Genomic DNA, 86,721 nt, shown 5'->3' on the forward strand with positions numbered 1-86,721 from the left:
ATCCGATGCAGGCGACCCTCGCCTATACGCTCGGCCTGCCGCAGGCCTCCGCCGCCGTCACCGCGCGGGTCGAAGCCGCCGGCGAGGCCCTCAAGACCGTCATGGCCGACCTTGAGCCTCGCGCCGCCGCGATCCGGACCGACGCAAGCCTTTCGGCGGAAGACAAGTCCGCCCGGATCCAGGCCCTTCTGACCCCGCATCAACCCGTGCTGGACGAGTTCACGGCCGCCATCCGCGACCTGGTCTCCTTCCAGGCCGCCGCCGAGGGCGCCTCGCCCGACGAAATCGCCGGCGCCATGAGCATGATCGGCCCGATGATCATCGCCCAGATCACCCAGGCCCTCGTCACCGGCGAGACGGACGACGGCGCCTGAGGTCACGCCGCGGGCGCCTTACCGCGATTTCACTTGAGGTTGAACAGCGTTGGGCGGACCCTGCGGACCTGCCCTTCGCTGGAGTCCTTCGATGATCAAGGCCCTGTCCCTCGCCGCCGCCCTCGCCGTCCTGCCGCTGTCGGCGGCGCTCGCGGCCGACCCCCAGACCGCGCCCGGCGCGTCGTCCGACGCCGCCGAAGCCGCCATTGAGGCCGCCGCCGAACGCTTCGAGGCCCGCATGGAGGCCTTCGGATCGCGCGCGGACGCCATCGCCGCCGACCAGAGCCTGTCGGAAGCCGAGAAGCGGGCGCGCATCGTCGGCATCTGGGCGGAGTATCAGCCGGATGTCGCGGCGTTCACCGCGACGGTGAGCGAGCATGTCGGCGCCATCGCCGGTGCGGCGCTGGCGGAGATCGACATCGAGGGCCTCGTCACCGAGGCGATGAACGGCGTCGTCGAGTCCGGCGCCCTGCAGGCGGCCGGCGGCATGGCCGCCAATGGCGCCTGGGCCTCGAACGACCCTGAACACATGGCGACCTACGGTCTGATGGCCGAGTACGCCCTTGGCGAGGCCCTTGACGCGATCGATGAAGCCACCGACGGCGAAATCCGGATCGATCTCGACGAGGGCGACGCCGGGACCCCGGCCGAGGCTCCGGCGCCGACGGCCGACTGACCCCGCCGGACCGCGCCCGCCCTTGACCGCGGGGCGCGACGGTCAGACAGGAGCGGAATGCGCCTGCCTGTCGACCCCCACCTGTATGCGACCTTCCTCGGCGTGATGGCCGTCATGGCGATCACGCCCGGGCCCGCCAACGTCTTCTCCGTCGCCAACGGGGTCCAGCGCGGGAGGGTCGGCGCCCTGCTCGGCGTGGTCGGGATGAATGCCGCGACCCTCGTCTGGTTCGGCGCCGCAGCCCTCGGCCTCGGGGCCCTCGTCGTCGCCTTCCCCGACATCTTCCGCTTCATCTCGATCGCCGGCGCCCTCTATGTCGGCTGGCTGGGCTACAGGGCGTGGCGCGGAGCGTTCGCCACCGCCGCCGATCCCGAGACGCCGACCGTGAGGTTGGGACGAAACGCGGTCGTCGACGGATTCATGGTCCAGATCGCCAATCCGAAAGCCGTTCTGTTCTTCACCGCTGTCCTGCCGCCGTTCCTGGACGTCAATCGCCCCGCTGCGCCCCAGCTCGCCCTGTTCGCCCTCGCCACCATCGGGATGGATGTGATCAGCATGTCCGCCTACGGCCTGGGCGGCGCGGCCTTGTCGCGACGGATGTCAGAACCTAGATTCCGGAGAGGCTTCGCCTTTTTGACCGGCGCTCTGCTGATCGCCGCCGCCGTGCTTATTCTCTCGCGTTTATAGCGGTTTGCCGCATACCGGAACCGGCGCCGTTCATATACCGTTCAGCCACAGAAGCGCGTAGTTCGCGCTTAAGGAGCATCCGATGAACACCCGTTTCCTCAAGCCCGTGCTGCTGGTGACGGCGGCGGCGCTCGCCCTGTCCGCCTGCGCCACGGCCACCCCCTACGGTCCGGCCTCGGCCCAGAACCGCTACGGCTATTCCGAGCAGCGCGTCGACTCTGACCGTTTCCGCGTCAATTTCGCCGGCAACTCCGTCACCTCGCGCGAGCAGGTCGAGATGGCCCTGCTGCTGAGGGCGGCCGAGCTGACGCTGGAAAGCGGCCATGACTGGTTCGCGACCGTCAACCGGTCGACCGACCGCGACGTGCGCCTGCAGGCGACGCGCGATCCCTTCGCCGACAGCCGTTACAGCCCGTTCTGGGGGCCCAACTGGCGCTACTACAGCCGCGGCTACTGGAGCCCCTGGGGCTACCGCGGCCCGATCGGCGGCGACCTCGACGTCCGGGAGATCGACCGGTTCGAGGCCACGGCCGAGATCGTCATGGGTCGCGGACCCAAGCCCACCAACGATCCGAACGCCTTTGACGCCCGCGAGGTCGTCAGCAATCTCGGCGGCCGCGTCCCGCGCAGCTGATCCGGCGCCGGCGGCTCAGGCGACCAGCTTCGCCGTCCAGACAGAAAGAAGCCCCGTCCGGCGATCCGGGCGGGGCTTTTCCGTGGCCGGATCGCCGGCGGCCGATCGTTCTAGAGTCCCACCCGGGGGGTCTTCAGCCGGCGCTTGTTGGTGTGGGTCGCCGGCGCGGCGCCGAGATTCTGCGGAATCTCGCCCTTGAAATAGAAGCGCTGCCACTGCTCCTTCACGGCTTCCGGGTCACCGGCCGCAAGGGCGTGATTGAACTCGCTGCGCGCCTTCAGCCAGGCGTCGTACTGCCCCTTCATGTTGGGGTTGGACTCCAGCGTCCGGATCACCGGTTCGAAGGACTCGACCTTGCGGTGCTCGAACGGGGTGATGAAGCAGAACGGCTCGCCCTTCCTGAACGTCACCTTCCCGGGACGGGTGAAGATCCAGTTCATGGTGAAGGGGAAGGGCAGCCAGTCGGTCTCGATCAGGCCGGTCAGCGGCTGGATGCCATCCTTCACATGGTTCGGCGCCCCGCCCGCCAGCATCCCCCAGCCCGGCGGCGTGCGGAACAGATACTGCGGATGCAGGGTCAACACCCCGCGCGAGAAATGCGAGGTCACGAAATGGTGCAGGTGCGGGGTCGGCCGCTCCGGCGTGATCACGATGTCCGACTGGGAAGGACCGCCGTTCCATTCCGCGGTGAAGGTGAAGGGGCAGAGAATCTCCCAGCCCGTCGTATTCGCCATGTTGAGCGGCAGGCAGCGATAGGGATGTCGCTGGGCGAAGGCGTCCATCCAGTCCCGCGACACCCGGCCCGGCGCCAGGTCCGGCGGCTGCGGCGTCATCGGATAGCATTCCAGTTCCACAGGCGGCCTCCGGCGGGTAAGCGATAAGGCTCCCTCCCTACCGAACCGCCATGACCGAAGACAAGCCGACCGCACCCGAGCCCGCATACGACCGCGACCGCCTGCTGGCGTGGATGGCCGAGCAGGGCGTCGAACAGACCACCCACGACCACCCCGCCGTCTTCCGCGTCGAGGAGGGGCTGGAGCTCAAGGCGGCCATGCCGGGCGCCCACACCAAGAACCTGTTCCTCAAGGACAAGAAGGGGAAGCTATGGCTGATCTCGGCGCGGCAGGACACGGTGGTCGATCTGAAGCGGGCGCCCAAGACCCTCGGTTCGGACCGCCTGTCCTTCGGCAATGAGCACCTGCTCTACGAGACCCTGGGCGTCCGCCCCGGCTCGGTGACGGCCCTGGCCCTGATCAACGATCCCGACCAGCGCGTGACCTTCATCCTCGACAAGGCCCTGTGGGACGCCGACATCGTCAACTTTCACCCCCTGACCAACACCGCGACCACGGCGATGGCGCAGGACCAGTTCCGCAAGGCCCTGACCGCCATGGGCCGGGCCCCGGTGACAGTGGTGGATTTCGGGACGCTGGCGGCGGACTGACGCCTCAGGCCGGCTCACCGCCAGTGCGGAGGTGAAGGCAGTACCCCATCGTCACGGCGATGCCCGCGGCCACGGCGGCGCATCCCCCCCAGACCGCCGCCTGGATCGGCGCGAACGCCCAGAAGCCCGCATAGATCAGCCCGCTGATCACCATGGACCAGCCGCCGACGCGATTGACCCTGCGGGCGTGTTTGCCGGGCGCCAGGGCCTTGGGCATCCGGTTTCCGAACCAGACCAGCATCAGGCCGATGGCGCCCATGACCAGACGGGTCACGCTGTCGCCGTCCACATAGCCCTCCCGCCGTGCAAGGCTGGCGGCGAGCGCTAGCGCGATCAGGCCGCCGGCCCAGGCCAGGCTGGATACGAGGTCCTTTTTCATTTCGCAGTCTCCTCTCCAGGCGTCGGCGTCTCCACGCCGAGGCCGAATGAATGGACGAAGCCGAGCAGCGCTTCCTCGAGCACCGACAGTTTCAGGTGATAGATGACCGACTTCCCGGCCTTCTCGGCGTGCACCAGATCGGCCTCCCGCAGCACCGCGAAATGCGCCGACATGGTCGGCTTCGACACGTCGAACTGATCGCTCAGCTCTCCCGCGCTCATCGGTCCCTGCCGCAACAGCTGCAGGACCCGGCGACGGGTCGGATCGGACAGGGCTTTGAAGACCGAACTCATATTGTGATGATTAGCTAATCATCGAAATGAGTCAAGCGACGTCTTTTGAAGGGCCCTTGGCTGACTTTTCGTCCGTCCCCGTGCTAGAGCCCCGCGCGTCTCCCCGACCCCATTCCAGATCACGGACGTCGCCATGCCCGCCGCTCCCGACTTTCCCCCCGCGCCGAACCGCGTGGCGCCGAAGCGCGCCCTGATTTCGCTGAGCGACAAGACCGGACTTGAGGAGGCCGCGCGCGCCCTGCACGATCTGGGCGTCGAACTGGTCTCGACCGGCGGCACCCGCGCCGCCATCGCCGGCTTCGGCCTGCCGGTGAAGGACGTGGCCGACCTGACCGGCTTCCCGGAAATGATGGACGGCCGGGTCAAGACCCTGCACCCGGTGGTGCACGGCGGCCTGCTGGGCGTGCGGGACGAGCCGTCCCACGCCGCGGCCATGACCGAACACGGCATCGGCGGCATCGATATCGCCTGGATCGACCTCTATCCGTTCGAACAGACCGTGGCCTCTGGCGGCGGTTTTGAAGCGGCCGTCGAGAACATCGACATCGGCGGTCCGGCCATGATCCGCTCGGCCTCGAAGAACCACGGCTATGTCGCCGTCTGCGTCGACAAGGTCGCCGTGGACGAGGTGCTGGCCGCGCTGAAGGCCGACGGGGCCACCACCCTGGAGCTGCGCAAGCGTCTGGCCGCCCGCGCCTTCGCCCGCACCGCCGCCTATGACGCCGCCGTCTCGGCCTGGTTCGCCGGTCAGGTCGGCGACGCGGCCCCGGCCCGGAAGTCGATCGCCGGTTCGCTGGCCCAGACCCTGCGCTACGGCGAGAACCCGCACCAGACGGGCGCCTTCTACCGCACCGGCGAGGCGCGCCCCGGCGTCGCCTACGCCACCCAGATCCAGGGCAAGGAGCTGGGCTACAACAACATCGCCGACGCCGACGCCGCCTATGAGCTGGTGGCCGAGTTCGAGCAGCCGGCCGTGGTCATCGTGAAGCACGCCAACCCCTGCGGCGTGGCGGTCGGGAAGGACCTGTCGGAAGCCTATGCGCGCGCGCTGGAATGCGACGCCGTCTCGGCCTTCGGCGGGGTGATCGCCGTCAACCGCGTGCTGAACGGCGCCGACGCCCGCGCCATCACCGACATCTTCACCGAGGTGGTCATCGCCCCCGGCGCCGATGACGAAGCCAGGGAAGTCTTCGCGGCCAAGAAGAACCTGCGCCTGCTGATCACCGACGGCCTGCCCGACCCGCACGGTCCGGGCGAGGTGTTCCGTTCGGTCGCTGGCGGCTTCCTGGTCCAGAGCCGCGACCGCAGCCTGATCAAACCCTCCGATCTGAAGATCGTGACGAAGCGCCAGCCGACGCCGACCGAGATCCAGGACATGTTGTTCGCGTTCACCGTGGCCAAGCACGTGAAGTCCAACGCCATCGTCTACGCCAAGGACGGCCAGACGGCCGGCATCGGCGCCGGGCAGATGAACCGCCGGGACTCGGCCCGCATCGCCGCCATCCGCGCCCGCGAGGCCGGCGAGGCCAAGGGTCTGGCCCATTCGCTGGCCGAGGGTTCGGCCTGTGCGTCGGAAGCCTTCTTCCCGTTCGCCGACGGCCTGCTGGAAGCGGTGGCCGCGGGCGCGACGGCCGTGATCCAGCCGGGCGGCTCCATGCGTGACGCCGAGGTCATCGCCGCCGCCGACGAAAAGGGCATCGCCATGGCCTTCACCGGCGTGCGGGTCTTCCGTCACTGATCTGAAGGAGCGCTGACGCTCGCCGCGCGGCGGCTCGCTGCTTGAGCGCGGGTCCGCTTCACCCCTCCACCCTCCTTCGGATGGTCCCCCTACCCGGCGTCGCCGGAGAGGTGAGGAGCGCGGTTCACCTCTCCACGCAGTGGAGAGGTGGCGCGGCGCGACTTCTCGCCGGGACGGAGGGGTCGGGGTCAGTCCTCGATGACCTCGTGGGCCCCGACAGCGCCCGCGCGCCAGTAGCCGGCGGCTTTCAGCGCCCTGGGGTCAAAGCCGAGAGCGACCACCACGCCGCGCAGGGTCCGCGCCACCTGGCTTTCGCCCGCGATCCAGACGTAGGCGTCGTCCCGGGGAAGGGCGGCCAGGGCCGTCTGAACAGCGGCCTGCAAGGCCTCGACCCGCCCGCGCGGCCCGCCCTTGCGGTCCACCCGCACCACCGTCAGTTCCGCGGCGCTGTTCAACGGCGGAGCCGAAGCCTCGTCCTCGACCTCCACGACCACCAGCGCCTTCACACCGGCCGGCAATTCCTCCAGTCGGCGGGAAATCGCGGGGATCGCCGTCTCGTCGCCGATCAGCACATGGTGAGCGAAGGCCGTCGGCACGATGAAGGAGCCCCGCGGCCCGCCGACGCCCAGCTTCGATCCGGGCCGGGCGGTCATGACCCAGTCCGTCGCCGGACCGCCGTGCCCGACGGCGAAATCAATCGTCAGCGTCCGGTTCGTCGTATCCCACTGGCGAGGCGTATAGTCCCGCATGATCGGGCGCGGCCCTTCGAAGACCGGCCCCTCCGGCCCGATCGTCGGCACGGCGGGGTTCTCCCCGTCACCGGCCGGGATGAGCTTCACATGATCGTCGAAGCCGAGGGACACGAAGTCCTCCAGATCGCCGGTCAAGACCACCCGCTTCAGCGACGGTGTCAGGTCGGAAACCCCGACCACCTCCAGCAGGCGGAATTTCAGCGGATGGCGGACGCGGCGGGCGATGCGCAGGGCGTCGGTCATGCCTTTTCCACCCGGTCCGCAGCCTGGTTCAGAATTTCGGCGACCTCACGGATGCGCGCCTCGTCCAGCGGAATGTCCTCGGCCAGCTTGGCGTGCACCACGCCGCGCAGCCGCACGATGGCCTCGGCGATGGGGGCCGGCCGCGCCGCGCGGTGGGCGAATTTGGCCAGCATCTCGCGCAGGTCGGTCAGGGCCTCTGCGTTTTCCTCCAGCAGGGTCCGCCCCGCTTCAGTGATGGCATAGCGCTTCTTGCCGGCCTCCTCGCGCCCGTCGAGCGCGCCCATCTCCTCCAGCAGGGTCAGGGTTGGATAGATGACGCCGGGGCTGGGCGCATAGGCGCCGCCCATCCGGGCCTCGATGGCCTTGATCAGCTCATAGCCGTGGGCCGGGCCGTCCTCGGCGATCAGTGACAGGATCAGCCAGCGCAGGTCACCCCGGGCCAGAAGGCGCTTGCCGCCCCCCCTGTGGCCACGCGGACCGCCGCGCCCGCCGCCCGGCCAGCCGCGGCCGAACTCGTTGCGCATGCCCCGCCCGAACCGTTCGGGGCCGCCATGGCCCCACCCTTGACGCCACATCATCGCATCTCTCTTTTCGATATATCTGTTCATCGCGATTTAGATATATCTGAAACTACGGCATCGCAAGGGCTGGCGCTTTCGGACGAAGCGCGGCTCACTCCACGAATGGATACGCTTGCCAGCCGCTGGGCCCTGCTCGAACCCGGAGTCACCGTACTCGGCCCGGACGACGACCGCCCGCGTCCGGCGGCGCTGCTGTTCCATGGCTGCGGCGGCATCCGGGACCACATGAGACACTATGCCGAGACGGCGAAGGCGGCCGGCTGGCGCGCCTTCATTATCGACTCCTTCGGACCGCGCGGCTGGAGCCGTCAGCGCGCCCAGATCACCGTCTGCTCGGGTCTGACGTTCCGCGGCGATCAACGGGCCGGCGACATCCTGGCCGCGCTGGACGGCGTGTCCCGGAGGCGGGATGTCGAGGCTTCGAAAATCACCCTCGCCGGCTGGAGCCACGGCGGCTGGGGCGTCATGGAGGCCATGAGCGCCGATCGGCGGGCCGACAGCCTGGGGCTCCGCAATCCCGGAGACGTGTCGCTGGACGGGATCGTCGGCGCCTATCTGGCCTATCCGTACGTCGGGTTCGGCGCGTTCAACCGGATGCGGCCCTGGACCCATTGTCCGAAGACCCTGGCGGTCATTTCGCGGACGGATCACCTGACCTCCGTCCGCAACGCCGAGCGGGTCCACGACATGGTCCGACGGTGCGGCGCGGAGGTCGAAACCTGGATCGCGGACGGCAGCCACGCCTTCGATGAACCCGGCGCGGCCGTGCCGATGCGCTATGACCCGGACCTCGCGGACGAGGCCCTTCGCCGCTTCCGCGCCATGCTGGAAGACGTCGCCGTCGCCCCGCCGCAGCCCTGAGCGTCAGGCGACGCGGGGCTCGACCGTCACCGACGCCCGCAGGGAGTTGGCGATATAGCAATGGTCATGGGCGCGGTGATGCAGGTCCGCCAGCGCCGCCGCATCCGGCAGGGTTTCGCCCGAAAAGGTCACCGCGGGCCTCAACACCACCGAGACGATGGCGACCTTGCCCCGATCATCCCGCCCCATGATCCCGACGGCCTCGTCGCGATAGCGATCCACCACAAGGCCCGCCCTGGCCGCATAGGCGAGGAAGAACAGCATGTGGCAGCTGGACGTCGCCGCCACGAGGGCCTCCTCCGGGTCCACGGCTGACGGATCGGACAGCGGAACCGGAACGCTGTCGGGCGCCGAGGATCCGCGCACCGAGGCGCCGCCGTCGAACCGCCAGTCGTGGGCGCGGCTGTACCGGTTGTCCAGAAACGGCTGATCGCCCCGGACCCACTCCACGGTGGCGACATACTCGCTCATGACGATCCTCCCCGCGCGCGATGACAAGACCGTGTAGCACGGTTCCGCGGTCGAACCGCGCCCCCGGCTTGCCCGCGCGGGCGACCCGCCTTATCCGGATCACATGGCCGCGCCCCTGATCTGCCCCTCCATTCTCGCCAGCGACTTCTCGAAGCTGGGCGAGGAAGTCCGCGCCCTCGACGCCGCGGGCGCCGACTGGATCCACGTCGATGTGATGGACGGGCATTTCGTCCCCAACATCACCCTCGGGCCGGACATCGTGAAGGCGATCCGGCCGCACACCGCCCTGCCCTTCGACGTGCACCTGATGGTCGCGCCGGTCGATCCGTGGCTGGAGGCCTATCGCGACGCCGGAGCCGACATCATGACGGTTCACCCGGAAAGCGGGCCTCACCTGCACCGCACCCTGGGCCGTATCCGCCAGCTGGGCGCCAAGGCCGGCGTGGTGCTGAACCCGGGCACCCCCCTTTCCGTTCTGGAAGAGGTGGTGGAGCTGGTGGATCTGGTGTTGCTGATGTCGGTCAACCCGGGCTTCGGCGGGCAGTCGTTCATCCCGACGTCCCTTCGCAAGATCGAGAAGGCCCGCGCCCTGCTGGACGCCGCCGGCTCGCAGGCGCACCTCCAGGTCGACGGCGGGGTGACCTCGGCCAACGCCGCCGCCTGCGTCGCCGCCGGCGCCGACGCCCTGGTGGCCGGGTCCTTCGTCTTCAAGGGCGGCCCCGAGGCCTATGCCGCCAACATCCAGGCCCTGAAGTCCGCGTGAGCCCCCTCGGACCCTTCGCCCGGACTGACGGCGGCGGGCTTCCGCCCGGCGACATTCCCGGTCTGCGCGGCGCCCCGGTGCGCACGCCGGTCCGGACGAGCGGCGCCGCGACGGGTCCCGGTCTGTGGCCGGCGATCCTCGGCAGACTTCTGAACCGGCAACTGTGGATCGAGGCCTATGGCCTGCCGGGCTACGCCCTCACCCTGCGCGGACGGCCCGCCCAGGGCTTCTCCACGACGCCCCGTGATTTCCGGCCGGTGGACCCGGCGATCGGCAAGGGGATCATCGGCGGCCGCTTCGTCCTGGCCGGCTCCAGCCTCGAGATCGAGGCGGCCGCGGATCCCTTCAACCGGCCCAGCCCCACCCGGGCGTTCGCCATCGACCTGCACGCCTTCGCCTGGCTGCCGTCCCTGATGGCCCAGGGTGAGCGCGGAGCCCGGGAAGCCCTGCGGCTGACGCTGATCTGGGCCGATGTCTTCGTGCGCTGGTCGCCCTTCGCCTGGGACCCGGACATTCTCGCCCGCCGCGCCTTCAACCTGGCCTGCGCCGCCCGACGGATGGGACAGGTCGCCACCGAGGCGGAACGTCTCAGGCTGGCGAGCATCATCGCCCGTCAGGCCCGCCAGCTTCTTCGCCCGCCCGGCGGCGTGGCCACCCTGCCGGAACGGATGACCGCCGCCGCCCTCGTCGGCTGCGTTCTCTCCGGCCCGCCCGGCCTTTCCATTCGCCGCAAGGCCATCGCCCGCCTCGTTCGGTCCCTTCCCCGGACGGTGGGGCCGGACGGCGGCCATGCCAGCCGGAGCCCTGAAGCGGGTCTGGAGCTCCTGCTCGATCTGCTGACGCTCGAAGACGGCCTGGGCCAGATTTCCGAACCGCTTCCGGACGCCGTCGACGACGCGATCGCCCGCCTGCGCGACGCCCTTGCCGTGCAGACCCTTCCCGACGGACGGCTGGCGACGCTGCAGGGCGGCGGTCCGTCGACCGCGGACCGGGTCGCCGCGGCGCGAGGCGTGGACGCGCGCCCTGAAGACGTCACGGGAATCGTCGGCGGCCTCAGCCGCATCCGCAGCCCCCTGCTCACGGTGACCGCCGACACCGCCGCGCCCGCCCGGGGTCCCTGGGCCGTCAACGCCTGCGCCCAGCCCCTCGCGGTCGAGATCGTCTGTGGCAAGGACCGTCTGGTCACGGGCTGCGGCTGGTCTCCGCGCGCCGGCGACCGGCAGGGTCTGCGCCTGACCCCGGGGCATTCCACGCTTACCCTCGGCGAGACCTCGACCGGCGAGCCCCTCGGCGGCTGGAAGGCGGACCTTCTGGGACCGCGACTGATCGGCGCGCCGCTGCACGTCGAGGTCAACCAGCGGGACGGCGAGGGCGCGGTCTGGCTGGAGATCGAACACGACGGCTGGGTCAGCGGCTTCGGCCTGCTGCATCAGCGCCGGCTCTATCTGGACCAGCGCCTGGATGAGCTCCGCGCCGAGGAGCGGCTGCACCCGGCGCCCGGCCGCAAGGACGTCGTGCGGGCCATCGCCGCCCCCTACGCCGTGCGCTTCCAGCTGGAGCCCGGCGTTCAGGCCTCCCTGGCCCGGGACCGGCGCTCCATCCTGCTGCGGGGCCATTCGGGCCGCGGCTGGTGGTTCCGCACCGACGGCCCGGACGTGGCCATCGAGCCCTCGGTCCACGTGGATGACGGCCTGACCCGACGCTCGCTGCAGATCGTCGTGCGCGGCTCGGCCCGAACGGACTCGGAAACCAAGATCCGCTGGAAGCTGAGCCCCGCGGGCGCGGGCGGCGAGCCCTCTTGAGTGAACGACCGTCCGGGACCATCTGACGGCTTCCGCGTTACGACTGATCGAAGACCAGGATCCCCATGACCTTCGCCGACCCGACCGACCTGCCCGACGACCTGATCAAGGACGGCTCCGACGCCGGCTTCATGGCCGATGTGGTGGAGGCCTCGAAGACCCAGCCGGTGCTGGTGGACTTCTGGGCGACCTGGTGCGGGCCCTGCCGCACCCTGACGCCGATGATCGAGAAGGCGGTCCGGGCCGCCGGCGGCGCGGTCAAGCTGGTCAAGATCGATGTCGACAAGAACCCGGCCTATGCGGGTCAGCTTCGGGTGCAGTCGATCCCGACCGTCTACGCCTTCGTCAACGGCCAGCCGGTCGACGGTTTCCAGGGCGCTGTGCCGGAGAGCCAGCTCAAGGCCTTCATCGACAAGCTGACGGGGGGCCGGAGCGGCAACTCCGACATCGACCAGCTCCTGTCGCTGGGCGAGGAATCCCTCTCGCTGAACGATCTCGGCGGCGCCGCCCAGGCCTTCGCCCAGGTCCTGACGCTGGAGCCCGGCCATGAACAGGCCATCGCCGGCATGGCGCGGGTCTACCTGGCCGACGGCGACGTGGAGCAGGCGCGGCAGACCATCGCCATGGCGCCGCAGGACTCGCGCGACCCGACCGTCCAGTCGATCCGCGCCCAGCTGTCGCTGGCCTCCGCCGCGCCCGGGGGAGCCTCCGGCGAGCTGGAGGCGAAGGTCGCCGCCGACCCCGCCGACCATCAGGCCCGTTTCGATCTGGCGCAGGCGCTCGCCTCGGCCGGCGACCTGAAGGGCGCCGTCGACCATCTGCTGAAGATCGTCGCCGCGGATCGCGAATGGAACGAACAGGCCGCCCGCAAGCAACTGCTGACCGTGTTCGAAGCCGCCGGCGCGACCTCCGACGTCGCCCGCGACGGTCGCCGTCGCCTGTCCTCGATCCTGTTCGCGTAGGGAGTGTCCGGTGGCTCAGGGTTACATCAGGGCCGCCGACCTGCCGCAGGTCATTCCTGTCTTCCCGTTGTCGGGCATCCTGCTGCTGCCCCGGGGGCAGCTGCCGCTCAACATCTTCGAGCCGCGCTATCTGAACATGATCGACGACGCCATGGCGGGCGACCGGATCATCGGCATGATCCAGCCCTCCGGGGGCCCGACGCGCCTGCCCGGCCTGTCGCCCATCGGCTGCGCGGGACGGATCACCAGCTTCAACGAGACCTCGGACGGTCGCTATCTGATCAGCCTGACCGGCATTGCCCGTTTTCGCGTGGCCGCCGAGCTGCCGGTCCAGACACCCTACCGTCAGGTCCGCGCCGCCTTCGACGCCTGGGCCGATGACCTGGTCGCGCCCCCGGCCGGCGAGGGCGGACTGGATCGCGACGGCCTGCTGGACGCGCTGAAGGCCTATCTGGAGACGCGAGGGCTCGACATCGACTGGGACACCGCCGAGACCGCCCCTCCGGAAGCCCTGGTCAACAGCCTGGCCATGGCCCTGCCGTTCGAACCGACCGAAAAACAGGCGCTTCTGGAGGCGTCAGACCTCGACAGCCGCGCCGCCGTTCTGACCGCCCTGATGCAGATCGGCGCGGCAGGCGGCGACGATGAAGGCAGCGGACTGTCGATGCAGTAGTCCCGGGCAGGGCCCTCGACCCCCGGCCCTCGACCCTGTACCGTCCGGCCATGAGCAGCGACGCCTTCAATACCCCGAACACGGTCGACCCACGCCTGCTGGAGACGCTGGTCTGCCCGGTCACCCGCGGCAAACTGACCTATGACCGCGACGCACAGGAGCTGGTCTCGGCGGGGGCGAAACTGGCCTTCCCCATCCGTGACGGCGTGCCGATCATGCTGGCGGAAGAGGCCCGCCAGCTCGACTGAGCCCTCAGCCGTCGATCAGAATCCAGGTCTCGCCGTCACGGGCGACGACGGCGTCGCGCCGCTCCCAGCCGCCGTCGGGCGTTCGCCGCAGATAGCGACAGCCCCACTCCGACCCTTCCTCGGCGAAAAAGGTGCATTGGACCGCGCGAACGGCGTGATCGGGCATCAGGGCAGAGAATTCAGCGGCCGTCGGCCCGTCTGGCGCCGTTGTCGCACAGCCCGACAGCACAGTCAGGATCATCGCCAGCGCCGGACGTCGCATCAGACCGGCTCCCCCTTCAGCAGCCGCGGCAGGTCGCCGGTGGCGCCGCCCGCCTCATGCATGAAGGCCTTGCGCAGGGCCGGGATGCGATTGACCGCCGCCATCCCCAGATCGCGCGCCAGCCGAACCGGCGGCAGATCGTTGGAGAACAGGCGGACAAAGCCGTCGAAACCCGCCGTCAGGGCGACGTTGTCGAAGCGGCGCCAGCGGGCGTACCGGTCCAGCACGATTTCGGAGCCGATGTCCTCCCCGGTCCGCATCGCCTCGACCAGCACCTCGGCCAAGGCGGCGGCGTCCTTGAGACCCATGTTCAGACCCTGCCCGGCGACCGGATGCACCCCATGGGCGGCGTCGCCGATCAGGGCGATGCGCGGCGCGGTCATCTCCTCGGCCAGTTGCAGGGACAGGGGATAGACAAACCTCGGCCCCACCACTGTGACATTTTCGAGGAAATCGCCGAACCGGCGCATGAGGTGGGCGTGGAACGCCTCGTCCGAGGCAGCCCTCAGCGCCTCCGCGCGACGGGTGGTTTCGGTCCAGACCAGGCTGGCGCGCTGTTCCGTCAGCGGCAGGATGGCGAAGGGTCCGCCCGGCAGGAAATATTCGTGAGCGACATTGCCATGGTCCCGGCCCAGGGACACCGTGGCCACCACGCCGCTCTGGCCATAGCCCCAGCCGAGGGTGTCGATACCGGCGGCCCGGCGCACCGGCGACTGCCGCCCCTCGGCGCCGACGACCAACGGGGCCTCCAGCACCGCGCCATCCGTCAGGGTGACAGCGGCCCGGCCGGGTCCGACGTCGATGGACGCCGCTTTCGCGGGCGCCCGGACCTCGATGCCGGCGTCCAGAACCGCCTGCGCTAGGGCCGTCCGGATGCGGCGGTTCTCGACCATATAGCCCAGCGGCTCACCGTCGGTGCGGTCCGCGATCTCATCGGCGTCGAAGCGCAGGAAGGCGGCTGACGGGGGACGGGTCGCCGCCCCCGGGCGACGACCGTCCGTCACCAGAATCCGGTCCATCCGACAGGCGTGCGGGCGCATCGCCGCGCCGGCGCCGAGAGCGTCGAACATCCGGAAGGTGGCGAAGGCGATGGCGGTCGAGCGTCCGTCGAAACTGGGGGCCAGCTGGGCGTCGAAAGGCTGGGGATCGATCAGCACCACCCTGAGACCGCCCTGGGCGGCGGCCAGCGCAAAGGTCGCCCCGGCCATCCCGGCCCCGGCGATGATGATGTCGTAGCGATCCGGCGTGCTCATGCGCCGGTTGTCGCGCCGCGCGGGGTCGGCGTCCAGTGCCTGAACGTCGCGCGGCGGCGTCTGAAAGTGATTGGTGAATAGTGGTTGGTGGATGGCCGGAGCCACAACCGGTTTTCAAACGCCGAACACAGGCGTTTGCGGCATCAAACCACCAATCACCAGTCACCAATCACCTCGGCGCACGCTCTCTGGTAAACGGCCCTTAACCCTCTGCGCGCGACAACAGGGTCGAGTCCCGCCGTCCCGGAGATCGCGCCCGCATGTCCGCCGCCCTCGCCCTTGGTCAACGCGCCTGGGTCAGCGCCCGCATCCTGTGGGACGCGCCCTTCGTCGTCCGCTTTCGCGGCGTGCTGCAGGCCCTGCTGGCGACGCTCCTGGTGGTCGCCCTGCTGTCCTGGAATCCGGCCGATCCCAGCCTGAACGCCGCCTCCTCGACGGCGCCGACCAACTGGCTGGGCGCGAACGGCGCCCTGTTCGCCGATCTGTTCATGCAGTCGCTCGGTCTCGCCGCCTGGCCCGCCGTCCTGCTGCTGATCGCCTTCGGCCTGGCGGGCGCCATCGGCGACGCCATCCAGCAGCGGCTGAAGCCCACGCCCCTGCGGGCCCTGGCGGCGACCGGCGGCGTGCTGGCGCTGTCCGCCGGCCTGTCCGCCTTCGCCCACCCGGCCGCCTGGCCGCTGGCGGCCGGTCTGGGCGGCCTGTGGGGCGACGCCGTCACCGGCCTGGTGAAGATGGCCTGCGAGGCGCTGCGCATCGGCGCGGGCGGCCTGATCGCCGCCCTGCTGTTCCTGCCGCTCGGACTTTGGGGCGTCGGCTACGCCGTCGGTCTGCGTCCCGGCGATTTCGGAGAGGCCTTCGCCTGGGCCCGGAGCCGTCGCATGGCGGCCTCGCCCCGCCCCGGTCGCGCCCGGGCCGAAGCCGCCCCGAAACGCGCGCCTCGCCCGCGTCCCGAGCCGGAACCGGAGTTCGAGCCGGCCCCTGCGCCGCGCGCAACGCCGGCGCCCGCGCCGGAACCGACCTATGCGCCCGTGGCGCTGGAGACAGACGACACCCCGCCGTGGGACGAGCCGGCCCCGGCCCGCGCCGCGCCGGAGCCGAAGGTGGCCGCCGCCAGATCGCCCAAGGCCTCGCGCCGCGAGGTGGACGAAAACCAGACCGCCTTCGACTTCGCCGGAAGCGCCGAGGGCTTCGAGCTGCCGCCGTTGGGCATGCTGTCGAAACCGGCCAAACGCGTCGCCTCGGTCGACGAGGAATCGCTGAAACAGAACGCCAAGATGCTGGAAGGCGTGCTGCAGGAGTTCGGCGTGCGCGGGGTGATCGACCAGATCCGTCCCGGCCCGGTCGTCACCCTGTACGAGCTGGTCCCCGCCCCCGGCGTGAAGCACGGCCGCGTCGTGGCCCTGGCCGACGACATCGCCCGCTCCATGTCCGCCCGCGCCTGCCGCATCAGCGTGGTCCAGGGCCGCAACGCGATCGGCATCGAACTGCCGAACGCCAAGCGCGAGACCGTCTATCTGCGCGATCTGCTGGCCTCGACCGAGTACGACAAGCCCTCGCACCTGCTGCCGCTGGCGCTGGGCGAGACCATCGGCGGCGAGCCCTATGTCGCCGACCTGGCCCGCATGCCCCACCTGCTGATCGCGGGCACCACCGGCTCCGGCAAGTCGGTCGGGGTCAACGCCATGATCCTGTCGATCCTGTACAAGCTGACGCCGGAACAGTGCCGCTTCATCATGATCGACCCGAAGATGCTGGAGCTCAGCGTCTATGACGGCATCCCGCACCTGCTGGCCCCGGTCGTCACCGATCCCAAGAAGGCCGTCGTCGCCCTGAAGTGGACGGTGCGCGAGATGGAGGACCGCTATCGCCGGATGTCCAAGCTCGGCGTGCGCAATATCGCCAGCTACAACGACCGCGCCCGCGAGGCCCAGGCCAAGGGCGAGCATTTTGAGCGCACCGTCCAGACCGGCTTCGACGAGCAGGGCCGCCCGGTCTACGAATCCGAGAAGATTCGCCCCGAGCCCATGCCCTATCTGGTCGTGGTCATGGACGAGATGGCCGACCTGATGCTGGTCGCCGGCAAGGATGTGGAAGGCGCCGTCCAACGTCTGGCCCAGATGGCCCGCGCCGCCGGCATCCACCTGATCATGGCCACCCAGCGCCCGTCGGTGGACGTCATCACCGGCACCATCAAGGCCAATTTCCCGACCCGGATCAGCTTCCAGGTCACCTCGAAGATCGACAGCCGCACCATCCTGGGCGAACAGGGCGGCGAGCAGCTGCTGGGCCAGGGCGACATGCTCTACATGGCCGGCGGCGGCCGCATCACCCGCCTGCACGGCCCGTTCGTCGACGACAAGGAGGTCGAGGCCGTCTGTAATCACCTGAAGGCCCAGGCCGAGCCCGACTACCTCGACCTGATCACCGACGATCCGGACGGCGACGGGGACGGCCCGTTCGATGACGGGGGCGGCAACGGCTCCTCGGGCGACGACCTGTATGATCGCGCCGTGGCCGTGGTCACCCGCGACCGCAAGGCCTCGACCAGCTACGTCCAGCGTCGCCTGCAGATCGGCTACAACCGCGCCGCCTCCCTGATCGAGCGAATGGAGCAGGAGGGCGTGGTCAGCCCCGCCAACCACGCCGGCAAGCGCGAGGTGCTGGCCGGTCCGCCGCCGATGGTCTGACCCACCGTCCGCCCCGGCGGGGACCCACAAGGAACACGCCCGGGGGCGGGCCGTTAGTCAGGCCGCTGTCTGCCGTCCGGACCCGAGATCGGGGCCCTGACCGTCCCTCGTCCCCCGAAGCGTTGAAAAAACACGCCGAAGCGGGAACCGAACCGGGATGAACAGGGCTTCATCGCAGCGCCGGAATATGGTCAGGCTTGGGTCAAACCCCTGCCCGACCGCTCCGGCAAGACGGCCTGATCGACAACCATCCCGAACGGGAGAAGCTTGCCAATGACCGTCTCACGCCCCGACCTTTCGCGCAGGGCTTTTGCGCTCGGAACCGCCGCCTTCGCTGCCGTCGCCGCCCTGCCGGCCCATGCCCAGTCGAACCTGTCCGCCGAGGACCAGGCCACCCTGCGCCGCGCCCAGACCTATCTCCAGAGCCTGACCTCCGCCCAGGGCACGTTCACGGAGACCGCCGGTCCGGCGCGCCGTTCGGGCCGCTTTTATCTGCAGCGTCCGGGCAAGATGCGCTTCGAATACACAAACCCGCAGGGCCTGCTGGTCGTCTCGGACGGCTACAATGTGAAGCGCTGGGACCCGCGACTGAACAATTTCCAGCAGGTGCCGCTGGGCCAGACCCCGCTTTCGGCCTTCCTGTCCCGCAATGTCCGCCTGGATCAGGGGGTCCGCATCGACCGCGTCACCCGGATGCAGAACGGCGCCTTCACCATCACGGCGCGGGATTCCCGTCGTCCGAACGACGGTCAGATCATCCTGTCCTTCGGCGGCGCGCCGCTGCGTCTGCAGGAGTGGACCATCATCGACGCCCAGGGCGGTCGCACCACGACGCGTCTGACCACCCTGCAGCCGGCCTCCAACCTGTCCGCCAGCCTGTTCCAGCTGCGGGACCCGACCCGGCGCCCGGGCCGGAACTAGGGATTTCGCTCCGCACGGGAAGCGTTGCCGTTCAGGCACATTTCCGGCCTCATATCTTTCGCCTTGACATTTTCCATCGTGCGTGGCCTTTTGGTCACAGATCGATGGGAGTCGATCTGAACCGCTACGGATTTCATCCCCTTCCCGGCGGCGAGAGAGAGACGAACCTTCCAGCGCCCGGTCCCCCCGACCGGGCGCTTTTTTAGCGCGCTCGACAACGACTTCGCGGAACAGCATTCTGTCGGAATGATCAGCCTGTTGGCCGCCCTGACCCTTTCGCTGTCCGCCTCGCCCGAACCCGCGCTGGCGGGTCAGCCGGCGCCGGACGCCGTCCGATATGAGCAATCCACGCCCCGGCGCGATTTTCTCGTCTTCTGGACGATCGGATCGACAGGACACCTGGTCCACCGTTCGGTCGATCCGATGGGCCGCGGCGTCGAGGGGACGCTTGAACTCGGCGCTGACCGTTTCGCCCAGGTCATCGCCCTGCTCGCGCCTCTCGATCGCCTCCCGGAGCCCTGCGAAACCCGCGGTGAGCCGTGGAGCAGCCAGACCACCGTGTCCTGGACACGGGGTGGATCGACCTCCAGCCTGACCCTGGGCGACGGCTGCCCCAACGCCCGGAGCGTCGAGGACCTCGGCGCGGCCCGGCAGGCCGACCGCCTGATCCAGGGCTGGATCGCCGAGGCCGCGCGCTAGCGACGCCCCGCCGGTTCAGGCTAGGACCGGATCATGCTTCGTATCGCCACCTGGAACATCAACTCGGTCCGCCTGCGGGTGGACCAGGTCGCCCGCTTCGTCGCCGAACAGGCGCCCGACGTCCTCTGCCTGCAGGAAATCAAATGCCTGGAGGACCAGTTTCCCCGGGCCGCCTTCGAGGCCATGGGCCTGCCGCACCTGAAGATCGGCGGCCAGAAGGGCTGGCACGGCGTGGCCATCGCCAGCCGCAAGCCGATCACCGAGGCGCCAAAGCTGGACGTCTGTCGGGAGGGCCATGCCCGCTGCGTCGGGGTGAAGGTCGAGGGGGTCGAGATCCAGAATTTCTACATCCCCGCCGGCGGCGACCTTCCCGACCGGACGCTGAACCCGAAATTCGACCACAAGCTGGACTTCTACGAGCGCCTGACCGCCGACATGGCGGCCCGTGACCGCGCGGCGCCGCTGGTTCTGGCCGGGGACTTCAACATCGCCCCGGGTGAAAACGACGTCTGGAACCACCGCTATATGTCGAAGGTGGTCAGCCACACCCCGATCGAGGTCGAGACCCTGAAGCGCCTTCAGGACGCCGGCGATTTCACCGACGTCCTGCGCGCCCAGATCCCCGAACCGACCAAGCTGGCCAGCTGGTGGAGCTACCGCGCCGCCGACTTCCGAAAATCCAACCGGGGTCTGCGCCTGGACCACCTGTGGACCTCGCCCGGCCTGACCCCCTCGGTTCGGGCCGGTTCGGCCCGCATCCACGACGACGTCCGGGCCTGGGAGCAACCGAGCGACCACGCCCCGGTGACGATGGATCTGGACGTCTAGAAGGGGAAGAAGACCGGAATGGCGATCATGGCCGCCACCCAGGTGACCAGGTTCAGCGGCACCCCGATCCGGACGAAATCCATGTAGCTGTACCCGCCCAGCTGGAAGGCGAGCACATTGGTCTGATAGCCGAACGGGGTCGCGAAGGCCGCGCTGGCCGCCATCATGACCCCCACCAGGAAGGGGCGCGGATCGACGCCGAGACTGGCGGCGAGGGCGGCGGCGATCGGGGTGATCAACACCGCGACGGCGGCGTTGGACAGCAGTTCGGTGGCGAACAGGGTGACCCCGTACAGGATGATGAGCGCGCCCAGGGGGCCGAGGGGCCGGATCGCATCGATCAACAGCTCCGCCCCGGCGCCCGCCAGGCCGGTCACCTCGATCGACAGGCCCACCACCACCATGCCGGCGATCAGCAGAAGCACCTCTGGCCGGAGGCCGGCGTAGGCCTCCTCGGCGCTGACCACGCGCAGCAGGATCAGGATCACCGCCCCGGCGAAGGCGGCGGCAGCGATAGGCGCGATCCCCAGACCCGCGGCGACGATGACCGCGACGAAAACCGTCAGGGACAGGATCGCCCGCCGGACATCGAACGGCCGGTCGGCGGCGGCGAACAGATCCGCATCGCCCAGCAGGCCGTCTCCGGTCTGCTCCTGCGAACGACGCAGGCCGGTCTCGCTGTCCGCGGAGCCGAGAAGCCGCCCGCCGACAAAATACAGATAGGCGCCGCCGAACAGGGCGATGACCAGGGCCACCGGGGTGATCTCGAACAGGCCGAAGACCGGCTGGCCTGCGTTCCGCGCCATGTCGTTGACCAGCAGGTTGGTCGAGGTGCCGATCAGGGTGCAGGCGCCGCCCATGATGGTCACATAGCTGAGCGGGATCAGGAACCGCTTCGGCGACAGGGCCATGCCGGCCGCGACCTCCTTCACGACCGGCGCGGCCAGAACCACGATCGGGGTGTTGTTCAGGAAGGCCGACGCCCCGCCGCACAGGGTGATCATCAACCAGAGCCCCGCCTCGCCCATCCGGGCGCAGAGGGCGGTCGCCTTGCGGATCATCAATCCCAGCAGGCCGGACAGTTCGATGGCGTAGGCGATGACGAACAGGCCGGCCAGGGCGATGACCGCGGGACTGGCGAAGGCGCCCTGGACTTCCACGGGCCGGATCACGCCCAGAAGCAGCAGGGCCGCGGCGCCGGTCAGCGCCGTCACGTCCGACCGCAACTTGCCGTGGATCATGACCGCCACCACGGCGATCAGGACTACCAGGGCGGCGATCTGATCGAAACTCATGCCCCTTGAGAGCCCCGGCGACCCGCGCCGTCAAATTTATTCGGTGCGCCGGGACAGCCCGGTCGATTGTGCTAGGCTGACTTCATGTCTGGCCGGAAGAGACCTTTTCGCCGCGTTCTGATCCCTGTCGCCCTGGCCGCGATCACCCCGCTGCTCGCCAACTGCGACCGGGATGAACCGGCGCCGGTTGAGCCCGCGCCCGAGACTGCTGCGCCCGCTCCCGCGCCGACACCGCTCCAGCCGACCGCGCCCCTGTCCCGGGCCGACCTGTTGACCGCCGTGTCCCGCGCGGCGTCCGCCTATGCCGCGGGTCAGGCCGGCGAGGGAGCCGACCCCCTCGTTGGACGGAATTTCGCGATCCGCACCCCCTTCGGCTGCACCGGCCCCGCCTCCGCGGCGGGCGTGGAGGACGGATTGGCGGCCTGGTCGTGGGGACCGGACCAGAAGACGATCCAGCTCAGTCTGACGCCCGGCGGCTGGCTCAACACCGCCCTGATCGCCGGCGCCGGCGATGGCGACTGGGAATCCGTCGAGGGCGTCTGGCTGCCGCGGCCGTGGCTGACGACCGACGCCTGTCCGTCGATCCGCACCGACGCCCTGCAAAGCGGTTCGCCCGCCCCCTCGCCGCAGACCGTCGGCCTGGCGGCGATTTCGGAGACGACCGATTCCCGCGCCGGACGCCGCAACGGCCGGGCCTACACCTTCACGATCCGGGGCGAGGACGATCGACCGCCTGCGGCGCCGGTCGGCGGATACCGGACACTGCTGGAGGGACGGATCGCCGCCTTCCCCGGTGGCCGGGCCGTGCGGTGCCGCGCCTCCAGCCCGGACCAGCGGCCGGTCTGCATTGTGGCCATCCGGCTGGACCGCGTCGCCTTCACCGAGGCGAACGGAAACGTCCTGACGGAATGGCGCGCCGGCTGAATTGATTACTCAGGGCTGCAGTCGGTATCCGCCGGCGTCGGTCAGCAGCAGCCGGGCCTGGCCGGGCTCGGGCTCGATCTTCTGGCGCAGGCGGTAGATGTGGGTTTCCAGCGTGTGGGTGGTGACGCCGGCGTTGTAACCCCAGACCTCGGTCAGCAACTCCTCGCGCGACACGGCCTTGGCCCCGGCGCGATAGAGATACTTCAGGATGTTGGTTTCCTTCTCCGTCAGACGGACCTTCCGGCCCTGGTCGTCGACCAGGACCTTGGACGCCGGACGGAACTCGTAGGGCCCGATCCGGAAGACCGCGTCCTCGGACTGTTCGTGACTGCGCAGATGAGCCCGGATCCGCGCCAGCAGAACGGCGAACCGGAACGGCTTGGTCACATAATCATTCGCGCCGGCTTCCAGGCCGAGAACCGTGTCGGAATCGGACGACTGGGCGGTCAGCATGATGATCGGGGTCGAGACGCCGTCCTTGCGCAGCAGGCGGCAGGCCTCGCGCCCGTCCATGTCGGGCAGGTCGACGTCGAGCAGGATCAGGTCGGCGCGGACTTCCCGCCCCATCTTCACGCCTTCCGTGGCGGTCGACGCCTGGACCGGGCGGAAGGCCTCGTGCAGGGCCAGTTGCTCCGCCAGCGCTTCGCGCAGGTCGTCGTCGTCGTCGATGATGAGGATCGTCTTGGGCGTCGGCATGGGCTTAACAATGGACAGAGCCGGTCCAAACGCCAAGGGCGCCGGTCCGTTGCGTGTCGATTTTCACTCCGGAGCGGTGGTTTCGCGAACCTGGCGCTCGCCGAACAGCGCCGAACCGACCCTCACATGGGTGGCCCCGAAGCGGATGGCGACCTCATAGTCCCCGCTCATGCCCATGGAGAGTCCGCCCAGGCCGTTCCGGCGGGCGATCTTTCGCAGAAGGGCGAAGTGGAGCCCCGGCGCCTCGTCGGCGGGCGGAATGCACATCAATCCCTCGACCCTGAGGCCGGCGGCGCGCGCGGAGGCGATCAGGGCGTCCGCGTCCTCCGGCAGGACCCCGGCCTTCTGCGGTTCCGCGCCGGTGTTCACCTGGACCAGGACCCGCGGGTTGCGGCCGGTCTTCGCGGCCTCCAGGGCCAGCGCCTGGACCAGTTTCACCCGGTCCACCGTCTCGATGACGTCGAACAGGGCCACGGCGTCGGCGACCTTGTTGGTTTGCAGGGGCCCGATCAGGCGCAACTCAAGCCCTGCCACGGTGCGACGCGACGTCCAGTGCGCCTGGGCTTCCTGAACCCGGTTCTCGCCGAACACCCTCTGGCCGGCGGCGAGGGCGGCCTCCAGCGCCGCATCGGGCTGGGTCTTGGTCACCGCCACCAGGGTCACCGTCTCCGGAGCGCGCCCGGCGATCCGGCAGGCGCGGGCGATCTTGCGACGGACCGTCTCGAAGCTGGACGTGATGACAGGATCGGAAGAAGAGAAGGTCATGAACCGGTCGGACGCGGATACCTTGTGGCGGATCGCCGGCTGTCTAGCCCGGGAGGCGACGAAAGTCAGCCGGACGGCCGGGCGATCGCGCCCCAACCTGCCGCCCCTTCTGTTCTTCACTGACCCGGAGCGCACCCCGGAACCCTGGCGGATCGCCGGGCGGCTGCCGGCGGGATCCGGCGTCGTCTACCGACATTTCGGCGCGCCGGACGCCCTGGAAACCGCGCGTCGCCTGCGCGAGGCGACACGAAAGCGCGACGTTCTGCTGCTGATCGGGCGGGATGCGGCCCTGGCGGACGCCGTGGAGGCGGACGGCGTGCATCTGCCCGAGGTGATGGCCGCCCGCGCCACCGTCCTTGCCGCCCGAAGACCGGACTGGACCCTGACCGCGGCGTTCCACGGCCACGCCGACTGTCCCGATTTCGATGGTCTGGACGCCTTGGTGGCGTCCCCGGTCTTCCCGGCCGGCGGCGCGTCGTCCGCCAGCCCGCCCCTGGGCGTCGAAGGACTGGCGGCCATCGTCCGCGGCGCAAGCTGTCCGGTCTACGCCCTCGGCGGCATCGACGCGTCGAACGCCTCGGCCCTCACCGGTTCAGGCGCATACGGGATCGCCGGCGTCGGTTCGATCCGCACGGCCTTCTCGGACTGATCAGAAGCGGAAGATCGATTCCAGACGGAAACGGGCGGTCGGACGCTCGGTCTGGGGCGCGCGGCCCGGATCGCGATCCTGTTCCGCAAGACCCGCGGCGGCGCCCACGCGGAGACGCGGGTTGACGCGGTAGTAGGCCCCGGCCTCGACGTCGCCGAGGTTATCCTCGCGGCCGACAGGCTGGTTGAGGTTCAGGTCCAGACCCCAGCGGCCCCGCTCGGTGAAGCGAAGGCGGCTCTGACCGGTGGAGGCGCCGGCGGCGCGCGCGGCGTTGGCGTCCGCCAGGGAGACCGTCGGCGCACGCGACCGCGAGGGCGCCGCCTGGGCCGCGGCGGCGTCGGCCATGGCGACGAGACCGAGGCCCGCGACCAGTCCAGCGATGACGGCGCTCTTGCGCATGTCCTGCCCTTCCCGTCACAGCGGGCATCCCGCCATGATCTGTTTCCGGCAGTTAGCGCCTGCCGGCCAGCCCGGTCAACGGAACGGCGCCGGTCGAGGCTTGTTCCCGCGAACTCTGACGGACTCCTGTGGCGTGCGCGTCACGTCCTTTTACACCCGCCGCGCGCGAAGGCCCCGGTTGCGCCGCCGGTTCAACAAGATCCGGCGCCGCCTGAAACGTCTTCGCCTTGTCATCGCCCCTTTTCGCCGTGTTATAGAGCCTCGCTTCGGTGCCGACCCGCGTTCGGGCGGTCCGGCGCGCTTGCTGGAAAGGGTCCGGCATGCGTCCCGTTCGAATGGAGAACTCTCTATGATGCTGGTTCGTGGCGCGACGATCGCCCTGATCGCTTCAGGCCTTGCCCTGGGCGCGTGCAGCTCGGTGCCGGGACTGCGTTCGGGCTCGGCCGACCAGGCTACCGCCACCCAGACGGGCATCGGTGTGAACGCCTATCTGTGGCGCGCCACCCTCGACACCTTCGCCTTCATGCCGCTGGCGAATGCGGATCCGTGGGGCGGGGTGATCAATTATGACTGGTACACCGACCCGCAGACGCCGAACGAGCGCTTCAAGGCGACCGTCTTCATTCTGGACACCCGCCTGCGCGCGGACGCCCTGAACGTCACCGTCACCAAGGAAGTCCGCAACGCCGAGGGCCAATGGGTCGCCGCGCCGGTGGCCGCCCAGACGGAAACCGACCTGGAAAACGCCATCCTGACGAAGGCGCGCCAGCTCAACCTCCAGAACGCCGGCTAATCTTCACTCCAGACGACCACCGCCTCCTCTAGGCCGCGTCCTTCAGGAGCAGCCTCAAGGATGACCGTGGCCCGCTACGAGCCCAAGACCGCAGAACCCCGCCAGCAGGCCCGCTGGGCGGCCGCCGATGCTTTCCGCACGCCGACGGAAGGGACCGGGAAGCCGAAATACTATGTGCTGGAGATGTTCCCCTACCCGTCGGGGAACATCCACATGGGCCATGCGCGCAACTATGTGATGGGCGACGTGGTGGCCCGCTCCAAGCGGGCGCAGGGCTTCGATGTCCTGCATCCGATGGGTTGGGACGCCTTCGGTCTGCCGGCCGAGAACGCCGCCATCGAACGCGGCATCCACCCCGGCGACTGGACCTGGTCGAACATCGCCAACATGCGCGACCAGCTGAAGCTGCTGGGCCTGTCGCTCGACTGGAGCCGCGAATTCGCCACCTGCGACCCGGCCTATTACGGCAAGCAGCAGGCCTGGTTCCTCGAGCTGTTCAAGCGCGGCCTGGTCTATCGCAAGGACTCGGTGGTCAATTGGGATCCGGTCGACAACACCGTGCTGGCCAATGAGCAGGTCGTCGACGGTCGCGGCTGGCGCTCGGGCGCCCTGGTCGAGAAGCGCAAGCTGAACCAGTGGTTCCTGCGCATCACGGACTACGCCGATGATCTGATCGAAGGCCTGAAGGAACTGGAGGGTCGCTGGCCCGAGAAGGTTCGCCTGATGCAGGAGAACTGGATCGGCAAGAGCCGCGGCGCGACCCTGTGGTGGAACATCGTCGAGGCCCCCGACGTCCTGCCGTCGTCGCCGGAGGGAGAGCCCAACCCCGCCCGCGATCCGATCGAGGTCTACACCACCCGCCCCGACACCCTGTTCGGCGCCAGCTTCCTGGCCCTGTCGGCGGACCACCCCCTGACCAAGGCTCTCGCCGCGCATCGCCCGGACGTTCAGGCCTTCATCGAGACCTGCGCCCGCTCGGGCACCAGCGAGGCCGACATCGAGAAGGCCGAGAAGCTGGGCGTCGATCTGGGCATCCGTGTGCAGCACCCGTTCGACCCCGACCGCACCGTGCCGGTCTGGGCCGCCAATTTCGTCCTGTCGACCTATGGCTCGGGCGCCATCTTCGGCTGCCCGGCCCACGACCAGCGCGACTTCGAGTTCGCCACCAAATACGCCCTGCCGATCATCCCGGTCGTGAGACCTGAAGACGCCGGTGACGATTTCAGCGTCGTGGACGAGGCCTACACCGGCCCGGGAGCCATCTTCCACTCGGCCTTCCTGGACGGACTGGACGTGGAGAGCGCCAAGGCCGAGGCCATTACCCGCCTGGAGGCGGCCGGACAGGGCAAGGGCGCGACCATCTATCGCCTCCGCGACTGGGGCATCAGCCGGCAGCGCTACTGGGGTTGTCCCATTCCCGTGATCCACTGTCCGTCGTGCGGCGCCGTTCCGGCCGCCGACCTGCCGGTGGAGCTTCCGAAGGACGTGTCCTTCGACCGGCCCGGCAATCCGCTGGACCATCACCCGACGTGGAAGCACGTCAAATGCCCGTCGTGTCACGGTGATGCGACCCGCGAAACCGACACCCTCGACACCTTCGTCGACTCCAGCTGGTATTTCGCCCGCTTCACCGATCCGACCGCGGCCGAGCCGATTTCGAAAGCGGCCGCGGACAAGTGGCTGCCGGTGGATCAGTACATCGGCGGGGTCGAGCATGCGGTCCTTCACCTGCTGTACGCCCGCTTCATCAGCCGCGCCCTGTCGGATGCGGGCCTGATGACCGTCAAGGAGCCCTTCGCCGGCCTCTTCACCCAGGGCATGGTGGTCCACGAGACCTATTCGGACGGCGTTGACGAGGTCGGTCGTCCGGTCTGGGTCGAGCCGACCGACGTGCGGCTCGAGACCGTGGACGGAAAGCGGGTCGCCACCCGCCTGTCCACCGGTTCGGCCCTGACCATCGGCGACATCGAGAAGATGTCGAAGTCCAAGAAGAACGTGGTCGCGCCGCAGGAGATCGTCGACACCTACGGCGTCGACGCCGGTCGTCTGTTCGTCCTGTCCGACAGCCCGCCGGAACGGGACGTGCAGTGGACGCCCGGCGGCGTCGAGGGCGCCAGCCGCTTCGTCCAGCGCGTCTGGGCCGAGGTGGACGGCTACGACCCCGCCTTCCCCGGCGAGGCTGACGCGAACGCCGCCCTGCTGCGCGAGACTCACAAGGCCATCAAGGCGGTGTCGGAAGGCATCAGCGGCTTCCGCTTCAACTCGGCCATCGCCAAGCTCTACGCCTTCGTCGCCACCGTGCGCGATCACCCGAAGGCGGGCGGCGACGCCCGGCGTCAGGCCCTGTCGGCCCTGCTGCGACTGGTCGCGCCCTTCACCCCGCACCTGGCCGAGGAAGGCTGGACGCGACTGGGCGAAGAGGGGATGATCCTGGACGCGCCCTGGCCGGAATACGATCCGGCGCTGGCGGCTGATGACGAGGTCGTCCTGCCCATCCAGGTCAACGGCAAGCGCCGCGGCGAAATCCGCGTCGCCCGGGGGCTGGAGCCGGCGGAGGTCGAGACCATCGTCCTGGCCGATCCGGATGTGCAGGCGCGTCTGGAGGGTCTGACCGTGAGAAAGATCGTCGTGGTCAAGGATCGCATCGTCAACGTGGTGGTGGCCTGATGAGGGCCCCCGCCGTCGCGCTTGTCGCATCGCTGGGACTGTCGGTCCTGCTGTCGGGTTGCGGCTTTACGCCCCTGTACGGCGACGCCGGCGCGGGCGGGTCCCTGTCGCGTATCGCCGTGACCACCCAGGACGACCGTCTGGGCTACCGCGTGCGGGAGCAGCTTGAGGATGCGCTGGGCCGCGACGGCTCCCGGCCGCCCCTGTGGCGCCTCGAGACGACCATCGAACAGTCGCGCCGCCCCCTGGGCCGCCGGATCGATGACACCGCGACCCGTTATGAGCTGACGGTGCGCGGCAGCTGGACCCTGACCCCCTCGACCGGCGGTGATCCGGTCACCGGCGTCGAGACCGTGACCACCACCTATGCGGCGGCGGACCAGCCCTATGCCGCCATCGCCGCCCAGCAGGACGGCGAGGAGCGCGCGGCCGCCGAGCTGGCGCGCCTGATCCGGCTGGACCTGCTTCGCGTCCTGTCCAACCCGTGATCCTCGCCAAGCGGCCCGAGGTCGATCGCTTCCTGAAGGCCCCGGACAAGGGGGTCCGGGCCGCCGTCATCCACGGCAAGGACCGGTCCGGCGTCGCCGAACGGGCCGAAATCCTGTGCAAGGCGATCACGCCCGACCTGAACGATCCGTTCAACGTCACCGTCCTCACGGACAGCGACATCGACGGCGACGAGACGAAGCTGGACGAGGCCCTGACCGCGCTCAGCATGATCGGCGGGCGGAGGCTGGTCCGCGTCCGCCTGTCGAACGAGAAGGCCTCCATCGACAAGATGCTGGCCGCCGCGCTGAAAGGCCACGCCGCCGGCGACTTCAACCCCGACTGCATGCTGGTCATCGAGGCGGGTGCACTGGGTCGCGACTCCGCCCTGCGCAAGGCCGCCGAGGCCGACAAGGCCGCCGTCGGCATCGCCTGCTACGAGGATGAGACCGGTGATGTGGCGCGGATGACCCGGGAAGCCCTGGCCGGAGACAAGGTCGGCCTGACCCAGGACGCCCTCGATCGCTTCGTGTCCCGCCTGCCCCGCGAGCGCGGCCTGATGCGACAGGAAATCGAACGCCTGATCCTCTACATCGGTCCCGGCAGCGGCCGCACCATCGACACCCCTGAACTGGAACAGCATCTGGGCGTGGAGCCGGACGCCTCGCTTCAGGACGCCGCGATCCAGGCGTTCGGCGGTCGGCCCGGCCCGGCCCAGGCCGGTCTCCGCCGCGCCTTCGCCGAGGGCGAGAGCCCCGTCATGGCCGTGAGACAAGCGTCGATCCACCTCGGAAAACTCAGGCGGATCAATATTCTCCAGGCGAACGGCGCCAACGCCAAGGAGGCCGCCAAGGCCGCCGGCGTGTTCTGGAAACAGGAGGCGGAGATGCTGCGCCAGGCCCGCAACTGGCGTCTGGAGGACCTCGACAGGGTTCTGGACAGCGTCAACACCGCCGACGTCGCCACCAAAACGACCGGCTCTCCCGACCAGCTCATCGCCGAACGCCTGCTGCTTGAAATCGCCGCGCGGGCCCGGCGGCTGGGGCTGTAGCCCCCTCCATCTCTCCGGCTACGCCGTCGAGCCACCTCCCCACGGCGTGGAGGGGTGCGGTCACCCCCGCTTCGAGGCCTTCCGGAACGCCGGCTTGTTGGCTGAGGCGCTCTGGTGGGCGCTGACCTTCTCGGCGTGCTGGGCGGGCTTGAAACCTCCGCTGGCGGCTGGTTTCCCGGCGCCGGCCTTCTTGGCGGCGAGGGCCTTCTTCATCGCTTCAGCGGTCGGATTGCTCGGCTTTTCGGTCATTCGCCCATCCTGCCACCGGTGCGCAGGGCAAGCCAGACATTGGCGCCGCCGCAGTCCGGATCATTCTCGACCTGGGCCAGAACCTCGAAGCCGACGGCCTTAAGCCCCGCGCGATAGGCCGAGACCGACAGACTGCCATGATAGAGCGGCTCTCCGCGCCATTCACCGATCACAGCCCCCTCCTCCGTACCGCTGGTGAACATCAGGACTCCGCCGGGCTTCAGATGCCGCGCATAAACGTCGAACATCCCGCGCTGGGCTTCCGGATCGAGGTGGAAGACACTGTGCCAGGCGATCAGGCCGTCAAACGACCGCCCCAGATCCAGCCCGCGCATGTCCGCGATGATCCAGTCGTGCCCGGGAAAGCGTTGGATGCACAGGTCGACAAGGCCCGGCGCCGCATCCACGCCCGTTATCGTCCGGCCCTGTTCGATCAGATAGCGCGCAACCGGTTCGCCTGAGCCGCAGCCGAGGTCCAGAACCTGTCCCTGAGGCGGGACATGGATCAGAAACCGGTCCAGCCAAGGCCTCTCAAACAGGGAGCGGCTCCGATCCGCATCCCAGTCGGCGGCCCGGCGGTTGTAGAGATCAATAACCTCGTCCGCCGGCCCTGCCACGCCGCCGTCAGCCGCGCATGAGCCGGCGGCAGAGATCATCCAGCTGCTCCAGCGTGCCGTAGCGGATGGTGATTTCACCCTTGCCGCCCTTGTCCGACAGCTGAACCTTCAGGCCGAGGGCGTCGGCCAGATCCTGCTCCAGCGCGGCCACGTCGGCCGAGCCCTCGCCGTCGGCGCGAGCCGCGCCCGGCCTGACCGGCTTCGGCCCTTCCGCCGAACGACGGGCCAGGGCCTCGGCCTGACGCACATTCAGCCCCTCGCGCACGATCTGGTCGGCCAGATCCCCCGCGTTGACGGTGTTGATCAGGGCCCGGGCATGGCCGGCGCTCAGCCGGCCGTCGCGCACATAGTCCAGCACCTCTTCAGGCAGCTGCAGCAGGCGCAGGGTGTTGGCGACATGACTGCGGCTCTTGCCGACGATGCCCGCGACCGCGTCCTGGGTCCGGCCGAAGCGGTTCATCAGCTGGCGATAGGCGTCCGCCTCTTCCAGCGGGTTCAGATCCGCGCGCTGGACGTTCTCGATGATCGCGACCTCGAAGACCTCGACGTCGTCCATCTCACGAACGACGACCGGCACCTCGGTCAGGCGGGCCATCTGCGAGGCGCGCCAGCGACGTTCGCCGGCGATGATCTGCCAGACCCCGTCCTCACCGGGTTGCGACCGCACGAGGATCGGCTGCAGCACGCCCTTGTCCCGGATCGAGGTCGACAGCTCCTCGAGGATTTCCGGGGTGAAGATCTTGCGGGGCTGGTCCGGGTTCGGCTTCAGGCTTTCGATCGGCACGATCCGCACGCCCGCGGGCGGCGGCGAACCGTCCACCGCCACGACCTCGGTGGCCTGCTCCCCGAGAAGGGCCGACAATCCCCGGCCGAGGCCGCGCTGACGTTCGCTCAAAATACTGATTCCGTTCTTCTAATTTTCTCAGGCCGCCTGCTTCAGGCGCTTGCGCTCACGCGCCACCACCTCACGCGCAAGCTTCAGATAGGCCTGGCTTCCCGCGCACTTCAGATCGTAGATCAGCGCCGGCTTGCCGAACGACGGCGCCTCGGCCACCCGCACGTTTCGCGGAATGACACTGTCATAGACCTTGTCGCCGAAGTGGTTGCGCACGTCATTGGCCACCTGCCCCGACAGGGCGCTGCGGCGATCGTACATCGTCAGGACGAGACCCTGAATCTCCAGCGCCGGGTTCAGGCTCTGGCGCACCATCTCGACGGTCTTCATCAGCTGGGTCAGCCCCTCCAGCGCGAAGAACTCGCACTGAAGCGGAACCAGAACCGCGTCGGCGGCCGCCATGGCGTTCAGGGTCAGAAGGTTCAGCGAGGGCGGACAATCGATCAGGACATAGTCATACCGGGTCTGACCGTCACGGCCTTGCGCCGCCAGCGCGTCCCGCAGGCGGAACGAGCGGCGGTCTGCATGGCCCAGCTCGATCTCCACGCCCGACATGTCGGCGTCGGCCGGAATGATGTGCAGGCCCGGGACCGTGGTCTGAACGGCGGCGTCATCAACCGAACGCCCGTCCACAACGACGTCATAGATGGTCACCCGGCGTGTTTCACGTGGAACACCCAGGCCGGTGGAGGCATTGCCCTGCGGGTCCATGTCGACGATCAGAACCTTTTCGCCGATCGCGGCGAGGGCGGTGCCCAGGTTGATGGCCGTGGTCGTCTTGCCCACCCCGCCCTTCTGATTGGAAACGGCGAGGACGCGGGTCTTTTTCTCAGCGCGCACGGCGGAGGCTCCGGACGGATACGATACGGCCGCGCGGATCACTGCGCGAGACGAAGAGGTCGGAGTCAAAATGCCAGACCCGGCGGGCCTCTGCCACCTCGAGCTCGGCCTTTTCCCCCTTCAGGAACAGCCCCTGTGCGCCACGTTGTAGATAAGGCTGTGCATAGCCGAGGAGTTTCTCCATCGGCGCCACCGCGCGCGCCGTGACGACGTTCACCGTCACAGCGTTCTCCTCCGCGCGGCCATTGATGACTGTCGCCCGCAGCGACAGCGCATCCACCACCTCCTGCAGGAAGCGGCACCGCTTGCCGAGACTGTCGATCAACCAGACATGCGACCTGGGATCGGTCTTCAACATGATGGCCAGCACGACGCCCGGGAAACCCGCCCCCGCTCCGAGATCCGCCCAGGTCTTCGCCCCCGGCGCCATGTCCAGCAGTTGGGCCGAGTCCCGGAAATGTCGCCCCCAGACGTCCGGAAGCGTATCCGGCCCGATCAGATTCATCACCGCATTGGCCTCGGTCAGCCGGACGACGAACCGCTCCAGATCGCCCATCTGCGCCGGCGTGGCGTTGAACTCCGCCTGGAAGGCGGCCGCATCATAGGTACTCACGCGTCAGCCTTCGCCTTCTTCACATGCGACAACAGGGCCGTCAGGGCGCCCGGCGTCATGCCCTCGATCCGACCCGCCTGCCCGAGGGTTCGGGGCTGGACGCGGATCAGCTTCTCCTTGACCTCGTTCGACAGGCTGCCGATGGCGGCGTAGTCGAGGTCCACCGGCAGGGCCAGGGCCTCCTCCCGACGCAGGGCTTCGGCGTCGGCGGCCTGGCGGTCCAGATAACCGGCATAGCCCGCATCGATGGTGATCTGCTCGCGGACCTGCGGAGACCAGTCGGCGATCCCGGGGCGAACCGGCAGGAAGGTGTCCAGCGTCACGTCCGGGAAGGACAGAAGGTCCCGGATCGACCGCCGCTGGCCGTCGGCGTTCACCCGGATGCCGAGCGCACCCGCTTCCTTGGGCGTGAACAGGGTTTCACGTGAAACAGCGGTCGCCGCCGCCAGCTCGGCGGCCTTGCTGGCGAAAGCTGCGGCCCTGCGCGCCCCGACAACGCCCGCTGCGATGCCCAGCGGCGTCAGGCGCTGGTCGGCGTTATCGGCCCGCAGGGTCAGCCGATACTCGGCCCGGCTGGTGAACATCCGGTAGGGCTCGGTCACACCCTTGGTGACCAGATCGTCGATCATCACTCCGATATAGGCCTGGTCGCGGCCGAAGATGATCGGCGGCTGTCCGGCCGCGGCGCGCGCGGCGTTCAGCCCGGCCATCAGGCCTTGCGCCCCCGCCTCCTCGTAGCCGGTCGTGCCGTTGATCTGGCCGGCCAGATAGAGGCCCGGGCGCTTCTTCACTTCCAGCGCCGGGGTCAGTTCGCGCGGATCGACATAGTCGTATTCGATGGCGTAGCCGAAGCGGAACACCTCGACCTCTTCCAGACCCGGAATGGTCCGCAGGAAGGCCAGCTGGGTCGCGTCGGACACAGAAGTCGAAATGCCGTTCGGGTAGACCGTCGGATCGTCGAGTCCCTCCGGCTCGAGGAAGATCTGGTGCGAGGTCTTGTCGGCGAACCGCACCACCTTGTCCTCGATGGACGGGCAGTAACGGGGGCCGCGCCCCGACAGGTGACCGCCATAGACGGCGCTCTCCCCCAGGTTTTCAGCAATGATCCGATGCGTTTCTTCCGTGGTGTGGGTCACGCCGCAGGTGATCTGGGGCACCTCGATCCGATCGGTGAGGAAGCTGAACGGCACGGGCTGCTCATCCGCCGCCTGGTGCTCCAGTCGGTCCCAGGCGATGGTGCGCCCGTCCAGCCGCGCCGGGGTGCCGGTCTTCAGCCGTCCCATCTGCAGACCGGCGCCGTAGAGGTCGGCGGCCAGACCGGTCGACGGCGCCTCGCCGTGCCGGCCGGCGGGCGTGCGTTCGTCGCCCTTGTGAATGACGCCGTTCAGGAAGGTGCCGGTCGTCAGCACGACCGCGCCGGCCGACAGGGCCACGCCACTCTCGGTGACCACGCCGGTCACCCGGTCGCCGTCGCGGATCAGACTTTCCGCCGTACCGGCCATCAGCTCAAGGTTCGGGGTCTGCGCCAGTTCGGCCTGCATCGCCTCGCGATACAGCCGGCGGTCGATCTGACTGCGCGGGCCCTGCACCGCCGCCCCCTTCGAGCGGTTCAGCAGGCGGAACTGGATGCCGGACACATCGCCCAGGCGTCCCATGACGCCATCCAGGGCGTCGATCTCCCGCACGAGGTGGCCCTTGCCCAGACCACCGATGGCCGGGTTGCAGGACATCTCGCCCACAGTCTCGAGCTTCTGGGTCAGCAGCAGGGTGCGCGCGCCGGTCCGCGCCGACGCGGCCGCGGCCTCGCACCCGGCGTGCCCGCCGCCAATGACGATGACATCAAAGGATTTCATCGCCGGGACATAGTCGAAACGGACCGGTTTTTCCACCGGCGCCGTGGCGGTGTTTCACGTGAAACAACCCCTCCGTCTCTCCGGCTTCGTCGTCGAGCCACCTCCCCACTACATGGAGAGGTGAGTGCGAGCCATCACCTCTCCAGCGAAGCTGGGGAGGGGGACCATGCGAAGCCCTCGGGCGGAGCATGGTGGAGGGGTCAGGTCAGCTCACTTCCCGATGCAGAACGTCGAGAAGACCTCGCCCAGAATATCCTCGACGCCGATCGATCCCGTGACCCGGGCCAGCGCCTCCGCCGCGCGACGGAGGTCGTCGCCCGCCATTTCCGGCGCCAGATCAAGCGCGCGCCGCCCGGCCTCGACCGACGCCAGCGCCTCCTCCAGACGACGGCGGTGGCGTTCGCGGGTGACCGCCGGGAAGTCGGCGCCGGACAGATCTCGGGCGAGGCGGGCGGCGATCCAGTCGTGCAGCGCCGCCATCCCCTCCCCCGTCGTGGTGCTGACGATCAGGGCTTCGCGGTCATCCACGGACGCCGCGCCGAGATCGGCCTTGGTCAGAACGACCAGATCGCCCGGTCGCGCATACGCCGCCGCCACCCCGTCCACATCACCGGGCGCCCGGACCCAGAGACGCAGTTCGGCCTGCTCGGCCCGGACCCGCGCCCGGCGCACGCCTTCGGCCTCGACCGGATCGTCGCTGTCGCGCAGGCCCGCCGTGTCGGACAGGGTCACCGCGTATCCACCGATGACGAGATCGGCGTCCAGCACGTCGCGCGTCGTCCCCGCGATGGGGGTGACGATCGCCGCCTCGCGCGCGACCAGCGCATTGAACAACGACGACTTGCCCGCATTGGTCTCGCCGATCAGGACGATGCGATAGCCCTCGCGCACCCGCTCGCCGCGCCCGGCGTCCGCCAGCGCGCCCTTCAGGTCGGCGATCAATCCGTCCAGAACCGGCCCGGCCGTGCGGGCCAGATTGTCCGGCACCTCCTCGTCGGGGAAATCGATCTCGGCCTCGACCAGGGCCAGGGCCTTGAGCAGATCACGGCGGAAGCCGGCATAGGCGGCGCCCAGGGCTCCGTCCAACTGCCCGAGGGCCTGCGCCGCCTGCGCCGTCGTCTCGGCGTCGATCAGGTCAGCGACGGCCTCGGCCTGGGCCAGGTCCATGCGTCCATTCTCGAACGCCCGACGCGTGAACTCGCCCGGATCGGCGGGACGCAGGCCGAGACCAACCAGCGCCCTCGACGCCGCCTCGACCACCGCCCGTCCACCGTGCAGATGCAGTTCGGCGCAGTCCTCGCCGGTGTAGGAATTCGGTCCCGGGAAGCGCAGCACCAGCGCCTGATCGACCGCCCGCCCCTCATGGGTCAGGGTTCGCAGCGAGGCCATCCGCGCCTTCAGTCCGCCGGCGCCCAGGCCGGCCAGGGCCGCGTCCGTGCCCGGACCGCTCAGCCGCACAATGGCGATCGCCCCCCGGCCGGGCGGGGTGGCGAGGGCGAAGATGGTGTCGGTCACTTGGCGGCGCCCACCGCCCCTTCCATCAGGCGGCGGAACTGGTCCTGGGCCTGAAGGCCGAAGCTGGTCCAGGTCTTCATCAGCTCCTCGGGTTGCATGGCGGCGACATTGGCCGCCATCCGCTTCTGCATCTCGGCGACCATGGCGTCGTTCAGCGGGGTCACGTCCGGCAGGCCCAGGAAGGCGCGCGCCTCTGCGGGGGTGCAGTCGATCTCGACGTTGATTTTCATGGGATCGCTCCAATCTGTCAGGGACAGTCCTAGACCAATCCGGCCTGCCAAAGGAACCCGAGCATGTCCTTCCCCTCGACCCAGTCCGCCGTCCGTTTCGATCATCATGGCGGGGCCGAGGTTCTGGAGCTGGTCGAGGTCCCCGTCCCCTCCCCCGGGCCGGGTGAAATCCTCATCCGCAACGTCGCGGTCGGGCTGAACTTCATCGACATCTACCAGCGGACCGGCCTCTACCCCCTGCCCCTCCCCTCCGGTCTCGGAAAAGAGTCGGCAGGCGTTGTCGAGGCGGTCGGCGAAGGCGTGACCCGCTTCAAGGTCGGCGACCGCGTCGCCACCGCCACTGCCCCGGTCGGCGCCTACAGCCAGTTCCACCTGATGCCCGAGACGGCCGCGGTCGCCGTGCCGGACGACATCAGCTTGGAGGTCGCGGCCGCTGTCATGCTCAAGGGAATGACCGCCGAGTTCCTGATCAACCGCGCGTTTCACGTGAAACAGGGTGATGAGATCCTGCTCCACGCCGCCGCCGGCGGGGTCGGCCTGATCCTCGGCCAATGGGCGAAGTCGCTGGGCGCCACCGTCATCGGCACGGTTGGGTCCGAGGGCAAGGCCGAGCTCGCCAGGGCCCACGGCAGCGACCACGCCATCCTCTATGACCGCGAGGACGTGGCCGCGCGTGTGAGGGAGATCACCGAAGGCCGGGGCGTGGCCGTCGCCTATGACTCCGTCGGCCAGTCGACCTTCGAATCCTCGCTGGCCAGTCTGAAACGGCGCGGAACCCTGGTCCTGTTCGGCAATGCGTCCGGCCCGGTGCCGCCGTTCGATCCGCTGCGCCTCTCGCGCGGCGGCTCCCTCTACGTCACCCGCCCCACCCTGTTCGACTACGTCGCCACGGTGGAAGAGCTCGACGCCAGCGCCGCCGCCCTGTTCGCCGTCATCCGCTCCGGCGCCGTGAAGGTCGAGATCGGCCAGACCTTCCCGCTGGCGGAAGTGCGTCAGGCGCATGAGGCTTTGGCCGGGCGGAAGACGACGGGCTCGACGTTGCTGATCCCCTGAAACAGAAAGGGCCCCGGATCGCTCCGGGGCCCTTTCCGTATCCGGTCCGCGGCTGCGGATCAGGTGTTCATCGACTGGAAGAAGTCGGCGTTGTTCTTCGACTGGCGCAGCTTGTCGAGCAGGAACTCGATCGCGTCCTGCGGGCCCATCGGGTTGAGGATGCGGCGCAGGACATAGGTCTTGGCCAGCTGGTCCTTCGGCGTGATGAGGTCTTCCTTGCGGGTGCCCGACTTGAGCACGTCGATGGCCGGGAAGATGCGCTTGTCCGCGACCTTGCGGTCCAGGACGATTTCCGAGTTACCGGTGCCCTTGAACTCTTCGAAGATCACCTCGTCCATGCGCGAGCCGGTGTCGATCAGGGCGGTGGCGATGATGGTCAGCGAACCGCCCTGTTCCACGTTCCGCGCGGCGCCGAAGAAGCGCTTCGGACGCTGCAGGGCGTTGGCGTCGACACCGCCGGTCAGCACCTTGCCCGACGACGGGACGGTGGCGTTGTAGGCGCGGCCCAGACGGGTGATTGAGTCCAGCAGGATCACCACGTCCTTCTTGTGCTCGACCAGGCGCTTGGCCTTTTCGATCACCATTTCGGCGACGGCGACGTGGCGGGTGGCCGGCTCGTCGAAGGTCGAGGCGATGACCTCGCCCTTCACCGTGCGCTGCATGTCCGTCACTTCTTCCGGACGCTCGTCGATCAGCAGGACGATCAGGAAGACTTCCGGATGGTTCTTCTCGATCGACTTGGCGATGTTCTGCAGCATGACCGTCTTGCCGACGCGCGGCGGGGCGACGATCAGGCAGCGCTGGCCCTTGCCGAGCGGGGCCACGATGTCGATGACCCGGCCCGAGCGATCCTTCAGGGTCGGGTCCTGGATCTCCATGTGGATCCGCTCTTCGGGATAGAGCGGGGTCAGGTTGTCGAACAGGACCTTGGTCTTGACCAGTTCCGGGTCTTCCAGATTGATCGTGTCGACCTTCAGCAGGGCGAAGTAGCGCTCGCCCTCGCGCGGGCCGCGGACGGCGCCGTGGATGGTGTCGCCCGAACGCAGGCCGAAGCGGCGGATCTGCGACGGCGAAACGTAGATATCGTCCGGACCCGGAAGATAGTTGGCGTCCGGGCTGCGCAGGAAGCCGAAGCCGTCCGGCAGGATTTCCAGCACGCCGTCGGCGATGATCTCGACCTCTTCCTCGGCCAGGGCCTTGAGGATGGCGAACAGCAGGTCCTGCTTGCGCAGGTTCGAGGCGTTCTCGACCTCCAGGCCCTCGGCGAAGGCGACCAGGTCTTCCGGCGTCTTGGCGTTCAGCTCGGCCAGGGTGATGCGGCCGTTCGGGACGATCGGCTCGCCGTCCTCGTCCTCGTCAGCCTCCTGGTCGACCATCGGCAGGTCGGCGGCGGAGACCTCGTTTGAGGCGGTCTCCGGGGTTTCGGTCTCGGGCGCGGTCGGATCGGTGTCGCGGACGTCGGTCATGGGTCTTCGTCTTCTTGGCGTGCAGGCCCGCACGCTCGCGGCGCGAGGTCGGGTCCGGCTGGCGATGTTGGCCTTGCGGCCGGCAGGAGGTGCGATGGGGTCCCGCAGGGTCGATCCGGCAGGCATCGCGAGGAGAGAGGGACCGTCCGGCAGAGGGCCAGGACCGGTTCGCGTTCAGCGAAACCATGCTTCCGGGGGTCAGGTCAAGCATCGCTGCAGCCTTCTCCCTCCCCCGACGTGGCGAGGGAGAGCGCAGCGAGGACGGGTGGGGTCCTACCCCAGCGTCCACTCCGTCGTCACCGACAGCACCATGATGATGGCCAGGACGAAGGGGATCTCGTTGGTCATGCGCCAGAACTTCCCGGAGTATTTCGAGGTCCCGGCGGCGATCTTCTTCCTTTGCCCGGCCAGGAAGCCGTGCCAGCCGGCCAGGAGGAAGACCCCGACCAGCTTGGTCACCATCCACGGCTGATGGGCGAAGCTCCAGTCCGCCCCCTCTCCGCTGCGCAGCCAGAACAGCCAGGCGCCGAAGATGAAGGCCAGGATCATGGCCGGGTTGATGATGATGCGCAGCAGGCGGGTCTGCCACGTCCGCAGCAGGCCCTGCATCTCGCTCTTCAGCGGCTCGGCCCTGGCGTTCTGTTCGGCGTCATAGGCGAACAGGCGCGGCAGGAAGAGCATGCCCGCCATCCAGGCGATCACCGCCAGGATGTGCAGACCCCGGACCACGTCATAGGTGTTCACGCCGCTCTCCGCTCGCAGGTGCGCGGACAGGCCTTCCAGTCCGCGCGACAACCGGGACCGTGCGGCGCGACGCCGGTTCGCGCAAGCGCCCCGACGGCCGCCCCGGCCAGTTCCTCAATGAAGGCCGGCATTACACCGACCGCCGGCACGCGCAGATAGGGCGAAACGCCCAGGCCGTGCGCCAGCTCGCCGTACTCGATATCCAGCTCGACCAGGGTCTCGACGTGTTCCGAAACGAAGGCGATGGGAACCACCACCGTCCCGACACCGTCCTTCGCGGCCTGTTCCAGCGCCTCAATGGTCGACGGCCCCAGCCATTTCATCGGCCCGACCCGGCTCTGGTAGCAGATGGCCCAGTCGGTCAGATCCGCAGCAGCCGCCACGGCGGCGCAGGTGCTCTCGACCTGCTCCTGATAGGGATCGCCCTTCTTCTCGACCAGAACCTCGGGGATGCCGTGGGCCGAGAACAGGACCCGCACGGCCTTGTCCCCGGCCTCGGCCAGCTTGCCCTTGATCAGCTCCGCCTGCGCCGAGACCCAGCCCGGCGCTTCCGGCCAGCAGCAGACGGTGCGGCTGACGCCTGATCCGGCATAGACCTCGTTCCAGCGCTTGAGCGAACTTTCGGTCGTCGTGGTCGAGAACTGCGGATACAGCGGCAGCAGCACGATCTCGTCCGGCCCGAAGGCGGCCACCTCAGTGGCTGTTTGATCGGTCAGCGGATGCCAGTACCGCATGGCGATGAAGGCCTTCACCTCATCGCCGGGCAAACGGGCGCGCAGCACGGCTTCAAGCGCGTCGGCCTGTTTCCGGGTCTCGGGCAGCAGGGGTGAACCGCCGCCCATCAGGGCGTAGTTGGCCTGCGCGCTCGTCTCACGACGGCTGGAGATCAGTTTCGCCAGCGGCGTCCGGAACAGGCCCGGCAGGCCGATGATGGCCGGATCGTTGAACAGGTTGAACAGGAAGGGCTTCACCGAAGCCTGACCGTCCGGCCCGCCCAGATTGAACAGGACGACGGCGATGCGGCGGCCCTTCAGCCTGCTCCCCACGACCTCGGTCACTGCGCGCCGATCCGCTTCAGAACCTGCTCGACGTGCGCGATCGGCACATCGGGCATGATCCCGTGGCCGAGGTTGAAGATCCACGGCCCCTGCCCCCAGGCCTCGCGCAACTGGTCCACCCGCTTGTCCAGCAGCGGCCCGCCGGCGCGCAGCAGCAGGGGATCCAGCGCGCCCTGGATGGTTTTGATCTTCTGCACAGCCTGACCGACCGGCAGCGGACAGGCGGTATCCAGCGCCACGCCCTGCACCTCGACCTCGCGGGCATACCGCTCGGCCAGCGCCGCCGAGCCACGGGGGAAACCGATCAGGGGCGTGGTCACGCCCAGTTCGCGCACCCGCTTCACCAGCTTGATGTGCGGCTGCAGGACCAGGCTTTCGAACAGATCGTCCGGCAGGCCCTCGGCCCAGCTCTCGAAGATCTTCAGGGTCTGCGCTCCGGCGTCGGCCTGCATTTTCAGATAGTGGGCGGTCGCCTCGACCAGAACGTCGAGAACCGCCGCGACCTTCTCCGGCTCGGCATAGGCATAGGTCCGGGCCTGCGCCCGCTCGCCCTTGCCGATGGTCCGGGCCACGCCGTCCAGCATATAGGTCGCCACCGTCCACGGCGCGCCCGCAAATCCGATCAGCGCCCTGGACGGATTCAGTTGTTCCCGGACCAGGCTCAGGGTCTGACCGATGGACGACAGGGCCTCACCGGCCCCGGTCGCCTTGTCCCGCATGGCCTCGACCGACGGCATCTCGCCCAGCCGAGGGCCTTCGCCCGCCTCGAACCAGACGTCCTGACCCAGCGCCCGCGGGATCAGCAGGATGTCCGCGAACACGATGGCGGCGTCAAAGCCGAACCGGCGCATCGGCTGCAGGGTCGCCTCGGCGGCCTTCTCCGGATCGTGGCAGAACTCGATGAAACCCGGGGTCGTGGCGCGAAGGGCCCGGTATTCCGGCAGGTAGCGCCCGGCCTGACGCATGAACCAGACCGGAGGACGAGCCGTCGTCTCCCCGGCCAGGGCTTTCAGGAACAGGGGAGTGTCATTCGAGGTCGTCATTTGATCGTCGGCTTACCGGGGGGCGGGGACAGGCTCAAGCCCGGGCCGGTGTCGCACCCTTTCCCTTCCCAAACATTCAAATTTGAAAAGGGTGGAAGGAAGTGGGTTGGGCCGGGGATGACGGGGACAACCCGTCCGGAAAGGGCTGTCCGCGGACGGCTTGTCGGGATTCAGTCACAGGGCGGTCGACAGACCCGGTGGCGCCTGTCGATACCGGGGATAACCCTTAACAGATCCTTAACAGCGCCGGTTTGCGGGCCGCAGGGCGCGTCGGGGTCTGGGCGCCGCTTTGCGCGACCGATGTTCCTCCACAAGCCGGTGCGGGAAACCGGGCGACCGGTGGATGACCGGCGGACAGACCGGGACCGGTATCCACCTTCATCCCGCTCGCGACCCCGGACGGGGACCGCTATAGAGATCGGCGCCGGCTCATGAACCGAACGGCGCCCCGGCCTTTCCACAGGAGTCCCCGTTGAACGGACCGCTTATCCCGAAGAGTCTGACGGACCGGAGCGCGCGCGGATGAGCCCGGCCCGTCCGCCCGGCGCCTCAAGGCTGGCGACCTATTTCCATGTGCATCTGGTTTCGGATTCGACCGGCGAGACCCTCAACGCCATGGCCAAGGCGGTCGTCGCCCGGTTCGACGGCGTGATCCCGATCGAGCACATCTACGCCCTGGTTCGCTCGGAACGGCAGATGGAGCGGGTTCTGGAGGAAATCGCCGCGGCGCCGGGCGTGGTGCTCCACACCCTCGTCGACCGGGAACTCCGGGATCAACTGGAAGAGGGATGCCGCAGGCTGGACATGCCCCAGATCGCCGCTCTCGATCCGCTCGAGACCGTGCTTTCCCGCTATCTCGGCGCCGCCCTCGCGCCCCGGGTCGGGGCCCAGCATGCGCTGAGCAACGAGTATTTCGACCGGATCGCCGCGCTCGACTTCGCCATGGCCCATGATGACGGCCAGGGGACGGCCGAACAGCTGGAGACCGCCGACGTCATTCTCTGCGGCGTCAGCCGGACCTCGAAGACCCCGACCTGCATCTATCTGGCGCACAGGGGGATCCGCGCGGCCAATGTTCCCCTGGTTCCCGGACAGGAAGACGGGGAGCGACTGACCCAACTCAAGAATCCGCTGGTGATCGGTCTGACCGTGTCGCCGGACCGTCTGGTCCAGATCCGCCGCAACCGGCTGGACGGTCTGAACGCCAGTCGGGCGTCGTCCTATGTCGACCATGACTCGGTGCGGGATGAGACCGTGAAGGCCCGTCGCGCCTTTGAGCGCCGGGGCTGGCCGGTGATCGATGTGACCCGCCGCTCGGTCGAGGAGACCGCCGCCGCCATCATCAATGTGCTGAACGAGCGTCGGACCCACCGTATGGGAGCGGGCTGGTGAACCGGGATGAACGCCTGATCCTGGCGTCGAAAAGCGCCGCGCGCCGCGCCATGCTGGAGAACGCCGGCGTCCCCTTCGCCGTGCAGGTCGCGGATGTGGACGAGGACGCGGTCAAGGTACGGCACGACCCGGCCGATGCGGCCGGCCTCGCCGTGGAATTGGCGCGGGTGAAAGCCCTGGCCGTGTCGCGCCATGATTCCGACGCCTGGGTGTTGGGCGCGGACCAGACCCTGGCGTTCGACGGGGGGCTGATCTCCAAGGCCGGAAGTCTGGAGGAGGCCCGGGACCGTCTGTCGGCGATGCGCGGCAGGGTCCATCATCTCCACGCCGGCGCCGCCCTGGCCCGGAATGGTCGGATCGTCTGGTCCGGCGTCGATACCGCAGAGATGCAGGTGCGAGATTTCTCGGACGCCTTCCTCGACGCCTATCTCGCGCATGAAGGGGACGGTCTCCTGTCCAGCGTCGGCGCCTACAAGCTGGAGGGGATGGGGTCGCAGTTGTTCGACCGGATCGACGGGGACTATTTCACGGTTCTGGGCATGCCGCTGTGGCCGGTCCTGGCCGAGTTGCGACGGGTCGGAGTGCTGGTCGCATGACCGTTCGCGCCGGGGTCGCCGGCCAACCGATCAGCCATTCTCTCAGTCCCCTTCTTCACGGCCTGTGGATCGAGGCGGCCGGTCTTGACGCCCGCTACGAGGCCTTCGGCCCTGCGGACGAAGCCGGGTTCGCCGACCTGATCTCGAACGGACGGGGCGGAAGTCTTCGCGGTCTGAATGTCACCGCCCCGTTCAAGGCGCAGGCGTTGGCGCTGGCCGATGACGTCAGCCCGGCGGCCCGCGCCTGCGGCTCGGCCAACCTGCTGGTTTTTGAAGGGGATCGTCTGTCCGCCGACAGCACGGATGGGCAGGGCCTGATGCTGGCCCTGTCCGAACAGGCCCCGACTTTTGATCCGGAGGGCGCCCCTGTGGTGGTGCTGGGCGCGGGCGGCGCGGCCCGGGCGGCGGTCGTGGCTCTGAAAGGCGCCGGGGCCGAAGTCGCCGTCCTGAACCGCACCCGCGCCCGCGCCGAGACCCTGGCCTCGGAGCTTGGCAGTCTGGTCGCCGGGCCGGAGGCCCTGCAGAACGCCGCCCTCGTCGTCAACGCCTTGAGCGTGAGACCGGAGATCGACATTGGGGCCCTGCGGGTCGACGCCGTCCTGATGGACATGACCTACAGGCCCCTGATCACGCCCTTCCTGGCCGCCGGCCGCGCCCGGGGCCTGACGACGGTGGATGGTCTCGCCATGCTGATCGGTCAGGCCCGACCGTCGTTCGAGGCCCTGTTCGGCCTCGCCCCTCCGCCGGTGGATGTCCGCGCCGCCGCCCTGGCGCGGCTGGGAGAGGCCGGATGATCCTGCTCGGCCTTACGGGCTCCATCGGCATGGGCAAGTCGACGACGACGGCCCTGTTCGCTGATCGCGGCGCCCTGATCTGGAATGCGGACGAGGCCGTGCATCGCCTCTATGCACGCGAGGGAGCGGCGGTGGAGCCTGTCGGCGCCGCCTTCCCGGGGGTCGTCGTCGACGGAGCTGTGGACCGCACGCGCCTGGCCGAGGCCCTGGGCCGTGATGATCAGGCCTTCAGACGACTGGAGGCGATCGTTCATCCGCTGGTGGCCCAGGGGCGCGCCGATGATCTCGTCGCGGCGCGCGAGAGGGGCGTGAAGCTGGCGGTCCTGGACATCCCTCTCCTGTTCGAGACCGGCGGCGATGCGGCGGTCGACGCGGTGGTGGTGGTCAGCGCCCCGCCGGACGTTCAGGCCGCCCGGGTTCTGGCCCGTCCCGGCATGACCCGGGAGCGGTTCGAAGCCATCCTCGCCCGCCAGACGCCGGACGCCGAAAAGCGCGCGCGCGCCGACTTCGTGGTCGACACCGGCCAGGGGCTGGAGGTCGCGCGGCGGCAGGTGGACGAAATCGTGGGGACAGTCCTGTCCGAAGGGTGGACGCCGCCGCGCCGGACCCTTCCGGAAACCGCCGAACGACCCCATTAAGGGCCCATGTCCCGCGAGATCGTTCTGGATACCGAAACCACCGGCTTTGACCCGAAAACGGGCGACCGGCTGATCGAGGTCGGCTGTATCGAGCTGATGGACCTCCTGCCCACCGGGCGCACCTACCACACCCTCGTCCACCCCGAGCGCCTGATCCCGCCGGACTCGACCCGGGTGCACGGCATCACCGACGAGAAGGTGAAGGATGCGCCCAAATTCGCCGCGATCGTCGCGGATCTGGTCGCGTTCATCGGGGACGCCCCGATTATCGCCCACAACGCCCAGTTCGACCGCAATTTCATCGACGCCGAGTTCCGGCTTTGCGGACATCCGGTGTTCGACGCGGATCGCTGGATCGACAGCCTGCAGCTGGCCCAGAAGAAGTTTCCGGGCATGCCCAATTCGCTGGACGCCCTGTGCAAGCGGTTCAAGGTCAGCCTGGCCGACCGGACCTTCCACGGCGCCCTGATCGACGCCCGTCTTCTGGCCGAGGTCTATCTGGAGCTTCGCGGCGGCAAGGAGCGGCGTCTGGATCTGTCGGCCGCCCGTGTCACGGCGGCGGCGGGTCCGGTCATCGCGGCGGCCGTGGGCGCCCGCCCCCGCCCGCTTTCGCCCCGGTCGACCGAGACGGAACGGGCCGCCCATCTCGAGTTTCTGAAGGCCAATCTGAAAGACCACTCCCTGTGGGAGGGCTACGGGCTGGATATGGAAAAGGCGCCCGCCGCCTGACGGACGCCTTTTGAAGGGACCAGGGAACAGGGATGGGGGATCAGGTCACGATCTCCGGCCTCGCTGACCGAATAATCCCTGATCCCCGGTCCCCGCTCAGGCCTGACCGGTTTCGGCCGGGCCGCGGGCGATCTGGGCCTGGCGCGACATGTAGATGGCGGCGAAGTCGATCGGGTCCAGCATGAAGGGCGGATAGAAGCCGCCGTCCGAGGTCGCCCGGGCGATGATCTCGCGGGCGAACGGGAACAGATAGCGCGGGCATTCGATGAGCAGCATCGGCTCGATGTCCTGCTCCGACACGCCCTGCAGGGCGAACAGGCCGCCGTAGACCAGTTCGACGTGGAAGACGGCCAGGGTGTCGGTCGAGGCCTTGATCGACAGGCGAAGCTCCACCTCGAACAGGCCGTCCTGGCGGCCCGAAGCGTTCATTTCGACGCCCATGTCGATCGCCGGCTTGCCGTCGATGCGCAGGCTGTCCGGCGCCTTCGGGTTCTCGAAGGACAGGTCCTTCACATACTGGGCGACGATGCGGAAACCCGGGCCCTGGGGCTGGCCGTCGGTCGCGGCAGGGGTGGCGTCGGCGGGCGGAGCGGCGTCGGTCATGGGCGGAAGGTCTGCCTGGAATTGTGGGGCGGGCGAAGGCCCGGAAGGCGCGGCGACTACCATGTGAGCCCCCCTGCGGCAACGACGCTCGCCGAAAGGGGGCGGCGGCGCGCCTTGCGTGGCCCTATATCAGCCCGTAATCGTCATGTTCCGCGCCACTCGCCGGCGCCAGTCAAGGATGTCCCGTGCCCCCGGTTCAGGTCCAGATCGTCATCTTCGCCGTCATCGCGGCCTTCGTCCTGTTCCAGCTGTACAATGTGCTGGGCAAGAAGGTCGGTCGTCAGCCGGAGGAGGATGCCCGGGCCCAGCCGCCGGCGCCGAACGGATCGGCTGATCCGGCCAGTCCGCAGGGGCGCAATGTTCTGGACGCCGTGACCCTGGCCTCGATCGCCGGCCTCAAGGCCCGTGATCCGGCGTTCGACCCGGTTCGTTTCCTGGAGGGCGCGCGCGCCGCTCATGAAAGCATCGTCCGCGCCTATGCCGCGGGGGATCGTGAGACGTTGAAGCCGCTGTTGACCCCGACGGTCATGGCGTCGTTCGAGGGCGGGATCGCGGCGCGCGAGGCGCGGGGCGAGTCCGAGACCGTGGAATTCGTGCACCCCGCCCGGGCCGATCTGGAGCTGGCGACGGCGGAAGAGAACCTCGCCATCGCCAAGGTCCGCTTCCTGGCCGAGCTGCGCAGCCGCGTGAAGGCCGCCGACGCCTCCCTGGAAGAGCAGACCGACGAGCGCCGGGTGGCCGAGGTCTGGACCTTCCAGCGCACCCTGGGCGCCAGTGATCCGAACTGGGTGCTGGCCCGGACCGAGCCGGCGACGGCCTGAGCATGTCCGCCCACCGCGCCGTGAATGTTCAGGGCGCGGTTCTCGCCCTTATGGTGACGCTTCTGGCGGGCTGCGCCACCCGGCCGCCTGTCGCGCCGGCGCCCGAGCCCTCGATGCCGACCCGGCCGGAACCGACGGGCCCCGTCGAGCCCCCGCCCGCTCCTCGCCCCGAACCGGTCGTCGGCATCAGTCCGGCGACCCTGCCCGGCTGGGACGAGGAGGACCATCTGGCGGCCTTCAACGCCTTCGCCGACGGTTGCCGGGTCTCACGCGATCCGGGCACGCGCACCCAGTGCGACCGGGCCATGCATCTCCGCCGGACGTCGCGTCCCGTCACCCCCTCCATGGCGCGCGCCTTCCTCGAAGCCGGGTTCACCGTCGTCGAGCAGCAGACCCCGGACGGCCGCCCCGGTTTGTTGACCTCCTATTTCGCGCCGGAGTACGCGGCCAGCCGGGTCCGGACCGCCGAGTTCGACATGCCGGTGCTGGCCGCGCCCGCCGGCTGGCGTCGGGGCCAGACCCTGCCGCCCCGGGCCGAAATCGAGGCCGCGCCGCCCACCGGGCCCCTCGCCTGGATGCGGGCCGAGGATCTGTTCTTCATGCAGATCCAGGGCTCCGGCTATCTGACCTTCGAGGACGGCTCGAAGGCGCGCGCGTCCTACGCCGCCGACAACGGCCAGACCTTCGTCGGCATCGCCACCCCCATGGTCCGGCAGGGGCTGTTGCCGCAGAACGGCACCTCCGGCGACGCGATCCGGGGCTGGCTGGGCGCGCATCGGGGACCGGAGGCCCGGGCGGTCATGGCCCTGAACCCCCGCTACATCTTCTTCCGCATGGACCCGGATGACGGGGGCGACCCGTCCGGCGCGGCGGGCGTTCCCCTGCCCGCCCGACGCTCCATCGCGGTCGATCCGACTCAGTGGCGCTACGGTGATCTGGTCTGGATCAGCGCTGACGGCGGCAATCTGGCCGGCGCGCGCGGCAGCTATCGCGGGCTGGTCATGGCTCTGGACACCGGCTCGGCCATTCGCGGACCGGTCCGCGCCGACCTGTACATGGGCCGGGGCGACGCGGCGGGCGCCGAAGCCGGCGCGGTCCGGCATCCGCTCAGGATGTGGAAGCTGGTTCCGCGGCGATAGACGGACCTAGCGCCGCTTCAGCCCGCCCAGAATTCCCCGCAGCAACTCCCGGGTCAGGGTCGAGCCCGCCGTTCGCAGCACCGACTTGGTCATGGCCTCCACGGGCGTCTCCCGCGTCGAGCGACGGGCCGGGGCGCGAGAGCGGGCGGCTTCCCGCTCGTACCGGGCCTGCATGCGCGCCTGTTCCTTCTCGCGTGCGGCGGCGGCCTTCCCGGCGTCCTTGGCGGCGGCGGCGTCCGCCCTGGCTTTCGCTTCGGCCAGCCTGGCGTCGGCGGCGGCCTGATCGGCTTCGCCCCGCCGGGCGGCCAGGATTTCGGCTGCGGATTCCCGATCCACGATGGTGTCGTAAAGCCCCCGCACGGGGCTCGACCCCATGATCTGGGCGCGTTCGGCGTCCGTCGCCGGACCCAGTCGCGAGGCGGGCGGACGAATGGCGGTGCGGCCGACGACATTGGGCGCGCCCTTCTCGTCCAGTGTCGAAACCAGCGCCTCGCCCACGCCCAGGCCCTGGATGCACTCGGCGGTGTCGAAGGCCGGATTGGGCCGGAAGCTCTGCGAGGCGGCCTTCAGACCCTTCTGTTCGGAGGGCGTATAGGCGCGAAGGGCGTGCTGGATGCGGTTGCCCAGCTGGGCCAGCACGGTGTCGGGAATGTCGGCCGGGTTCTGGGTGACGAAATAGACGCCCACCCCCTTGGACCGGATCAGGCGCACGACCTGTTCGACCTTCTCGCGCAGGGCGTCCGGGGTGTCGTTGAACAGCAGGTGGGCCTCGTCGAAGAAGAAGACCAGTCGCGGCTTCTCCGGGTCGCCGACCTCGGGCAGTTGCTCGAACAGTTCGGACAGCAGCCACAGCAGGAAGGCGGCGTAGAGACGCGGGCTGTTCATCAGCCGGGTCGCGTCCAGCACATTGACCTGCCCCCGACCGTCCAGACCGGTGCGCAACATGTCTTCCAGTCGCAGGGCGGGCTCGCCGAACAGGGCGCCGCCGCCCTGTTGTTCCAGCTGCAGCAACGCGCGCTGGATGGCGGCGATCGAGGCCGGGGCCACATTGCCGACTTCACGTCCGATCCGTTCGGCGTTCTCGCCCAGATAGACCAGCATGGCCCGCAGGTCGTCGAGATCCAGCAGCAGCAGGCCTTCCTTGTCGGCGACATGGAAGAGCACCGACAGCACCCCCTCCTGCACCTCGTTCAGGTTCAGCATGCGGGCCAGCAGCAGGGGCCCGATCTCGCTGACGGTGGTGCGGATCGGATGACCCCTCTGGCCGTACAGATCCCAGAACACGACGGGCGCCGCCTTCGGCTCGAGCGTCAGTCCCATGCCCTGGGCGCGGGCCAGCAGCTTTTCGTTCGGCGACCCGGGCAGGGCGATGCCCGACAGGTCGCCCTTCACGTCGGCGCAGAAGACCGGGACGCCGGCGTCCGAAAAGCCCTGGGCCATGATCTGCAGGGTCACCGTCTTGCCCGTGCCGGTGGCCCCCGCGACCACGCCGTGCCGGTTGGCCCGGCCGTAAAGCAGGATTTCGGGCTTGTCGGGCGACTGGCCGAGGAAGACGCCGGTGTCGGTCATGGGAACTCCGGGATGGGGGGCGCGCTCATGCTCCACCGGTCGGGCTCGCGGTTCAAGCGCGATTGACGCGGTTCGCGGAGACCTTGACCATATGCCCATGAAATCACCGATCGCCGTCCCGACCTCCACTGTGGCCCGCAACGCGCTGGTGGCGCTGGCCGTCGTCGTGGTCGGCGCGGCCGTCTACTGGATGGCGGATATCCTCACCCCGCTGGCGATGGCGATCTTCCTCCTGATCATGATCGACGGCGTCAAACGCTGGATCGAGGCCCGCTCCAGCCTGCCCGGCCATCTCGCGGGGGCCGCGGCCCTTCTGGTGGTGGTCGTCGGCTTCTTCCTGTCGATCGCCATCATCGTCTACGGAGCCCGTGGCTTCTTTGATGAGACCAACGGCGTGGTGGTGCGGATCGGGCCCCGGATCGACCATATCCTGGCCGACATCTATGCCCTGCTCCGGCTTCCGGCGACGCCGCCGACGGCCAGCGACCTGATCGCCCGCGTCGATGTCGGCAGCTACCTGGCCCTGGTCGCCACCCAGGCCCAGGGCGTGGTCGGCGGGGCGATCTTCGTCATGATCTACCTGGGCTTCCTGCTGGCGTCTCAAAGCGGCTTCCGACGCAAGCTGGTCAATATGTTCCCGGACCGTCACGCCCGGGCCGAGGCTCTCGAGGTGTTCCAGCGGGTGCGCGGCGGGGTCGAGGGCTATCTCTGGGTGCAGACGGTCACCGGGGCCATGATCTGCGCCGCGGCCTGGATCCTGATGCGGGCGGTCGGTCTGCAGAACGCCGAGTTCTGGACCTTCGTCATCTTCGTCGTCGGCTTCATCCCGGTTCTGGGCGGAGCGGTCGCGGGACTCGCCCCGCCCCTGTTCGCCCTGGTCCAGTTCGAGAGCTATTGGCAGGCCCTCGTCCTGCTGGGCGGCCTCCAGGCCATCCTGTTCATCAGCGGCAACTTCATCCAGCCGCGGATGCAGGGCGACAACCAGAACATCGATCCCGTGGTCGTGCTGCTGGCCCTCGCCTTCTGGGGCAAGGTCTGGGGGGTGGTCGGCATGTTCCTGTCGACCCCGCTGGCGGTCATGGCCATGGCCATTCTGGCGGAATTCAGGGGGTCGCGCTGGATGGCGATCCTCCTGTCCGGCGACGGGGAGCCCTATGCCGAGGCTGAAGCGCCGAAGAACGAGGGTCGCCGCCGCGTCAACGCGCCGCAGGCCGGGCCGGATTGAGCCGCACGCCTGCCCTTGATTGGCCACAAGCGGCGCCTATCTCCCCCTCGTCGCCGCGGCTCCCCTCCCCCCAAGGTCGCGGTTGAAGAGATCGGCGCCACCCCTCCCCCCTCCTGGGCGCCGATCCGAAGCAGGCCGCCGAACGCAAGTTCGGCGGCCTTGTTCGTTTGCGGAGGACTCTCCCGGGGATCGCGAAGACTGATCGCTGATAACCACCGGTGCTTTCCGAAAAGGCGACGATGGCGCCGCTTTTGGGGGTTCCCGCCGTGGCCGGGCTGGCCTAGTTGACCGGCTGACGGACTGCTTGCCCCCGTGCGCAACCGGCCTAGTCTGTGTCCACAACCGGCGGCCCGACGCGGCCGCGCCATACGAGACCTGTCCATGACCGGCGCCCCCGCCCCCACGCTCCCTCAGGCGATCACCCTGGAGGCGCTGGAGGCGAACTTCGCCGCCGCGACCGGCCATCCGCCGGGCGCTGCGGAACGGTCCTACCTGGCCCAGGTTCTGGAAGACTACGCGGCCGACGAGACCCCGGAGCTGAGCGGCGCCGACCTGGCGGCCCTGCTGGGCTCCGTCTGGCCCACGGTTCTCGACCGCGACCCGGAGGCGCCCGCCCGCATCAGCGTCGGCCCGCACACCGGGGCGCGCGGGATCAGCACCGGCTATGACGTTCTGAGCATTGTCCAGAACGACAAGCCCTTCCTCGTCGACAGCGTGATGGGCGAACTGGCCGAGGCCGGGGTCACCGTGCGCTCGATGTTCCACCCGATCATTGAAACCCCGAAGGGCCGGGTCTCGGTCATTCTGGTGGTTCTCGACGCCCTGCCGCAGGAGCGGCGTGACGCACTCGGCGAGGCCCTCGCCCTGACCCTGGCCGATGTCCGGTCAGCCGTGTCCGCCCACGGCGCCATGCACGAGCTGATCGGCCGCTCCATCGCCCATCTGGAATCCTCGCCTCCGGGGATCGATCCGGAGGTCCTGGCCGAAAACCTCGCCTTCCTGCGCTGGCTGGCGGCGGATCATTTCGTCTTCCTCGGCGCCCGCGACTACGAGTACCCGCGCGACAAGGACGGGGGCTATGAGGCCGAGGCGCCCCTGTCGCAGTCCGTCGCCGGGCTGGGCGTGCTCGCCGATCCCGACCGCACCGTGCTGCGCCGGGCTTCCGAACCCGCGGTCCTGACCCGTCAGATGAAGCGCCAGCTGGACCTGTCCGAGCCGGTGACGGTGGCCAAGGCCAATGCCCGGTCGCGCGTCCATCGCCGCTCCTACATGGATTACGTCGGCGTGAAGCGGTACGGACCGGACGGCCGTCCGTCCGGCGAGACCCGGTTCGTCGGCCTGTTCACGGCCGAGGCCTACGACAAGGCCGCGACCGAGGTGCCCCTGATCCGGCGCAAGGTGGCCAACGCCCTGGAGCGGGCCGGCAAGCTGGAGGGGACGCACAGCTACAAGCGGCTGAAGAACATCCTCGAAAACTATCCGCGCGACGAACTCTTCCAGATCACCGGGGACGAGCTTCTGGAGATCGCCCTCGGCATCCTGCACCTGCACGACCGCCCGCGGATCAAGACCTTCACCCGCAAGGACCCGTTCGACCGCTTCGTGTCCGTCCTGGCCTTCATCCCGCGGGAGCGGTTCGAAGCGTCTGTCCGTGAGCGGATCGGTCGTATTCTCGCCCGCGCCTGGGGCGGCCGCATCTCGGCCTGGTACCCCCAGCTGTCGGACCAGCCGCTCGTGCGCGTCCACTACATCATCGGGGTCACTCCCAATGAACATCCGTGCCCGGATCAGGCGGCGCTCGACGCCGAGATCGTCGAGGCGGGGCGCAGCTGGATTGATCGCTTTGAAACCGCCCTGCGCGCCGGTGGCGTGGATGAGGTGTCCGTCGGACCGGTCAGCGCGCGCTGGGCCGAGGCCTTCGGGGCCGGCTATCGCGATCGCTACAATGCGGCCGAGGCGGTTCGCGACTATCAGACCACGGACGCCCTGAACGCGTCCGGCGAGGTCGGCCATGGCGAGCCTGTGGCCGTGCGGGCGTTCCGCACAGGGCAGGACGGGCCGCTCAATTTCCGCTTCAAGCTTTACCGGCGCGGCTCGGCCGTGCCGCTGTCGGACGTCCTGCCGATCCTGGCCGATATGGGCCTGAAGACTCTGGAGGAATGGGGCTACGCCCTGAAGCCCGCCGGCGACGCCGAGATCCATGTGCATGAGTTCCTGCTGGAGGACCCGCGCGGCGGCGACCTCAGCTTCGACTCGGTCCGGGATCCGTTCGAGGCGGCCTTCGTCGCGGTCTGGAACGGCCGCACCGAGAGCGACGGCTTCAACCGTCTGGTGATCGAGCTCGGCGTCGACTGGCGCGAGGCGGCCCTGATCCGCACCCTGGCCCGCTACCGTCAGCAGACCGGTCTGGACCCGTCCCAGGCGGTCCAGGAAGAGGCGCTGCGCGACTATCCGGCGGTGGCCCGCGCCATTCTGGCCCTGTTCGACGCCAAATTCGGCCCGATGCCGGACGGCGGCGCCGAGGCGCGCGCCTCGGTCGTCTCGGATCTGGTCGCCCATATCAATGATCTGCTGCAGGACGTGAAGAGTCTCGATCACGACAAGGCCCTGCGTCGTCTGTCGCTGCTGGTCCAGGCGATCAAGCGCACCAACTACTACCAGGTCGACGCCGAGGGGCGCTCCAGGCCCTACATCTCGATCAAGATCGCCTCGCGCGAGCTGGTCGACCTGCCCCTGCCGAAGCCGTTCCGCGAGATCTTCGTCTGGGCCCCCTATGTCGAGGGCGTGCATCTGCGCTTCGGCCCGGTCGCCCGCGGGGGGCTGCGCTGGTCGGACCGTCGCGACGACTTCCGCACCGAGGTGCTGGGGCTGGTCAAGGCGCAGCAGGTCAAGAACGCGGTCATCGTGCCGGTCGGCTCCAAGGGCGGTTTCTTCCCGAAGAAGCTGGCGGACATCGTGCGCGCCGGAGGGGACCGGGACGCCCAGCAGGCCGAGGCCATCCGCGCCTACAAGACCTTCCTGTCGGGCCTGCTCGACCTGACCGACAACATCGCCCGCGACGGCGCTGTGGTTCCGCCGGCGTCCGTCGTGCGCTGGGAGGGGGACGACCCCTATCTCGTCGTCGCGGCGGACAAGGGCACGGCTACCTTCTCCGACATCGCCAACGGGGTCTCGGCCTCCTACGGCTTCTGGCTGGACGACGCCTTCGCCAGCGGCGGCTCGGTCGGCTATGACCACAAGGTGATGGGCATCACCGCCCGGGGCGCCTGGGAAGCCGTCAAGCGGCACTTCCGCGAGGAAGGCAAGGACATCCAGTCCGAGCCCTTCACCGTGGTCGGCGTCGGCGACATGTCCGGCGACGTGTTCGGCAACGGCATGCTGCTGTCGAAGGCGATCAGACTGGTCGCCGCCTTCGATCACCGCGACATCTTCATCGATCCGAACCCCGATCCCGCCGCGTCGTGGATCGAGCGGGATCGCATGTTCAAGCTGCCGCGCTCGTCCTGGCAGGACTACGACACCTCGAAAATCTCGGCGGGCGGCGGGGTCTTCTCGCGGTCGGCCAAGTCGATCCAGCTCAGCCCCGAGATCCGGGCCGTTCTGGATATCGAGGACGAGGTGCTGGATCCGGCGGCCCTGATGAAGGCCATCCTCAAGGCGCCGGCCGAGCTGCTCTACTTCGGCGGCATCGGCACCTACATCAAGGCGCCGAACGAGACGGACGCCCAGGTCGGGGACAAGGCCAATGACGCCATCCGCATCGATGGCGGCGAAGTCCGGGCGAAGGTGATCGGCGAGGGCGCCAACCTGGGTCTGACCCAGGCGGGCCGCATCGCCTTCGCCCGCAACGGCGGCCGCATCAACACCGACGCCATCGACAACTCGGCGGGCGTCGACAGCTCGGACCACGAGGTCAACATCAAGATCCTGACCGGGGCCGCCATCGCCTCGGGCGCGCTCAAGGCGGGTGACCGCAACGCCTTGCTGGCCTCGATGACCGACGAGGTCGGGCTCAAGGTGCTGGTGCACAACTACGACCAGACCCTGGCCCTGACCCTGCAGCAGGCGGAGGGCGCGCGCGCGCTGGATTCCCAGCAGCGGTTCATGCAGTGGCTGGGGTCGAAGGGTAAGCTGGACCGGAAGGTCGAGGGCCTGCCGGACGACCAGCGTCTGGGGGAGATGAAAGCCTCGGGCGTGCCGCTGACCCGGCCGGAGCTGGCGGTCCTGACCGCCTATTCCAAGCTGGAGCTGTTCGACGAGATCGTGGCGTCCGCGGCGCCTGATGACGCCTTCTTCAAACAGACCCTCGTCCGCTACTTCCCGACCCCGCTGGCGAAGTTCGAGGACGACATGCAGCGGCACCGCCTGAAGCGCGAGATCATCTCGACCATCCTGTCGAACGAGATCGTCAACATGTGCGGCGCGACCTTCCCGGAACGCCTGCGCCTGTCGGCCCAGTGCGATACCGGCGCCATGGTCATCGCCTTCGAGGCGGCCCGCCAGATCTTCCGGCTGGACGAGGCCTGGGACGCCGTGTCCGCGCTGGACCTGAAGATTTCGGCCGAGGCGCAGACCGCCCTCTATTCGGAAATCTCCACCGTCCTTCGCCGCCAGACCTTCTGGCTGGCGCGCCGCGCCACCCGCGACGGCGCCACCGTCGACGGCCTGATCCAGGCCTACCGTCCTGCCGCCGACGCCCTGCGCGCCGCCGGCGGCGCGGTGCTCAGCCGCTTTGAGGAAGGTCGTCTGGAAGCCCGTGTGCAGAGCTTCGTGGGGCTGGGCGCCTCCGAGGCGATGGCCCGGGACATCGCCATGCTGCGTCCGCTCGTCGCCACCGCCGACATCGGCGATCTGGCGCGGGAGGCCGGCTGGCCCGAGCCGGCCATGGCCATGCTCTATCACCAGGTCGGCGCCGCCTTCGACTTCGACCGGCTGCGCGCCGCGGCGGGCGCGGTCCCCTCGGCGGATCATTTCGATCGTCTGGCGGTCCGCCGCATGATCGAGGATCTGATGGGCGAGCAGATGGTCCTGACCCGCGCTGTGGCCCGGGCGTCCGACGTGGCGGTCGGCGCCACCGAGGCCACGGCCGAGAAGGCGGTCGACGACTGGATCGGTCCGCGCCTCGCCACGGTGGAAGGGGTCCGGGCCTCGGTCGACGAGATCGAGACCTCGGGCTCGGGCTGGACCTTCGCCAAGCTGACCATCGCCAACGCCTCGATCCGCGAGATCGCGTCCTCGGCGCGCTGAGGACGCTCTCCTGCGGGCGGATGATCTGCTAGCGTGGTCCGACTGAGGGAGGGCGAACCCATGCCCAGGAAGTTTCTCGTCGTCGTCGACGACAGTCCGGAGTTCGAAGGGGCCCTGCGCTATGCGTCGCGCCGGGCCCGCTCGACGGGCGGCCATGTGGTGATGCTGCGCGTGATTCCGCCCGCCGCCTCCGACGCCCACTGGGCTGGCGTGCGCGAGGAAATCGAGCGCCAGACCCGCGCCGAGGCCGAGGCCGAGCTCAACAGATGGGCCGCCGAGGCCCAGGAACGGTCCGGTTCCACACCGATCCTGCTGATCGAGCGGGGCGAACCCCAGGCCAGCATCCGCAAGGTCGTCGGCGAGGATCCGGACATCAAGATCCTGGTCCTGGCGGCGGGCGAGGGGGGGCGGGGGCCGGGCCCGCTGGTCGCCGCGGTGGTCAAGCAGGGGGCCGCCTTCACCGGGCGCAAGCTCCCCGTCACCATTGTCCCCGGGGAACTCACCGAGCAGGACATCGAGGATCTGGCCTGATTCCGGGCGCTGACGCCGGCCGCGCGGCGGCGCACTGCGTGAGGGTCCCGATGTGGCCCCGCCCTTGAACCCCGGCCTTACAGGGCGCACTTACGCCCCATGTTCATCCAGACAGAACCGACGCCGAACCCGAATGTCCTGAAATTCCTGCCGGGGCGGGACGTTTCGGAAGATCCCAGGGACTTCGTCAACCTCGAGGAGGCCGCCGCCTCCCCGCTGGCCGAGGCCCTGTTCGGGCTGGAGGGCGTGAAGGCCGTTTTCTTCGGCTATGACTATGTGTCGGTGACGCGGGATCCGCAGGGGCTGGAGTGGTCGCGGATGAAGGCGCCGATCCTCGCCGCCATCATGGATCATTTCGTCTCGGGCGCGCCCCTGATGCGCGGCGGGACCTTCGACAGTTCGGACCCGGACGGCCAGGACACGGAAATCATCGCCGAGATCAAGCAGCTGCTGGACAGCCGGATCCGGCCCGCGGTGGCCCAGGACGGCGGCGACATCCTGTTTGACTCCTTCAATGAGGAGACGGGGGTGTTGTCCCTGCGGATGCGCGGGGCCTGCGCCGGCTGTCCCTCGTCCTCGGCCACACTCAAGGCCGGGGTCGAACAGATGATGAAGCACTATGTGCCCGAGGTGACGGCGGTCGAGCAGGTCCTCTAGACCCCGGCGCCGCCTGCGCGGTGGTGAAACGATTTCGTTCGCGGCATAAGGGGCCATGCCCCGGTTTGAAAGCGATGAGGACGCGCGGCGTCTCGGCGAGGCCCTCGCGGCCCTGCGCCGGGCGCGGGGGTTGAGCCAGGCCGAGGCCGGCGCGCGCGTCGGCATGACCAGTCAGGGCTGGGGCCTGTACGAGGCCGGCAAGCGGCCCGGTCTGTTCCGCCCCGACGTGCAGCGGCGGCTGACCGGCGCCGTCGATGCGACGCCTGAGGCGCTCGATCTGGTCGCGCCGGCGCCGGAGACCGTTTCGCCCGGCGGCCTTCCGACGGGGGTCGAAAGCCGGGCGCTCGACTTCACCGGGACCCCTCCGGCCGGGACACGGCGGCTCCAGCTTGCGGACGACGAGCTGGCGCCGTGGGCGGCGTCGGGCGTCGTGCTGGAATATGCGCCCGGTCGCTGGCCCCGCCGGGACCAGGGCTGCGTGATCGATCTGGCCGACGGCCGGCGACTGGTCCGGCTCTACGAGCGGGCGGAGGGGGAGGTCCTTGTCGTGCGCGGCGGCCCCGGGGGGCTGTCCGCCGAGGTCTGCATCGCGCGCACCGAGGTCCGTTCGGTCTCGGCGGTGGTGGCGCGCCTGGATCAGTGATGAAACTCTTTTGTTGCAACCTTGGCGTGCTTGTGAAACTGTTCCGTATCGAACAGGAGCATCGCCATGGCCCGCGCCGCCGCCCCGGATCACATCGATGTCTATGTGGGAGCGCGCATCGGGCTGCGGCGCTCGGCGCTGGGCCTGTCGCAGGCGGCGCTGGCGCAGCGGATCGGCGTCAGTTTCCAGCAGGTCCAGAAGTACGAGACCGGTCAGAACCGCATCTCCGCGTCGCGTCTGCATCGGACGGCTGTCATTCTCGGAACCTCGGTGGAGGCCTTTTTCCCGCCGGTCGAGGGGCTGGCCGCGGGCGAGGCGGAGAGTTTGCGCGCGCTCGGCGCGACGGCGGACGGCCGCGCCGTGGCCCTGGCCTTTCCCCGGATTCCCGATCGCACCGTGCGGCAGGCCGTGGCGCGGATCGTCACGGCTCTGGCGCCCGCGCCCTGACTGCGGCAGGAGCGTCGGCATGAAGGTTCTGGTGATCGATACCGCCCTGGGGCTCTGCACGGTCGGCGTCTTCGAGGTCCGGGACGGCGTTGCGCGCGCACTGGGCCTCCGCGCCGAGCCGATGACCAAGGGGCATTCCGAACGGATCGGCGGACTGGCGCGTGACGCGGTGGCGGAGGCGGGCGGGTTCGACGGCGTCGACCGGATCGCCGTCACCGTGGGGCCCGGCTCGTTCACCGGCCTGCGGGTCGGCCTCGCCTTCGCCCAGGGGCTGGGCGCGGCCCTGGGGCGCCCGGTGGTCGGCGTTTCGACGCTCGACGCCCTTGCCGCCTCCGTCGAGTCGGCCTCGGTCGCGGCCCTGATCGACGCGCGTCGGGGCCAGGTCTATGCCCGCTTCTGGCGGGACGGCGTGGCGGAAGGCCCGCCGGAGGCCCTGTCCATGGAGGCCGCCGCGGCCCGGCTCGCCGATCTTCCGGGGGCGACCCTGGTGGGTACGGGCGCGCCCCTGCTGGCGGACAGCGGGACGGATCGATGCGTCGACGATCGGGCCGCGGCGACTCCCGGGGCGCTGGCCCGTCTCGCCGCTGTCCTTGATCCGGCGGCGGCGCCGCCGAGCCCCCTTTACCTGCGTGCGCCCGACGCCACACCGCCGACGCGCCTCCCGGGACAGCCGCGCGCTGCGCATCCCGCGTGAGGGTGTCTCCGGCTGATCGTCTGGCGGCGCTGCATGCGGCGGCGTTCGACACCCCCTGGGACGCCGCCGCCTTCGCCACCCTGCTGGATCAGCCGGGCGTGTTCGCAATCGAGCGGGAGGCCGGCTTCATCCTGATGCGGGCGGTCGCGGATGAAGCCGAGATCCTGACCCTGGCGGTGGCCCCGGCGTCGCGCCGCAGCGGGGAGGGGACTCGTCTGGTCGCCGACGGGGTCGCGGCCGCCAGCCTCGCCGGGGCGGACCGTGTCTTCCTCGAGGTCGCTGAAGACAATGCGGCGGCCCGCGCCCTCTATGCGCGAACCGGCTTCACCGATGCGGGGCGTCGACCGCGCTATTATTCGCGTCCGGACGGTTCCCGGGTGGACGCCCTGCTACTGGCTCTCAACTTGCCGGGGCGGCTTCCCTAGAGCGCCGACGCCGCCTATTCTCCCGCTTCATGGACCGGATCGAAAAACTCTGCGCCGAGCGCGGCATGCGCATGACCGAGCAACGACGCGTGATCGCGCGTGTGCTCTCCGCCGCGGCCGACCACCCGGACGTCGAGGAACTGTACCGCCGCGCCTCGGCCATCGATCCGCACATCTCCATCGCCACCGTCTACCGCACCGTGCGTCTGTTCGAGGAAGCCGGCGTGGTCGAGAAGCACGATTTCGGTGACGGCCGCAGCCGCTACGAAGAGGCGGGCGATGATCACCACGACCACCTGATCGACACCCGGACCGGCGAGGTCATCGAGTTCTTCGACGCCGAGATCGAGCGCCTGAAGAGCGAAATCGCCGAGCGCCTGGGCTTCAAGCTGATCGGTCACAAGCTCGAGCTCTACGGCACGCCGATCGAGGGCGCCGAGCCGTCGGGTCGTGACGGCCTGATCTTCACGCGCAACGCCCTGCGGGACGAGACCGGAGCCTGAGCAGGCTCAAGTGGCGCGAAACGCGCTCGCGCATTACATAGCGGCCCCATGACCGACACCCTTGTTCCGCCGCCGGAGGGACAGGCCGCGCCCAAGCGCCTGTTCATCAAGACATACGGCTGCCAGATGAATGTCTATGACTCGGAGCGCATGGCCGATGTGCTGCGCCCGCTGGGCTACGCCCAGACGGACACCGCCGAGACGGCCGACTTCGTCATCCTGAATACCTGCCACATCCGCGAGAAGGCGGCCGAGAAGGTCTATTCCGAGCTCGGCAAGATGCGCGAGCTGAAGGACGCCAAGGGCGGAGCCATGACCATCGCCGTGGCGGGCTGCGTCGCCCAGGCCGAGGGCGAGGAGATCATGAAGCGCCAGCCGGCGGTGGATCTCGTGGTCGGCCCCCAGGCCTATCACCAGCTGCCCGAGCTGCTGACCCGCACCGCCCGCGCGCGCGGGGAACGGATCGGCGCCGACTTCGCCCCGGATGAGAAGTTCGACGCCCTGCCCGCCGAGCGCGGGGTCGACGGCTTCACCGCCTTCCTGACCGTGCAGGAGGGTTGCGACAAATTCTGCACCTTCTGCGTGGTGCCCTACACCCGCGGGGCCGAGTGGTCGCGGCCGGTGGCGGCCATCCTGTCCGAGGCTCGCGAACTGGCCGCCAAGGGCGTGCGCGAGGTCACCCTTCTGGGTCAGAACGTCAACGCCTATGACGGCGAGGGGCTGGACGGGAAGCCGTCGACGCTGGCCCGTCTGGCCTATCTGTTGGCTGAGGTGCCGGGGCTGGACCGCATCCGTTACACGACCAGCCATCCGAACGACATGTCGGACGACCTGATCCAGGCGCACCGCGATCTGGACGTCCTGATGCCCTGGCTGCATCTGCCGGTGCAGTCCGGCTCGGACCGCATCCTGCGGCTGATGAACCGCAAGCACGGGCGGCAGAACTATTTCGACCTGATCGAGCGCATTCGCGAGGCGCGACCGGACATGGCGATGTCCGGCGACTTCATCGTCGGCTTCCCGGGCGAGACGGATCGGGATTTCGAGGACACGATGGATCTGGTCCGGCGCGTGACCTACGCCTCGGCCTTCTCCTTCATGTACTCGCCGCGTCCGGGCACCCCGGCCTCGACGATGGGGGCGCAGGTCCCCGCCGAGGTGTCGCGCGAACGGCTGCAGGCGCTTCAGACCCTTCTGTTCGAACAACAGACCGCCTTCAACGAGTCCCGCGCGGGCATGACCATTCCGGTCCTGTTCGAGCGGCCCGGCAAGTTCGACGGTCATGTCACCGGCCGCTCGCCCTGGCTGCAGCCGGTCTATGTCGACGGCGTCGCGGATCAACTGATCGGCCAGATCGTTCCGGTGAAGATCGAGAGCGGCGGCCTGAAGTCGCTCAGCGGTCGCCTGGTCAACCCGTCCGTCGCTCAAGCAGCGAGCGTCCGAGACGCGAGCGTTAGCGACACTGAGAAAGTCGCTTGATGGCGAGAGAGAGTGAATTTCTGGCGTTGGGCGACGAGGCCCTTCGGGCCGTCATCGGACCGGGCAGCCGGCACATCGCCCTGATCGAGGACCGCTTCAAGGTGCTGGTTGAGACGCCCGGCGGCGGGGTTTCGATCAACGGCTCCGCCCGCGACCGCGCCCAGGCCAAGCGGGTGATCGAAATTCTTGCGGATCGCGCCGATCAGGGCGTGGAGATCACCGAGGCGGATGTCCGGACCGCCCTCGGCGCCGCCGTGGCCCAGCCTCGCGCGGGACAGGGCTCGGTCGCGCCGGACGCGGTGGCCCTGCCGGTCGGCCGACGCGGCGCCATCGCGCCCAAGACGGCGGCCCAGGCCCGCTATCTGGAGCTTCTGTCCCGCTGCGAGCTGACCTTCGGCGTCGGCCCGGCGGGCACGGGCAAGACCTTCCTCGCCGCCGCCTACGGCGCCTCCCTGCTGCGGCGCGGACAGGTGGACCGGCTGGTCATCACGCGTCCGGCGGTCGAGGCCGGCGAGAAGCTCGGCTTCCTGCCCGGCGACCTGAATGAAAAGGTCGATCCCTATCTGGCGCCCATCTGGGAGGCCCTGAACGACATCCTCGGTCCGGATGACGTCCGCCGTCGTCGGGACAAGGGGGAGATCGAGGCCGCGCCCATCGCCTTCATGCGCGGTCGCACGCTCAGTCACGCCTTCATCATCGTCGACGAGGCGCAGAACCTGACGCGGCTGCAGATGAAGATGGTCCTGACACGGCTGGGGGAGGGGGCCCGGATGGTGGTGACCGGCGACCCGTCACAGATCGATCTGCTGAACCGCCGCGATTCCGGCCTGCCCCACGCCCTTCGCATCCTTGACGGGGTGCAGGGCGTCGGAGTGCTGAAATTCGAGGCCCAGGATGTGGTGCGCCACGCCATGGTCGAGCGGATCGTGCGCGCCTACGATGCTGACGCGGCGGCGCCGTCGCCCGATCTGGAAGAGCCGCGCCGGTGATCGAGGTCGAGATCGAGGACGAGGCCTGGTCGGCCGCCCTGCCGGATGTCGAGGCGGTGGTGGACCGCGCAGCGTCAGCGGCCCTGGGAGCCGTCGAGGGCGACATCGTCATCCTGCTGACCGACGACGAAAGCGTGCGCGACATCAACGCCCGCTTCCGTGACCGGGACCGTCCGACCAATGTCCTGTCCTTCCCGGCCGCCGAGAGCGCCTTCCCCCATCTGGGCGATCTGACCCTGGCCTATGGGGTCTGCGCCCGCGAGGCGGTCGAACAGGGCAAGACGCTTTCCGATCATCTGTCGCATCTGACGGTCCACGGCGTCCTGCATCTGCTGGGTCGGGACCACGAAGAGGACGCCGAGGCCGAAGCCATGGAGGCCGAGGAGCGATCCATCCTTGCCAGTCTGGGCGTCGCCGACCCATACACGGCGGATGACCAGTCCTCTGACGCCTGACGTTCCCGGTCCGCGCGCCCGTCTTATCCTGCGGCTCGTCCGCATCGGGCTGGCGTTGGCCGCCGGCGTGGCGGCGGCCCTGGCGCATCCGCCGTTCGGCATCCTGCCCGGCCTGCTCGGCTACGCCCTGCTGATGGGACTGTCCGAGCGCTCCACGACGGTGCGCGGCGCCTTCTGGATGGGCTGGCTGGCCGGCTTCGCCTACTTCTTCATCAGCTGCTGGTGGGTGGCCGAGGCCTTTCTCGTCAACCCGGAACAGGCCTGGATGGCGCCCTTCGCCGCCTCGGCGCTGCCGATCGGCCTGGCGCTGTTCTGGGCCACGGCGACCGCCCTGTATCGCCGTTTCGCCCCGACGGGCCTGAGCCGGGTCCTGGTGTTCGCGGCCCTGTTCTGCCTGCTCGAGTGGCTCCGCGGCCATGTGCTGACCGGCTTCCCCTGGAACCCGGCGGGGGCCAGCTGGAAGGCCGGTTCGGCGGCGTCCCAATTCGCCTCGGTCGTCGGCGTCTACGGCCTCAGCTTCGTCACCGTGGCGGCGGCGGCGGCCTTTGCGCCCCTGCTCAACGTCGGGTCCCGAAAGGCCCGGGTTGTCACAGCGACGGCCGGCGCCCTGGCCCTTGCCCTGCTGGTGATCGGCGGCGCCGTGCGCCTGTCCTCGGCCCGGCTGGTCACGACCCCCACCGTGGTCCGCATCGTCCAGGCGGACGTGCCGCAGGCGAGCAAATGGACCCCGGAGGCCTATCAGGGGATCGTCGATCGCTATGTGAACCTGACGGCCCGTCCGGGCGCGACGACGCCCGATCTCATCATCTGGCCGGAGGGGGCTCTTCCCGCCTCGGCCAACGACGTCTTCGCCCCGGGCGCGCCGGAGGCGACGGCCATCGCCCGGGCGGTCCAGCCGGGGCAAAGCCTGATCCTCGGGCTCGGGCGAGGCGTCGCCGACCCGTCCACGCCGGAGGGCGCGCGCTATTTCAACAGCCTGTTCGTCCTGACAGACGAGGGCGGCGAAGGGCTGAAGGTCGGGCCCGTCTATGACAAGTACCGCCTGGTTCCCTTCGGCGAATATCTGCCGGCGGGCGGCGTGATGAGCGCCCTGGGCGTACGCGCCCTGACCCATATGCCGCTCGACTTCAGCGCCGGACCCCGGCCGGCTCCGATCAACATCCCGGGCGCGCCGGCCGCCCAGCCCCTGATCTGCTACGAGAGCCTCTACCCCGGCTTCACGCCCGGCGGCGCGGGTCGGCCGGGCTGGATCGTCAACATCTCCAACGACGCCTGGTTCGGGCGGACGTCCGGTCCGGTCCAGCATCTGAATCTGGCCAGCTATCGGGCGATCGAGACCGGGTTGCCGGTTGTGCGATCCACCCCGACCGGCATTTCGGCCATGATCGATCCGTGGGGCCGGGTGGTCCCGGGACAGCGTCTGGACCCGGGTGAGAGCGGCGTCATCGACGCGCCCCTGCCGGCGCCGGCGGTGGTTACGATCTACGGCCGGATCGGCGATCTGCTGTTCTGGCTGTCGGTTATCGGGTCGCTGTCGCTGGCCGTACCCTGGCGTCGGGTGATTCGTTCCCGGATCGCTGTTTCCTGACCGATTCCCCTTTCGCTCACGGGTGTCCGGCCTGAATTCTCGCGGCGCGCGAAATGAGGCGCCCCAGGGGCAACTAAGCCGCTGTCATGGCCTCGAATTCCGCATTTTTTGATGACACAGCCCCGCTCGCGGCGCATTCAGGCTTGGCCGATTATCGACTTCCAAAAGGCGTATGACTATGGCGAGAGGCAAGGGCGAGGATGGCCCTCATCCCGTGGACCGGCATGTAGGCCGGCGTGTCTGCGAGAAAAGGCTGGCCCTCGGCTATAACCAGAGCGACCTCGGTCGCGCCCTGGGGCTGACTTTCCAGCAGATCCAGAAATACGAGAAGGGCGCCAACCGGATTTCGGCGTCGAAGCTCTGGGACATCGCCCGGTTCTTCAAGGTGGACATCGGCTACTTCTTCGAAGGCCTGAGCGGTTCGCAGATGGCCGGCGTGGCGGAGGGCGAAACCGCCTTCGAGCACGACTTCCCGGCGACCCGCTACACGATCGAGATCGGCCGTCTCTCGCCGCAGTTGTCGACCCGGCAGCAGAAGCTGGCGCTGGAGCTGATCCGCGACATGGCCGACCGCAAGGAGACGGACGAGGGCTGAGCCCTCGCCGTAACGTTCCTTTCGTCACGATGCTGACTGCCGTCGACCGAAGTCGGGGGCCGCCGCCTTCTGCTCGGCCCAGTAGGCGGCGCCGTCGCGTGGCTTGAACATCGTCTTGGGCACGCCGTCGCGCGAGACCACCGCAAAGGTGTTGGTCGAGGCCTGGTAGAGCAGCACGTCGCCATTGGGCCGTTCGACCCGGTCGACGTCCGCTGGCGGTCTGGTGGTGAAGGCTTCCACCCTGGCCAGATAGTCCTCGGCCGTCCGCGCCCCGAAATCCGCCCCGTTGCGCTCGAACAGACGGGCGACCTTGGCGTCGACCGTTTCACGCCGGTTGGCGGTCAGGACCGGTCTCGATTTCCCGTTCGGCGCCTCCAGGGCCGCGGTCGCGCCGGGCGGCGCCGAGGCCGCCGCCGGTGCATCAGCCGCCGCCCGCTCGCGGGTCTCGACCGCCGATCCCCCGTCCCCGCACCCCGTCAGCCCTGCCGACCCGATACCCAACGCGGCCCCGACGGCCGCGATCATCATCGCCTTCCGCATCACACCCTCCTGCGTTGAAACTCACCGGCCAAAAGGATAACCACAGGTTAACGGTTCCTGCAATGTTCCGTTTCGTGGAAGCGTCACTCGACGCGGGCGGACGCCGTCGCTAGACCAGCGGAATGACCACGGCATCGCTGTCCGGACGCAAGGTCCTGTTGATCGTCGGAGGCGGCATCGCCGCCTACAAGGCGCTGGAGCTTGTGCGTCTCCTGAAGAAGTCCGGGGCCGAGGTGATGAGCCTGCTCACACCGGCGGGCGCAGAGTTCGTCACCCCCATGTCGCTGGCGGCCCTGACCGGTCATCCGGTGCGGCAGGCGCTGTTCATGCCCGAGGACGAGACGGCCATGGGCCATATCGAGCTCTCGCGCTGGGCCGATCTGGTGGTGGTGGCCCCGGCGACGGCGGGCCTGATCGCCAAGGCGGCGAACGGTCTGGCCGATGACCTGGCCTCCACGACCCTGCTGGCCACCGACAAGAAGGTGCTGCTGGCCCCGGCCATGAACGTTCGCATGTGGCTGCACCCGGCGGTGCAGGCCAATGTCGCGCGGCTGAAGGGTTTCGACGGCTTCCACGGCGTCGCCGTCGTGGGCCCGGACGAGGGCGAGATGGCCTGTGGCGAGTTCGGGCCGGGCCGCATGGCCGAGCCGGCCGCCATCCTGGCCGCCATCCAGGGCCTGCTGACCGGGCCGGACGGGCGTCCGCTGGCGGGTCGCAGGGCGGTCGTCACCGCCGGCCCGACCTTCGAGCCGATCGACCCCGTCCGCGGCCTGACCAACCGGTCCAGCGGCAAGCAGGGCTATGCCATCGCCACGGCCCTGGCCGAGCTGGGCGCCGAGGTGACCCTGGTGTCCGGTCCGGTGGCCCTGGATGCGCCCGTCGGTCTCAATCGCATTTGGGTCGAGAGCGCCCGCGAGATGCAGGCCGAGGTCCAGAAACATCTGCCCGCCGACATCGCGGTGATGAGCGCCGCCGTCGCCGACTGGCGCGTGGACGGCGTCGCCTCCGGCAAGATCAAGAAAGCCCCGGGCGGCCCGCCGTCGCTGGCCCTGATCGAGAACCCCGACATCCTGGCCGGCGTCTCCAAGCCCGGAAAGTCCCGGCCGAAGCTGGTCATCGGGTTCGCGGCCGAGACCTCGGATCTCGAGGCCAATGCGCGCGCCAAACTGTCCCGCAAGGGCTGCGACTGGATCGTCGGCAACGACGTGTCCGACGACGTCTTCGGCGCGGACGGCAATGCGGTGACCCTGTTCACGAAGGACGGCGGCGCCGATGTCTGGCCGCGCCAGTCCAAGACCGAGGTGGCCCGCAAGCTGGCCGCCAGAATTGCCGACCACTTCAAGGCCTGAGAGAGACCCGCGCCCATGACGACCGTCCGCGTCGAACGCCTGCCGCACGCCGAAGGCCTGCCGCTTCCGGCCTATGAGACCACCGGCTCGGCGGGGATGGACCTGCGCGCGGCGGTCCCGGCGGACGAGCCGCTGACCCTGGCGCCGGGTGCGCGGGCGCTGGTGAAGACCGGTCTGAAGATCGCTCTGGAGCCCGGCTATGAGGCGCAGGTGCGCCCCCGCTCGGGTCTGGCGCTGAAGCACGGGATCACCTGCCTGAACTCGCCCGGCACGGTCGACAGCGACTATCGCGGTGAGGTCGGGGTGATCCTGATCAACCACGGTCAGGAGCCCTTTGTGATCCAGCGCGGTGAACGCATCGCCCAGATGGTCATTGCGCGCCACGAGCAGGCGCAGATGGTCGAGGTCGAGGCGCTGGACGAGACGGCGCGCGGCGCGGGCGGCTTCGGCTCGACCGGTCGCTAGGGAGCGATTCCGCCGAAACGGCGTTAACCCTGCGAACCGGTCAGGCTTGACCGTATGCAGATGGAGACGACGGGCATGGAATCCCTCATCGATTCAATCGGCGCCTTCCTGTCGGGCCTGTTCGGCCTGGCCCAGGGCGGGTTTGACGGCGTCAATCAGGTCATGGGCCTGCTGATCGCGGTGATCGCCGCCCTGGTGATGCCGGCCTGGAGCCGGCTTTGGGCGACGGCGCTCGGCGCGGCCTTCGTGCACATCCTGATCGGGGTGATCCGCCCGGTGCTGGACGGCGCGCCCCTGACCCTGCCGCCCCTGCTGACCCTGAGCTTCTGGATGACCGTGCTGGCCCTGTTCCTGGGCTATGCGATCGTCATCGCCGTCTTCTTCCTGATCAAGTCGCTGTTCACCGGCGGGCATGGGCGGAGAGCCCACGCGCACTGAGGCGCGAAGCGCCTCAGTCATCTTTGTTGGGCCGCGGACCGTCGGCCCTTCGGGACCTCCCGACCCGACGCGGCCTGGCGCTCTGCGCCGGCTGATCGGCAGGCCGTGATCAATGAATGCGCCCAAGCAGCGAGCGACCGCGTCGCGAGCGTTAGCGCGCCACGAAGCGGCCCGGAGGAAAGGGCGATGCCGCCAAGCGGCTACGCCTGTCTGAAGCCGAGAACGTCCTGCATGTCGTAGAGCCCGGACTTGCGATTGCGCACCCAGGCCGCGGCGGCGACCGCGCCGCGCGCGAACAGCGAGCGGTCGATGGCCGAGTGGCTGAGGGTCAGCATCTCGTCGTCCGAGGCGAACAGGACGGTGTGCTCGCCGATGATCCCGCCGGCGCGGACCGAGGAGAAGCCGATCCTGCCGCTTTCGCGCGGACCGGTGATGCCGTCCCACGGAGCGGCGCGGACGTCCTCAAGATCCTCGTGACGGCCGGCCGCCGCCGCCTCGCCCAGCATCAGCGCGGTGCCGGAGGGGGCGTCGACCTTGCGACGGTGATGGGCCTCGGTGATCTCGATGTCCCAGTCGCGCGCGTCCAGCCGCAGGGCGGCATGCTCGACCAGGCCGATGAGTATGTTGACGCCCAGCGAGAAGTTGCCGCTGCGCACGATGGCCACGGTTTCGGCCGCCTTGAGGATTTCAGCGTCCTGTTCCGGCGTCAGGCCGGTGGAGCCGATGACCAGGGCCGGGCCGCCTCGCGCCGCGCAACTCTGGGCCAGCTCCACCGAGGCCTCGGGGGTCGAGAAGTCGATCACCACGTCGCACAGGGACAGGTCCGGGGTCTCGCCGCGATCAAAGCGGGCGGCGACGACGACGTCCTCGCGGGCGTCCAGAACGGCCGAGACGGCCCGGCCCATACGGCCCCGCGCTCCGGAGATGCCGGCGTGGAAGATGGCGCTCAAATCAGTTCCCCCAAGGACGGAAATCCCACCCTATTGGGCCGTTTCCTTGCTGTCGCCAAGGATATCGGCCCAGAACCGCCGGGCCTTGCCCGCGAAGGACGAGTTACGCGGGGTCTGGGTCTCGCCCAGCGAGGCGGCCAGCTCTTCCAGCAACTCCTTCTGACGCGGGGTCAGATCGGTCGGGGTCTCGACGAACAGCTCGACCACCAGATCGCCGCGCTGGCGACCGTTCAGGTGGGGCATGCCCTTGCCCTTGATGCGCACGGTCTTGCCGGTCTGGGCCCCGGCCGGGACCTCCACCGAGGCCTTGCAGCGCCCGTCGCAGGCGTCCGAAACCAGGCAAGGGGCGTCGATCTCGCCGCCGAGGGCCGCGACGGTCATGGGCACCGGCACGGTGACCAGCAGGTCGAGATTATCCCGCTCGAACAGCTCGTGCGGGGTCACTGAGAGGAAGACGTACAGGTCGCCGCGCGGGCCGCCGCGCTGGCCGGCGTCGCCTTCGCCCGACAGGCGGATGCGCGAACCGTCGTCGACGCCGGCGGGGACCTTCAGCTGCAGCTTGCGGTTCTTCCGCACCTGTCCATGGCCGTGGCAGGTCCCGCAGGGTTCGGCGATCATCTTGCCGTTGCCGCCACAGCGGGGGCAGGTCCGCTCGACCTGGAAGAAGCCGTTGGCCGAGCGGACGCGCCCCGCGCCCTGGCAGGTGGTGCAGGTCGTCGGCTGGGTGCCGGGCTTGGCGCCCGAGCCCTCGCAGGTGTCGCAGGTGGCGGTGGTGGGGACCGAAATCTCCACATCGGCGCCCTTGTAGGCCTGCTCCAGGGTGATCTCGAGGTCGTAGCGCAGGTCGGAGCCGCGACGCGGGCCGCCCCGTTGTCCGCCGCCGCCCTGCCGGCCGCCGAAGGCGTCTCCGAAGGCGTCGCCGAAGACCTGTGAGAAGATGTCGTTGAGATCGTGGAAGCCCTGACCGCCGCCGGCGCCGAAGGGATTGCCGCCCGCCCCGCCGCCGGCATGGCCGAAGCGGTCATAGTGGGCGCGCTTGTTGTCGTCCGACAGGACGCTGTAGGCTTCGGAAATCTCCTTGAAGATCGCCATGGACTCTTCCGAGCCGCCGTTGCGGTCCGGGTGGTGCTGCATGGCCAGCTTGCGATAGGCCGACTTCAGGCCCGCCGCGTCGATGGTCCGCTCGACCCCCAGAATCTCGTAATAGTCCCGCGCCATCCGGCGATCGTCCTCTTACTCTGGCCCCGTGGATCCGCCTGTTCCCGGCGTTTTCGTCAAAGGGCTGACCGGGCTGACATGGGCGCCCGATCCCGTGATGCAAGTTTCATGAAAAGGCCCCGCCCGTCGCAGGACAAGCGGGGCCATTTTGTTCAGCCGCAAGCCTTGGCTTACGCGTTCTTCTTGTCGTCGGAGTCCGAGACTTCCTCGAACTCGGCGTCGACCACGCCGTCGTCGGCCGGCTGTTCAGCCGAGGCCGAGGCGTCGGCGTTGTTCTGGGCGGCGTACATGGCCTCACCCAGCTTCATCGAGGCCTGGGCCAGGGTGTTGGTCTTTTCGCGGATGGCTTCCGGATCGGATCCGTCCTTGGCCGCCTTCAGGTCGTCGAGGGCCGACTGGATGGCGGTCTTGTCGGCGTCGCCGATCTTGTCGCCGTGTTCCGACAGGGCCTTTTCGGTCGAGTGGATCAGGCTGTCGGCGCCGTTCTGGGCCTCGACCAGCTCCTTGCGGGCCTTGTCCGCCGCGGCGTTGGCCTCGGCTTCCTTGACCATCTTGTCGATGTCGGCGTCCGACAGGCCGCCGTTCGCCTGGATGCGGATCGACTGTTCCTTGTTGGTCGCCTTGTCCTTGGCGGTCACGTGCACGATGCCGTTGGCGTCGATGTCGAAGGCGACCTCGATCTGCGGCATGCCGCGCGGTGCGGGCGGGATGCCCATCAGGTCGAACTGACCCAGCACCTTGTTGTCGGCGGCCATCGGACGCTCGCCCTGGAAGACCCGGATGGTGACGGCCGACTGGTTGTCGTCGGCGGTCGAGAAGACCTGCGACTTCTTGGTCGGGATGGTGGTGTTGCGTTCGATCAGCGGGGTGAAGACGCCGCCCAGGGTCTCGATGCCCAGGGTCAGCGGGGTCACGTCCAGCAGCAGCACGTCCTTGACGTCGCCCTGCAGAACGCCGGCCTGCACCGCAGCGCCGAGCGCCACGACCTCATCCGGGTTCACGCCCTTGTGCGGCTCCTTGCCGAAGAAGGCCTTCACGGCCTCCTGCACCTTGGGCATGCGGGTCATGCCGCCGACCAGCACCACTTCGTCGATGTCCGAGGCCTTCAGGCCGGCGTCGGCCAGGGCCTTCTTGCACGGCTCGATGGTGCGGGCGACCAGGTCCTCGACCAGGGCTTCCAGCTTGGCGCGCGACAGCTTGATGTTCAGGTGCAGCGGGCCCGAGGCGTTCATGGTGATGAACGGCAGGTTGACCTCGTACTGGGTGGTCGAGGACAGCTCCTTCTTGGCCTTTTCGGCCTCTTCCTTCAGGCGCTGCAGGGCCAGCTTGTCCGAGCGCAGGTCGACGCCCTGCTCCTTCTTGAACTCGTCGGCCAGGTAGTCGACGAGGCGCAGGTCGAAGTCCTCGCCGCCCAGGAAGGTGTCGCCGTTGGTCGACTTCACCTCGAACACGCCGTCGCCGATCTCGAGGATCGAGACGTCGAAGGTGCCGCCGCCGAGATCGTAGACGGCGATCTTCTGGCCGTCGTTCTTGTCCAGGCCATAGGCCAGGGCGGCCGCGGTCGGCTCGTTGATGATGCGCAGGACTTCCAGGCCGGCGATCTTGCCGGCGTCCTTGGTCGCCTGACGCTGGGCGTCATTGAAATAGGCCGGAACGGTGATGACGGCCTGGGTGACGGTCTCGCCCAGATAGGCCTCGGCGGCCTCCTTCATCTTGCCCAGGGTGTAGGCGGAGATCTGCTGCGGCGAGTAGTCCTTGCCGTGGGCCTTCACCCAGGCGTCGCCGGTCGGTCCCTTGACGATGTCGTAGGGGACCATGTCCTTGTCCTTCGCGACCACCGGATCGCTGAAGGCGCGGCCGATCAGGCGCTTGATGGCGAAGAAGGTGTTGGTCGGGTTGGTCACGGCCTGACGCTTGGCGGGCTGGCCCACCAGCACTTCGCCGCCGTCCTGGATCGCGACGATCGACGGGGTGGTGCGGTTGCCTTCCGCGTTCTCGATGACCTTGGGGTTCTTGCCGTCCATGACGGCGACGCACGAGTTGGTCGTGCCCAGGTCGATGCCGATGATCTTGGCCATGCTCTAGTCTCTCACTCCATCTCAGCGGGCGGTGCGGCGGCCTTTTAAAGCGAAGCGCCGCGCGTGACTGCCCCCGATTTCAGGGTCTTGGGGATTTATGGAAAGCCCCACGCTTTGCGGGGTTTTCCGGGGATTGACGCCGATATGGGAAACACCCCCCGGCCCGCAAGCCCCTTGCACGATTCAGTCGTCAGGGGCCGTCAGGCGACACAGGTGAAATCCCGGCGCATGACAGCGTTATCGGAGCCGGGGATCGGCCCCGGGGAGAAACCACATGCACAAGAGCCTCAACATCGTCGCCGGCGTCGCCCTTCTGGCCGCGGCTATCGCAACCGTCCCGGCGACCACCGCCGCGGAGCCCCGCATCGCCGTCCAGCCGACGGCCACCATCGTGGTGCAGTCCCGCGACGGCCAGAACCGCCGGGTCCGTGTCCACAACCAGACCGGCTGGACCATGACCCATTTCTACGCCTCGGACTCCCGCATCGACGACTGGCAGGAAGACATGCTGGGTTCGAGCGTCCTGGCCAACGGCTCCAGCGTGACCATGAACATCGACGACGGAAACGGCGGCTGCCTGTACGATTTCAAGGCCCGTTTCACCAACGGTCAGGAGCTGACGCGGATGCGCATCAACGTCTGCCAGATCGCGGACTACTACTACACGCGGTGACTTTCCGCCCGGATCGCCGGCGCCCGCCTTCGCGCGGGCGGCGGCGCGGAGGTCAGGCGGCGTAGCGGACGGGGGCGGTCCGGTCCTGCACCGCCAGCTGGAACCGGCCGACGGAGCGGGACAGGCTTTCCGCCTGCTGGGACAGGGCATGGCTGGCGGCGGTGGTCTGCTCGACCATGGCCGCGTTCTGCTGGGTGACCTGGTCCATCTGGTTGATGGCGGTGTTGACCTGCTGCAGGCCGACGGCCTGTTCCTGGGCCGAGGCGGCGATTTCAGACACCAGTTCGTCGATCTCGGCGACGCGGTTGACGATCCGCTCCAGCGCCTCGCCCGTCTGGCCGACCAGGTCGACGCCGGACGCCACCTGTCCGCTCGACGCGGAGATCAGGGTCTTGATCTCCCTGGCGGCCTCGGCCGAGCGCTGGGCCAGGGCCCGGACTTCCGAGGCGACGACCGCGAAGCCGCGGCCGGCGTCGCCCGCGCGGGCGGCCTCGACCCCGGCGTTCAGGGCCAGCAGATTGGTCTGGAAGGCGATCTCGTCGATCACGCCGATGATCTGGCTGATCTGGCTGGACGACTGCTCGATGGCGCTCATCGCGGCCACGGCGTCGCGGACGACCACGCCCGAGGTCTCGGCGTCGCCGCGCGCGCCCTGCACCACGTCCGAGGCCTGGCGGGCGCCCGAGGCGGTCTTGTTCACGGTGGCGGTGATCTGGTCCAGGGCGGCGGCCGTCTCCTCCAGCGAGGCGGCCTGCTGCTCGGTCCGGCGGGACAGGTCGTCGGCGGCCTGGCTGATCTCGCTGGAGCCGGACTGGATGGCGCCGGCGTTGTCCGACACCGCGCCCATGGCCCGGTTGAGCTGGCTGACGGCGGCGTTGAAATCGTCGCGCAGGGGGCGATAGGCGTCCGGGAAGACCTCCTCCACGGTCGAGGCCAGATTTCCGTGCGACAGACCCGTCAGGGCCTGACCGACGATGGTGACGACGCGGGCCTGTTCGGCTTCCGCCTCCGCGCGGGCGGCCTCGCTGCGTTCGCGCTCTTCGGCGAGGGCCTCCAGATAGGTGGAGATGGCCAGATCCATATCCAGCATCACCCGCTGGGTCAGTTCGGCGACCGCGACGGCCGTGATGCGATCATGGTCGGCGCTCTTCTCCGTCCACTTCCTGGGACGTTGCGTGACCCGGTCGATCAGTCGGGCCAGAAGCACGCTGTAGCCGCCGATATACCAGCTCGGCTCCAGGCCGATGCGGGCATGGACCCGCCCGATGGTGCGCACGGACTGACCGTAATCGGCGTCAATCCGCCCCTCGACGATCGCTTGCCAGTGCGTTTGCTGGGCGGCGTTGGCGCTCGAGATATGGCTTTCGTCCCGGAAGAACCGCCGCATTTCGGGCGTGGCCCGCACCCGGTCGTAGAAGGCGTCGAGCGCGCCCGGAAGTGCGTCTCGCAGCACCGGGGCGATGGACCGGTAGGCGTCAGACGGCGCCCCGAGGTTCATGAAGGCCAAACGCCGGCTCAGGGGGTCGCTGGACATGTGTCGTCTCGTTGAAGAACCTTAGTTGGCTATCAAACCCCTGTTCCATCAGCGTTAACGCGAGCCCAAGGGATTCCCCTTAGTTCGGGTGTGGATATAAGGATATCCTTATGGGTTTCTTGCGATAAGGGCGGTGTCGGTCTATACGCCCGGCAAACCTTCGATCAGGACCGACCCATGACCGACTATATCGTCCGCGACATCTCGCTCGCCGACTTCGGCAACAAGGAAATCGCCATCGCCGAGACCGAAATGCCCGGTCTGATGGCCCTGCGCGCCGAATACGGCGCCGCCCAGCCGCTGAAGGGCGCGCGGATCGCCGGCAGCCTGCACATGACCATCCAGACCGCCGTGCTGATCCAGACGCTGGAAGCGCTCGGCGCGGAAGTCCGCTGGGCGTCGTGCAACATCTTCTCGACCCAGGACCACGCCGCGGCCGCCATCGCCGCCGCCGGCACGCCGGTCTTCGCTTTCAAGGGCGAGACCCTGGTCGAGTACTGGGACTACGCCCACAAGATCTTCGAATGGGCGGACGGCGGCTATCCGAACCTGATCCTCGACGACGGCGGCGACGCGACCCTGCTCTGCGTTCTGGGCCCGAAGGCCGAAAAGGACCCCTCCGTCCTCGACAACCCGACCAACGAGGAAGAGGAAGCCCTCTTCTCGGTGATGAAGCGCTATCTGAAGGAGAAGCCGGGCTTCTACTCGGCCATCCGCGACGCCATCGGCGGCGTGTCGGAAGAGACCACCACGGGCGTGCACCGCCTGTACCAGATGGCCGAGCGCGGCGAGCTGCCGTTCCCGGCGATCAACGTCAACGACAGCGTCACCAAGTCCAAGTTCGACAACCTGTACGGCTGCCGGGAGTCGCTGGTCGATGCGATCCGTCGCGGCACCGACGTCATGCTGTCGGGCAAGGTCGCGGTGGTCTGCGGCTACGGCGACGTGGGCAAGGGCTCGGCGGCCTCGCTGCGCAACGGCGGCGCCCGCGTGATCGTCACCGAAATCGATCCGATCTGCGCCCTGCAGGCGGCGATGGAAGGCTATGAGGTGCAGACCCTCGAGGACGTCGCCGACAAGGCCGACATCTTCGTCACCACCACCGGCAACAAGGACGTCATCCGCGTCGAGCACATGCGCGCGATGCGGAACAACGCCATCGTCTGCAACATCGGCCACTTCGACAGCGAAATTCAGGTCGCGGGCCTGAAGAACTTCAAGTGGGACAAGATCAAGGATCAGGTCCACCACATCGAGTTCCCGGACGGCAAGAAGATCATCCTGCTGTCGGAAGGCCGTCTGGTGAACCTGGGCAACGCCACGGGCCACCCGTCCTTCGTGATGTCGGCGTCCTTCACCAACCAGACCCTGGCCCAGATCGAGCTGTGGACCAACGCCGCCAAATACGGGAACGCGGTCTACACCCTGCCCAAGCACCTGGACGAGAAGGTCGCCTTCCTGCACCTGGCCAAGCTGGGCGCGAAGCTGACCGTGCTGAACCCGGAACAGGCCGACTACATCAATGTCCCGGTCGAAGGTCCGTTCAAGCCGGAGCACTATCGTTATTGATGGCGCTGAAGGTCCGCGCGCGACCCGGCGACGGGTCGCGACGTGGACGGATCAGGACGTTGCAGGGGCCGGGAGCGCGACGCGCCTCCGGCCCTTGTCACATCAGGCGGCCAGATAGAGCTGGCCCAGGTCCTGGTTGCGGTCGGCGAGGCCGGTCTCGAAATCCATGAAGACGTCGATCAGCTCGTCGACCCCCACGGGCGCGGCGCCCGGGCTGAAACGGAAGCGCCAGAAGCTGACGACATGCTGGATGGCGCCCAGCTGCTCGCCGAGGCGCGTGAACAGCCGCGGCGCCTGGAGCAGGAAGTCCCGGAAGGCGCCGGGACGCGAGTCCTCGGTCAGGGCCGCATAGGCGTCGTCATAGATGCGCAGGGTCCGGGAGGCGTCATCGCAGACGGTGACGATCCGGTCGCGGAGCACCTGACGGCCCCGATCCAGATACGCCTTCGCATTGGCGTCGACCTTGCCCAGCGGCCGCACCGTCGCGACGGCGTCGGCGACCCCGGCGACGTCGGTCATCAGGCTGGTCAGGACCCATTTGTAGTAGAGGAATCCCTTCCAGCAGAAGATGCCCTCCTGATACTCGTCCGCCTTCAGATGCAGGGTCTGGCGCAGCGCTTCCATGCGATCGCCCGGATCGTTGGACAGGATCTTGCCGGCCAGCCGACGGGTCGAGCCGACGGCCTCGATCCCTCCGCCCAGGCTGAGCGTGACCAGGGGCCGGATCTCGGCCTCCACGAACTGCATCATGCGGAGCAGGTCGCCGTCGCTGATCGAGAAATAGCAGGCGGCCGGCTCGATCCCCGCCCGCTTCAGCTGCTCGCGCAGCAGGAAGGGGTCCAGCGAGGGCAGGGCGTCCATCAGCCGCAGCGTCCCCAGATCGGGGTGGTCCGCATCCAGTCCGAACGTCTCCTGCATCATCTTCTCGAACCCGCGCTGGTCCACGAAGACGAAACGGCCGCCGGTCTTCAGGTCGTCGGCGTCGATCGGGATGACCACCTTGGTCGCGACCTGGCGTCGCAGGTGAAAGGCGTCGAGTTCGTCCCGACGCAGGCGGTGCTTGATGATCAGGGCGCTGTTCAGCGCCGGGGTGCGGAAGATCGGGCGCGCCCGCCAGTCCGGCTCATGGGCGTGCTCCGTGGCCACCTTCAACAGGTTGAGCACGCGCGCGGTCGAGGCCGAGCGCCGCAGATGGGCCAGATTTCGGATCGCGCGGTCGGTCATTCAGGCCCCTGGACAGGCGGGAACCGTGGCGCACAAAGATGACCAACCTCGTCTACGATCAGCGTTAACATAGCTTCAGACGCGCTGTGTGCGCCCGTCCACGCTATGGCGCGCGCCGGTCCGGAGGCCTAGAACCGCGACATGAACCTGTTCGACATCCTCATCCTTGTCGCCGTCCTGTCCGTGGCGGTGACCCTCGCCCTGGGCCTGCGCCAGCTCTACAAGGACGGCCCCGAGGCCCGCTCGCGCTCCAACAAGCTGATGCGGCTTCGCGTCGCCCTGCAGGCGGTGGCGGTCATCCTGCTGGTCACGGGCCTGTGGTGGAAGTCCACGCACGGGGGCTGAGTCCGATGGTCGTGCTCAACCGCATCTATACGAAGACCGGAGACGGGGGCCGGACGCGGCTGGCGTCCGGCGCGACCGTTTCCAAGACCGACGCCCGTGTCGCGGCCCTGGGGGCGGTGGACGAGCTGAACGCGGTCCTCGGCGTGGCCCGGCTGCATTCGGGCCAGAATGACCGCATCGACGCCATGCTGGGCCGCATCCAGAACGAGCTGTTCGATCTGGGCGCTGATCTGGCCACCCCGTCGGAGCCCGCGCCGGCCTGGGAGGCCCTGCGCATCCTCGACAGCCAGGTCGAGCGACTGGAGCAGGAGATCGACTGGATGAACGAGAGCCTGAAGGCGCTGGACAGCTTCATCCTGCCCGGCGGCGCGCCCCTGTCGGCGCATCTGCACCTGGCCCGGACGGTCGCCCGTCGGGCCGAGCGGGACGCGGTGCGTCTGGTCGAGAGCGGGGAGGCCGTGAACGAGGCCGCGATGCGGTATCTGAACCGCCTGTCGGATCACCTGTTCTGCGCCGCCCGCCGCGCCAACGCCAACGGCGCGGGGGACATCAAGTGGAAGCCCGGCGCGACGCGCTGAGCGGCGTCAGCGACCGCGTTCGGCGGCCAGGGCCTGACGCTGGCGCTCGGCGTCGGCGTCCCGGGCGGCCTGCTCGGCCTGCAGACGGTCCTCGATCTCGATCAGTTCGCGGTTCTTGCGGTCCGAGGCCTCGGCGCGGGTTTCGCCCGGCCTGCGTCCCGTGATGCCCTCGATCTCGGCGATCGACAGCGGCTGGGCGCACACCGCCTGCTCCGGGTCCCACCAGCCGCCGTCCGCGATGCAGCGATCTCCCGGCGCCTTCACCAGCGCCTGCCAGGCGAAGGTGGCGCCGACCAGCACCGCAAAGGTGCACAGAAACAGCACGCTGAGCCGTTTCATCGTCAAAAGGCGGTGCATCTGGAGCTTTCCGTGGTCCGGTGTGTTGACGCCGCGTTACGTTGACAGGGCGGGGGCGGCGTACCTATTCCCTGACCCATCATTCCGGCGACTTTGTGGATAGCGCAATGAAGGTTCTTGTCCCCGTCAAACGGGTGATCGACTCCAACGTCAAGGCCCGCGTGAAGGCGGACCAGACCGGCGTCGATCTCGCCAACGTCAAAATGAGCATGAATCCCTTCGACGAAATCGCCGTCGAGGAGGCTGTCCGGCTCAAGGAAGGCAAGGAGCACCATGCCGCCGGGACCGCGACCGAGATCGTCGTCGTCTCCATCGGCGTGACCCAGGCCCAGGAGACCATCCGCACCGCCCTGGCCATGGGCGCGGACCGTGGCATCCTGGTCCAGTCGGACGCCGACCTCGAGCCGCTGGCCGTCGCCAAGGTTCTGAAGGCGGTGGTCGACGAGGAGAAGCCGGATCTGGTCCTGCTGGGCAAGCAGTCGATCGACGGCGACAACAATGCGGTCGGCCAGATGCTGGCGGCCCTGCTCGACTGGCCGCAGGCGACCTTCGCCGGCAAGCTGGAGATCGGCGGCGGCAAGGCGACTGTCACGCGCGAAGTCGACGGCGGCCTGCAGACCGTGGCGGCGGAACTCCCGGCGGTGGTCTCGGTGGACCTGCGCCTGAACACCCCGCGCTACGCCTCCCTGCCCAACATCATGAAGGCCAAGAAGAAGGAGATCGCCACCAAGGCGGTCGCCGACTACGGCGTCGACGTCGCGCCGCGCCTGAAGGTGCTCAAGGTCACCGAGCCGCCCAAGCGGTCGGCCGGCGTGAAGGTGGCTGACACCGCCGAACTGGTTTCCAAGCTCAAGTCCGCGGGGGTCCTGTAATGGCCGTTCTCGTCATCGCTGATCACGACGGTTCGACCGTCCGCGACACCACCCACAAGACCGTCACCGCCGCCCTCGCCGTGTCGAAGGACGTGGACGTTCTGGTCCTCGGTCAGGGCGCCAAGGGCGTCGCCGACGCCGCCGCGAAGATCGCGGGCGTCCGCAAGGTCCTGCTGGCCGAGAGCGCCGGTCTGGGCAAGATGCTGGCCGAGGCCGTCGAGGCCACCGTCCTGCCGCTGGCCGCCGGCTACGACGCCGTGCTGACCCCGGCCAACACGGACGGCAAGAATTTCGCCCCGCGCCTGGCCGCCAAGCTCGACACCGCCCCGATCTCGGACATCGTCGAGGTCCTTTCGTCTGATAGTTTCGTGCGCCCGATCTACGCGGGCAACGCGCTGGAGACCGTCCAGTCGTCGGATGCGAAGAAGGTCATCACCGTCCGTCCGACCGCCTTCGCCGCCGCCGCTGAGGGCGGTTCGGCCTCGGTCGAGACGGTGACCGGCGCCGACGCCTCGAAGACGACCTTCGTCTCGGAAGAGATGGTCAAGTCGGACCGCCCGGAACTGGGCGCCGCGAAGATCGTCGTCTCGGGTGGTCGCGCCCTGGGTTCGGCGGAAGAGTTCCACGCCGTGATGGATCCGCTGGCCGACAAGCTGGGCGCCGCCGTCGGCGCCTCGCGCGCGGCGGTCGACGCGGGTTACGCCCCCAACGACTATCAGGTCGGCCAGACCGGCAAGGTCGTCGCCCCGCAGCTCTACCTCGCCATCGGCATCTCGGGCGCCATCCAGCACCTCGCCGGCATGAAGGATTCCAAGGTGATCGCCGCGATCAACAAGGACCCCGACGCCCCGATCTTCCAGGTCGCCGACTTCGGCCTGGTCGCCGACTACAAGACGGCAGTGCCGGAGCTGATGAAGGCCCTCGGCTGAGGGGTTTCACAGGCTGAATGAAGAAGGCGCGGTTCCGGAAGGGGCCGCGCCTTTTCTTTGTTCGAGAGAAGCGGTCGCGGCCTCAGAGGCTTGTGGTGACCAAGTGGCGTCTGCCAACATTTGGCGATGAACCGCCTGAATGCCTTACTGGAAACGCTCTCACGGATTCGCCCCAACGCGACAATTTGGTGTGGCGCCGCGCCGGCCGACGCAGGCCACGAAGCGCTTTTCGAGAGACTCTCCTACAGGCCGTCAGGCAGGGAAGTTCGTGAGCTCAGTCGTGAGGATGCTACGGCTTGGCTGAGCTTGTTGGCGGCGCATTCCCTGAACCACGGCATCGGTCGTGCAGAGGCAATCGCCTTGCTGAACGATGTCGAGTTTGGCTTCGAGGAATTGAGTGAGGGCGCCAGATTCTTCTCGGTCGGGATCTGGCAGGTCTCCCGGCGGGGCCGGAAGTGGGACCCTTTGCGAGCGGGCGAGCCATGGAAAGGTAGGACGCACATGGTCGACTTCTCCGGGCCATATGTGGATGGCGAAGGGGTCGGGGGAGCGATCCTTGGGCTCGACCATAAACTGGCTTTCGTGTTCGGCGTCGTCGAAGACGACTAGGCGTAGACGGTCTTCCCATCGCCATGACCACCCTCCCCATCCGTCTCACCCCCGGCGCCTCGGCTGATCGCATCGACGGCTGGGATGTGGACGTGGACGGACGCCCCGTCCTCAAGGTCCGGGTCCGCGCCCGGCCCGTCGAGGGCGAGGCCAACACCGCTCTCATCAAGCTGATCGCGAAAACCCTCGGCGTCCCCAAATCCTCCGTCACGCTGGAGCGCGGCGGGCAGTCGCGGACGAAGATGCTGTCCATCGCCGGACTGTCCGAACCCGAAGTGAAAGCGCGCCTTACAGACTTGTAATGTTTCGGGCCTTGTCGCGGCGGTGAACTCACCCCTGTAATCCGCCCCGAGTTCGCGCCCGCAGGCGCACAGGGGAGCTTTTCATGAGACTTCGCCGTCTGGCAGGCCCGAGCCTCGCCGCCATCGCCGTGCTGGCCCTCGGGGCCTGCGCCACCACCGGCAGCGCCGACGCGCAGACAGAGACCGCCGCCGCGCCGCGCGCCCGCGCCGCCCTGCCGACCGGTCTGGACTACGCCGCCAACCCGGATCCCTATCCGTCGACCTATCGCGGCCTGCCGCGCGAGAATTTCGCCATCGTCGGCGGCACCGTGCTGGACGGCGCGGGCCGCAAGTTCGAGAACGGCGTGGTCGTGGTCACCGACGGGCGCGTGGCCGCCGTCGGCGACGCCTCGACCGCCATCCCGGCCGGCTATCGCACGGTGCAGGCCAACGGCCGCTTCGTGACCCCTGGCATCATCGACGTTCACTCCCACCTCGGCGTCTATCCCTCGCCGGGCGTGCAGGGGATGAGCGACGGCAACGAGGCCACCAACCCCAACACCGCCCAGGTCTGGGCCGAGCACAGCCTGTGGCCCCAGGACCCGGGCTTCAACGCCGCCCGCGCGGGCGGGGTGACCACCCTCCAGATCCTGCCCGGTTCGGCCAACCTGTTCGGCGGTCGCGGCGTGACCGTGCGCAACATTCCGTCGGTGACCATGCAGGGCATGAAGATGCCCGGCGCCCCCTACGGCCTGAAGATGGCCTGCGGCGAGAACCCGTCGCGCGTCTACGGCTCGCGCAACCAGAGCCCGGCGACGGGCATGGGCAATATGGCCGGCTATCGCGCCGCCTTCATCGCCGCGCGCGACTACAAGGACAAATGGGATCGCTGGCGCCAGTCCGGCGAGGGCTCGCCCCCGACCCGCAACCTGCAGCTCGAGACCCTCGCGGGCGTTCTGGACGGCTCGATCCTGATCCAGAACCACTGCTACCGCGCCGACGAGATGGCGATGATGATCGACCTGTCGAAGGAATTCGGCTTCCGCATCACCGCCTTCCACCACGCCATCGAGGCCTACAAGCTGGCGCCGCAGCTGGCCCGTGAAGGCATCTGCGCCGACATGTGGACCGGCTGGTGGGGCTTCAAGATGGAGGCGCTCGACGCGGTCGAGGCCAACGCCGCCCTCGTCGACGCCCAGCCGGGCTCGTGCGCCGTCATCCACTCGGACGACGCCGAACTGACCCAGCGCCTCAATCAGGAGGCCGCCGCCGCCCTCGCCGCCGGCCGCCGCATCGGCATGGATATCCCGGAGGAGCGGGCGATCAGCTGGATCACCCTGAACCCGGCCCGGTCGCTCGGCATCGCCGACCAGACCGGCTCGCTCGAAGCCGGCAAGCGCGCCGACGTGGTGATCTGGAGCGCCGATCCCTTCTCGATCTACGCCCGCGCCGACCAGGTCTATGTCGACGGCGGCCTGGCCTTCGACCGCAACAACCCGGCCTACCAGCCGGTGTCCGACTTCGAACTGGGTCAGCCGGGCTACGGCCTGCGCGCCGCCAACGTGCCGCAGGGAGCCCGCTGATGCGCCTCAAGAGCCTCATCCTCGCGGCCGCCTCGGTCGTCGCCCTCGCCTCTCCCACCGCCGCCCAGGAGCTGACCGCCATCACCGGCGGTCGGGTCCTGACCGGAACCTCGGTTATCGAGAACGGCACGGTGGTCATCCAGAATGGCCGGGTCGTCTCGGTCGGGACCGGGGCCGCCCCCTCGGGCGCCCGGATCATCGACGCCCGCGGCAAGGTGGTCGCCCCCGGCTTCGTCGCGGTCGACTCGGGCCTCGCCGGCAGCGAGGTCGGATCGGTCAACGGCACCAATGATCTGGCCAACGGCGCCAACTCCATCAGCGCGTCGTTCGACGTCTCCTACGGCCTCGATCCCTGGTCCTTCACCCTGCCGGTGGCCCGCCTCGGCGGCATCACCCGCGCCATTGTGACCCCCAGCCACGGCGGCGGGGGCGGCGGCGCCCACGCCCACGACGATTCCGACTTCGCCGGGGTCCAGCACGGGCTGCAGTCGCCAAGCCTGTTCGCCGGCCAGGCCTCGATCATCCATCTGGCCTCGGGCAACGACATCCTCGTCCGCGCCCGCGTGGCCCAGGTGGCGCCCTTCGGCGAGGCCGGCGGCCGGGTCGCCGGCGGCGCCCGCGGGGCCGAGTTCACCCAGTTCAGGGAAACCCTGGCGGAGGTTCGCCTCTACGCCCGCAACCGTGCCGGCTATGACCGGGGCGGCCTGCGCGAACTCAGCCTGTCGCGCGCCGATCTGGAGGCGCTGATCCCCGTCGCCAACGGGACCATGCCCCTGATCGTCACCGCCCGCCGCGCTTCGGACATCCAGCAGGTGCTGCGACTGGCGAAGGAAGAAGGGATTCGCATCATCCTCGACGGCGCCGAGGAGGGCTGGCTGGTCGCCGACCAGATCGCCGCCGCCGGCGTGCCGGTCCTGCTGAATCCCATCTCCAACCTGCCGGGCAATTTCGAGATCCGCGCCGCGCGGATGCAGAATGCCGCCGCCCTGAACGCCGCCGGGGTGACCATCGCCATCAAGGGCAATGAGGGCTCGACCCACCGCGCCCGCGAGACCCGCTACAACGCCGGCAACGCCGTCTCGCACGGCCTGCCCTATGAGGCGGCGATCGCGGCGATCACGGTCAATCCGGCGCGCATCTTCGGCGCGGCCGGCCAGTTCGGCGAACTGCGCCCCGGCGCCGCCGCCGACGTGGTCATCTGGTCCGGCGACCCGCTGGAGCCGCTCAGCAACGCCGAGCAGATCTGGGTCAACGGTCAGGAGCAGGCCCCGACCAGCCGCCAGTTCCTGCTGCGCGACCGCTACCGCGACGGCGGCGAAGGCGCGATGCCGCCGGCCTACGGCCGCTGAGGAATTAGGGAGTAGGGAGTAGGGCGTAGGGAGGTCGTGCTAAGGGTTCGCCCAGAGCTCCTAATTCCTACTCCCTAAGCCCTACTCCCTTATGCCCCTTCCCCGTATCTTCATCGACGCCGACGCCTGCCCGGTGAAGGACGAGGTCTATCGCGTGGCCGAACGCTACGGGCTGAAGGTGTTCGTGGTCTCCAACGGCTGGATCAACACCCGCCGCGATCCGTGGATCGAGCAGGTGGTGGTCGACGCCGGGCCGGACATCGCCGACGACTGGATCGCCGAACGGGCGGGCAAGGGCGATATCGTCATCACCCAGGACATCCCTCTCGCCGACCGCTGCCTTCAGGCGGGGGCGCAGGCGATCAAGTCCAACGGCACGCCCTTCACCCCCGACTCCATCGGCTCGGCGCTGGCCGGGCGGATGGTCGGCGAGCATATGCGCTCCATGGGCCTGCAGACCTCCGGCCCGCCGCCCTTCGGCCCGAAGGACCGCTCCAACTTCCTGCAGGCGCTGGACAGGGCGGTGGTGGTCGCCAGGCGGGCGCTGGGATAGGGTCAGCACAACATGATCATGGAACTTCTCGCGGCGTCAGCGATGACCTTCGGTGAGCAGGCCTCCTCCGAGCCGGAGGGCTGCCCGGTCGCCGTCAGGTACGTGGAGCGGTTTCTTGCCCGAAGCCCGGACCGCTACGTATTCAGCCCAACCGCGCAAGGATGGCCGAGCCATAGGGATCAGCCTGTCGATGCTGACGAGAGCCCGATCGACCCTGCTTTCGTTGAGAAGATCAACACGACGCAACCGATCGGCGCCGTCGAGGCCTGCGAATCCCTCCGATCCTTCCTTGACGCGCAGGGCATACCGCACACTGCTGAGGCCATTGCCGAAGCGACCTGGGCCAATGACGTGGACAAGTTGGCCCGGTCTGTGCCGTACGATCGGGTAATGGTTGTCATGACGCTGCCGCTCTTGAACGGAGATGGAAGCGAAGCCTTCGTTCAAACGGGCGTATTTCCCCATCCTCGCGTTTGCGCGATGTTTTCGTTCACCCTCGACGTCACGGATCCCGAGCTTCCGGTGACGAGATGGCGGCCCGGCCCGCTGTGCTGACATGACCGTCATCCCCGAGGACGAGCTGGAGTTCCGCTTCTTTCGCGCGGGCGGGCCGGGCGGTCAGAACGTCAACAAGGTCTCGACCAGCGTCCAGCTGCGCTTCGACGCCCGCAACTCCCCGTCCCTGACCGATCCGGTGCGCGAACGGCTGCTCAAGCTGGCGGGCAGCCGGGCGACCCTGAACGGCGAGATATTGATCACCGCCGTCCGCTTCCGCACCCAGGAGCGCAACCGGGCCGACGCGGTCGGCCGGTTGCAGGAGCTGGTCGATCAGGCCTCGATCCGGCCGGTCTATCGCGTGCCGACCAAACCCACCCGCGCCTCGAAGGAGCGGCGGCTGGAGGGCAAGGCCAAGCGATCCACGATCAAGAGCGGGCGGGGCAAGCCCCGCCTCGACTGAACCCGTCTCGACCGAGGCTAGCGCCGTCGCGCGGCCGCGGCTTGGGCCGGGGTCATCGGCAGGGTGGCCAGGGTCAGCTTGCCGTCCCGGTCCGTGTCCAGCGCCAGGAACCAGCGCCGGGTGGCGGCGGCCCATTCCTCGGCGCTGACCCTTTGATCGATGTTGACGTCGGCGGACTTCACCGGCTGCGGCAGGTTGAAGTAGCCGCTCTCGGCGACCACGCCATAGCTGCCGATTCCGCCGCGCGATCCGCCCCGCCCCGGGGGGCGTCCGCCGGCCTGCTGCGGGGCGAGACTCGCCGAGGCGGCGAGCCCTTTGTCGGCGAGCTCGGCGGACCCTGGCCCTCGGAGGACTGGTTCCGGGGCGCCGACGCCGATC

Annotated in this window: 93 protein-coding genes and 1 pseudogene; 60 read left to right on the forward strand and 34 right to left on the reverse strand. The window is 69.0% G+C overall.

The window, feature by feature from the left end; genetic code table 11:
* The 4 genes from ACLQ7T_RS08675 to ACLQ7T_RS08690 all read left to right on the forward strand — a co-directional run.
* On the forward strand, positions 1-374 hold a 374-nt coding region (locus ACLQ7T_RS08675; RefSeq protein WP_420479063.1), incomplete at its 5' end, for a hypothetical protein.
* Positions 375-465: 91 nt separating this feature from the next.
* On the forward strand, positions 466-1,050 hold the full coding sequence (locus ACLQ7T_RS08680) for a hypothetical protein (protein ID WP_420479064.1): 585 nt from the start codon (positions 466-468) through the stop codon (positions 1,048-1,050).
* A gap of 57 nt (positions 1,051-1,107) precedes the next feature.
* Positions 1,108-1,737: a LysE family translocator gene (locus tag ACLQ7T_RS08685; protein WP_420479065.1), complete on the forward strand. Its 630-nt coding sequence runs from the start codon at positions 1,108-1,110 to the stop codon at positions 1,735-1,737.
* An 82-nt stretch (positions 1,738-1,819) separates the two neighbouring features.
* On the forward strand, positions 1,820-2,371 hold the full coding sequence (locus ACLQ7T_RS08690; protein ID WP_420479066.1) for a CC0125/CC1285 family lipoprotein: 552 nt from the start codon (positions 1,820-1,822) through the stop codon (positions 2,369-2,371).
* Between the two features lie 110 nt (positions 2,372-2,481).
* Here the strand turns inward: ACLQ7T_RS08690 and ACLQ7T_RS08695 are convergent, their stop codons facing one another.
* Positions 2,482-3,225: a DUF6065 family protein gene (locus ACLQ7T_RS08695; protein ID WP_420470153.1), complete on the reverse strand. Its 744-nt coding sequence runs from the start codon at positions 3,223-3,225 to the stop codon at positions 2,482-2,484.
* A 50-nt stretch (positions 3,226-3,275) separates the two neighbouring features.
* On the opposite strand from ACLQ7T_RS08695, the gene ACLQ7T_RS08700 reads away from it, so the two are divergent.
* Entirely contained in the window at positions 3,276-3,815 is a 540-nt protein-coding gene (locus ACLQ7T_RS08700) for a prolyl-tRNA synthetase associated domain-containing protein (protein ID WP_420479067.1), read from the forward strand.
* A gap of 4 nt (positions 3,816-3,819) precedes the next feature.
* Here the strand turns inward: ACLQ7T_RS08700 and ACLQ7T_RS08705 are convergent, their stop codons facing one another.
* A complete protein-coding gene (locus ACLQ7T_RS08705; RefSeq protein WP_420479068.1) occupies positions 3,820-4,194 on the reverse strand; it encodes an SdpI family protein in 375 nt (124 codons plus the stop codon).
* Positions 4,191-4,487 (reverse strand): autorepressor SdpR family transcription factor, encoded by a 297-nt coding sequence (locus ACLQ7T_RS08710; RefSeq protein WP_420470150.1) that lies wholly within the window; start codon positions 4,485-4,487, stop codon positions 4,191-4,193. Before ACLQ7T_RS08710 ends, ACLQ7T_RS08705 begins: the two co-directional genes overlap by 4 nt.
* A gap of 133 nt (positions 4,488-4,620) precedes the next feature.
* On the opposite strand from ACLQ7T_RS08710, the gene purH reads away from it, so the two are divergent.
* The gene (gene purH, locus ACLQ7T_RS08715; RefSeq protein ID WP_420479069.1) at positions 4,621-6,225 is read left to right on the forward strand and encodes a bifunctional phosphoribosylaminoimidazolecarboxamide formyltransferase/IMP cyclohydrolase; all 1,605 of its coding nucleotides are present in this window, start codon (positions 4,621-4,623) and stop codon (positions 6,223-6,225) included.
* Between the two features lie 188 nt (positions 6,226-6,413).
* Here purH and ACLQ7T_RS08720 read toward each other — a convergent pair whose 3' ends face one another.
* Positions 6,414-7,220, reverse strand: coding sequence for a siderophore-interacting protein (locus ACLQ7T_RS08720; RefSeq protein WP_420479070.1), 807 nt, complete (start codon positions 7,218-7,220; stop codon positions 6,414-6,416).
* Positions 7,217-7,798, reverse strand: coding sequence for a PadR family transcriptional regulator (locus ACLQ7T_RS08725; protein WP_420479071.1), 582 nt, complete (start codon positions 7,796-7,798; stop codon positions 7,217-7,219). Before ACLQ7T_RS08725 ends, ACLQ7T_RS08720 begins: the two co-directional genes overlap by 4 nt.
* A 105-nt stretch (positions 7,799-7,903) precedes the next feature.
* Here ACLQ7T_RS08725 and ACLQ7T_RS08730 point away from each other — a divergent pair, with 105 nt between their 5' ends.
* A complete protein-coding gene (locus ACLQ7T_RS08730) occupies positions 7,904-8,662 on the forward strand; it encodes a dienelactone hydrolase family protein (RefSeq protein ID WP_420479072.1) in 759 nt (252 codons plus the stop codon).
* A 3-nt stretch (positions 8,663-8,665) separates the two neighbouring features.
* Here the strand turns inward: ACLQ7T_RS08730 and ACLQ7T_RS08735 are convergent, their stop codons facing one another.
* Positions 8,666-9,133, reverse strand: coding sequence for an OsmC family protein (locus ACLQ7T_RS08735; protein ID WP_420479073.1), 468 nt, complete (start codon positions 9,131-9,133; stop codon positions 8,666-8,668).
* A gap of 103 nt (positions 9,134-9,236) precedes the next feature.
* Between ACLQ7T_RS08735 and rpe the strand changes: the two genes are divergently transcribed.
* The 5 genes from rpe (at position 9,237) to ACLQ7T_RS08760 (ending at position 13,581) form a co-directional block, all read left to right on the forward strand.
* Positions 9,237-9,896, forward strand: coding sequence for a ribulose-phosphate 3-epimerase (gene rpe, locus ACLQ7T_RS08740; RefSeq protein WP_420479074.1), 660 nt, complete (start codon positions 9,237-9,239; stop codon positions 9,894-9,896).
* Complete coding sequence (locus ACLQ7T_RS08745) at positions 9,893-11,698, forward strand: heparinase II/III family protein (protein WP_420479075.1); 1,806 nt, start codon at positions 9,893-9,895, stop codon at positions 11,696-11,698. Before rpe ends, ACLQ7T_RS08745 begins: the two co-directional genes overlap by 4 nt.
* A gap of 65 nt (positions 11,699-11,763) precedes the next feature.
* Complete coding sequence (gene trxA / locus ACLQ7T_RS08750; protein ID WP_420479076.1) at positions 11,764-12,660, forward strand: thioredoxin; 897 nt, start codon at positions 11,764-11,766, stop codon at positions 12,658-12,660.
* A gap of 10 nt (positions 12,661-12,670) precedes the next feature.
* The gene (locus ACLQ7T_RS08755) at positions 12,671-13,333 is read left to right on the forward strand and encodes an LON peptidase substrate-binding domain-containing protein (protein WP_420479077.1); all 663 of its coding nucleotides are present in this window, start codon (positions 12,671-12,673) and stop codon (positions 13,331-13,333) included.
* A 50-nt stretch (positions 13,334-13,383) separates the two neighbouring features.
* Complete coding sequence (locus ACLQ7T_RS08760; protein ID WP_420479078.1) at positions 13,384-13,581, forward strand: Trm112 family protein; 198 nt, start codon at positions 13,384-13,386, stop codon at positions 13,579-13,581.
* 4 nt (positions 13,582-13,585) lie between these two features.
* On the opposite strand, the gene ACLQ7T_RS08765 is transcribed toward ACLQ7T_RS08760, so the two are convergent.
* Together ACLQ7T_RS08765 and ACLQ7T_RS08770 are read right to left on the reverse strand one after the other, a co-directional pair.
* The gene (locus ACLQ7T_RS08765; RefSeq protein ID WP_420479079.1) at positions 13,586-13,843 is read right to left on the reverse strand and encodes a hypothetical protein; all 258 of its coding nucleotides are present in this window, start codon (positions 13,841-13,843) and stop codon (positions 13,586-13,588) included.
* Positions 13,843-15,096, reverse strand: coding sequence for a UbiH/UbiF/VisC/COQ6 family ubiquinone biosynthesis hydroxylase (locus ACLQ7T_RS08770; RefSeq protein ID WP_420479080.1), 1,254 nt, complete (start codon positions 15,094-15,096; stop codon positions 13,843-13,845). The genes ACLQ7T_RS08765 and ACLQ7T_RS08770 overlap by 1 nt, the downstream gene beginning before the upstream one ends.
* A 260-nt stretch (positions 15,097-15,356) precedes the next feature.
* Between ACLQ7T_RS08770 and ACLQ7T_RS08775 the strand changes: the two genes are divergently transcribed.
* From ACLQ7T_RS08775 to xth, 4 genes are all read left to right on the forward strand, one after another.
* On the forward strand, positions 15,357-17,783 hold the full coding sequence (locus ACLQ7T_RS08775) for an FtsK/SpoIIIE family DNA translocase (RefSeq protein WP_420479081.1): 2,427 nt from the start codon (positions 15,357-15,359) through the stop codon (positions 17,781-17,783).
* Between the two features lie 273 nt (positions 17,784-18,056).
* A complete protein-coding gene (locus ACLQ7T_RS08780) occupies positions 18,057-18,704 on the forward strand; it encodes a LolA family protein (RefSeq protein ID WP_420479082.1) in 648 nt (215 codons plus the stop codon).
* A gap of 246 nt (positions 18,705-18,950) precedes the next feature.
* Entirely contained in the window at positions 18,951-19,403 is a 453-nt protein-coding gene (locus tag ACLQ7T_RS08785) for a hypothetical protein (RefSeq protein WP_420479083.1), read from the forward strand.
* A 33-nt stretch (positions 19,404-19,436) separates the two neighbouring features.
* Entirely contained in the window at positions 19,437-20,231 is a 795-nt protein-coding gene (gene xth / locus ACLQ7T_RS08790) for an exodeoxyribonuclease III (protein ID WP_420479084.1), read from the forward strand.
* On the opposite strand, the gene ACLQ7T_RS08795 is transcribed toward xth, so the two are convergent.
* The gene (locus ACLQ7T_RS08795) at positions 20,228-21,526 is read right to left on the reverse strand and encodes an SLC13 family permease (protein WP_420479085.1); all 1,299 of its coding nucleotides are present in this window, start codon (positions 21,524-21,526) and stop codon (positions 20,228-20,230) included. The two genes, xth and ACLQ7T_RS08795, sit on opposite strands and share 4 nt — an antisense overlap.
* Positions 21,527-21,610: 84 nt before the next feature.
* Between ACLQ7T_RS08795 and ACLQ7T_RS08800 the strand changes: the two genes are divergently transcribed.
* A complete protein-coding gene (locus ACLQ7T_RS08800; RefSeq protein WP_420479086.1) occupies positions 21,611-22,450 on the forward strand; it encodes a hypothetical protein in 840 nt (279 codons plus the stop codon).
* 9 nt (positions 22,451-22,459) lie between these two features.
* On the opposite strand, the gene ACLQ7T_RS08805 is transcribed toward ACLQ7T_RS08800, so the two are convergent.
* Positions 22,460-23,146, reverse strand: a complete 687-nt coding sequence (locus tag ACLQ7T_RS08805) for a response regulator transcription factor (protein ID WP_420479087.1) — start codon at positions 23,144-23,146, stop codon at positions 22,460-22,462.
* Positions 23,147-23,209: 63 nt separating this feature from the next.
* Complete coding sequence (locus ACLQ7T_RS08810) at positions 23,210-23,911, reverse strand: YggS family pyridoxal phosphate-dependent enzyme (protein ID WP_420479088.1); 702 nt, start codon at positions 23,909-23,911, stop codon at positions 23,210-23,212.
* On the opposite strand from ACLQ7T_RS08810, the gene ACLQ7T_RS08815 reads away from it, so the two are divergent.
* Positions 23,910-24,560: a thiamine phosphate synthase gene (locus ACLQ7T_RS08815; RefSeq protein ID WP_420479089.1), complete on the forward strand. Its 651-nt coding sequence runs from the start codon at positions 23,910-23,912 to the stop codon at positions 24,558-24,560. The two genes, ACLQ7T_RS08810 and ACLQ7T_RS08815, sit on opposite strands and share 2 nt — an antisense overlap.
* Here the strand turns inward: ACLQ7T_RS08815 and ACLQ7T_RS08820 are convergent, their stop codons facing one another.
* On the reverse strand, positions 24,561-24,959 hold the full coding sequence (locus tag ACLQ7T_RS08820; RefSeq protein ID WP_420479090.1) for an NtrZ family periplasmic regulatory protein: 399 nt from the start codon (positions 24,957-24,959) through the stop codon (positions 24,561-24,563). It lies immediately after the preceding gene.
* 349 nt (positions 24,960-25,308) lie between these two features.
* On the opposite strand from ACLQ7T_RS08820, the gene ACLQ7T_RS08825 reads away from it, so the two are divergent.
* The 4 genes from ACLQ7T_RS08825 to holA all read left to right on the forward strand — a co-directional run bounded on the left by ACLQ7T_RS08825 (position 25,309) and on the right by holA (position 29,956).
* Complete coding sequence (locus tag ACLQ7T_RS08825) at positions 25,309-25,752, forward strand: DUF3576 domain-containing protein (protein WP_420479091.1); 444 nt, start codon at positions 25,309-25,311, stop codon at positions 25,750-25,752.
* Positions 25,753-25,818: 66 nt separating this feature from the next.
* On the forward strand, positions 25,819-28,419 hold the full coding sequence (leuS, locus tag ACLQ7T_RS08830) for a leucine--tRNA ligase (protein ID WP_420479145.1): 2,601 nt from the start codon (positions 25,819-25,821) through the stop codon (positions 28,417-28,419).
* A complete protein-coding gene (gene lptE / locus ACLQ7T_RS08835; protein WP_420479092.1) occupies positions 28,419-28,907 on the forward strand; it encodes an LPS assembly lipoprotein LptE in 489 nt (162 codons plus the stop codon). Before leuS ends, lptE begins: the two co-directional genes overlap by 1 nt.
* Positions 28,904-29,956 carry a DNA polymerase III subunit delta gene (gene holA, locus ACLQ7T_RS08840; RefSeq protein ID WP_420479093.1) on the forward strand — a complete coding sequence of 351 codons (1,053 nt, stop codon included), beginning with the start codon at positions 28,904-28,906 and terminating at the stop codon, positions 29,954-29,956. Before lptE ends, holA begins: the two co-directional genes overlap by 4 nt.
* 60 nt (positions 29,957-30,016) lie before the next feature.
* Here the strand turns inward: holA and ACLQ7T_RS08845 are convergent, their stop codons facing one another.
* The 8 genes from ACLQ7T_RS08845 to ACLQ7T_RS08880 all read right to left on the reverse strand — a co-directional run bounded on the left by ACLQ7T_RS08845 (position 30,017) and on the right by ACLQ7T_RS08880 (position 36,768).
* Positions 30,017-30,205 carry a hypothetical protein gene (locus ACLQ7T_RS08845; RefSeq protein WP_420479094.1) on the reverse strand — a complete coding sequence of 63 codons (189 nt, stop codon included), beginning with the start codon at positions 30,203-30,205 and terminating at the stop codon, positions 30,017-30,019.
* Positions 30,202-30,861, reverse strand: a complete 660-nt coding sequence (locus ACLQ7T_RS08850) for a class I SAM-dependent DNA methyltransferase (protein ID WP_420479095.1) — start codon at positions 30,859-30,861, stop codon at positions 30,202-30,204. Before ACLQ7T_RS08850 ends, ACLQ7T_RS08845 begins: the two co-directional genes overlap by 4 nt.
* Positions 30,830-31,717 carry a ParB/RepB/Spo0J family partition protein gene (locus tag ACLQ7T_RS08855; RefSeq protein WP_420479096.1) on the reverse strand — a complete coding sequence of 296 codons (888 nt, stop codon included), beginning with the start codon at positions 31,715-31,717 and terminating at the stop codon, positions 30,830-30,832. The genes ACLQ7T_RS08850 and ACLQ7T_RS08855 overlap by 32 nt, the downstream gene beginning before the upstream one ends.
* A gap of 27 nt (positions 31,718-31,744) precedes the next feature.
* Entirely contained in the window at positions 31,745-32,557 is an 813-nt protein-coding gene (locus tag ACLQ7T_RS08860) for a ParA family protein (protein ID WP_420479097.1), read from the reverse strand.
* Entirely contained in the window at positions 32,547-33,113 is a 567-nt protein-coding gene (gene rsmG, locus ACLQ7T_RS08865) for a 16S rRNA (guanine(527)-N(7))-methyltransferase RsmG (protein WP_420479146.1), read from the reverse strand. The genes ACLQ7T_RS08860 and rsmG overlap by 11 nt, the downstream gene beginning before the upstream one ends.
* A 53-nt stretch (positions 33,114-33,166) precedes the next feature.
* Positions 33,167-35,023 (reverse strand): tRNA uridine-5-carboxymethylaminomethyl(34) synthesis enzyme MnmG, encoded by a 1,857-nt coding sequence (gene mnmG / locus ACLQ7T_RS08870; protein WP_420479098.1) that lies wholly within the window; start codon positions 35,021-35,023, stop codon positions 33,167-33,169.
* Positions 35,024-35,233: 210 nt separating this feature from the next.
* Positions 35,234-36,538, reverse strand: coding sequence for a tRNA uridine-5-carboxymethylaminomethyl(34) synthesis GTPase MnmE (mnmE, locus tag ACLQ7T_RS08875; RefSeq protein WP_420479099.1), 1,305 nt, complete (start codon positions 36,536-36,538; stop codon positions 35,234-35,236).
* On the reverse strand, positions 36,535-36,768 hold the full coding sequence (locus ACLQ7T_RS08880; protein WP_420470117.1) for a DUF6489 family protein: 234 nt from the start codon (positions 36,766-36,768) through the stop codon (positions 36,535-36,537). The genes mnmE and ACLQ7T_RS08880 overlap by 4 nt, the downstream gene beginning before the upstream one ends.
* 63 nt (positions 36,769-36,831) lie before the next feature.
* On the opposite strand from ACLQ7T_RS08880, the gene ACLQ7T_RS08885 reads away from it, so the two are divergent.
* Positions 36,832-37,821, forward strand: coding sequence for a quinone oxidoreductase family protein (locus tag ACLQ7T_RS08885; protein WP_420479100.1), 990 nt, complete (start codon positions 36,832-36,834; stop codon positions 37,819-37,821).
* Between the two features lie 59 nt (positions 37,822-37,880).
* Here ACLQ7T_RS08885 and rho read toward each other — a convergent pair whose 3' ends face one another.
* The 4 genes from rho to hemE form a co-directional block, all read right to left on the reverse strand.
* Positions 37,881-39,287, reverse strand: a complete 1,407-nt coding sequence (gene rho, locus ACLQ7T_RS08890; RefSeq protein ID WP_420470115.1) for a transcription termination factor Rho — start codon at positions 39,285-39,287, stop codon at positions 37,881-37,883.
* Between the two features lie 273 nt (positions 39,288-39,560).
* Positions 39,561-40,031: a CopD family protein gene (locus tag ACLQ7T_RS08895; RefSeq protein ID WP_420479101.1), complete on the reverse strand. Its 471-nt coding sequence runs from the start codon at positions 40,029-40,031 to the stop codon at positions 39,561-39,563.
* Positions 40,028-41,089, reverse strand: a complete 1,062-nt coding sequence (hemH, locus tag ACLQ7T_RS08900) for a ferrochelatase (protein WP_420479102.1) — start codon at positions 41,087-41,089, stop codon at positions 40,028-40,030. The genes ACLQ7T_RS08895 and hemH overlap by 4 nt, the downstream gene beginning before the upstream one ends.
* Positions 41,086-42,132 (reverse strand): uroporphyrinogen decarboxylase, encoded by a 1,047-nt coding sequence (hemE, locus tag ACLQ7T_RS08905; protein ID WP_420479103.1) that lies wholly within the window; start codon positions 42,130-42,132, stop codon positions 41,086-41,088. Before hemE ends, hemH begins: the two co-directional genes overlap by 4 nt.
* Positions 42,133-42,654: 522 nt before the next feature.
* Between hemE and ACLQ7T_RS08910 the strand changes: the two genes are divergently transcribed.
* From ACLQ7T_RS08910 to dnaQ, 5 genes are read left to right on the forward strand one after another with little or no spacing between them, the layout of a single operon-like run.
* Positions 42,655-43,524, forward strand: a complete 870-nt coding sequence (locus ACLQ7T_RS08910) for a pyruvate, water dikinase regulatory protein (RefSeq protein WP_420479104.1) — start codon at positions 42,655-42,657, stop codon at positions 43,522-43,524.
* Between the two features lie 50 nt (positions 43,525-43,574).
* A complete protein-coding gene (locus tag ACLQ7T_RS08915) occupies positions 43,575-44,120 on the forward strand; it encodes a Maf family protein (protein WP_420479147.1) in 546 nt (181 codons plus the stop codon).
* Positions 44,117-44,914, forward strand: a complete 798-nt coding sequence (locus ACLQ7T_RS08920; protein WP_420479105.1) for a shikimate dehydrogenase family protein — start codon at positions 44,117-44,119, stop codon at positions 44,912-44,914. Before ACLQ7T_RS08915 ends, ACLQ7T_RS08920 begins: the two co-directional genes overlap by 4 nt.
* A complete protein-coding gene (coaE, locus tag ACLQ7T_RS08925; protein ID WP_420479106.1) occupies positions 44,911-45,552 on the forward strand; it encodes a dephospho-CoA kinase in 642 nt (213 codons plus the stop codon). The genes ACLQ7T_RS08920 and coaE overlap by 4 nt, the downstream gene beginning before the upstream one ends.
* A 6-nt stretch (positions 45,553-45,558) precedes the next feature.
* Entirely contained in the window at positions 45,559-46,281 is a 723-nt protein-coding gene (dnaQ, locus tag ACLQ7T_RS08930) for a DNA polymerase III subunit epsilon (protein WP_420479107.1), read from the forward strand.
* 96 nt (positions 46,282-46,377) lie between these two features.
* On the opposite strand, the gene secB is transcribed toward dnaQ, so the two are convergent.
* The gene (gene secB / locus ACLQ7T_RS08935; RefSeq protein WP_420479108.1) at positions 46,378-46,884 is read right to left on the reverse strand and encodes a protein-export chaperone SecB; all 507 of its coding nucleotides are present in this window, start codon (positions 46,882-46,884) and stop codon (positions 46,378-46,380) included.
* A 185-nt stretch (positions 46,885-47,069) separates the two neighbouring features.
* On the opposite strand from secB, the gene timA reads away from it, so the two are divergent.
* The gene (gene timA / locus ACLQ7T_RS08940) at positions 47,070-47,705 is read left to right on the forward strand and encodes a TIM44-related membrane protein TimA (protein WP_420479109.1); all 636 of its coding nucleotides are present in this window, start codon (positions 47,070-47,072) and stop codon (positions 47,703-47,705) included.
* A gap of 2 nt (positions 47,706-47,707) precedes the next feature.
* The gene (locus ACLQ7T_RS08945; RefSeq protein WP_420479110.1) at positions 47,708-48,844 is read left to right on the forward strand and encodes an MltA domain-containing protein; all 1,137 of its coding nucleotides are present in this window, start codon (positions 47,708-47,710) and stop codon (positions 48,842-48,844) included.
* Between the two features lie 6 nt (positions 48,845-48,850).
* On the opposite strand, the gene ACLQ7T_RS08950 is transcribed toward ACLQ7T_RS08945, so the two are convergent.
* Complete coding sequence (locus tag ACLQ7T_RS08950) at positions 48,851-50,413, reverse strand: helicase HerA-like domain-containing protein (RefSeq protein ID WP_420479111.1); 1,563 nt, start codon at positions 50,411-50,413, stop codon at positions 48,851-48,853.
* Between the two features lie 97 nt (positions 50,414-50,510).
* On the opposite strand from ACLQ7T_RS08950, the gene ACLQ7T_RS08955 reads away from it, so the two are divergent.
* From ACLQ7T_RS08955 to ACLQ7T_RS09020, 14 genes are all read left to right on the forward strand, one after another.
* Entirely contained in the window at positions 50,511-51,638 is a 1,128-nt protein-coding gene (locus ACLQ7T_RS08955) for an AI-2E family transporter (RefSeq protein WP_420479112.1), read from the forward strand.
* A gap of 381 nt (positions 51,639-52,019) precedes the next feature.
* Complete coding sequence (locus tag ACLQ7T_RS08960; RefSeq protein ID WP_420479113.1) at positions 52,020-56,885, forward strand: NAD-glutamate dehydrogenase; 4,866 nt, start codon at positions 52,020-52,022, stop codon at positions 56,883-56,885.
* A 60-nt stretch (positions 56,886-56,945) separates the two neighbouring features.
* Positions 56,946-57,416 (forward strand): universal stress protein, encoded by a 471-nt coding sequence (locus tag ACLQ7T_RS08965; RefSeq protein WP_420479114.1) that lies wholly within the window; start codon positions 56,946-56,948, stop codon positions 57,414-57,416.
* Positions 57,417-57,515: 99 nt separating this feature from the next.
* The gene (locus ACLQ7T_RS08970) at positions 57,516-58,073 is read left to right on the forward strand and encodes a NifU family protein (protein ID WP_420479115.1); all 558 of its coding nucleotides are present in this window, start codon (positions 57,516-57,518) and stop codon (positions 58,071-58,073) included.
* A gap of 55 nt (positions 58,074-58,128) precedes the next feature.
* A complete protein-coding gene (locus ACLQ7T_RS08975; RefSeq protein WP_420479116.1) occupies positions 58,129-58,716 on the forward strand; it encodes a helix-turn-helix domain-containing protein in 588 nt (195 codons plus the stop codon).
* Between the two features lie 66 nt (positions 58,717-58,782).
* Complete coding sequence (locus ACLQ7T_RS08980; protein WP_420479117.1) at positions 58,783-59,163, forward strand: helix-turn-helix domain-containing protein; 381 nt, start codon at positions 58,783-58,785, stop codon at positions 59,161-59,163.
* A 19-nt stretch (positions 59,164-59,182) separates the two neighbouring features.
* Positions 59,183-59,857, forward strand: coding sequence for a tRNA (adenosine(37)-N6)-threonylcarbamoyltransferase complex dimerization subunit type 1 TsaB (gene tsaB / locus ACLQ7T_RS08985; RefSeq protein ID WP_420479118.1), 675 nt, complete (start codon positions 59,183-59,185; stop codon positions 59,855-59,857).
* A gap of 2 nt (positions 59,858-59,859) precedes the next feature.
* The gene (locus tag ACLQ7T_RS08990; RefSeq protein ID WP_420479119.1) at positions 59,860-60,282 is read left to right on the forward strand and encodes a GNAT family N-acetyltransferase; all 423 of its coding nucleotides are present in this window, start codon (positions 59,860-59,862) and stop codon (positions 60,280-60,282) included.
* A 29-nt stretch (positions 60,283-60,311) separates the two neighbouring features.
* On the forward strand, positions 60,312-60,785 hold the full coding sequence (locus ACLQ7T_RS08995; RefSeq protein ID WP_420479120.1) for a Fur family transcriptional regulator: 474 nt from the start codon (positions 60,312-60,314) through the stop codon (positions 60,783-60,785).
* Positions 60,786-60,833: 48 nt separating this feature from the next.
* Positions 60,834-62,264, forward strand: coding sequence for a tRNA (N6-isopentenyl adenosine(37)-C2)-methylthiotransferase MiaB (miaB, locus tag ACLQ7T_RS09000; RefSeq protein WP_420479121.1), 1,431 nt, complete (start codon positions 60,834-60,836; stop codon positions 62,262-62,264).
* The gene (locus ACLQ7T_RS09005; RefSeq protein ID WP_420479122.1) at positions 62,264-63,253 is read left to right on the forward strand and encodes a PhoH family protein; all 990 of its coding nucleotides are present in this window, start codon (positions 62,264-62,266) and stop codon (positions 63,251-63,253) included. Before miaB ends, ACLQ7T_RS09005 begins: the two co-directional genes overlap by 1 nt.
* Entirely contained in the window at positions 63,250-63,708 is a 459-nt protein-coding gene (gene ybeY, locus ACLQ7T_RS09010) for an rRNA maturation RNase YbeY (RefSeq protein WP_420479123.1), read from the forward strand. Before ACLQ7T_RS09005 ends, ybeY begins: the two co-directional genes overlap by 4 nt.
* Positions 63,686-65,296: an apolipoprotein N-acyltransferase gene (gene lnt / locus ACLQ7T_RS09015; RefSeq protein ID WP_420479124.1), complete on the forward strand. Its 1,611-nt coding sequence runs from the start codon at positions 63,686-63,688 to the stop codon at positions 65,294-65,296. Before ybeY ends, lnt begins: the two co-directional genes overlap by 23 nt.
* A 178-nt stretch (positions 65,297-65,474) precedes the next feature.
* Positions 65,475-65,891, forward strand: a complete 417-nt coding sequence (locus ACLQ7T_RS09020) for a helix-turn-helix domain-containing protein (RefSeq protein WP_420470089.1) — start codon at positions 65,475-65,477, stop codon at positions 65,889-65,891.
* 24 nt (positions 65,892-65,915) lie between these two features.
* On the opposite strand, the gene ACLQ7T_RS09025 is transcribed toward ACLQ7T_RS09020, so the two are convergent.
* Positions 65,916-66,431, reverse strand: a complete 516-nt coding sequence (locus ACLQ7T_RS09025) for an S-type pyocin family protein (protein WP_420479125.1) — start codon at positions 66,429-66,431, stop codon at positions 65,916-65,918.
* Positions 66,432-66,553: 122 nt separating this feature from the next.
* Between ACLQ7T_RS09025 and coaBC the strand changes: the two genes are divergently transcribed.
* The 3 genes from coaBC (at position 66,554) to ACLQ7T_RS09040 (ending at position 68,683) form a co-directional block, all read left to right on the forward strand.
* Positions 66,554-67,780: a bifunctional phosphopantothenoylcysteine decarboxylase/phosphopantothenate--cysteine ligase CoaBC gene (coaBC, locus tag ACLQ7T_RS09030; protein WP_420479126.1), complete on the forward strand. Its 1,227-nt coding sequence runs from the start codon at positions 66,554-66,556 to the stop codon at positions 67,778-67,780.
* Positions 67,781-67,795: 15 nt separating this feature from the next.
* Positions 67,796-68,245 carry a dUTP diphosphatase gene (gene dut, locus ACLQ7T_RS09035; protein ID WP_420479127.1) on the forward strand — a complete coding sequence of 150 codons (450 nt, stop codon included), beginning with the start codon at positions 67,796-67,798 and terminating at the stop codon, positions 68,243-68,245.
* 75 nt (positions 68,246-68,320) lie between these two features.
* Positions 68,321-68,683 carry a hypothetical protein gene (locus ACLQ7T_RS09040; RefSeq protein WP_420470085.1) on the forward strand — a complete coding sequence of 121 codons (363 nt, stop codon included), beginning with the start codon at positions 68,321-68,323 and terminating at the stop codon, positions 68,681-68,683.
* A 200-nt stretch (positions 68,684-68,883) separates the two neighbouring features.
* Here the strand turns inward: ACLQ7T_RS09040 and dapB are convergent, their stop codons facing one another.
* The 3 genes from dapB to dnaK all read right to left on the reverse strand — a co-directional run bounded on the left by dapB (position 68,884) and on the right by dnaK (position 72,929).
* Entirely contained in the window at positions 68,884-69,633 is a 750-nt protein-coding gene (gene dapB, locus ACLQ7T_RS09045; protein ID WP_420479128.1) for a 4-hydroxy-tetrahydrodipicolinate reductase, read from the reverse strand.
* A gap of 30 nt (positions 69,634-69,663) precedes the next feature.
* On the reverse strand, positions 69,664-70,851 hold the full coding sequence (gene dnaJ, locus ACLQ7T_RS09050) for a molecular chaperone DnaJ (protein ID WP_420479129.1): 1,188 nt from the start codon (positions 70,849-70,851) through the stop codon (positions 69,664-69,666).
* A gap of 170 nt (positions 70,852-71,021) precedes the next feature.
* Positions 71,022-72,929 carry a molecular chaperone DnaK gene (gene dnaK / locus ACLQ7T_RS09055; protein WP_420479130.1) on the reverse strand — a complete coding sequence of 636 codons (1,908 nt, stop codon included), beginning with the start codon at positions 72,927-72,929 and terminating at the stop codon, positions 71,022-71,024.
* Positions 72,930-73,203: 274 nt separating this feature from the next.
* Between dnaK and ACLQ7T_RS09060 the strand changes: the two genes are divergently transcribed.
* Positions 73,204-73,602 carry a hypothetical protein gene (locus ACLQ7T_RS09060; protein WP_420479131.1) on the forward strand — a complete coding sequence of 133 codons (399 nt, stop codon included), beginning with the start codon at positions 73,204-73,206 and terminating at the stop codon, positions 73,600-73,602.
* A gap of 52 nt (positions 73,603-73,654) precedes the next feature.
* Here the strand turns inward: ACLQ7T_RS09060 and ACLQ7T_RS09065 are convergent, their stop codons facing one another.
* Complete coding sequence (locus tag ACLQ7T_RS09065; protein WP_420479132.1) at positions 73,655-75,136, reverse strand: methyl-accepting chemotaxis protein; 1,482 nt, start codon at positions 75,134-75,136, stop codon at positions 73,655-73,657.
* 177 nt (positions 75,137-75,313) lie between these two features.
* Here ACLQ7T_RS09065 and ahcY point away from each other — a divergent pair, with 177 nt between their 5' ends.
* Positions 75,314-76,705, forward strand: coding sequence for an adenosylhomocysteinase (ahcY, locus tag ACLQ7T_RS09070; RefSeq protein WP_420472006.1), 1,392 nt, complete (start codon positions 75,314-75,316; stop codon positions 76,703-76,705).
* Positions 76,706-76,807: 102 nt separating this feature from the next.
* Here ahcY and ACLQ7T_RS09075 read toward each other — a convergent pair whose 3' ends face one another.
* Positions 76,808-77,929 carry a hypothetical protein gene (locus ACLQ7T_RS09075; protein ID WP_420479133.1) on the reverse strand — a complete coding sequence of 374 codons (1,122 nt, stop codon included), beginning with the start codon at positions 77,927-77,929 and terminating at the stop codon, positions 76,808-76,810.
* A gap of 141 nt (positions 77,930-78,070) precedes the next feature.
* Here ACLQ7T_RS09075 and ACLQ7T_RS09080 point away from each other — a divergent pair, with 141 nt between their 5' ends.
* Positions 78,071-78,274 carry a twin transmembrane helix small protein gene (locus tag ACLQ7T_RS09080; RefSeq protein WP_420472008.1) on the forward strand — a complete coding sequence of 68 codons (204 nt, stop codon included), beginning with the start codon at positions 78,071-78,073 and terminating at the stop codon, positions 78,272-78,274.
* Positions 78,275-78,279: 5 nt separating this feature from the next.
* Positions 78,280-78,852 carry a cob(I)yrinic acid a,c-diamide adenosyltransferase gene (locus tag ACLQ7T_RS09085; protein ID WP_420479134.1) on the forward strand — a complete coding sequence of 191 codons (573 nt, stop codon included), beginning with the start codon at positions 78,280-78,282 and terminating at the stop codon, positions 78,850-78,852.
* A 6-nt stretch (positions 78,853-78,858) separates the two neighbouring features.
* Here the strand turns inward: ACLQ7T_RS09085 and ACLQ7T_RS09090 are convergent, their stop codons facing one another.
* On the reverse strand, positions 78,859-79,191 hold the full coding sequence (locus ACLQ7T_RS09090) for a hypothetical protein (protein WP_420479135.1): 333 nt from the start codon (positions 79,189-79,191) through the stop codon (positions 78,859-78,861).
* A 125-nt stretch (positions 79,192-79,316) separates the two neighbouring features.
* Between ACLQ7T_RS09090 and ACLQ7T_RS09095 the strand changes: the two genes are divergently transcribed.
* From ACLQ7T_RS09095 to arfB, 9 genes are all read left to right on the forward strand, one after another.
* Positions 79,317-80,081, forward strand: a complete 765-nt coding sequence (locus ACLQ7T_RS09095; protein WP_420479136.1) for an electron transfer flavoprotein subunit beta/FixA family protein — start codon at positions 79,317-79,319, stop codon at positions 80,079-80,081.
* Entirely contained in the window at positions 80,081-81,010 is a 930-nt protein-coding gene (locus ACLQ7T_RS09100) for an electron transfer flavoprotein subunit alpha/FixB family protein (RefSeq protein WP_420479137.1), read from the forward strand. Before ACLQ7T_RS09095 ends, ACLQ7T_RS09100 begins: the two co-directional genes overlap by 1 nt.
* Positions 81,011-81,136: 126 nt before the next feature.
* A complete protein-coding gene (locus ACLQ7T_RS09105; protein WP_420479138.1) occupies positions 81,137-81,619 on the forward strand; it encodes a hypothetical protein in 483 nt (160 codons plus the stop codon).
* A gap of 23 nt (positions 81,620-81,642) precedes the next feature.
* Positions 81,643-81,921 (forward strand): DUF167 domain-containing protein, encoded by a 279-nt coding sequence (locus ACLQ7T_RS09110; protein WP_420479139.1) that lies wholly within the window; start codon positions 81,643-81,645, stop codon positions 81,919-81,921.
* Between the two features lie 83 nt (positions 81,922-82,004).
* Positions 82,005-83,483 carry an amidohydrolase gene (locus ACLQ7T_RS09115; protein WP_420479140.1) on the forward strand — a complete coding sequence of 493 codons (1,479 nt, stop codon included), beginning with the start codon at positions 82,005-82,007 and terminating at the stop codon, positions 83,481-83,483.
* Complete coding sequence (locus ACLQ7T_RS09120; RefSeq protein WP_420479141.1) at positions 83,483-84,832, forward strand: amidohydrolase family protein; 1,350 nt, start codon at positions 83,483-83,485, stop codon at positions 84,830-84,832. The genes ACLQ7T_RS09115 and ACLQ7T_RS09120 overlap by 1 nt, the downstream gene beginning before the upstream one ends.
* A gap of 91 nt (positions 84,833-84,923) precedes the next feature.
* Positions 84,924-85,385 carry a YaiI/YqxD family protein gene (locus tag ACLQ7T_RS09125; RefSeq protein ID WP_420479142.1) on the forward strand — a complete coding sequence of 154 codons (462 nt, stop codon included), beginning with the start codon at positions 84,924-84,926 and terminating at the stop codon, positions 85,383-85,385.
* A 12-nt stretch (positions 85,386-85,397) separates the two neighbouring features.
* Positions 85,398-85,940: a hypothetical protein gene (locus ACLQ7T_RS09130; protein ID WP_420479143.1), complete on the forward strand. Its 543-nt coding sequence runs from the start codon at positions 85,398-85,400 to the stop codon at positions 85,938-85,940.
* A gap of 1 nt (position 85,941) precedes the next feature.
* Entirely contained in the window at positions 85,942-86,343 is a 402-nt protein-coding gene (gene arfB, locus ACLQ7T_RS09135; RefSeq protein ID WP_420479144.1) for an alternative ribosome rescue aminoacyl-tRNA hydrolase ArfB, read from the forward strand.
* 17 nt (positions 86,344-86,360) lie between these two features.
* Here the strand turns inward: arfB and ACLQ7T_RS09140 are convergent.
* Positions 86,361-86,721 (reverse strand): annotated as a pseudogene (locus ACLQ7T_RS09140) (hypothetical protein); the annotation flags it as partial.

Origin of the sequence: Brevundimonas sediminis (assembly GCF_048799765.1) — a bacterium.
Classification (GTDB): domain Bacteria; phylum Pseudomonadota; class Alphaproteobacteria; order Caulobacterales; family Caulobacteraceae; genus Brevundimonas.

What these genes read in the sequence shown, in the direction of transcription:
- ACLQ7T_RS08680 (WP_420479064.1), top strand. Translation starts at nt 466, where the DNA reads ATGATCAAGGCCCTGTCCCTCGCCGCCGCCCTCGCCGTCCTGCCGCTG.
- ACLQ7T_RS08685 (WP_420479065.1), top strand. Translation starts at nt 1,108, where the DNA reads ATGCGCCTGCCTGTCGACCCCCACCTGTATGCGACCTTCCTCGGCGTG.
- ACLQ7T_RS08690 (WP_420479066.1), top strand. Translation starts at nt 1,820, where the DNA reads ATGAACACCCGTTTCCTCAAGCCCGTGCTGCTGGTGACGGCGGCGGCG.
- ACLQ7T_RS08700 (WP_420479067.1), top strand. Translation starts at nt 3,276, where the DNA reads ATGACCGAAGACAAGCCGACCGCACCCGAGCCCGCATACGACCGCGAC.
- ACLQ7T_RS08705 (WP_420479068.1), bottom strand. Translation starts at nt 4,194, where the DNA reads ATGAAAAAGGACCTCGTATCCAGCCTGGCCTGGGCCGGCGGCCTGATC.
- ACLQ7T_RS08710 (WP_420470150.1), bottom strand. Translation starts at nt 4,487, where the DNA reads ATGAGTTCGGTCTTCAAAGCCCTGTCCGATCCGACCCGTCGCCGGGTC.
- purH (WP_420479069.1), top strand. Translation starts at nt 4,621, where the DNA reads ATGCCCGCCGCTCCCGACTTTCCCCCCGCGCCGAACCGCGTGGCGCCG.
- ACLQ7T_RS08720 (WP_420479070.1), bottom strand. Translation starts at nt 7,220, where the DNA reads ATGACCGACGCCCTGCGCATCGCCCGCCGCGTCCGCCATCCGCTGAAA.
- ACLQ7T_RS08725 (WP_420479071.1), bottom strand. Translation starts at nt 7,798, where the DNA reads ATGATGTGGCGTCAAGGGTGGGGCCATGGCGGCCCCGAACGGTTCGGG.
- ACLQ7T_RS08730 (WP_420479072.1), top strand. Translation starts at nt 7,904, where the DNA reads ATGGATACGCTTGCCAGCCGCTGGGCCCTGCTCGAACCCGGAGTCACC.
- ACLQ7T_RS08735 (WP_420479073.1), bottom strand. Translation starts at nt 9,133, where the DNA reads ATGAGCGAGTATGTCGCCACCGTGGAGTGGGTCCGGGGCGATCAGCCG.
- rpe (WP_420479074.1), top strand. Translation starts at nt 9,237, where the DNA reads ATGGCCGCGCCCCTGATCTGCCCCTCCATTCTCGCCAGCGACTTCTCG.
- trxA (WP_420479076.1), top strand. Translation starts at nt 11,764, where the DNA reads ATGACCTTCGCCGACCCGACCGACCTGCCCGACGACCTGATCAAGGAC.
- ACLQ7T_RS08760 (WP_420479078.1), top strand. Translation starts at nt 13,384, where the DNA reads ATGAGCAGCGACGCCTTCAATACCCCGAACACGGTCGACCCACGCCTG.
- ACLQ7T_RS08765 (WP_420479079.1), bottom strand. Translation starts at nt 13,843, where the DNA reads ATGCGACGTCCGGCGCTGGCGATGATCCTGACTGTGCTGTCGGGCTGT.
- ACLQ7T_RS08770 (WP_420479080.1), bottom strand. Translation starts at nt 15,096, where the DNA reads ATGAGCACGCCGGATCGCTACGACATCATCATCGCCGGGGCCGGGATG.
- ACLQ7T_RS08775 (WP_420479081.1), top strand. Translation starts at nt 15,357, where the DNA reads ATGTCCGCCGCCCTCGCCCTTGGTCAACGCGCCTGGGTCAGCGCCCGC.
- ACLQ7T_RS08780 (WP_420479082.1), top strand. Translation starts at nt 18,057, where the DNA reads ATGACCGTCTCACGCCCCGACCTTTCGCGCAGGGCTTTTGCGCTCGGA.
- ACLQ7T_RS08785 (WP_420479083.1), top strand. Translation starts at nt 18,951, where the DNA reads ATGATCAGCCTGTTGGCCGCCCTGACCCTTTCGCTGTCCGCCTCGCCC.
- xth (WP_420479084.1), top strand. Translation starts at nt 19,437, where the DNA reads ATGCTTCGTATCGCCACCTGGAACATCAACTCGGTCCGCCTGCGGGTG.
- ACLQ7T_RS08795 (WP_420479085.1), bottom strand. Translation starts at nt 21,526, where the DNA reads ATGAGTTTCGATCAGATCGCCGCCCTGGTAGTCCTGATCGCCGTGGTG.
- ACLQ7T_RS08800 (WP_420479086.1), top strand. Translation starts at nt 21,611, where the DNA reads ATGTCTGGCCGGAAGAGACCTTTTCGCCGCGTTCTGATCCCTGTCGCC.
- ACLQ7T_RS08805 (WP_420479087.1), bottom strand. Translation starts at nt 23,146, where the DNA reads ATGCCGACGCCCAAGACGATCCTCATCATCGACGACGACGACGACCTG.
- ACLQ7T_RS08815 (WP_420479089.1), top strand. Translation starts at nt 23,910, where the DNA reads ATGAACCGGTCGGACGCGGATACCTTGTGGCGGATCGCCGGCTGTCTA.
- ACLQ7T_RS08810 (WP_420479088.1), bottom strand. Translation starts at nt 23,911, where the DNA reads ATGACCTTCTCTTCTTCCGATCCTGTCATCACGTCCAGCTTCGAGACG.
- ACLQ7T_RS08820 (WP_420479090.1), bottom strand. Translation starts at nt 24,959, where the DNA reads ATGCGCAAGAGCGCCGTCATCGCTGGACTGGTCGCGGGCCTCGGTCTC.
- ACLQ7T_RS08825 (WP_420479091.1), top strand. Translation starts at nt 25,309, where the DNA reads ATGATGCTGGTTCGTGGCGCGACGATCGCCCTGATCGCTTCAGGCCTT.
- lptE (WP_420479092.1), top strand. Translation starts at nt 28,419, where the DNA reads ATGAGGGCCCCCGCCGTCGCGCTTGTCGCATCGCTGGGACTGTCGGTC.
- ACLQ7T_RS08845 (WP_420479094.1), bottom strand. Translation starts at nt 30,205, where the DNA reads ATGACCGAAAAGCCGAGCAATCCGACCGCTGAAGCGATGAAGAAGGCC.
- ACLQ7T_RS08850 (WP_420479095.1), bottom strand. Translation starts at nt 30,861, where the DNA reads ATGATCTCTGCCGCCGGCTCATGCGCGGCTGACGGCGGCGTGGCAGGG.
- rsmG (WP_420479146.1), bottom strand. Translation starts at nt 33,113, where the DNA reads ATGGGCGATCTGGAGCGGTTCGTCGTCCGGCTGACCGAGGCCAATGCG.
- mnmG (WP_420479098.1), bottom strand. Translation starts at nt 35,023, where the DNA reads ATGAAATCCTTTGATGTCATCGTCATTGGCGGCGGGCACGCCGGGTGC.
- ACLQ7T_RS08880 (WP_420470117.1), bottom strand. Translation starts at nt 36,768, where the DNA reads ATGAAAATCAACGTCGAGATCGACTGCACCCCCGCAGAGGCGCGCGCC.
- ACLQ7T_RS08885 (WP_420479100.1), top strand. Translation starts at nt 36,832, where the DNA reads ATGTCCTTCCCCTCGACCCAGTCCGCCGTCCGTTTCGATCATCATGGC.
- rho (WP_420470115.1), bottom strand. Translation starts at nt 39,287, where the DNA reads ATGACCGACGTCCGCGACACCGATCCGACCGCGCCCGAGACCGAAACC.
- hemE (WP_420479103.1), bottom strand. Translation starts at nt 42,132, where the DNA reads ATGACGACCTCGAATGACACTCCCCTGTTCCTGAAAGCCCTGGCCGGG.
- ACLQ7T_RS08910 (WP_420479104.1), top strand. Translation starts at nt 42,655, where the DNA reads ATGAGCCCGGCCCGTCCGCCCGGCGCCTCAAGGCTGGCGACCTATTTC.
- ACLQ7T_RS08915 (WP_420479147.1), top strand. Translation starts at nt 43,575, where the DNA reads ATGCTGGAGAACGCCGGCGTCCCCTTCGCCGTGCAGGTCGCGGATGTG.
- ACLQ7T_RS08920 (WP_420479105.1), top strand. Translation starts at nt 44,117, where the DNA reads ATGACCGTTCGCGCCGGGGTCGCCGGCCAACCGATCAGCCATTCTCTC.
- coaE (WP_420479106.1), top strand. Translation starts at nt 44,911, where the DNA reads ATGATCCTGCTCGGCCTTACGGGCTCCATCGGCATGGGCAAGTCGACG.
- dnaQ (WP_420479107.1), top strand. Translation starts at nt 45,559, where the DNA reads ATGTCCCGCGAGATCGTTCTGGATACCGAAACCACCGGCTTTGACCCG.
- secB (WP_420479108.1), bottom strand. Translation starts at nt 46,884, where the DNA reads ATGACCGACGCCGCTCCGCCCGCCGACGCCACCCCTGCCGCGACCGAC.
- ACLQ7T_RS08945 (WP_420479110.1), top strand. Translation starts at nt 47,708, where the DNA reads ATGTCCGCCCACCGCGCCGTGAATGTTCAGGGCGCGGTTCTCGCCCTT.
- ACLQ7T_RS08950 (WP_420479111.1), bottom strand. Translation starts at nt 50,413, where the DNA reads ATGACCGACACCGGCGTCTTCCTCGGCCAGTCGCCCGACAAGCCCGAA.
- ACLQ7T_RS08955 (WP_420479112.1), top strand. Translation starts at nt 50,511, where the DNA reads ATGAAATCACCGATCGCCGTCCCGACCTCCACTGTGGCCCGCAACGCG.
- ACLQ7T_RS08960 (WP_420479113.1), top strand. Translation starts at nt 52,020, where the DNA reads ATGACCGGCGCCCCCGCCCCCACGCTCCCTCAGGCGATCACCCTGGAG.
- ACLQ7T_RS08965 (WP_420479114.1), top strand. Translation starts at nt 56,946, where the DNA reads ATGCCCAGGAAGTTTCTCGTCGTCGTCGACGACAGTCCGGAGTTCGAA.
- ACLQ7T_RS08970 (WP_420479115.1), top strand. Translation starts at nt 57,516, where the DNA reads ATGTTCATCCAGACAGAACCGACGCCGAACCCGAATGTCCTGAAATTC.
- ACLQ7T_RS08975 (WP_420479116.1), top strand. Translation starts at nt 58,129, where the DNA reads ATGCCCCGGTTTGAAAGCGATGAGGACGCGCGGCGTCTCGGCGAGGCC.
- ACLQ7T_RS08980 (WP_420479117.1), top strand. Translation starts at nt 58,783, where the DNA reads ATGGCCCGCGCCGCCGCCCCGGATCACATCGATGTCTATGTGGGAGCG.
- tsaB (WP_420479118.1), top strand. Translation starts at nt 59,183, where the DNA reads ATGAAGGTTCTGGTGATCGATACCGCCCTGGGGCTCTGCACGGTCGGC.
- ACLQ7T_RS08995 (WP_420479120.1), top strand. Translation starts at nt 60,312, where the DNA reads ATGGACCGGATCGAAAAACTCTGCGCCGAGCGCGGCATGCGCATGACC.
- miaB (WP_420479121.1), top strand. Translation starts at nt 60,834, where the DNA reads ATGACCGACACCCTTGTTCCGCCGCCGGAGGGACAGGCCGCGCCCAAG.
- ACLQ7T_RS09005 (WP_420479122.1), top strand. Translation starts at nt 62,264, where the DNA reads ATGGCGAGAGAGAGTGAATTTCTGGCGTTGGGCGACGAGGCCCTTCGG.
- lnt (WP_420479124.1), top strand. Translation starts at nt 63,686, where the DNA reads ATGACCAGTCCTCTGACGCCTGACGTTCCCGGTCCGCGCGCCCGTCTT.
- ACLQ7T_RS09020 (WP_420470089.1), top strand. Translation starts at nt 65,475, where the DNA reads ATGGCGAGAGGCAAGGGCGAGGATGGCCCTCATCCCGTGGACCGGCAT.
- ACLQ7T_RS09025 (WP_420479125.1), bottom strand. Translation starts at nt 66,431, where the DNA reads ATGCGGAAGGCGATGATGATCGCGGCCGTCGGGGCCGCGTTGGGTATC.
- coaBC (WP_420479126.1), top strand. Translation starts at nt 66,554, where the DNA reads ATGACCACGGCATCGCTGTCCGGACGCAAGGTCCTGTTGATCGTCGGA.
- dut (WP_420479127.1), top strand. Translation starts at nt 67,796, where the DNA reads ATGACGACCGTCCGCGTCGAACGCCTGCCGCACGCCGAAGGCCTGCCG.
- ACLQ7T_RS09040 (WP_420470085.1), top strand. Translation starts at nt 68,321, where the DNA reads ATGGAATCCCTCATCGATTCAATCGGCGCCTTCCTGTCGGGCCTGTTC.
- dnaJ (WP_420479129.1), bottom strand. Translation starts at nt 70,851, where the DNA reads ATGGCGCGGGACTATTACGAGATTCTGGGGGTCGAGCGGACCATCGAC.
- dnaK (WP_420479130.1), bottom strand. Translation starts at nt 72,929, where the DNA reads ATGGCCAAGATCATCGGCATCGACCTGGGCACGACCAACTCGTGCGTC.
- ACLQ7T_RS09060 (WP_420479131.1), top strand. Translation starts at nt 73,204, where the DNA reads ATGCACAAGAGCCTCAACATCGTCGCCGGCGTCGCCCTTCTGGCCGCG.
- ACLQ7T_RS09065 (WP_420479132.1), bottom strand. Translation starts at nt 75,136, where the DNA reads ATGTCCAGCGACCCCCTGAGCCGGCGTTTGGCCTTCATGAACCTCGGG.
- ahcY (WP_420472006.1), top strand. Translation starts at nt 75,314, where the DNA reads ATGACCGACTATATCGTCCGCGACATCTCGCTCGCCGACTTCGGCAAC.
- ACLQ7T_RS09075 (WP_420479133.1), bottom strand. Translation starts at nt 77,929, where the DNA reads ATGACCGACCGCGCGATCCGAAATCTGGCCCATCTGCGGCGCTCGGCC.
- ACLQ7T_RS09080 (WP_420472008.1), top strand. Translation starts at nt 78,071, where the DNA reads ATGAACCTGTTCGACATCCTCATCCTTGTCGCCGTCCTGTCCGTGGCG.
- ACLQ7T_RS09085 (WP_420479134.1), top strand. Translation starts at nt 78,280, where the DNA reads ATGGTCGTGCTCAACCGCATCTATACGAAGACCGGAGACGGGGGCCGG.
- ACLQ7T_RS09090 (WP_420479135.1), bottom strand. Translation starts at nt 79,191, where the DNA reads ATGAAACGGCTCAGCGTGCTGTTTCTGTGCACCTTTGCGGTGCTGGTC.
- ACLQ7T_RS09095 (WP_420479136.1), top strand. Translation starts at nt 79,317, where the DNA reads ATGAAGGTTCTTGTCCCCGTCAAACGGGTGATCGACTCCAACGTCAAG.
- ACLQ7T_RS09100 (WP_420479137.1), top strand. Translation starts at nt 80,081, where the DNA reads ATGGCCGTTCTCGTCATCGCTGATCACGACGGTTCGACCGTCCGCGAC.
- ACLQ7T_RS09105 (WP_420479138.1), top strand. Translation starts at nt 81,137, where the DNA reads ATGAACCGCCTGAATGCCTTACTGGAAACGCTCTCACGGATTCGCCCC.
- ACLQ7T_RS09110 (WP_420479139.1), top strand. Translation starts at nt 81,643, where the DNA reads ATGACCACCCTCCCCATCCGTCTCACCCCCGGCGCCTCGGCTGATCGC.
- ACLQ7T_RS09115 (WP_420479140.1), top strand. Translation starts at nt 82,005, where the DNA reads ATGAGACTTCGCCGTCTGGCAGGCCCGAGCCTCGCCGCCATCGCCGTG.
- ACLQ7T_RS09120 (WP_420479141.1), top strand. Translation starts at nt 83,483, where the DNA reads ATGCGCCTCAAGAGCCTCATCCTCGCGGCCGCCTCGGTCGTCGCCCTC.
- ACLQ7T_RS09125 (WP_420479142.1), top strand. Translation starts at nt 84,924, where the DNA reads ATGCCCCTTCCCCGTATCTTCATCGACGCCGACGCCTGCCCGGTGAAG.
- ACLQ7T_RS09130 (WP_420479143.1), top strand. Translation starts at nt 85,398, where the DNA reads ATGATCATGGAACTTCTCGCGGCGTCAGCGATGACCTTCGGTGAGCAG.
- arfB (WP_420479144.1), top strand. Translation starts at nt 85,942, where the DNA reads ATGACCGTCATCCCCGAGGACGAGCTGGAGTTCCGCTTCTTTCGCGCG.